The 110,546-nt window shown below is 72.5% G+C and carries 113 protein-coding genes, 1 pseudogene and 1 riboswitch (2 of these 115 only partly in view); of the genes and pseudogenes, 65 read left to right on the top strand and 49 right to left on the bottom strand.

Translation table 11 applies throughout. The features are described 5' to 3' along the window. The 3 genes in view from BLW76_RS18075 to BLW76_RS18085 are tightly spaced (each overlapping or abutting the next) and all read left to right on the top strand, a layout consistent with a single transcriptional unit that may run on beyond the window. On the top strand, positions 1–227 hold the 3' portion of the coding sequence (locus BLW76_RS18075; RefSeq protein ID WP_091308745.1) for a PadR family transcriptional regulator. 295 nt of this gene lie to the left of the window's left edge; only the last 227 of its 522 coding nucleotides appear in the window; its start codon lies off the left edge, out of view; the stop codon is at positions 225–227. Then, entirely contained in the window at positions 227–910 is a 684-nt protein-coding gene (locus BLW76_RS18080) for an ABC transporter ATP-binding protein (RefSeq protein WP_091308748.1), read from the top strand. Before BLW76_RS18075 ends, BLW76_RS18080 begins: the two co-directional genes overlap by 1 nt. Continuing rightward, positions 907–3,198 carry an FtsX-like permease family protein gene (locus BLW76_RS18085; protein ID WP_091308751.1) on the top strand — a complete coding sequence of 764 codons (2,292 nt, stop codon included), beginning with the start codon at positions 907–909 and terminating at the stop codon, positions 3,196–3,198. The genes BLW76_RS18080 and BLW76_RS18085 overlap by 4 nt, the downstream gene beginning before the upstream one ends. Positions 3,199–3,282: 84 nt before the next feature. Here BLW76_RS18085 and BLW76_RS18090 read toward each other — a convergent pair whose 3' ends face one another. The 3 genes from BLW76_RS18090 to BLW76_RS18100 are packed head-to-tail and all read right to left on the bottom strand — an operon-like array spanning position 3,283 to position 5,199. After that, positions 3,283–4,158, bottom strand: coding sequence for a fumarylacetoacetate hydrolase family protein (locus BLW76_RS18090; protein WP_091308753.1), 876 nt, complete (start codon positions 4,156–4,158; stop codon positions 3,283–3,285). A 47-nt stretch (positions 4,159–4,205) separates the two neighbouring features. Next, positions 4,206–4,850: an MFS transporter gene (locus BLW76_RS18095; RefSeq protein WP_091308755.1), complete on the bottom strand. Its 645-nt coding sequence runs from the start codon at positions 4,848–4,850 to the stop codon at positions 4,206–4,208. A gap of 4 nt (positions 4,851–4,854) precedes the next feature. Further along, on the bottom strand, positions 4,855–5,199 hold the full coding sequence (locus BLW76_RS18100; protein ID WP_091308757.1) for a hypothetical protein: 345 nt from the start codon (positions 5,197–5,199) through the stop codon (positions 4,855–4,857). Between the two features lie 157 nt (positions 5,200–5,356). On the opposite strand from BLW76_RS18100, the gene BLW76_RS18105 reads away from it, so the two are divergent. Then, the gene (locus tag BLW76_RS18105) at positions 5,357–8,620 is read left to right on the top strand and encodes an alpha-L-rhamnosidase (RefSeq protein WP_244170203.1); all 3,264 of its coding nucleotides are present in this window, start codon (positions 5,357–5,359) and stop codon (positions 8,618–8,620) included. Here the strand turns inward: BLW76_RS18105 and BLW76_RS18110 are convergent. Beyond that, positions 8,596–9,870: a hypothetical protein gene (locus tag BLW76_RS18110; RefSeq protein ID WP_244170204.1), complete on the bottom strand. Its 1,275-nt coding sequence runs from the start codon at positions 9,868–9,870 to the stop codon at positions 8,596–8,598. The two genes, BLW76_RS18105 and BLW76_RS18110, sit on opposite strands and share 25 nt — an antisense overlap. Positions 9,871–9,954: 84 nt before the next feature. Between BLW76_RS18110 and BLW76_RS18115 the strand changes: the two genes are divergently transcribed. Beyond that, positions 9,955–11,076 (top strand): serine hydrolase domain-containing protein, encoded by a 1,122-nt coding sequence (locus BLW76_RS18115; RefSeq protein WP_091308761.1) that lies wholly within the window; start codon positions 9,955–9,957, stop codon positions 11,074–11,076. 4 nt (positions 11,077–11,080) lie between these two features. Then, positions 11,081–11,233 (top strand): annotated as a pseudogene (locus BLW76_RS49620) (MerR family transcriptional regulator); the annotation flags it as partial. Here the strand turns inward: BLW76_RS49620 and BLW76_RS49625 are convergent. Continuing rightward, a complete protein-coding gene (locus BLW76_RS49625; protein WP_244170205.1) occupies positions 11,197–11,493 on the bottom strand; it encodes a hypothetical protein in 297 nt (98 codons plus the stop codon). The pseudogene BLW76_RS49620 and the gene BLW76_RS49625 sit on opposite strands and share 37 nt — an antisense overlap. A 215-nt stretch (positions 11,494–11,708) precedes the next feature. On the opposite strand from BLW76_RS49625, the gene BLW76_RS49630 reads away from it, so the two are divergent. Next, positions 11,709–11,858, top strand: coding sequence for a hypothetical protein (locus tag BLW76_RS49630; RefSeq protein ID WP_244170206.1), 150 nt, complete (start codon positions 11,709–11,711; stop codon positions 11,856–11,858). 4 nt (positions 11,859–11,862) lie between these two features. Here the strand turns inward: BLW76_RS49630 and BLW76_RS18125 are convergent, their stop codons facing one another. Genes BLW76_RS18125 through BLW76_RS18135 form a run of 3 tightly spaced genes read right to left on the bottom strand, consistent with a single transcriptional unit; the run spans position 11,863 to position 15,002 of the window. Further along, on the bottom strand, positions 11,863–12,687 hold the full coding sequence (locus tag BLW76_RS18125; protein WP_208613325.1) for a carbohydrate ABC transporter permease: 825 nt from the start codon (positions 12,685–12,687) through the stop codon (positions 11,863–11,865). Beyond that, complete coding sequence (locus tag BLW76_RS18130; protein WP_091308763.1) at positions 12,684–13,634, bottom strand: carbohydrate ABC transporter permease; 951 nt, start codon at positions 13,632–13,634, stop codon at positions 12,684–12,686. The genes BLW76_RS18125 and BLW76_RS18130 overlap by 4 nt, the downstream gene beginning before the upstream one ends. Positions 13,635–13,640: 6 nt before the next feature. Beyond that, the gene (locus tag BLW76_RS18135) at positions 13,641–15,002 is read right to left on the bottom strand and encodes an ABC transporter substrate-binding protein (RefSeq protein WP_208613326.1); all 1,362 of its coding nucleotides are present in this window, start codon (positions 15,000–15,002) and stop codon (positions 13,641–13,643) included. 109 nt (positions 15,003–15,111) lie between these two features. Between BLW76_RS18135 and BLW76_RS18140 the strand changes: the two genes are divergently transcribed. Then, positions 15,112–16,173, top strand: a complete 1,062-nt coding sequence (locus BLW76_RS18140) for a LacI family DNA-binding transcriptional regulator (RefSeq protein ID WP_091308768.1) — start codon at positions 15,112–15,114, stop codon at positions 16,171–16,173. Beyond that, positions 16,173–17,084: a glycoside hydrolase family 68 protein gene (locus BLW76_RS18145; protein WP_091308770.1), complete on the top strand. Its 912-nt coding sequence runs from the start codon at positions 16,173–16,175 to the stop codon at positions 17,082–17,084. Before BLW76_RS18140 ends, BLW76_RS18145 begins: the two co-directional genes overlap by 1 nt. 3 nt (positions 17,085–17,087) lie before the next feature. Here BLW76_RS18145 and BLW76_RS18150 read toward each other — a convergent pair whose 3' ends face one another. Both BLW76_RS18150 and BLW76_RS18155 read right to left on the bottom strand, forming a co-directional pair. Then, complete coding sequence (locus BLW76_RS18150; RefSeq protein ID WP_091308772.1) at positions 17,088–17,981, bottom strand: LacI family DNA-binding transcriptional regulator; 894 nt, start codon at positions 17,979–17,981, stop codon at positions 17,088–17,090. A 160-nt stretch (positions 17,982–18,141) separates the two neighbouring features. Then, the gene (locus BLW76_RS18155) at positions 18,142–19,002 is read right to left on the bottom strand and encodes an alpha/beta fold hydrolase (protein WP_091308774.1); all 861 of its coding nucleotides are present in this window, start codon (positions 19,000–19,002) and stop codon (positions 18,142–18,144) included. Positions 19,003–19,148: 146 nt separating this feature from the next. On the opposite strand from BLW76_RS18155, the gene BLW76_RS49635 reads away from it, so the two are divergent. Next, the gene (locus BLW76_RS49635; RefSeq protein WP_167384643.1) at positions 19,149–20,207 is read left to right on the top strand and encodes a 4Fe-4S binding protein; all 1,059 of its coding nucleotides are present in this window, start codon (positions 19,149–19,151) and stop codon (positions 20,205–20,207) included. On the opposite strand, the gene BLW76_RS18165 is transcribed toward BLW76_RS49635, so the two are convergent. From BLW76_RS18165 to BLW76_RS18205, 9 genes are all read right to left on the bottom strand, one after another. Then, positions 20,179–20,763, bottom strand: coding sequence for a TetR/AcrR family transcriptional regulator (locus tag BLW76_RS18165; RefSeq protein ID WP_091308777.1), 585 nt, complete (start codon positions 20,761–20,763; stop codon positions 20,179–20,181). The genes BLW76_RS49635 and BLW76_RS18165 overlap by 29 nt on opposite strands. Positions 20,764–20,847: 84 nt before the next feature. Further along, the gene (locus tag BLW76_RS18170; protein WP_091308779.1) at positions 20,848–21,783 is read right to left on the bottom strand and encodes a M56 family metallopeptidase; all 936 of its coding nucleotides are present in this window, start codon (positions 21,781–21,783) and stop codon (positions 20,848–20,850) included. After that, positions 21,780–22,142: a BlaI/MecI/CopY family transcriptional regulator gene (locus BLW76_RS18175; RefSeq protein ID WP_091308781.1), complete on the bottom strand. Its 363-nt coding sequence runs from the start codon at positions 22,140–22,142 to the stop codon at positions 21,780–21,782. The genes BLW76_RS18170 and BLW76_RS18175 overlap by 4 nt, the downstream gene beginning before the upstream one ends. Before the next feature lie 61 nt (positions 22,143–22,203). After that, the gene (locus BLW76_RS18180; protein ID WP_091308783.1) at positions 22,204–22,740 is read right to left on the bottom strand and encodes a DUF305 domain-containing protein; all 537 of its coding nucleotides are present in this window, start codon (positions 22,738–22,740) and stop codon (positions 22,204–22,206) included. A 49-nt stretch (positions 22,741–22,789) separates the two neighbouring features. Continuing rightward, the gene (locus tag BLW76_RS18185) at positions 22,790–23,173 is read right to left on the bottom strand and encodes a hypothetical protein (protein ID WP_091308786.1); all 384 of its coding nucleotides are present in this window, start codon (positions 23,171–23,173) and stop codon (positions 22,790–22,792) included. Positions 23,174–23,269: 96 nt separating this feature from the next. Then, the gene (locus BLW76_RS18190) at positions 23,270–24,322 is read right to left on the bottom strand and encodes a C40 family peptidase (protein WP_167384644.1); all 1,053 of its coding nucleotides are present in this window, start codon (positions 24,320–24,322) and stop codon (positions 23,270–23,272) included. A gap of 318 nt (positions 24,323–24,640) precedes the next feature. After that, on the bottom strand, positions 24,641–25,879 hold the full coding sequence (locus BLW76_RS18195) for an acetyl-CoA hydrolase/transferase family protein (RefSeq protein WP_091308787.1): 1,239 nt from the start codon (positions 25,877–25,879) through the stop codon (positions 24,641–24,643). Between the two features lie 92 nt (positions 25,880–25,971). Then, positions 25,972–26,406: an OsmC family peroxiredoxin gene (locus BLW76_RS18200; RefSeq protein WP_091308790.1), complete on the bottom strand. Its 435-nt coding sequence runs from the start codon at positions 26,404–26,406 to the stop codon at positions 25,972–25,974. A 9-nt stretch (positions 26,407–26,415) separates the two neighbouring features. Next, a complete protein-coding gene (locus tag BLW76_RS18205) occupies positions 26,416–26,859 on the bottom strand; it encodes a MarR family winged helix-turn-helix transcriptional regulator (RefSeq protein WP_091308792.1) in 444 nt (147 codons plus the stop codon). Between the two features lie 81 nt (positions 26,860–26,940). Here BLW76_RS18205 and BLW76_RS18210 point away from each other — a divergent pair, with 81 nt between their 5' ends. Then, on the top strand, positions 26,941–27,447 hold the full coding sequence (locus tag BLW76_RS18210) for a DinB family protein (protein ID WP_091308794.1): 507 nt from the start codon (positions 26,941–26,943) through the stop codon (positions 27,445–27,447). Here BLW76_RS18210 and BLW76_RS18215 read toward each other — a convergent pair. Together BLW76_RS18215 and BLW76_RS18220 are read right to left on the bottom strand one after the other, a co-directional pair. Continuing rightward, positions 27,434–28,195, bottom strand: coding sequence for a DUF1295 domain-containing protein (locus BLW76_RS18215; protein WP_208613327.1), 762 nt, complete (start codon positions 28,193–28,195; stop codon positions 27,434–27,436). The genes BLW76_RS18210 and BLW76_RS18215 overlap by 14 nt on opposite strands. Positions 28,196–28,197: 2 nt before the next feature. Then, positions 28,198–29,460 (bottom strand): SAM-dependent methyltransferase, encoded by a 1,263-nt coding sequence (locus tag BLW76_RS18220; protein ID WP_091308798.1) that lies wholly within the window; start codon positions 29,458–29,460, stop codon positions 28,198–28,200. Positions 29,461–29,542: 82 nt separating this feature from the next. On the opposite strand from BLW76_RS18220, the gene BLW76_RS18225 reads away from it, so the two are divergent. The 11 genes from BLW76_RS18225 (at position 29,543) to BLW76_RS18275 (ending at position 38,752) form a co-directional block, all read left to right on the top strand. Beyond that, positions 29,543–30,811, top strand: a complete 1,269-nt coding sequence (locus BLW76_RS18225) for an NAD(P)/FAD-dependent oxidoreductase (RefSeq protein WP_091308800.1) — start codon at positions 29,543–29,545, stop codon at positions 30,809–30,811. Then, positions 30,805–31,539 (top strand): DUF1365 domain-containing protein, encoded by a 735-nt coding sequence (locus BLW76_RS18230; RefSeq protein WP_091308803.1) that lies wholly within the window; start codon positions 30,805–30,807, stop codon positions 31,537–31,539. The genes BLW76_RS18225 and BLW76_RS18230 overlap by 7 nt, the downstream gene beginning before the upstream one ends. Continuing rightward, positions 31,532–32,137 (top strand): ECF RNA polymerase sigma factor SigK, encoded by a 606-nt coding sequence (sigK, locus tag BLW76_RS18235; RefSeq protein ID WP_143060636.1) that lies wholly within the window; start codon positions 31,532–31,534, stop codon positions 32,135–32,137. The genes BLW76_RS18230 and sigK overlap by 8 nt, the downstream gene beginning before the upstream one ends. After that, a complete protein-coding gene (locus tag BLW76_RS18240; protein WP_244170207.1) occupies positions 32,134–32,904 on the top strand; it encodes an anti-sigma factor in 771 nt (256 codons plus the stop codon). Before sigK ends, BLW76_RS18240 begins: the two co-directional genes overlap by 4 nt. Positions 32,905–33,148: 244 nt before the next feature. Beyond that, positions 33,149–34,450, top strand: coding sequence for a cell division protein FtsZ (ftsZ, locus tag BLW76_RS18245; protein ID WP_091308810.1), 1,302 nt, complete (start codon positions 33,149–33,151; stop codon positions 34,448–34,450). 217 nt (positions 34,451–34,667) lie between these two features. Next, the gene (gene pgeF, locus BLW76_RS18250) at positions 34,668–35,372 is read left to right on the top strand and encodes a peptidoglycan editing factor PgeF (protein ID WP_091308812.1); all 705 of its coding nucleotides are present in this window, start codon (positions 34,668–34,670) and stop codon (positions 35,370–35,372) included. After that, positions 35,369–36,079 carry a YggS family pyridoxal phosphate-dependent enzyme gene (locus BLW76_RS18255; protein ID WP_091308814.1) on the top strand — a complete coding sequence of 237 codons (711 nt, stop codon included), beginning with the start codon at positions 35,369–35,371 and terminating at the stop codon, positions 36,077–36,079. Before pgeF ends, BLW76_RS18255 begins: the two co-directional genes overlap by 4 nt. 97 nt (positions 36,080–36,176) lie before the next feature. Further along, on the top strand, positions 36,177–36,776 hold the full coding sequence (locus BLW76_RS18260; protein WP_091308816.1) for a cell division protein SepF: 600 nt from the start codon (positions 36,177–36,179) through the stop codon (positions 36,774–36,776). A gap of 115 nt (positions 36,777–36,891) precedes the next feature. After that, the gene (locus tag BLW76_RS18265; protein WP_091308819.1) at positions 36,892–37,170 is read left to right on the top strand and encodes a YggT family protein; all 279 of its coding nucleotides are present in this window, start codon (positions 36,892–36,894) and stop codon (positions 37,168–37,170) included. Positions 37,171–37,223: 53 nt separating this feature from the next. After that, on the top strand, positions 37,224–38,078 hold the full coding sequence (gene wag31, locus BLW76_RS18270; RefSeq protein WP_091308822.1) for a DivIVA-like cell division protein Wag31: 855 nt from the start codon (positions 37,224–37,226) through the stop codon (positions 38,076–38,078). Between the two features lie 119 nt (positions 38,079–38,197). After that, a complete protein-coding gene (locus BLW76_RS18275) occupies positions 38,198–38,752 on the top strand; it encodes a hypothetical protein (protein ID WP_091308824.1) in 555 nt (184 codons plus the stop codon). Positions 38,753–38,833: 81 nt separating this feature from the next. On the opposite strand, the gene BLW76_RS18280 is transcribed toward BLW76_RS18275, so the two are convergent. Next, positions 38,834–39,589, bottom strand: a complete 756-nt coding sequence (locus tag BLW76_RS18280; protein ID WP_091308827.1) for an ArsR/SmtB family transcription factor — start codon at positions 39,587–39,589, stop codon at positions 38,834–38,836. A gap of 64 nt (positions 39,590–39,653) precedes the next feature. On the opposite strand from BLW76_RS18280, the gene BLW76_RS18285 reads away from it, so the two are divergent. The 11 genes from BLW76_RS18285 (at position 39,654) to BLW76_RS18335 (ending at position 53,337) form a co-directional block, all read left to right on the top strand. Continuing rightward, the gene (locus BLW76_RS18285; RefSeq protein ID WP_091308828.1) at positions 39,654–40,934 is read left to right on the top strand and encodes an MFS transporter; all 1,281 of its coding nucleotides are present in this window, start codon (positions 39,654–39,656) and stop codon (positions 40,932–40,934) included. 239 nt (positions 40,935–41,173) lie between these two features. Further along, complete coding sequence (gene ileS, locus BLW76_RS18290) at positions 41,174–44,332, top strand: isoleucine--tRNA ligase (RefSeq protein ID WP_091308831.1); 3,159 nt, start codon at positions 41,174–41,176, stop codon at positions 44,330–44,332. A gap of 74 nt (positions 44,333–44,406) precedes the next feature. Next, positions 44,407–46,032: a penicillin-binding transpeptidase domain-containing protein gene (locus tag BLW76_RS18295; protein ID WP_091308833.1), complete on the top strand. Its 1,626-nt coding sequence runs from the start codon at positions 44,407–44,409 to the stop codon at positions 46,030–46,032. A gap of 108 nt (positions 46,033–46,140) precedes the next feature. Then, a complete protein-coding gene (locus tag BLW76_RS18300) occupies positions 46,141–46,830 on the top strand; it encodes an ArsR/SmtB family transcription factor (RefSeq protein WP_091308835.1) in 690 nt (229 codons plus the stop codon). 97 nt (positions 46,831–46,927) lie between these two features. After that, positions 46,928–48,406, top strand: coding sequence for a potassium/proton antiporter (locus BLW76_RS18305; RefSeq protein ID WP_091308837.1), 1,479 nt, complete (start codon positions 46,928–46,930; stop codon positions 48,404–48,406). 82 nt (positions 48,407–48,488) lie between these two features. Further along, the gene (locus BLW76_RS18310) at positions 48,489–49,133 is read left to right on the top strand and encodes a M23 family metallopeptidase (RefSeq protein WP_244170208.1); all 645 of its coding nucleotides are present in this window, start codon (positions 48,489–48,491) and stop codon (positions 49,131–49,133) included. A 90-nt stretch (positions 49,134–49,223) separates the two neighbouring features. After that, positions 49,224–49,338, top strand: a riboswitch (SAM riboswitch). 39 nt (positions 49,339–49,377) lie between these two features. Beyond that, complete coding sequence (locus tag BLW76_RS18315) at positions 49,378–50,712, top strand: aminotransferase class V-fold PLP-dependent enzyme (RefSeq protein WP_091308840.1); 1,335 nt, start codon at positions 49,378–49,380, stop codon at positions 50,710–50,712. Positions 50,713–50,728: 16 nt separating this feature from the next. Then, entirely contained in the window at positions 50,729–51,148 is a 420-nt protein-coding gene (locus BLW76_RS18320; protein ID WP_091308842.1) for a hypothetical protein, read from the top strand. A 4-nt stretch (positions 51,149–51,152) separates the two neighbouring features. Next, positions 51,153–51,740 (top strand): hypothetical protein, encoded by a 588-nt coding sequence (locus BLW76_RS49170; RefSeq protein ID WP_208613328.1) that lies wholly within the window; start codon positions 51,153–51,155, stop codon positions 51,738–51,740. Between the two features lie 23 nt (positions 51,741–51,763). Next, positions 51,764–52,411, top strand: coding sequence for a signal peptidase II (lspA, locus tag BLW76_RS18330; RefSeq protein ID WP_425266007.1), 648 nt, complete (start codon positions 51,764–51,766; stop codon positions 52,409–52,411). Beyond that, complete coding sequence (locus BLW76_RS18335) at positions 52,408–53,337, top strand: RluA family pseudouridine synthase (RefSeq protein ID WP_091308846.1); 930 nt, start codon at positions 52,408–52,410, stop codon at positions 53,335–53,337. Before lspA ends, BLW76_RS18335 begins: the two co-directional genes overlap by 4 nt. Here the strand turns inward: BLW76_RS18335 and BLW76_RS18340 are convergent. Further along, positions 53,334–54,392, bottom strand: a complete 1,059-nt coding sequence (locus BLW76_RS18340) for an AsnC family protein (protein WP_091308848.1) — start codon at positions 54,390–54,392, stop codon at positions 53,334–53,336. The two genes, BLW76_RS18335 and BLW76_RS18340, sit on opposite strands and share 4 nt — an antisense overlap. 133 nt (positions 54,393–54,525) lie before the next feature. On the opposite strand from BLW76_RS18340, the gene BLW76_RS18345 reads away from it, so the two are divergent. From BLW76_RS18345 to BLW76_RS18355, 3 genes are all read left to right on the top strand, one after another. Next, complete coding sequence (locus tag BLW76_RS18345; RefSeq protein ID WP_091308851.1) at positions 54,526–61,149, top strand: DUF885 domain-containing protein; 6,624 nt, start codon at positions 54,526–54,528, stop codon at positions 61,147–61,149. A 106-nt stretch (positions 61,150–61,255) separates the two neighbouring features. After that, complete coding sequence (gene fahA / locus BLW76_RS18350; RefSeq protein WP_091308854.1) at positions 61,256–62,461, top strand: fumarylacetoacetase; 1,206 nt, start codon at positions 61,256–61,258, stop codon at positions 62,459–62,461. 82 nt (positions 62,462–62,543) lie between these two features. Continuing rightward, positions 62,544–63,584 (top strand): LLM class F420-dependent oxidoreductase, encoded by a 1,041-nt coding sequence (locus BLW76_RS18355; protein WP_091308856.1) that lies wholly within the window; start codon positions 62,544–62,546, stop codon positions 63,582–63,584. An 82-nt stretch (positions 63,585–63,666) separates the two neighbouring features. On the opposite strand, the gene BLW76_RS18360 is transcribed toward BLW76_RS18355, so the two are convergent. Further along, positions 63,667–64,248, bottom strand: a complete 582-nt coding sequence (locus tag BLW76_RS18360; RefSeq protein WP_091308858.1) for a class F sortase — start codon at positions 64,246–64,248, stop codon at positions 63,667–63,669. Between the two features lie 255 nt (positions 64,249–64,503). On the opposite strand from BLW76_RS18360, the gene BLW76_RS18365 reads away from it, so the two are divergent. After that, positions 64,504–65,436, top strand: coding sequence for a Ppx/GppA phosphatase family protein (locus tag BLW76_RS18365; protein ID WP_208613329.1), 933 nt, complete (start codon positions 64,504–64,506; stop codon positions 65,434–65,436). A 41-nt stretch (positions 65,437–65,477) separates the two neighbouring features. Continuing rightward, positions 65,478–65,660 (top strand): hypothetical protein, encoded by a 183-nt coding sequence (locus BLW76_RS18370; RefSeq protein WP_091308863.1) that lies wholly within the window; start codon positions 65,478–65,480, stop codon positions 65,658–65,660. A 69-nt stretch (positions 65,661–65,729) separates the two neighbouring features. Here the strand turns inward: BLW76_RS18370 and BLW76_RS18375 are convergent, their stop codons facing one another. From BLW76_RS18375 to BLW76_RS18385, 3 genes are read right to left on the bottom strand one after another with little or no spacing between them, the layout of a single operon-like run. Next, on the bottom strand, positions 65,730–68,132 hold the full coding sequence (locus tag BLW76_RS18375) for a glycoside hydrolase family 65 protein (RefSeq protein WP_091308865.1): 2,403 nt from the start codon (positions 68,130–68,132) through the stop codon (positions 65,730–65,732). After that, positions 68,129–68,860 (bottom strand): HAD family hydrolase, encoded by a 732-nt coding sequence (locus tag BLW76_RS18380; protein ID WP_091308866.1) that lies wholly within the window; start codon positions 68,858–68,860, stop codon positions 68,129–68,131. Before BLW76_RS18380 ends, BLW76_RS18375 begins: the two co-directional genes overlap by 4 nt. Before the next feature lie 9 nt (positions 68,861–68,869). Beyond that, the gene (locus BLW76_RS18385; RefSeq protein ID WP_091308869.1) at positions 68,870–69,229 is read right to left on the bottom strand and encodes an ArsR/SmtB family transcription factor; all 360 of its coding nucleotides are present in this window, start codon (positions 69,227–69,229) and stop codon (positions 68,870–68,872) included. Between the two features lie 123 nt (positions 69,230–69,352). Between BLW76_RS18385 and BLW76_RS18390 the strand changes: the two genes are divergently transcribed. Then, positions 69,353–69,853: a PaaI family thioesterase gene (locus BLW76_RS18390; protein ID WP_091308872.1), complete on the top strand. Its 501-nt coding sequence runs from the start codon at positions 69,353–69,355 to the stop codon at positions 69,851–69,853. On the opposite strand, the gene BLW76_RS18395 is transcribed toward BLW76_RS18390, so the two are convergent. Continuing rightward, complete coding sequence (locus tag BLW76_RS18395) at positions 69,843–70,172, bottom strand: nuclear transport factor 2 family protein (RefSeq protein WP_091308875.1); 330 nt, start codon at positions 70,170–70,172, stop codon at positions 69,843–69,845. The genes BLW76_RS18390 and BLW76_RS18395 overlap by 11 nt on opposite strands. A 51-nt stretch (positions 70,173–70,223) precedes the next feature. Further along, on the bottom strand, positions 70,224–70,700 hold the full coding sequence (locus BLW76_RS18400; RefSeq protein WP_091308877.1) for a MarR family winged helix-turn-helix transcriptional regulator: 477 nt from the start codon (positions 70,698–70,700) through the stop codon (positions 70,224–70,226). Between BLW76_RS18400 and BLW76_RS18405 the strand changes: the two genes are divergently transcribed. Then, complete coding sequence (locus BLW76_RS18405; RefSeq protein WP_091308880.1) at positions 70,699–71,160, top strand: pyridoxamine 5'-phosphate oxidase family protein; 462 nt, start codon at positions 70,699–70,701, stop codon at positions 71,158–71,160. The two genes, BLW76_RS18400 and BLW76_RS18405, sit on opposite strands and share 2 nt — an antisense overlap. Here the strand turns inward: BLW76_RS18405 and BLW76_RS18410 are convergent. Continuing rightward, a complete protein-coding gene (locus BLW76_RS18410; RefSeq protein ID WP_091308883.1) occupies positions 71,157–72,356 on the bottom strand; it encodes an ROK family transcriptional regulator in 1,200 nt (399 codons plus the stop codon). The genes BLW76_RS18405 and BLW76_RS18410 overlap by 4 nt on opposite strands. Positions 72,357–72,456: 100 nt before the next feature. Between BLW76_RS18410 and BLW76_RS18415 the strand changes: the two genes are divergently transcribed. Then, a complete protein-coding gene (locus BLW76_RS18415; RefSeq protein ID WP_208613330.1) occupies positions 72,457–73,197 on the top strand; it encodes a DUF427 domain-containing protein in 741 nt (246 codons plus the stop codon). Between the two features lie 4 nt (positions 73,198–73,201). Here the strand turns inward: BLW76_RS18415 and BLW76_RS18420 are convergent, their stop codons facing one another. Beyond that, entirely contained in the window at positions 73,202–73,825 is a 624-nt protein-coding gene (locus BLW76_RS18420) for a winged helix-turn-helix transcriptional regulator (RefSeq protein WP_091308888.1), read from the bottom strand. A gap of 68 nt (positions 73,826–73,893) precedes the next feature. Between BLW76_RS18420 and BLW76_RS18425 the strand changes: the two genes are divergently transcribed. Then, a complete protein-coding gene (locus BLW76_RS18425; protein ID WP_091308890.1) occupies positions 73,894–74,376 on the top strand; it encodes a nuclear transport factor 2 family protein in 483 nt (160 codons plus the stop codon). Between the two features lie 11 nt (positions 74,377–74,387). On the opposite strand, the gene BLW76_RS50425 is transcribed toward BLW76_RS18425, so the two are convergent. Then, the gene (locus BLW76_RS50425) at positions 74,388–75,074 is read right to left on the bottom strand and encodes a zf-HC2 domain-containing protein (protein WP_143060637.1); all 687 of its coding nucleotides are present in this window, start codon (positions 75,072–75,074) and stop codon (positions 74,388–74,390) included. A gap of 58 nt (positions 75,075–75,132) precedes the next feature. On the opposite strand from BLW76_RS50425, the gene sigC reads away from it, so the two are divergent. The 5 genes from sigC to BLW76_RS18455 all read left to right on the top strand — a co-directional run bounded on the left by sigC (position 75,133) and on the right by BLW76_RS18455 (position 81,058). Continuing rightward, positions 75,133–75,684 (top strand): RNA polymerase sigma factor SigC, encoded by a 552-nt coding sequence (sigC, locus tag BLW76_RS18435; protein WP_091319552.1) that lies wholly within the window; start codon positions 75,133–75,135, stop codon positions 75,682–75,684. 164 nt (positions 75,685–75,848) lie between these two features. Beyond that, the gene (locus BLW76_RS18440) at positions 75,849–78,086 is read left to right on the top strand and encodes a xanthine dehydrogenase family protein molybdopterin-binding subunit (RefSeq protein WP_091308892.1); all 2,238 of its coding nucleotides are present in this window, start codon (positions 75,849–75,851) and stop codon (positions 78,084–78,086) included. A gap of 11 nt (positions 78,087–78,097) precedes the next feature. Beyond that, on the top strand, positions 78,098–78,556 hold the full coding sequence (locus tag BLW76_RS18445; RefSeq protein ID WP_091308895.1) for a (2Fe-2S)-binding protein: 459 nt from the start codon (positions 78,098–78,100) through the stop codon (positions 78,554–78,556). A gap of 166 nt (positions 78,557–78,722) precedes the next feature. After that, entirely contained in the window at positions 78,723–79,949 is a 1,227-nt protein-coding gene (locus BLW76_RS18450) for a PucR family transcriptional regulator (protein ID WP_091308896.1), read from the top strand. A gap of 254 nt (positions 79,950–80,203) precedes the next feature. Beyond that, complete coding sequence (locus BLW76_RS18455; protein WP_091308899.1) at positions 80,204–81,058, top strand: SDR family NAD(P)-dependent oxidoreductase; 855 nt, start codon at positions 80,204–80,206, stop codon at positions 81,056–81,058. Positions 81,059–81,455: 397 nt separating this feature from the next. Here the strand turns inward: BLW76_RS18455 and mgrA are convergent, their stop codons facing one another. After that, complete coding sequence (mgrA, locus tag BLW76_RS18460) at positions 81,456–82,484, bottom strand: L-glyceraldehyde 3-phosphate reductase (protein ID WP_091308901.1); 1,029 nt, start codon at positions 82,482–82,484, stop codon at positions 81,456–81,458. A gap of 63 nt (positions 82,485–82,547) precedes the next feature. Here mgrA and BLW76_RS18465 point away from each other — a divergent pair, with 63 nt between their 5' ends. Together BLW76_RS18465 and BLW76_RS18470 are read left to right on the top strand one after the other, a co-directional pair. Then, positions 82,548–83,429 (top strand): AAA family ATPase, encoded by an 882-nt coding sequence (locus tag BLW76_RS18465; protein ID WP_091308903.1) that lies wholly within the window; start codon positions 82,548–82,550, stop codon positions 83,427–83,429. After that, on the top strand, positions 83,426–84,790 hold the full coding sequence (locus BLW76_RS18470; protein WP_091308906.1) for a vWA domain-containing protein: 1,365 nt from the start codon (positions 83,426–83,428) through the stop codon (positions 84,788–84,790). The genes BLW76_RS18465 and BLW76_RS18470 overlap by 4 nt, the downstream gene beginning before the upstream one ends. On the opposite strand, the gene add is transcribed toward BLW76_RS18470, so the two are convergent. Further along, positions 84,768–85,742 carry an adenosine deaminase gene (gene add / locus BLW76_RS18475; protein ID WP_091319554.1) on the bottom strand — a complete coding sequence of 325 codons (975 nt, stop codon included), beginning with the start codon at positions 85,740–85,742 and terminating at the stop codon, positions 84,768–84,770. The genes BLW76_RS18470 and add overlap by 23 nt on opposite strands. A 162-nt stretch (positions 85,743–85,904) precedes the next feature. Between add and BLW76_RS18480 the strand changes: the two genes are divergently transcribed. Continuing rightward, positions 85,905–86,120, top strand: coding sequence for an antitoxin (locus BLW76_RS18480; protein WP_425266008.1), 216 nt, complete (start codon positions 85,905–85,907; stop codon positions 86,118–86,120). A 1-nt stretch (position 86,121) separates the two neighbouring features. Here the strand turns inward: BLW76_RS18480 and recQ are convergent, their stop codons facing one another. Beyond that, positions 86,122–87,957: a DNA helicase RecQ gene (gene recQ, locus BLW76_RS18485; protein ID WP_091308910.1), complete on the bottom strand. Its 1,836-nt coding sequence runs from the start codon at positions 87,955–87,957 to the stop codon at positions 86,122–86,124. A 68-nt stretch (positions 87,958–88,025) separates the two neighbouring features. Between recQ and BLW76_RS18490 the strand changes: the two genes are divergently transcribed. Then, positions 88,026–88,457: a DUF6314 family protein gene (locus BLW76_RS18490; protein ID WP_091308911.1), complete on the top strand. Its 432-nt coding sequence runs from the start codon at positions 88,026–88,028 to the stop codon at positions 88,455–88,457. Here BLW76_RS18490 and BLW76_RS18495 read toward each other — a convergent pair. Then, positions 88,454–89,197 (bottom strand): SDR family oxidoreductase, encoded by a 744-nt coding sequence (locus BLW76_RS18495; RefSeq protein WP_091308914.1) that lies wholly within the window; start codon positions 89,195–89,197, stop codon positions 88,454–88,456. The two genes, BLW76_RS18490 and BLW76_RS18495, sit on opposite strands and share 4 nt — an antisense overlap. A gap of 247 nt (positions 89,198–89,444) precedes the next feature. Here BLW76_RS18495 and BLW76_RS18500 point away from each other — a divergent pair, with 247 nt between their 5' ends. The 3 genes from BLW76_RS18500 to BLW76_RS18510 all read left to right on the top strand — a co-directional run bounded on the left by BLW76_RS18500 (position 89,445) and on the right by BLW76_RS18510 (position 91,281). Next, positions 89,445–90,128 (top strand): hypothetical protein, encoded by a 684-nt coding sequence (locus tag BLW76_RS18500; protein WP_091308917.1) that lies wholly within the window; start codon positions 89,445–89,447, stop codon positions 90,126–90,128. A 2-nt stretch (positions 90,129–90,130) separates the two neighbouring features. Beyond that, positions 90,131–90,691 (top strand): hypothetical protein, encoded by a 561-nt coding sequence (locus tag BLW76_RS18505; protein WP_091308919.1) that lies wholly within the window; start codon positions 90,131–90,133, stop codon positions 90,689–90,691. Positions 90,692–90,765: 74 nt separating this feature from the next. Continuing rightward, positions 90,766–91,281, top strand: a complete 516-nt coding sequence (locus tag BLW76_RS18510) for a mycothiol transferase (RefSeq protein ID WP_091308922.1) — start codon at positions 90,766–90,768, stop codon at positions 91,279–91,281. On the opposite strand, the gene soxR is transcribed toward BLW76_RS18510, so the two are convergent. Continuing rightward, positions 91,269–91,748: a redox-sensitive transcriptional activator SoxR gene (gene soxR, locus BLW76_RS18515; protein ID WP_167384646.1), complete on the bottom strand. Its 480-nt coding sequence runs from the start codon at positions 91,746–91,748 to the stop codon at positions 91,269–91,271. The genes BLW76_RS18510 and soxR overlap by 13 nt on opposite strands. Positions 91,749–91,846: 98 nt before the next feature. On the opposite strand from soxR, the gene BLW76_RS18520 reads away from it, so the two are divergent. After that, the gene (locus BLW76_RS18520; RefSeq protein ID WP_091308927.1) at positions 91,847–92,437 is read left to right on the top strand and encodes an NADPH-dependent FMN reductase; all 591 of its coding nucleotides are present in this window, start codon (positions 91,847–91,849) and stop codon (positions 92,435–92,437) included. Between the two features lie 31 nt (positions 92,438–92,468). Here BLW76_RS18520 and BLW76_RS18525 read toward each other — a convergent pair whose 3' ends face one another. Genes BLW76_RS18525 through BLW76_RS18535 form a run of 3 tightly spaced genes read right to left on the bottom strand, consistent with a single transcriptional unit; the run spans position 92,469 to position 95,046 of the window. Further along, complete coding sequence (locus tag BLW76_RS18525) at positions 92,469–92,954, bottom strand: hypothetical protein (protein ID WP_244170209.1); 486 nt, start codon at positions 92,952–92,954, stop codon at positions 92,469–92,471. Next, entirely contained in the window at positions 92,951–94,360 is a 1,410-nt protein-coding gene (locus tag BLW76_RS18530) for a sensor histidine kinase (RefSeq protein ID WP_091308930.1), read from the bottom strand. The genes BLW76_RS18525 and BLW76_RS18530 overlap by 4 nt, the downstream gene beginning before the upstream one ends. Then, positions 94,357–95,046, bottom strand: coding sequence for a response regulator transcription factor (locus BLW76_RS18535; protein WP_091308933.1), 690 nt, complete (start codon positions 95,044–95,046; stop codon positions 94,357–94,359). The genes BLW76_RS18530 and BLW76_RS18535 overlap by 4 nt, the downstream gene beginning before the upstream one ends. A gap of 110 nt (positions 95,047–95,156) precedes the next feature. On the opposite strand from BLW76_RS18535, the gene BLW76_RS18540 reads away from it, so the two are divergent. From BLW76_RS18540 to BLW76_RS18550, 3 genes are all read left to right on the top strand, one after another. After that, a complete protein-coding gene (locus BLW76_RS18540; RefSeq protein ID WP_425266009.1) occupies positions 95,157–96,059 on the top strand; it encodes a phosphatase PAP2 family protein in 903 nt (300 codons plus the stop codon). A gap of 63 nt (positions 96,060–96,122) precedes the next feature. Next, positions 96,123–97,508: a pyridoxal phosphate-dependent decarboxylase family protein gene (locus BLW76_RS18545; protein WP_091308937.1), complete on the top strand. Its 1,386-nt coding sequence runs from the start codon at positions 96,123–96,125 to the stop codon at positions 97,506–97,508. An 83-nt stretch (positions 97,509–97,591) separates the two neighbouring features. Further along, the gene (locus BLW76_RS18550; RefSeq protein ID WP_091308939.1) at positions 97,592–98,434 is read left to right on the top strand and encodes an alpha/beta fold hydrolase; all 843 of its coding nucleotides are present in this window, start codon (positions 97,592–97,594) and stop codon (positions 98,432–98,434) included. Here the strand turns inward: BLW76_RS18550 and BLW76_RS18555 are convergent. Both BLW76_RS18555 and BLW76_RS18560 read right to left on the bottom strand, forming a co-directional pair. Then, positions 98,408–99,412 (bottom strand): pirin family protein, encoded by a 1,005-nt coding sequence (locus BLW76_RS18555; RefSeq protein WP_091308942.1) that lies wholly within the window; start codon positions 99,410–99,412, stop codon positions 98,408–98,410. The genes BLW76_RS18550 and BLW76_RS18555 overlap by 27 nt on opposite strands. A 290-nt stretch (positions 99,413–99,702) precedes the next feature. Then, the gene (locus BLW76_RS18560; RefSeq protein ID WP_091308943.1) at positions 99,703–100,314 is read right to left on the bottom strand and encodes a PhoU domain-containing protein; all 612 of its coding nucleotides are present in this window, start codon (positions 100,312–100,314) and stop codon (positions 99,703–99,705) included. A gap of 112 nt (positions 100,315–100,426) precedes the next feature. Between BLW76_RS18560 and BLW76_RS18565 the strand changes: the two genes are divergently transcribed. After that, the gene (locus BLW76_RS18565) at positions 100,427–100,861 is read left to right on the top strand and encodes a single-stranded DNA-binding protein (RefSeq protein WP_091308946.1); all 435 of its coding nucleotides are present in this window, start codon (positions 100,427–100,429) and stop codon (positions 100,859–100,861) included. 172 nt (positions 100,862–101,033) lie between these two features. Continuing rightward, positions 101,034–101,324, top strand: coding sequence for a hypothetical protein (locus BLW76_RS18570; RefSeq protein ID WP_091308949.1), 291 nt, complete (start codon positions 101,034–101,036; stop codon positions 101,322–101,324). Positions 101,325–101,428: 104 nt separating this feature from the next. Here the strand turns inward: BLW76_RS18570 and BLW76_RS18575 are convergent, their stop codons facing one another. After that, positions 101,429–101,836: a zinc ribbon domain-containing protein gene (locus tag BLW76_RS18575; RefSeq protein WP_091308950.1), complete on the bottom strand. Its 408-nt coding sequence runs from the start codon at positions 101,834–101,836 to the stop codon at positions 101,429–101,431. 155 nt (positions 101,837–101,991) lie between these two features. On the opposite strand from BLW76_RS18575, the gene BLW76_RS18580 reads away from it, so the two are divergent. Next, entirely contained in the window at positions 101,992–102,417 is a 426-nt protein-coding gene (locus BLW76_RS18580; protein ID WP_091308953.1) for a nitroreductase/quinone reductase family protein, read from the top strand. Here BLW76_RS18580 and BLW76_RS18585 read toward each other — a convergent pair. From BLW76_RS18585 to BLW76_RS18605, 5 genes are all read right to left on the bottom strand, one after another. Further along, entirely contained in the window at positions 102,414–104,528 is a 2,115-nt protein-coding gene (locus BLW76_RS18585) for a transglycosylase domain-containing protein (RefSeq protein WP_091308954.1), read from the bottom strand. The two genes, BLW76_RS18580 and BLW76_RS18585, sit on opposite strands and share 4 nt — an antisense overlap. Before the next feature lie 36 nt (positions 104,529–104,564). Continuing rightward, positions 104,565–105,386 (bottom strand): ABC transporter permease, encoded by an 822-nt coding sequence (locus tag BLW76_RS18590; protein WP_091308957.1) that lies wholly within the window; start codon positions 105,384–105,386, stop codon positions 104,565–104,567. Further along, complete coding sequence (locus tag BLW76_RS18595; RefSeq protein ID WP_167384647.1) at positions 105,346–106,149, bottom strand: ABC transporter ATP-binding protein; 804 nt, start codon at positions 106,147–106,149, stop codon at positions 105,346–105,348. Before BLW76_RS18595 ends, BLW76_RS18590 begins: the two co-directional genes overlap by 41 nt. Next, the gene (locus BLW76_RS18600) at positions 106,146–106,586 is read right to left on the bottom strand and encodes a MarR family winged helix-turn-helix transcriptional regulator (protein ID WP_091308990.1); all 441 of its coding nucleotides are present in this window, start codon (positions 106,584–106,586) and stop codon (positions 106,146–106,148) included. The genes BLW76_RS18595 and BLW76_RS18600 overlap by 4 nt, the downstream gene beginning before the upstream one ends. Positions 106,587–106,656: 70 nt before the next feature. Beyond that, positions 106,657–106,977, bottom strand: coding sequence for an ArsR/SmtB family transcription factor (locus BLW76_RS18605; RefSeq protein WP_091309026.1), 321 nt, complete (start codon positions 106,975–106,977; stop codon positions 106,657–106,659). Between the two features lie 83 nt (positions 106,978–107,060). On the opposite strand from BLW76_RS18605, the gene BLW76_RS18610 reads away from it, so the two are divergent. The 4 genes from BLW76_RS18610 to BLW76_RS18625 all read left to right on the top strand — a co-directional run bounded on the left by BLW76_RS18610 (position 107,061) and on the right by BLW76_RS18625 (position 110,027). Further along, positions 107,061–108,050, top strand: coding sequence for a zinc-dependent alcohol dehydrogenase family protein (locus BLW76_RS18610; RefSeq protein WP_091309028.1), 990 nt, complete (start codon positions 107,061–107,063; stop codon positions 108,048–108,050). Positions 108,051–108,271: 221 nt separating this feature from the next. After that, positions 108,272–108,826: a PspA-associated protein PspAB gene (gene pspAB, locus BLW76_RS18615; RefSeq protein WP_091309030.1), complete on the top strand. Its 555-nt coding sequence runs from the start codon at positions 108,272–108,274 to the stop codon at positions 108,824–108,826. 82 nt (positions 108,827–108,908) lie between these two features. Further along, positions 108,909–109,316: a VOC family protein gene (locus BLW76_RS18620; RefSeq protein ID WP_091319561.1), complete on the top strand. Its 408-nt coding sequence runs from the start codon at positions 108,909–108,911 to the stop codon at positions 109,314–109,316. An 81-nt stretch (positions 109,317–109,397) separates the two neighbouring features. Further along, complete coding sequence (locus tag BLW76_RS18625; protein WP_091309033.1) at positions 109,398–110,027, top strand: hypothetical protein; 630 nt, start codon at positions 109,398–109,400, stop codon at positions 110,025–110,027. On the opposite strand, the gene BLW76_RS48545 is transcribed toward BLW76_RS18625, so the two are convergent. Further along, on the bottom strand, positions 109,946–110,546 hold the 3' portion of the coding sequence (locus BLW76_RS48545; protein ID WP_167384648.1) for a hypothetical protein. It continues 32 nt past the right edge of the window; 601 of the gene's 633 nt are visible here — the last part of the coding sequence; its start codon lies beyond the right edge, outside the window — the gene reads right to left on this strand; the stop codon is at positions 109,946–109,948. The two genes, BLW76_RS18625 and BLW76_RS48545, sit on opposite strands and share 82 nt — an antisense overlap.

Here is a 110,546-nt window from a genome sequence, read left to right on the forward strand (position 1 = left end):
CCAAGGTCGTGCTCGCGCTGCTGTCCGGGCGCAGCGCCACCGACGTGCTCACCGTCCAGCGCGGCGAGCACCTGAACGCCATGCGCGCGCTCACCAAACGCAAGAACGCGGGCGACCTCGCCGATCAGCTGATCTGCGATCACGCGCTCTTCCACCTCGAGGCGGACCTGCGGTGGCTGGAGCTGACCGCCGCGCGCCTCGGCGAACTCGAAAAGGCGGTGCGCTGATGACCGGGACCCCGTTGCTCGTCGGCAAGGACCTGCACAAGGCGTTCGGTGCCACGCAGGCGCTCGACGGGGCTGCGCTGTCCGTCTCGGCGGGGGAGGTGCTCGCGATCATGGGCTCGTCCGGGTCGGGCAAGTCGACGCTGCTGCACTGTCTCGCCGGCATCGTCCGGCCGGACTCCGGTTCCATCAGCTACCGCGGCGCCGACCTCGTCGCGATGAACGACCGGGGACGGAGTGCGTTGCGGCGCACCGACTTCGGCTTCGTGTTCCAGTTCGGCCAGCTCGTGCCCGAGCTGTCCTGCCTCGAGAACGTCGCGCTTCCGCTGCGGCTGACCGGGGCCCGGCGCAAGCAGGCCGAAGCGAAGGCGACCGAATGGCTCGCCCGGCTCGAGGTCGACGCGCTGGCGAAGCGCCGCCCCGGCGACGTGTCCGGCGGGCAGGCGCAGCGGGTCGCGGTGGCGCGGGCGCTGGTGACCGGGCCCAAGGTCGTCTTCGCCGACGAGCCGACCGGTGCACTCGACTCGCTCAACGGCGAAAAGGTCATGCGGATGCTCACCGAAGCGGCGCGGGAGACGCACGCCGCGGTCGTCCTGGTGACCCACGAGCCGCGGGTCGCCGCCTACTCGGACCGGGAAATCACGGTGCGCGACGGGCGCACGGTCGACCGGGAGCTGGTCGCATGATGCGGGATCTCGTGCTGGGCCTCCGGCTGGCCGTCGGGGGCGGCCGGATGTCCGGTGCGGCGCTGCTGCGCCTGGCGATGACCGCGTTCGGGATCGCCCTCGCCGTCGCCGTGCTGCTGCCCGCCGCCGCGGTCCACCACCTGGTCGGCGCGCAGGCGGAGCGGGCGGCGGCGATCAAGCCGGTCACCGAGCCGCGGGCGGGCGTCGACCCGCTGCTGACCTACGACTGGCTGCCGTTGATCAGCGAGGAGGTCGTCAAGGTCACCGCGGTCGCGGCGACCGGGCCGGGCTCGCCGGTGCCGCCGGGCCTCGACCGGCTGCCCGCGCCGGGCGAGCTGCTCGTGTCGCCGGAGCTCGCGGCGAAGCTGGCGTCGGCCGGCGGCGGTACCTTGGCGGCCCACCTGCCGGGTCGCGTCGCCGGGCAGATCTCGTGGGAGGGCGTTTCCGACGCCGGTGACCTCACCGCGTACTACGGGGCGACGGCCGCCCAGGTCGAGGCCGAAGGCGACGAGGCCAACCGGGTCTACGCGTTCGGCCACCCCTACACCGGGGTCGGGCTGTCGGCGGCGATGCTGGCCTTCATCCTGCCGATCGCGGCCGTCCTGCTGCTGCCGTTGCTGATCTTCGTGACCACCGCGTCGCGGATGGGCGCGGCGCAGCGGGAACGCCGGCTCGCCGCGCTGCGGCTGATCGGCCTCGACGCGCGGCAGGTCAAGCGGGTCGCGGCGGCGGAGGCGCTGGTCGGGGCGGTGATCGGGCTCGTGGCCGGCATCGGGTTGTTCGCCGTGCTGCGCACGTTCGTCGCGGACATCCTGCCCTTCGGCCTGCGGATCTTCCCGCAGGACTTCGTTCCGTCGTGGCCGCTGGCCGTGGTGGTCGTGCTGGTGGTGCCCGGGCTCGCGGTCGGCTCGGCGCTGTTCGGGCTGCGCCGCACCATCGTGGAACCGCTTGGCGTGGTCCGGCAGGGCAAACCGGTGCGGCGGCGGATGTGGTGGCGCTGGGCGATCACCGCGGTCGGCGTGCTGTTCCTGGCCGTCACCCTGGCGTTCGACCGCGGCGACGGCGACACCGCCGCCGGGCTGGCGCTCACGGCGGGCAGCGTGTTCCTGCTGGTGGGCGTGACGGCCCTGCTGCCGTGGCTGGTCGAGCGGCTCGTGGGGCTGCTGCACGGCGGTCCGCCGTCGTGGCAGCTCGCGATCCGGCGGCTGCAGCTGGACAGCGGCACGGCCAGCCGCGTGGTGTCCGGCCTGGTCGTCGTGCTGGCCGGCACGATCCTGACCCAGGGAGTAGTCACGTCGCTGTCCGCCGCCGACCGGCACGTGACCGTCCCGGACGGCCTGGCCGCGGTGCCGGTCCGGGTGTCCACGGCCGCCGGGCACGAGGCCGAGGTCACCAAGCTGGCGGGGGCCGTACCCGGGGTGACCGGGACGCACCCGGTCCGCACCATCGGGTTCCGGTCCGCAGCGGTGCGGACCTACGGCGCCGTCGGCGACTGCGTGGCGCTCAAGGCGCGGGCGAACATCGGCGACTGCGCCGACGGCGACGTCTTCTACCTCGTGCCGGCGCCGGGCGCGACCGCCCCGGCCGGCCGGGTGCGCCTGCAGGGCTACGGCCGCGGCCGGACGGTCGACGGTCCGGAGTGGACACTGCCGTCCGGCATCAAAATCGTGGCGTCGGAAGAAATGTCGGGCGAAGACGGCAGCCTGCTCGTCACGCCGGGCGCGCTCGGCGGGCTCGCCCTGCCGGAGTCGACGGTCTCGGTCTACGTGTCGGGCGCCGGCCAACCGCAGGCGCTGAGCGACGCCGTGGCGCAGGCCCTGCAGCCGCTCGCGTGGAACGCCATGGTCACCAAGAGCGACTACTTCGGCGACTACCGCGCCCGGGACAGCCAGCTGGTGTCGAGCTTCCGTTCGGTGCTGATCACCGCGTCGCTGTTCGTGCTGGCGGTGGCCGCGATGAGCCTGCTCATGCTCTCGATCGAGCAGATCAGCGAACGGCGCCGGCCGCTCGCGGCACTGTCCGCGGCCGGCGTGCCGATCGGGGTGCTGGCCCGCGGGGCGCTGTGGCAGACGGGAATTCCGGTGGTCGTCGGCGTGGTGCTGGCCGTCGCGGCGGGACTCGGGCTGACCGCGCCGATCCTCCGCCTGGCGGACCGCCCGATGGTCATCGACGTCCCGGTGCTGCTCTCCCTGGCGGGCACGGCGGTGGTGGCGGTGCTGCTGGTGACCGCGCTGACGATGCCCCTGCTCCGGCAGGTGACCCGGTTGGACACCCTGCGTTCGGAATGAGCGACGCCGGAGGCCCGTGCGGTGCCGGCCATGCACCGCACGGGCGCGTTGCGCGCCAACCCTTCCGGCGCCGAGCGTGCGAGCTCAGCGTGCGGCGAGCGCGCGGCGCACCTCGTCCGCGCCCGTCACCACGGGAGAGCGCAGCGAGCCGACCTCGTCGATCTCGATCTCGACCACGTCCCCCAGGTGCAGTCCGAGGTCGAGTCCCGGAACGACGGACGTGCCGGTCGAGAGCACGGCGCCGTCGGGGAAGTCGTTGTCCCGCCACAGGTACTCGACCAGCTCGGCCGGTTCGCGGTTGAGCTGGGCGGTACTGGCTTCGCCGGCGAACACCTCGTGCCCGTCGCGCAGGATGCGCATGCGGAGGCCGAGCGAAAGCGGGTCCGGCACCTCCCACGCCGGGCGCACCCGCGCCGACACCGCGCACGAACCGGTGTAGATCTTGGCCTGCGGCAGGTACAGCGGGTTCTCGCCTTCGATGCTGCGGGAGCTGACGTCGTCGACCACCACGTACCCGGCGGTTTCCCCGTCGGCCGTCAGCACCAGGCCGAGTTCCGGCTCCGGCACGTTGTTGGCGGAATCGACGCGGATGGCGATCGGCTCGCCGTCGGTGACCACGCGCCACGCGGCCGACTTGAAGAACAGCTCCGGACGCTTCGCCCGGTACACCCGCGCGTAGACGTCCTCGTCGGCGCTTTCCTCGCGGCGGGCCTCCTCCGACCGCAGGTAGGTCACCCCGGCGGCCCACACCTCCATCCGCCCGTCCAGCGGCGGCAGCAGGCGCACCCCGCCCGCGGCCACCGGCTCCCCGGCGGCCTCGGCGAGCTCCCGGATCTCCGCCACGGGACGGCGCAGCAGGTCACCCATCGACGCCACCGCGAGCGGTCGCAGCTGTTCGCCGGTGAGCAACCCGACTCCGGTGGTGCCGGTTCCGTCGGCGAATCGCACCAGGTGACTCAACGGGGACCTCCTCGTTCGGAACCGAACCTGCGGAGTGCCCGTCCAGGTTACGGGTACGGCGGGCCGTTCGGGACGGGCGGGACCGGGCGCTTGGCCGAGGTGAGCCCGGCGATGCCGATCACCGCGTTGACGACGAGCGCGGCCAGCAGGAACGGGATCGTGGCCAGCTGGACCAGCCGGAACCCCAGCGCTTCGGAGATCAGCCGGCCGACGACCGGCCCGAGCAGCAGGGCGAGCACGGCGAGGGCGGCGGTCAGGCCGGTGACCACGCCGCGGCGTTCCCGGAGTTTCGTGATCAGCGCGACGGTGGTCCCGGCGGCCGCGCCGGTGCCGAGACCCGCGAAGGCGCGGCCGGCCAGCAGGAGCGTGCCGTCGTTGGCGAAGGCGGCCAGCAGGACGCCGAGGAACAGGGCGACGAGCGCGGAGATCGCCACCGCCGTGGGGAAGCGGGGGCCGAGCACGAGCCCGGCGGGCACCGTGAGGGCCGCGCCGACCAGGTAGGCGACCAGGCCGATCAGGAGGAGGCTCTGGCCGGACAGGTCGAACGCGCGCTGGATTTCGGACCCGCCGTCGAACCGGTAGATCGCGGTCAGCGCGAACAATCCGATCAGCGCGGCGAACCCGGGCCCGGACACCTGCCACCAGGCCGGCGCGGCAACGGGCCGAGTGACAGGCGGAGGCGTCACGTGCATGCGCTCACCGTACGGTGAGCCAGCCGAGGGCGGGAACCACGATCAGCAGCGCGACCGCGATCCAGTAGGCCGGCGCGTTCAGCTTCGGGGCGCGGAAGGCGAACAGCGCGTTCAGGCCGAAGACGACGAGTCCCGTGCACACCAGCGCGACGAGGCCGAGCCCGATCACGAAACCCGCGCCTTCGTCGATCACCGTCGGGTCGCGTTGGGCCCAGCCCAGCTCGCCCGCGGTGACCTGGAGCGCCAGCAGCGCCAACGCGACCGGGTAGGCGCACGGGATCGCCAGCAGCAGGTTGAGGGGGACGCCGATGAGCCAGACCTGGCGTGGGTGGAGCGTGCGACGGGCCACGCCGCCATCATGGCGGCCGGATCGGGCGGGTGGTGGGCGTTCGACGGATTCACCGAGGCGGCGCGGGAAACGAGTGTTGACGACGGTGACCGCGGTCACCTAACCTCACGAAAGTCTCCTCGGGTTGAATCGTTTCAATTCTCAGTTCGGAGTAGCCGTGGCCTTCAGGCAGCGCCGCACGAAAGCCCACCGTCCCGTAGTCAAGCTGCTGGCCGTCGTCCTGCTGGGGCTCGCGTTCCTGCCGGGAACGTCGGCCGCGGCTCCGGGTGGCGGCACAGCCACCGTCGACGGGCTCACCACGAACGGCCGCAGCAACCCGCTGGGGATTCCCGGTGCCGCCCCGGTTTTCGGGTGGCAGATCTCCGCCGCCCGCCGGGCCGTGACGCAGACCGCCTACGAAGTCGAGGTCGGGCGGTCGCCGCAGGCCGCCGACGGGTGGCGCTCCGGCCGGGTCAGGTCGGCGCAGCAGGTCGATGTCGCCTACGGCGGTCCCGCGCTCGCCGCCGGCACGCGGTACTTCTGGCGCGTGCGGATCTGGGACGACCGGGGCACGCCGAGCCGCTGGAGCGCGCCGGCCTGGTTCGAAACCGGCCTGCTCAGCGCGGGCGACTGGGGTTCGGCCGCCTGGATCGGCAGGCCCGCTCCGGCCTACGACCAGTGGACCGACTACACCGTCACGGAAACCTTCCGGCTCGGCAGCGTCGCCTTCGGGACCTTCCTGCGCGCGCGGGACGTCGACAACGCCTACATGTGGCAGCTCAACGTCGGCGACTCCGCGACGTCGGTGCCGATGCTGCGGCCGCACCGCCGGCTCGACGGCGGCTACGCGGTGCTGGCCGAAGTGGACCTGCGGCCGTTCGGGTTCACCCGGGCCGGCCTGCTGGCCGGGACGCACACCGTTTCCTACACCGTCGAAGGCACCACCGTCCGGACCACATTGGACGGTGTCGTCGTCGACACGCGCACCGCGGCGGACTTCCCGAGCGGGCGGGCCGGCCTGCGCACCTACGGGACGGAGTCGGTGACCGTGCGGAAGTTCACCGTCACCAGGCCGGACGGCACCGTGCTGGCGGATCCCGAATTCGCCGTGCCCAACCCGTTCACCGGCGGCAGCGTCGCCGACGGCGAACTGACCGTCACCGGGAACACCGACGCCCTGCTGGCCGGCCGTGACTCGTACGAACCGCTGCTGCGGACGTCGTTCGCGACCACGCCGGGCAAGCGCGTGGCGCAGGCGCGGGTCTACGCGTCGGCGCACGGCGTCTACCAGCTCACGCTCAACGGCCGCAAGGTCGGCGACCAGTACCTCGCCCCGGGCTACACCGAGTACGCCCGGCGCATCCAGTCCCAGACCTACGACGTCACCGGTCTCGTCCGGGCGGGCGCGAACGGGTTCGGCGCGGCACTGGGCGACGGCTGGTGGGCCGGGAAGATCGGCCTCGCCGGCAAGGGGCAGTACGGCACCGACCTGGCGCTCGTCGCGCGGCTGAAGATCACCTACACCGACGGCAGCACGCAGTGGGTCGACACGACGCCGTCGTGGAAGTGGCGCGCCGGCCCGTTCGCGGCCACCGACAACCAGCTCGGCGAGACCTACGACGCGCGGCTCGAGCAGCCGGGCTGGGCGGACGCCGGGTTCGACGACTCGGCGTGGGCGCCGGTGGTCGTGCGGCCCTCGGACACGGCCAAGCTGGCGCCGCAGCCGGACGAGCCGGTGCGGGAAACCCATGTCCTGGCCACGAAAGCCGTGTCGACGCCGGCGCCGGGCGTGACCGTCTACGACCTGGGCCAGAACATGGTCGGCGTGGCCCGGGTGAAGATCACCGGCAAGGCCGGCGACACGGTCCGGCTCCGGCACGCCGAGGTGCTCAACCCGGACGGCACGCCGTACGTGGCGAACCTGCGGGCCGCGACGGCGACCGACTACTACCGGTTCGCTCACGACGGCACGATCACCTACCAGCCGACGTTCACCCAGCACGGCTTCCGCTACGTCGAGGTCACCGGGCTCGCCACCCCGCCGACCGCCGCCGACGTCCAGGGCGTCGTGTGGGGTTCGGACCTGCGCCGCACCGGCACCCTGGGCACGTCCGACGGCATGCTGAACCAGCTGCTGAGCAACGTCGCCTGGGGCGCGCGCGGCAACTTCCTCTCGATCCCCACCGACACCCCGGCGCGCGACGAGCGGCTGGGCTGGACCGGCGACATCAACATCTTCGCGCCGACCGCGAGCTACCTGAGCGACATGCGGGCGTTCCTCGGGAAGTGGTTGACCGACGTGCGGGACGAGCAGAAGCCCACCGGGTCCATCCCGGCGGTCGTCCCGTCCACGAACGGCGCGTTCGACGAGAGCGGCGTCGGCTGGGAAGACGCGCTCATCACCGTGCCGTACGCCCTGTGGCACGCCTATGGCGACGCCCAGGTGCTGCGCGACAACTACGACGCGATGAGCCGGTTCTTCGCCTACGCCCGGGCGAGCGCCGGGCCGGACAACCTCGAGACCGGGCGGCTGACGTTCTTCACCAACGGCTGGCTGAACCTCGACGACCCGTCCGACCAGGGCGTGCTCGGGACCGCGATCTGGGCCCAGGACGTCCGGATGATGGCGGAAATGGCGGCGGCGGTCGGCCGGGCCGCCGAAGCGGCCGAGTACACCAAGCTCCACGACGACGTCCGCGCCGCGTTCACCAAGGCGTACGTGGCCGCGGACGGGACGGTGCTCGGCAACTCGCAGACCGGGTACGCGCTGGCCCTCGGCATGGAGCTGATCACCGACCCGGCGTTGCGAGCCAGGGCGGGGGAGAAGTACGTGGCGAAGCTCGCTCAGAGCGGCAACCACCTCAAGACCGGGTTCATCGGGACGCCGTGGCTGCTGCCGGCGCTGACGAACATCGGCCGCGACGACCTCGCCTACACGCTGCTGTCCAAAAAGGACTACCCGTCGTGGGGCTACGAGATCGGCAAGGGCGCCACCACCGTCTGGGAACGCTGGAACTCCATCCAGCCCGACGGCACCTTCGGCCCGGTGGACATGAACTCGTTCAACCACTACGCCTACGGCGCGGTCGCCGACTGGATGCACCGGAACATCGGCGGGATCCGGATCGCCGACGCCGGCTACCGCAAGAGTGTGCTCGAGCCGCACCTCGGCGGCGGGCTCACCCACGCCGAGGGCGCCATCGACACGGTCTACGGGCGGTTGTCGAACGCGTGGGCCGTCACCGGCGACGCGGTGACGATGACCGTGACCGTGCCGGCCGGCACCACCGCCGAAGTGGTGGTCCCGGCGGGGAACGTCACCGAGTCGGGCAAGCCGGTGCGCTGGGCGCCGGGCGTTTCGAGCGTGACGTACGACGCGGGCAAGAAGGCCACCGTCGTGGTCGTCGGGTCGGGGACCTACCGCTTCCGGGCGTCGAGGTAGAGGTCCCTGGCCACGAGGCTGACGGCCAGGTGGTCGGCGAGCGGGTCGAAGAAGGCGGTGCGGTACTTGGCGTCGGTCACCGTCGAGGCGGCGAAGTACAGGCCGGAGAACGCGGCGATGAACAGGGAGACCTGCAGCAGCTCCTCCGGCACGGGCAGCTGGATGCCGAATAGGGTGCCACTGGCCGGGTCGCGGCCGATCCAGGCCTTGATCACCGAGTGCTGGATCGCGATGATCCCGAAGGCCACGAAGAAGACGAAGACGAGCGTGGCGAGCACGAGGGTCTGCAGCACCTGGGTCAGCACCAGGACGAGGACCATGTTCGCGCGTTCGAGCTTCGTGAGCGGGAGGCGTTCGGCGGGGACGTCGCCGGCCAGGAAGGGCGCCAGCGGGGTTTCGCGCAGCTTGTCGAGGCCGACCGGGGCGGTGCGCGACTGGGTCAGCGTCGTCACTTCGGCCTTGAGCATCGCGAGCAGGAACACCACGGCGACCACGGCGAAGAGCCCGACGACCAGCCACATCCGCTGCCGCGGCAGGGCGGCGCCGACCTGCCAGATCTCGGTGGTGAAGAACCCGAAGACGGTGAACAGCAGGAGCAGCGGGAGTACCCGGCTGGTCAGCTCGCCCAGCAGCCGGAGCTGGCGGAACGCGGCCCGCAGCGCCCAGCCGACGATCGAGCCGACCCCGACGAACGCGGCCGCGAACAGCCCGGCCAGGATCGCCGCCTGCGCCACCAGGCCGAACGGCAGCGAGCCGTCTTCGAGCAGCCATTCGGCGATCGGCACGACGACCACGAACCCGGTCGCCATGACCGCCGCCGGCACGTCCCCGCCGCGGTCGACCAGCTTGCGCCGCACCCACCGCGCGGTGAGCCAGGAGCTCAGGCCGGGGACGACGACCAGGCCCAGCAGCAGGCCGCCGTATCCCAGCGCGAAGAGGTCGTCGTCCAGCAGCCGGTCGAAGTCGGCGTCCGTCTGGCCGTCCACGGCGTTCAGCACGGCGGTCAGCAGCTGCCAGGCGGCGATGAAGACGACCGCCGGGGTGGTGCGGACGAGCAGGTGCGCCGGGCGCCCCCGCACGACGGCGGGCAGCCCGCGCCGCCGGAACCACTGCTCGACGGCTTCGACGCCGCGTTCGTCCGCCATCTTCGCCTCCTGGTCCGGCGCGGCCGCCGCGGGGATGCTAGCGCGGCGCCGGGACGCCGGGCGGGGGACCTCGCGCTCGTGTCCGCCCGGTGTGAGCCAGGTCATGGTTGAGGTTGACCCGAGGTCAGGGTCGAAGCTCGGTGCAGCGGCCGGCAGCAGCCCGGCACCCGATCCGAGGAGCGCGCGACGATGTCCCACAGCCACCAGCACCGTCCGGAACTGCAGAAGGCGATCGAGGAGATCGCCGGATCCGGCTTCACCGGAGTCACCCTGCGCGTGCACGACGAACGAGGGGAGTGGGCCGGCAGTGCCGGGACCGCCGAGCCGGGCGGCGTCGCGAAGCCCCCGATCGACGGGTACGTCCGGATCGGCAGCAACACCAAGACCTTCACCGCCACCCTGGTGCTGCAGCTGGTCGCCGAAGGCGCGGTCGAGCTGGACGTCCCGGCCGCGGTGTACCTGCCGTCGCTCGGGCTGGACGAGCGGATCACCGTGCGGATGCTGCTGCAGCACACCAGCGGGGTGTTCAACTTCAGCGGCGAGGTCCTCGCCGACGGCACGGTCGTGCCCGGCATCCCCATCCCCTACGGCGACACGGGCGCGGAGTGGGTGGCCAACCGGTTCCGCAGCTACCCGCCCGGCGAACTGGTCCGGCGGGCGCTGGCCGCGCCGGCGCGGTTCGTGCCGGGCGCGGGCTGGAGCTACTCCAACACCAACTACGTGCTGGCCCGGCTGCTGGTCGAGGCGGTCACCGGCCGGTCGTACGCCGAGGAGCTGCGACGGCGGATCCTGCTGCCGCTCGGGCTTTCGGGCACCATCGCGCCGGACCTCTCGCCGGAGATCCCCGAGCCGTACGCCCGCGCCGGCTACCGGTACGAGGAGGCCGGCGAGCCGAAGACGATCGACGTCAGCCGCCACAACCCGTCCTGGGTCTCCGGCGGCGGGGACCTGATCTCGACCACGCGGGACCTCGAGGTGTTCATCGGCGCGCTGAACCGCGGCGAACTCCTGCCGGCCGGATTGCTGGCCGAAATGCGCACCCCGCACCCGACCGGCATCCCCGGCATGGACTACGGCCTCGGCGTGTTCGTGCTGACCACCGCCGGCGGCACCCTCGTCTCGCACAACGGTGCCACCGTGGGCCACGCGGCGCTCATGTACAGCACGCTCGACGGCCGGAAGACGCTGACCGCCGCGCTGAACTGCGTCGACGATCCCGGGATGTCCGTCGCCACCGCGTTCCGGACCGCCCAGCAGCGGCTCGTCGACGCGGTGTTCGCCGGGGAACCGGCCGAGCTTCGGGCACGCTGAACGGATGCGGAACGGCGTCACCATCGGGCAGGCGGCGGCCTTCGCCGGCGTCACGGTGAAAACGGTGCGGCACTACCACAAGCTCGGCCTGGCCGGCGAACCCGAGCGCGACAGCTCCGGCTACCGGCGGTACGGCTCCGCCGACCTGCTGCGGCTGGTGCAGGTCCGGACGCTGGCCGCCGCGGGGGTGCCGCTGGCCGAGATCGGGCCCCTGCTCGACGTCGACGCCGCCGGGTTCGCGGTCGCGGTCGCCGACGTCGGGCGCCGGCTCACCGAACGGATCGAGGAGCTGACCGCACGGCGGGACACCCTGCACCGGCTCGCCGACGGCGACCGGGCGCTGCTGCCCGACCGCGCGGTGGCCCTGCTGCGGCGGATGCCCGGCCGCGGCTTCTCCGCGGCCGAGGTGGCGGCCACCCGGGAAGGCTGGATCCTGGCCCGGGCGGCTGGTCCCGGGCGGGTTCGACGACTACCTCACCCACTTCGAGCAGGCCCTCGACGACCCCGGGCTCCTCGAACTGGCGCGGCGCGCCGCCGAAGCCGAGGCCTGGGCGCCGGACGATCCCCGCGTCGCCGAGCTGGCCGCCGACGCCGCGCGCCACTACCTCGGCAACCCCGCCCTGCTCAAGACGGTGACGGGCCTGCAGGCCGGCACCGAGGCCGCGACCCGGTACGCGCTGATCGCCCGCCACGGCGAAGGGCGGACGCCGGTCGCGGCCCGGCTGGCCGAGCTGTTCGAAGCCGAGCTCCGCGCGGCCGGCGTCCGCGTCCCGCGCCCCTGACCCGTCAGCCCTTCAGGGAACCCGCCAGCAGCGCCGACACGAAGCGCCGCTGGAAGATCAGGAACACCACCAGTGTCGGGGTCAGGATCAGCAGCGAACCGGCGCACAGCAGCGGGATGTCGGTGCCCCACTGGCCCTGGAACGCGCCCAGTGCGCCCGCCATCGTGCGTTTCGTGGGCTCGTCCACCAGCACGATCGCGAGCAGGAACTGGTTCCAGGTCCACAGGAACAGCAGGATCGCCAGCGAGGAGAGCGCGGGCTTCGCCAGCGGGACGTGGATGCGCCAGAACAGCTGCCACGTGCTCACCCCGTCCACCCGGGCGCTCTCCGACAGCTCCTGCGGCATGGTCACGAAGTGGGCGCGCATCCAGTACACCGAAAACGGCATGTACAGGCCGATCAGCGGCAGGATGATCGCCCACCGGGTGTTCAGCAGGCCCATGTCGCGCACCTGGAAGTACAGCGGGGTGATGATGCCTTCGAACGGCAGGGTCAGGCCGAGGACGAAGACCAGGAACACCGCGCGGCCGCCGGGCATGCGCAGGTGCCCGGTGGCGAAGCCGGCCATCGTGGCGATCAGCAGCGAGACCGGGACGACGCCGAGCACGATGAGCGCGCTGGACTTCAGGAACTCGCCCAGGTGCGCCACCTCGAACGCGCGGGCGAAGTTGCCCCACTGCGGGTCGGCCGGCCAGGCCAACCCGGACGGGTAGCTGCCCGCCGGGTGCAGGGCGGTGACGAAGAGGCTGACGAACGGCAGCAGGGTCACCGCCATCAGCAGGATCAGCAGGATGCGGCCGGTGAGACCGGCCCGTGCGGTGCCCGTCACGGTTTCTCCTCCCGGGAGACGCGCTGGATCGGGAGCACGACCACGAGCACGACCACCATGAGCACGACGGCGAGCGCGGAGGCCAGCCCCACCTCGCGCTGCGAGAACGCGAGGTAGTAGATCTCCAGGCCCGGCACCATGGTGGCGTTCCCGGGGCCGCCCTGGGTCGAGACGTAGACGATGTCGAAGCTCGCGAGCGCGGCGATCACCGTCACGGTCACGCAGACGCCGATCTCCTGGCGCAGGCTCGGCACCGTGATCGCGAAGAACTCGCGGACCACCCCGGCCCCGTCGATGCGGGCCGCCTCGTACAGCGCCGGGTCGATCTTGCTCATGCCCGACAGGAACAGCAGGATGCACAGGCCCAGCAGGACCCAGGCGCCGATCGCGCCCACCGCGGGCAGCGCCGTCGAGGAGCCGCCGAGCCACGCCGTCGTCACCTCGCCCAGGCCCAGCGCCGAGAACAGCTGGTTGACGACGCCGGTCGCCGACAGCAGCCACGTCCACGCGATGCCGGCGGCGACGAGCGGGATGACCTGCGGCAGGAACAGCACGGTCCGGGCGACGAGCGCGAGGCGGCTCGTCGCGATGCGCCGGATCGTCGCCGCGATCGCCAGGCCGAGCAGCACGGGGATCCCGCTGAAGAAGAGGATCAGCTCGAACGCGTGCAGGATCGACTCGTACAGCTCGGGATCGGTGAAGACCTTGCCGTAGTTGGCGAAGCCCGCCCAGCGGGACGCGCCGACGCCGTTCCAGTCGTAGAACGAGTACTGGACGGTGAGGACGATCGGCCGCAGCACGAACACGGCGTAGAAGATCAGGGCCGGGGCCACGAAGAGCCAGCCCGCCCAGCCCGTGCGGCGGGACCGGCGACGGCGCCGCGCCGCCGGTCCGGCCACAGTGGACGGTCGCGGCGCGGCCGTGCGGAGGTCGGTCGAGCTGGTCATCGGCCGCTAGCTCCCGACCTGGTCGGCGTAGTCGCGCTGCACCGACTTGAGCAGCCCGTCCGGGGTCTGCTCGCCGGAGACCAGCTTCTGCAGCTGCGGCGTCCAGCTCTTGGCGTAGATGGCGCCGGTCGCGTTGGCGATGAAGTCCATCGCGGTCCCGTCCCGGTCGACCTGGGCGGCGGCTTCGAGCGTCCCCGCGGTCACCGTGCCCGCCGCGACCGGCGGCAGCGGGGCGTCCGCCGGGCCCATCGGGTGCGAGCCGCCGGTCTGCACGGCGACTTCCCGCGCCTTCCCGTTCGTCGCCACCCAGTTGAGGAAGAACGCCGCGCAGTCGGCGTGCGGCGCCTTGGCGCTGATCCCGACGGTGAGCGGCGCGGACATGGCCGCGGGCTTGGCACCCGCCTGCGCCGGCGGCATCGGGAAGAACCCGGCGTTGCCCGCCATCAGCTTGTCCAGGTTGGCCGACTCCCAGTCGCCGTTGAAGCTGAACAGCCCTTGCCCGCCGGTGAAGCGGCTCACCATCTGCGCGTAGTCGACGGCGTTGACGTCCGGCGCGAAGTACCCGGCCTTGATCCACTGCTCGAGGTGCTGCGCGGCCTGCAGGTTGGCCGGCGTGTCGATCGTGGCGCCGGGCTTCTGGTAGATCCAGTCGTTGATCGGCGCCGGCTGGCCCAGCGACGCCATCAGGTTCTGCAGCGGGAACGCCAGGCCGCCGGTGGCACCGCCGTTGAACTGCTGGATCGGCTGGATCCCCGCGTTCTTCGCCTTCGCCATGGCCTCGTCGAGCTGCGCGAGCGTGGCCGGCGGCGTCGTCAGCCCGATCCGGGCGGCGAGCTGCTTGTTGTAGAAGACACCGGTCGTGCTGAAGTTCAGGCCCATCGCGAACAACGAGCCCTCGCCGCGCGGCCGGCCGCCGGGGCCCATCCGCAGCTGCGCGAGCTGGCCGGACGGCCACTTGTCCCAGCCGAACCACTTCGCGTACCCGTCGAGGTTCTTCAGCAGGCCGTCCTTGACCAGCTCGGACACCTGCGGCAGGCGCATCAGGTCCGGCGGGTCGTCGGCGAGGACACGGGGCGCGTTCTGGGTGATCACCGCGAACTGGTCTTCGCGGACCTCCCACTTGACGTTCGGGAACTGCTTCGTGAACTCGTCGGTGAGCGCCTTGGCCATCGGGAAGCCGGTCTCGAAGTACCCGCGCATGGTGACCGGCGCGCTCCCGCACGTCGGCTCCGCGGTGACGGCCGCGGCCGTGGTGTCGCCGGGGGTCGCACTGCCGCCCGGCGCGGAGCAGGACGCGGCCAGCGCGCCGGCCAGCGTGAGGGTCAGGACCGTGCCGAGGGTACGGCTGTGGTGTGTTCGACGGGACAACATCGTCTCCTCCGTCGCGTGTGGATTATTGCTAAACCGAGTTAGCAACGGTAGTCTCGGTGATCGGGCGAGCCGGTGTCAAGGTTCGCGGAAAGGCGGGGGTGCGACGGTGAGCCCACGACGGGTCACGCTGGCCGACGTCGCCAAGGCAGCGGGGGTGTCGCGGAGCACCGCGTCCCTGGTGCTTTCGGGACGCGGTGCGGAGCTGCGCATTTCGGACGAGGTCCAGGAACGCCTCAAGGCGCTGGCGGAGGAAATGGGCTACCGGCGGAACATCGTCTCCGCCGGGCTGCGCACCGGGCGCACCCTGACCATCGGGTTCGTCTCCGACACGGTCGCCACCTCCCGGCTGGCGGGCGACATGATCAAGGGCGCGATCGAAGCCGCCCGCGACCGCGGTGTCCTGCTGTTCATCGGTGAGTCCGAAGGGGACAGCAAGCTCGAACACGCGTTGCTGGAAGGCATGCACGACCGCCAGGTCGACGGGATCGTCTTCGCCTCGATGTACACCCGGCGCGTCACGGTGCCCGGCAACCTGCGGGCGGCTTCCGCGGTGCTGCTCAACGCCGTGCCGAAGACGCCTTCGCCGTTGCCCGTGGTGGTCCCGGACGAGGTCGAGGCCGGCCGCGCGGCCGCGCGGGTGCTGCTGGAAGCCGGGCACCGCGACGGCATCCACCTGATCGGCGCCGGGCCGGGGATCCGGAACGTGCCGCGGGACAGCGTCGCCGCCGTCGAACGGCTCGTCGGCATCCGCGAGGTCTTCGCCGAAGCCGGCGTGGAGATCGCGAGCGGCACCCGGACCGCCGACTGGCTGCCCGAACACGGCTTCGAAGCGACCAGCGCCCTGCTGCGCCGCACCCGGCCGCGTGCCTTGATCTGCCTCAACGACCGGCTCGCCTTCGGGGCGTACCAGGCGCTGGACGACGCCTCGCTGCGCGTCCCGGACGACGTCTCGGTGGTCTCGTTCGACGACCACCCGCTCGCGTCGTGGATGCGGCCCCAGCTCACGACCGTCGCCCTGCCGTACTACGAGCTCGGCCGCCGGGCGGTCGACGCGCTCTTCGCCGAGATCAACGGCGAAACCACCGGGGAGAAGCCGGTCCACCGCATCCCGATGCCGTTGCGCACCCGCGCTTCGGTCACCCGCCCGCGGCAGCCGGAGGGCTCCTGATGTTGCGCCTGCCCGACCACTGGGTGTGGGACAGCTGGTACACGACGGACGACGACGGCCGCCACCACGTCTTCTTCCTGCGCGCCTCGCGGGCGCTGCTCGATCCCGAGCGGCGCCACCGGCGGGCGTCGATCGGCCACGCCGTCTCCCGCGACCTGCGGAACTGGGAGCTCGTCGCCGACGCCCTCGTGCCCGCCGACGGGCCGGCGTGGGACGACCTCGCCACCTGGACCGGTTCCGTCGTCCGCGGTCCCGACCGGCGGTGGTACCTGTTCTACACGGGCGTCCGCGACGACGGCGACCACGCGGTGCAGCGGATCGGCCTCGCCGTTTCCGACGACCTGCACACGTGGCACCGCTTCGGGACGAAGCCACTGGTCGAGCCCGACCCGACCTGGTACGCCCTCGACGGCCGCGCGGACTGGGCTGGCGAAGCCTGGCGGGACCCGTGGGTGTTCCCCGCGCCCGGCGGGGACGGCTGGCACATGCTCGTCACCGCGCACGGCAAGGACGGCGACGGCGTCATCGGCCACGCTTTCTCGGCGGACCTGCTGAACTGGACGGTCCGGCCCCCGCTGACCCGGCCCGGCGGCTTCGGCCACCTCGAGGTGCCCCAGGTCGCGGTCGTCGACGGGCAGCCGCTGCTGTTGTTCTGCAGCAACCTGGGCGCCCGTGCGGCCGAGGGTGCGGTGTGGGCGGTGCCCGGTCCCGCGGTGACCGGGCCGTGGGACCTCTCGCTCGCCCGGCCCGTGTCCTGCCCCGGGCTCTACGCGCCCCGCCTGGTCCGCGACGCCGGGAACGCGTGGCACCTGATCGGCTTCGTGTCCGAACGCGACGGTGCGTTCGCCGGGGAGCTGTCCGACCCCTTCGCGGTCCGCTACACCGCTTCCGCGGGGCTGCAGGTGGTCTGAGGGCTACCGCAGGCGTGGCGGCGCGGTGCTGGCGCGGGCGGTCAGCTCCGGGACCAGCAGCCGGGTCTCCGGTGCGCTGTCGCCGTCCACCTGGCGGATCACCGTTTCGACGGCCAGCGCGCCGAGTTCGCGCGCCGGGATCGCCAGGCAGGTCAGCTCCAGCAGGCTGTGGGCCGTCAGGCTGTCCGGGCAGACCGCGACGAGGGAGACGTCCTCGGGCACCCGCAGGCCCCGCTGGCGCAGGCCCGCGAGCACCGCGGGCAGCGCCGTTTCGTTGTGGACCACGAGACCGGTGACGTCCGGGTGGCGGGCGAAGAGCGCGTCCAGGCCGCGGAGCGTCTGGCGGTGGGTGGTGCCCCACGCCAGCGTCTTCGCCCGGATGTGGCGGCGGTCCGCCTCGGCTGTGAAGCCCCGCGCGAGCCGGGTCGCGGCGCTGCTGCCGCGCCGGTAGGTGGCCGGGGGCGAGCCGATCAGGGCCACGTGCTCGTGGCCGAGGCCGGCGAGGTGACCGAGGCACAGCGCACCCGCCGCGGCGAAGTCGAGGTCCACGCAGCCGAGCCCGCGCGGGCGGTCCGGCACGCCGATCAGCACGGCGGGCCTGCCCAGGCCGAGCAGCACCGGGACGCGGGGGTCGGCCGCTTCGACGTCCATCACCACGACGCCGTCGGCGACGGACGAGGAGACCGCGCGGCGCAGTGCGGCCGGACCTTCTTCGGCGGTGAGCAGGAGCAGGGCGTGTTCGCGGGCGCCGGCCGCGGCGATGGCGGCGGCCACGAACTCGCGCACGACGACGTCGTGGGCGCCGGCGCGCAGGGGGACGACCAGGGCCAGGACGTTCGTCCGCTGGCCGGCCGCGGGCCGTGTGCCGGCCTGCCGGTGGTGAGCGCGCTTGCGCATGGCGTTCCCGACAGCCTCCCCCCAGGAGCCGGCGACCCGTCACGATCCGTCGAACCGCATCGACGACATCCGAACGTAGAACACCCCTCGGGGATAAGCAAGCAGATCCGAGCTGGTCCGATCGTATTCACCGGGAAAGGTGATGATCGAACCGATTCGATCATTCCGCCAGGATGTCGGCCAGCACGTCGGGCCGTTCCAGGGCGATGAAGTGGCCCGCGCCCGGCACCTGCGTGAACGCGGTGTCGGTGAGCAGGTCCTTGTTGGCCTGGCGGTCCGACGGCCGGGACCAGTCCCGCTCGCCGTAGACGAGGTGGACGGGTGCCTTGGCTTCGCGGTAGCGCGAGCGGGCCGCGATGAGGCTCGGCAGGTTCCGGTAAACGCCGCGGGCCACGACCGGGTAGCCGGGACGGCGGCCCACCTGCAGGAGTTCGGCCAGGTAGTCCTCGCGCAGGGCGGACTTGTCGCCGAGCCCGCCCCGCAGGATCCTGCGCAGCGCGGCCTTCGGTTCGATCCCGGCGACGACCGGGCCCACGCCCGGCGCCCGGACGCCGGTGACCACGGCGCGGGCGAGGAGGCCGGACCGGGCGATCCCGCCGCGGAAGTCGTAGGCGTTCACCGCGATGACGCGCCGGACCCGGTCCGGCAGGCCGGCCGCGGTGGTGAGGGCGAGTACCGCGCCCATGGACTCGCCGAGCAGCGTCACGTCCTCGAGGTCGAGTCCGGTGAGCAGGCGCTCGACGCCGGCGCGCAGCGCGGGCTCGTCGTAGGACGCGCCGGGCACGATGTCGGAGTGGCCCATCCCCGGGAGGTCGAGGGCGTACACCGTGAACCGGCCGGCGACCAGGGGGATGAGCGCGCGGAAGTGCTCGGCCTGCGTGCGGACGGTGTGCAGCAGGACCAGGGGAGCGCCGGTGCCCGCCTTCAGGTAGCGCAACGCGCCCTCGTGCTGCCCTCCCGCGCCGAGGGTGTGGCTGGTCGTGCCGGGCACGGAAATCGTGGGTCGGGCTGCTTCGGGCATCTCGCCGGCTTCCTGTGCGGGGGACGATCGGAAACCGATCGGTTTCCAGCGATCGTAAACCGATCGGTTTCCGGGGACAAGGCGGGCTGCTACGGTAGTGGAAACCGATCGGTTTACGCCGTGGGTCCCGCGACCGAGGAGGCCGGATGACAACCGGGAAAGAGCCGGCGCTGCCGGCGAAACTGGCCGCGCACCCGTCGGTGCGGGCCGTGCTCGCGCGGCGCCGGGCGGACGCGGGGCCGCCGCCGGTGCTCGACGCGGCCCGGCTGCGCGAGCTGTGCCTGGCGGCCGGCGCGGACGACGTCGCCGCGGTGAGCCTCGACCACCCCGACCTGGCCGGCGAGCGCGAGTACGTACTGGGCGCGTTGCCCGGCACCCGCAGCCTGATCGCGATGGCGTTCCGGATGAACCGCGACAACTGCCGTTCGCCGGCGCGCAGCGTCGCCAACCAGGAGTTCCACCAGACCGACGAGCAGGCCAACCACGCCGCCCGCAGCGTCGTCCAGGCCCTGCAGGACGCCGGCCACCACGCGATCAACCCGTCGGTCGGCTTCCCACAGGAGATGGACCGGTTCGGCACCGACCGGATCTGGGTGGTGGCGCACAAGACGGTCGCGGTCGCCGCCGGGCTCGGCGTGATGGGCCTGCACCGCAACGTCATCCACCCGAAGTTCGGCAGTTTCGTGCTGCTGGCCACGGTGCTGGTGGACGCGGAGGTGAGCGAGTACGGGCAGGCGCTGGACTACAACCCCTGCATCGACTGCAAGCTGTGCGTCTCGGCCTGCCCGGTCGGGGCGATCGGCAAGGACGGGCAGTTCGACGGGCTGGCCTGCACCACCCACAACTACCGCGAGTTCATGAGCGGGTTCACCGACTGGGCGCAGACCGTGGCCGACAGCGCGGACGCCGCGGACTACCGCACCCGGGTCACCGACGCCGAGAACGCCTCCCTGTGGCAGAGCCTGAGCTCGCCGCCGGGGTACAAGTCGGGGTACTGCCTGGCGGTCTGCCCCGCGGGCGAGGACGTCCTCGGCCCGTACCTGGAGGACCGCAAGAGGTTCCTGGACACGGTGCTGCGGCCGCTGCGGGAGAAGCGCGAGACGCTGTACGTCATGCCGGGCTCCCGGGCGCAGGAGTACGCCCGCAGCCGCTTCCCGCACAAGCCGGTCAAGGAGGTCACCGGCGGCTGGCGGCCGCCGGCTTGAGACCCGCCGCGTCGAGCAGGGCGGTGACGGTGGGGCCGACCAGCCCCCGGAGGTCGTCGACGCCGATGCCGGCCCGCGCGCTGGCGCCGTCGAAGACCACGAGGAGCTGCCGGGCCAGCAGGTCGGGATCGACCGCGCCGCCTTGTTCGGCTTCACGGCGGAAGAAACCCAGCAGGTTGCGCTTGATCCGCCGGGCCACTTTGCTCGCGGGGTGCCGCGGATCCTTGAGCTCGATCTGCGCGGCGAGGTACCGGCACCCGTGGAACCCGGGCGCGCCGGCCTGGGTTTCGAGCTGCCGGAAGACGTGCATGATCCGCGCCCGCGCCCCGCGGCCGTCTTCGGCGGGCGGGAGCAGGCCGGCCACGAAGGCGGCGGCGCCTTCCTTGAGGCTGGCGGCGAGCAGTTCGTCCTTGCTGTCGAACAGCTGGTAGAGGGACCGCTTCGAGACGCCGGCGGCCTTGCACAGCGCCTCGACCCCGATGCCCACCCCGTCGCGGTAGGTGAGCTCGGCGGCCGCGGCCAGCAGCCTCTCCCGTGGGGTGGTTTCGGTGGTCACCCCTGCGAGGTTAGCCCCGGTTGCCGCGGGTGGGAAACCGATCGGTTTCGAGCGGGGCGGGCCTGCCCGCCGACCCGGCCGACGTCACGGGCAGACGACGAGCCCGGTGCCCACGACCAGCGCCACCGCCACCGCCGGCGGCGCCAGCAACGCGGCCACCCCGCCCACGACGGCCGCGACCCGGGCAGCCGGCCGCGGCTTCCGCGCGACCACGTCGAGCCGGTCCACCCGGATCGCCGTGTCGCCGCCGGTCATCGCCAAAGCCCGCCGGGGGCCGTCGGCCGGGCGGATCCTCAGCAGTGCCGAGCGCAGCGGTGCCGCTCCGCAGCGGGCCGAGGCCGCCCGGTCGGCCGCCAGCTCGACCAGCAGGCGGGTGGCCGTCGGGAGCTCGCGCACGAGCGGGATGAACGGCAACGCGCGGCCGAGCACCTCCGCCCAGCCCGTCAGCAGGTGGTGGTGGCCGCGGACATGGGCGCGCTCGTGCTCCAGCACCGCGCGCAGCTCCGGCTCGGTGAGCCGGTTCGCGAGCCCCGTGCTGGCCACCACCAGCGGACGGCGGCCGCCCATGCTGTAGGCGATCGGCCGGGCGTCCGGCAGCCACAGCGTGGGCAGCGGGCGCTCGTCGCCGGCCAGCCGCAGGGCCTGCAGGTGCCTGCGGTGCAGCACGGTCCGGTGCCGCCGCCGGTCGAGGGCGTGGCGGGCCAGGCGGACGGCCGCCGTGGCCAGCAGGGCCGCCGCGCCGGTGGCGGCGAGCGGGTCGAGCGCCGGGAAGCCGTCGTGGCCGAGCGTCGACCAGCAGTCGTGCAGCACCCGCAGCACCGCGCCCGCCGGGCCGTGGCCGGGCAGCACGAGCAGCACGACGCTGCCGGCCACACCGGCGACGACGCCGAGCGCGGCGAGCAGCCACCACGCGAGCACCGTCCCGGGGCCGACGCCGGCGGCGGCGAGCCTGCCGAGGGCCCGGGGCGACCCCCAGCCGATCACCGCGGCGCCGGCCAGCAGCGCGGCCGCGGGGATCATCGCTTGCGCGCCTTCCGCCGCAGCGCCCGGCGGAGGATGTCCGACTCCTCCTCCGTGGCCGAGCTCACGAAGTGCAGGAGGACCGACTCGCGGTCGTCGGCCGAGTCCAGGAGCTCGCGCAACGTCTGCGCGGTGGCCTCCTCGCGGGTGGTCACCGTGCGGTAGCGGTACGCGCGGTCTTCCCGCTCGCGCTCCACCCACCCCTTGCGGTGCAGGTTGGTCAGCACGGTCATCACCGTGGTGTAGGCCAGGTCGCGGTCGGAGTTCAGCACGTCCAGGACGTCACGGACCCGCAGGGGCTCCGCCGCCGCCCAGAGCACGTCCATGATCGCCGCTTCGAGTTCGCCGAACTGCCGCATCAGACCTCCGCGGGCCAGGATACGGGCGAGCCCGCGCCGGGCACGGGCTCGCCCGCCGGAGTCAGCTCTGGAGCAAGCCGCGCATCTCGGTGATCTCGGCCTGCTGGGCGTCGACGATCTTCTGCGCGAGCGCCTTCGCGTCCGTGCTGCCGCCCTTGGTCAGCTCGGTCTTGGCCATGTCGATCGCGCCCTGGTGGTGGTCGATCATCATGGCCAGCCACATCCGGTCGAACTCGGTGCCCTTTGCGGCCTCGAGCTTCGCCATGTCCTCGGTCGGCATCATGCCGGGGGTGGTGCCGTGGTTCATTCCCGGCATGTCCGGGGTCGCGGCCCAGGTGGTCAGCCAGCCCTGCAGCTGCTTGATCTCGGGGTCCTGGGCCTGCTCGACTCGGGTGGCGAGGTCGAGGACCTTCGGGTTGGTGCTGCGGGAGGGGGCCAGCTTTGCCATTTCGAGCGCTTGGGTGTGGTGGGCGATCATCTGCTGGGCGAATGTGACGTCGTCGGCGTTGTGGCCGGGCGGTGTGTCGCTGCTGCTGCACGCGCCGAGGACGAGGGTGGCGGCGACGGCGAGTGCGCCGAAGAACAGGATTTTTCGCATGACAGGACCTTCTCTGGAGGTGGGGGGAGGGCCGGGTTGCTCCGGCCGGTCACACCCGCAGCACGCAGAGAGAGGTCAGGATCGTCCGCCCTGGTCTGTCCGGTGGGCGGTCGGGGGCCGGTGACCCCCGTGGGGACGTCGGTTGGGCGGGGTTTGGGGTGCCTGGCTGTCTGGGGAGCAGTAGCCAGGCCAGCAGGAGGAGGCTGCCGAGTGCGGTCAGGATGGCCAGGCAGAGGTGGAGCAGGTCGTGGGGGCCGTTGTGGGCGGGTTCGGGGTGCTCGTCCGCGGTGTCGGCGGTTGGCATGCTCGTCGCGACGGCTGCCATGGTGTCTGGCTCGTTGCTCGACGCCGAGATGTGGTGCATTGCCGTGACGCACAGGGCCAGCAGGCACAGCAGGATCACCTGCTGTGCGCGGCCCAGGCGGTGCGTCATGGGTTCACCGTACCCCGGCGCGCGCGACGACTACTAAGCGGGTTAGTAGCCGGACGCGGGGCGGCGCCACGGAAACGCGCCGCCCCGCGTCCTGCCTCAGGAGGTGGGCCGGGTCGCGCCGGCGTACTGGCTCTGCAGCGGCGAGATCTTCACTACGTCGCCTGTCGTTGGGGCGTGGACCATCTTGCCGTCGCCCAGGTACATTCCGATGTGGGAGACCGGTGAGTAGTAGGCCACCAGGTCGCCTGGTTGTAGCTGGTCGCGTGGTACCGGGGTGCCGAACCGGGCCTGGGCTGCCGAGTTGCGGGGCAGCGTTATTCCTGCTTTTCCGTACGCCCACAGCAGCAGGCCCGAACAGTCGAACGTGCTCGGGCCCGTGGCGCCCCAGACGTAGGCGCTGCCCAGCTTGCTCAGTGCCGCGTTGACCGCCGTCTGGGCGGCCGCCGTCGGGGCCTTGAGGCCTGGTGCCTTGCCGCCCGTGTCGCGCTGGGCGGCCCGGTCGGCCGTCGTGAGGTTGCGGTCGGCGGCCTTGACCTGCTCGATCTGGTCGTTCAGGGTCTTCTGCTTGGCCTTGATGTCCTCGGTCAGCTTGGCCGCCGCGTCGCGCGCGTCCTGGGCGCGCTTCGCGGCGTCCGTGGCCTTGGTGGTGGCTTCGGCGGCCTGCCGGACGGCGCCCGTCAGGTCGTTCATCGCGCCGCTCTTCTCGGTCGCGATGATCTCCAGGGCCGAGGAACGGTCCAGGAAGTCCTGTGTGGACGTTCCGGCCAGCAACGCGGACAGCTTGTTGAGCTGGACGCCGCTGGTGAACGAGGCGCCGGCGAACTTGTCGACCTCGGCCTGGTACTTCTTCTGGTCTTCCGCGGCCTTGACACCCTGGTCCTTCGCGGCGGTGACGTCGGTGGTGGCCTTGTCGAGCTCGGCCTGCCGGGCGTCGAGGTCGCTCTGGGCCTTGAGGAGGTCTTCGTTGAGTTTTTCCGCCTGGGAAGCCAGATCGCGGTACTTCGCGAGGGCGTCCGAGCCGGTGGGCGGGGCTTGGAGGACGGGGACGGGGGCGGCGGTGGCGGCGGGCTGGGCCACGGTGACGAGGGTGATCACCGAGGCCGCGGCGAGCGCTCCGGACACCACGCGCCTGACGGGATGCGACTGCACGGTCGCGGGTTTCTCCTTCTCTGGTCGGCCGCCGGCACCCGGACGCGCGGCATCGCACCTGGAGACGCGCGTGGCGGATTCCGGTTCCCCGGCGGCGATCCCGCGGCGCCGCCGGGGTTCGGCGGCTCCGGTCGCGAGATCTCGGCCAGGTTACGAACGCCAGGCGTTCACGTCCACCTTTCGGGGGAACAAAAATCCGGCTCGGCGCCTGAGCTGGTGTTATCCGGCAAAGAAAATCGCGCCGGGTACCACTGTGTGCCGCGCTGCTACTACCCGCTATAGTAGGTTCTTTCGGCTTGCCGGGCGGGAAACCCGGGCTCAGCCGTGCAGGGTGAACCCGAGCTCGCGGCCGCGCGCCACGAGCTCGCCGCGGACGTCCGGGTGCGCGATGTGGTCCACGATCTGCTGGGCCTGCTCGCTCGAGTCGTTGCCCCAGATCGTCGCGGTGCCGTTCTCGCTGACGATGAAGCTGTGCTGGAACGAGGTGACGGGTCCGGCGAGCCGGGGCACGACCGTCGACACGCCGGCCTTGGGGTGCCACGACGGCAGGGCGATGATCGCCTTGCCGCCGGGGGAGTGCAGCGCGCCGACCACGAAGTCGGTCTGGCCGCCGAAGCCGGAGTGGATCGAGCCGCGGACCCGGCTGGCGTTGGCCTGGGCGAACAGGTCGACCTCCAGGGCGCTGTTCACCGAGACGAGCGCGCGACGGCGGGCGATCACCGCGGGGTCGTTGGTCTTCTCGGTGCGCAGCAGCCGGACGCGGGGGTTGCGGTCGATCCAGCGGTACAGCTCCGCGCTGCCGAACACGAACGACGCCGTCACCGGCACGGCCGGGTCCAGCGCGCCGGCCCGGTCGAGGCCGAGCACGCCGTCGCTGAACATCTCCGACCACACCGCGAGCCCCCGGCGCCCGGTGAGGGCCGCCAGCGTCGCGTCCGGGATGCCGCCGATGCCCAGCTGCAGCGTCGCGCCGTCGGCGACCAGCTCGGCCACCCGCCCGCCGATCGTGCGGGCCGCGTCGCCCAGCGGCCGCGGCTCGGGTGACAGCAGCGGCTCGTCGGCTTCCAGTGCGTGGTCGATCTCGTCGACGGGCAGCACGCCGTCGCCGTGTGTGAACGGCATGTTCGGGTTGAGCTGCGCGATCACCAGGCCGCCCCGGGCCCGGACGGCTTCGATCGCCGCGGGCAGGATGTTGACCTCGGTGCCCAGCGAGACCGTGCCGTCCACCACCGGGGACGTGTGCACGAGGACGACATCCGGCGGCAGCGAGCGCTTGAGCAGCTCGGGAACGAGCGACAACCGGCACGGGAAGTACCGCAGCCCGGCCCGGCGCCGCATCCCCGGCCCGACGAACGGCGTCTCGAGCAGCACGCCCGGCCGGTCCGGCAGGCCGGCCTGCGCGTTCAACGCGAACAGCCGGTACTCGGCGAGAGCGGAGTCGAGGACCGCGAGGGCCCGCGCGGGCGTGGCGAAGTTCCCGCTGACGACCACCCGCGGCGCCGGCCCCGGCACCCCCGCCAGCACGGCGCCCAGCTGTGACTCCGACAAGATCCGCATCGACGGCCCTTCCGTTGGTCGTTCGCTGTCGATCATGCCGGAAACCGGAAACGGCCCCCGCCGCAGCGGGGGCCGTCTCCGGGGAAAGCACGTCAGGCGAGGGCCGCGTCCATGGTGATCGTCGTGCCCGCCAGTGCCTTCGACACCGGGCACGTCTTCTCCGCCGTCTCCGCGTACTCCGCGAACTGCTCCGCCGTCACGCCCGGGATCGACGCGCGCAGGGTGATCGCGATGCCGCTGATCTCGAAGCCGCCGCCCTTGGCCGGGCCGAGCGTCACCTCCGCGCTCACGTCGATCGAGTCCGCGGTGAGCTGGTGGGACTCGAGCACGCCCGACAGGTTCATCGCCAGGCACGACGAGTGCGCCGCCGCGATGAGCTCCTCGGGGCTGGTCTGGCCGTCCGGGTTGCCCGCCCGGGTGGGGAACGAGACCGCGAACGTGCCCGCGTTGGACGAGTCCAGCGTGACCTCGCCCTTCCCGCTGTTCAGTCCGCCGACCCAGTGGGTGGTGGCGTCACGGCTGGGCATAAAGCCTCCTCAATGCTCGGATGAATACGCGGCGGCCGAGGCTGTCAGCCGCCGCAGGGTCCTGATCAGTTCCCGCCGCGCGGTGTCGTCGAGGCCCAGCGCGCAGCCGATCGCCGAGGGAACACCGGCGGCGCGCTCGCGCACCGCCCGGCCCTCGCCGGTCAGGCTGATCACCACGGTGCGTTCGTCCGCGGGCAGTCGCGTCCGCGTCACCAGCCCGTTGGCCTCGAGTCGTTTGAGCAGCGGGGAAAGCGTGCCGTAGTCCAGGTGCAGCGCCTCGCCGATCTCCTTGACCGGCCGGTCGTCGGACTCCCACAGCACCAGCAGCACCAGGTACTGCGGGTAGGTGAGACCCAGTTCGCCGAGCAGGGGACGGTAGGTGTCCGTCACCGCGCGCGACGCCGCGTAGAGCGCGAAGCAGGTTTGCTCGTCCAGGAGGAACTCATCGGGCACGTCCGCAAACCTAGCCCACGATTACATCGTGCGCAAGGTATTTGGGAAAACCTGTCGGTGGTGCCTGGCAGACTCCCGGCCATGACCGAACGACCCGAGCGCCCGGCCGTCCCGCTGACCGGCGGCGAGCGCGAAATCCTCACCAGCCTGCTCGACTACCACCGCGCCACCGTCGCGTGGAAGGCCGGCGGCCTCACCGGCGACCAGGCCCGGCGAGCGCACCTGCCCAGCGAACTCACCACCGTCGCCGGGCTCGTCGCGCACCTCACGCTCAACGAGTGGTTCTGGTTCGGCGTGGTCGTCGACGGCGAGGAGGACACCTGGGCGGAGAAGCTCGAGCAGGACCCGGACGCCGAGTTCCGGGTCCCGCCCGGGACCACCGTCGAACAGCTCCTCGCGGACTACGAGAAGCAGTGCGCCCGCAGCCGCGAGATCATCGCCGCGCACGGCCTCGACGACGAAGTCACGCACAAGGACGAGACCTTCAACGTCCGCTGGGTGCTCACGCACATGATCGAGGAGACCGCCCGGCACGTCGGCCACCTCGATGTCCTGCGCGAGCTGACCGACGGCCTCACCGGGGAGTGACCTTCTTCGGCGGCAGCGGGAAGAAGCCGCTGGTTCGCTCGACGTAGTGCGCGTACGCCGGGCGGGTGCGGGCCATTCCTTTCTCCAGCAACGGTTTCCCCGTGCCGCGGGCCAGGGTGAACGTCATCGCCACGGGGGAGAGGATCGTCGCCGCGCCCGGCCACGTCGAACACGCCAGGAGGTACAGGCCCCACCAGACGCACGCGTCGCCGAAGTAGTTCGGGTGCCGGGTGTAGCGCCACAACCCCGTGTCCAGCACGCGGCCGCGGTTGGCCGGGTCGGCCTTGAAGCGGCGGAGCTGGTCGTCGCCGATCGTCTCGAACGCGAAGCCGACCAGCCACACCGCGATCCCGAGCCAGCCGAGCACGCCGATCCCGGTGCCGTCCACCGCGAACTGCACCGGCAGCGAAACGAAGTACAGCACCACGGCCTGGAACAGGTACACGCGCACGAACATCTTCGCCGGCCCGTGGCCCATCCGCGCGTACCGCGGGTCCTCCGGCAGCTTGTGGTTGCGCAGGTGCAGGTGCACCGAAAGCCGCACGCCCCAGACGACCGTCAGGAGCACCACCACGACCCGCAGGGAGAGCGGGCCGTCGCCGAACGGGAAGGCGGCGACCGCGACGATCGCGAAGCCGAGCCCCCAGAACGTGTCGATCGTGTCGTAGCGACGGCGCGCCCGCGCGATCGCGAAGGTCACGGCCACCGCCACGAGGGTGACGGCGGCCGTGACGAGCAGCTGCGGCATCGTCACCACTCCCGCGTCGCGGGCATGCCGCTGGTGCCGTCGGAGTGCGGCCGCGCCGCCAGGACCTGGTCCACGCCCATCCGGTTCTCCTCGAACGCCAGCGCCCCGCCCACCAGGTACAGCCGCCACACCCGCGCGCCCGTCTCCCCGATGAGCGCGACGACGTCGGCCCAGTTCTCCTCCAGGGTGGCGGCCCAGGCCCGGACCGTCCACACGTAGTGCTCGCGCAGCGCGTGCACGTCCCGGACCTCGAGGCCTGCCGTCTCCAGGTGGTCGATCGTCCGGCCGACCGGGCGCATCGTCATGTCCGGCGCGATGTACCGCTCGATGAACGCGCCGCCGCCGGGGGCGACCTGCCCGCGGGACATCTGCTGGAGCAGCACCCGCCCGCCCGGCTTCACCATCCGGTGCAGCGTCGCCGCGTACGCCGGGTAGTTGACTTCGCCGACGTGCTCGCCCATCTCGATCGACGCGACCGCGTCGAACGGCGCGTCCGGCAGCTCCCGGTAGTCCTGGCGGCGCACCTCGACGCGGTCCTCGAGGTCGTGCTGGGCGAGCCGGCCGCGGATGTGCTGCAGCTGCTCGGCCGAGAGCGTGATGCCGACGGCCTCGACGCCGTGGTGCTTCGCGGCGTGGACGAGCAGCGAGCCCCAGCCGCAGCCGACGTCCAGCAGCCGCATGCCCGGTCGCAGCCCCAGCTTGCGGCAGATCAGCTCCAGCTTGTCGTGCTGGGCCTGTTCGAGGGGCTGCTCGGGGGAGGTGAAGTACGCGCACGAATACGCCATCGACTCGTCCAGCAGCAGCTGGTAGAAGGCGTTGCTCAGGTCGTAGTGGTGGGCGATGGCCGAGCGGTCGCGCAGCAGGCTGTGCAGCTTCCCGGACAGCCGGGCCTCCTCGGCGGGCGGCTTCGGCGGCAGCCCGGCGACGCCGAGCCGGGCGGCCAGCCGGACGGCTTCGGCCCACTCGCGCGGCCCCACCTTCACCCGGTTCAGCTCCCCTGAGCGGGTCAGCGCCCAGATCCGGCGGAAGCCGTCCGCCAGGTCGCCTTCGACGTCGAGGTCGCCGGTGACGTAGGCGCGGGCGAGCCCCAGCTCGCCGGGCGCGTAGAGCAGGCGGCGCAGGGCACGGCGGTTGCGGAGCACGACGGTGGGCGCGTCCGCCGGGCCGGCGCGGGTGCCGTCCCAGGTCCGCAGGCCCACGGGGAGGGGCCCGCCGAGCAGTTTCGCGGCGAACGAGGCGAGGTGGTGCGCGGTGGTGTGCGGCATGCCCGGGATTCGCTCCGCTCCCCGCGGTGGATTGGTCGCCCGGTCCGGCAATCCGGCCGGGCCGCGGTCCCGAAGCACCGGTGTGGAGATCACGGGAGAACGCATCGGCGTCATCGGCAGCGGGGTGGCCGGACTGACCGCCGCATACCTGCTGCAGCGCAAGTACGAGGTTCTGCTGTTCGAGGCCGACGACCGCCTGGGCGGGCACGCGCACACGCACGACGTGCCGAGCACCCACGGCGGCACCGTCGGCGTGGACTCCGGCTTCATCGTCCACAACGAGCGCACCTACCCGACCCTGCTGAAACTCTTCGGCGAGCTGGGGGTGCACACCCGCGACACCGAGATGTCGATGAGCATCCGCTGCGACGGCTGCGGCCTGCAGTACGCCGGCGCCAAGGGCCTGGCCGGGCTGTTCGCGCAGCGCGGCAACGCCGTCCGCGGCCGGTACCTGCGGATGCTGGCCGAGGTGAAGCGGTTCCACCGGCACGCGAAGCGGCTGCTGGCGGCGCCGGACGCCGGCGACGTCACGCTCGGCGCGTTCCTCGCCATCGGCGGCTACACCCGCTACTTCGTCGACCACTTCATGCTGCCGCTGGTGTCCACGGTCTGGTCCGCCGACCGCGCCGACACGCTGCGGTACCCGGCGCGGTACCTGTTCGAGTTCCTCCGCAACCACGGCATGCTCTCGGTGAAGGACTCGCCCGCCTGGCGGACCGTCGTGGGCGGCTCGCGCGAGTACGTCGAGCTCGCGGCGAAGCAGCTGACGGCGGTGCACCTGTCGACGCCGGTGCGGTCGGTGCTGCGGACCGCCGGCGGCGTCGAGATCCGCGACGACGCCGACACGCCGCACCGCGTCGACAAGGTCGTCGTCGCCACGCACGCCGACCAGGCCCTCGCCCTGCTGGCCAACCCGACCGCCGCCGAGCGCGCGGTGCTCGGCGCGTTCCGGTACTCGGAGAACGAGGCCTGGCTGCACACCGACACGAGCGTCCTGCCCTCGCTGCCCGACGCCAGGGCCGGCTGGAACTACCGCGCCCCCGTCTGCGGCGCGCCCACCGGCGCGGTCCAGGTCAGCTACGACATGAACCGCCTGATGCGGCTCGACGAGGCGACCGGCTACGTCGTCACGCTCAACCCCGGCGACGGCCCCGGCGAGGAGCACGTCGTGGCGCGGATGCGGTACGAACACCCGGTCTACACGCCGGAATCCGTTGCCGCGCAACGCCGGCTGCCCGAGCTCAACGACGGCGTCGTCGCGTACGCGGGCGCCTACCACGGCTGGGGCTTCCACGAGGACGGCTGCGCCTCGGGCGCCCGGGCCGCGGAAAGCCTGGGGATGACGTGGTGACGAACGCGCTCTACGACGCCACGGTCGCGCACGTGCGGCGGATCGACCCGCCGCACGCCTTCGCCCACCGCGTGTACCTGTGGCGGGTCGACCTGGACGACCTCCCGCGGCTGCCGTGGTGGCTGCGGCCCTTCGCGCGGTTCGACCACCGCGATCACTTCGTCGCCGGGGATCCGCGCGGGATCCGGGAAAAGCTGGACGCCTGGCTCGCCGAACGCGGCGTCGACCTGCGCGGCGGGCAGGTCGTCATGCTGGCCGCCGCGCGGGTGCTCGGGTACGTGTTCAACCCGATCAGCGTCTACTGGTGCCACGACCCGGACGGGCGCCTCGCGTGCGTCGTCGCCGAGGTGCACAACACCTACGGCGGCCGCCACGCCTACCTGCTGCACCCCGACGAAGCCGGGCTCGCCCGCGCGGCCAAGGAGTTCTACGTCTCGCCGTTCCAGGAAATGGACGGCGAGTACCGGATGCGGCTGCCGCGCCCGGAGGCCCTGCTCGACCTCACGGTCGCGTTGCGGCGCGGGACGGCCACGCCGCTGGTCGCTACGCTGCGGGGAGTTCGCCGCCCGGTGAACCCGCGGTGGCTGGCCCGGCTGGTCCTGGCCCGGCCGCTGCTCCCGCAGCGGGTGTCCGCGCTGATCCGCCGCCACGGCGTCACGCTGTGGCTGCGCAAGGCCGCGGTCGTGCCGCGTACCCCGCAGAACGCCGGAGGACAGCTGCATGGATGAGCCGGCCCGCCCGCGCCGGATGGCGCCGGTGCCTTCCGAGACCCCGGCCGGCCCGACCCCGGAAGAACTCATGATCCGCGTCGCCAAGGGCGACGAGCGGGCCTTCGAGCTGCTCTACGACCAGTTCGCCGGGCCGATCTACGGCCTCGTCCGGCGGATCGTGCGCGACGCGGCCCAGTCCGAAGAGGTCGCCCAGGAGGTCCTCGTCGAGCTGTGGCGCACCGCGACGCGGTACGCCCCCGACAAGGGCTCGGCGCTCAACTGGGCGATGACGCTGGCCCACCGCCGCGCCGTCGACCGCGTCCGCTCGGCCCGCGCCAGCACCGAACGCGAGCAGAAGGCGACCTTCGAAGCCGCCCGCGGCCGTCCGTTCGACGAGGTCGCCGAGTCCGTCACCGCGCGGCTCGAACGCTCCCAGGTGCGCCGGTGCCTGTCCTTCCTGACCGACCTGCAGCGCGAATCGGTGCTGCTCGCCTATTACCAGGGCTATACGTATCGCGAGGTGGCCGAAGTGCTGTCGACGCCGCAAGGAACCATCAAGACGCGGCTGCGGGACGGCCTGATCCGCCTGCGGGACTGCCTGGGGGTGACCGCTTGAGCACACCGGAGATGCACACCCTGGCCGGTGCCTTCGCGCTCGACGCCGTCAACGACGTCGAGCGCGCGGAGTTCGCCCGCCACCTCGAGCAGTGCGACTCGTGCACCCAGGAGGTCGCCGAGCTGCGCGCGACCGCGGCCCGGCTGGGCGCGGCGATGGCCGAGGAGCCGCCGCCGGAGTTCAAGGACCGGGTGCTGGCCGCCATGCACGCCACCCGGCAGCTGCCGCCGCGGACCCGGCCCGGCTCGCCCGACCGGCACCGCCGCTCGGCGCGGGCTCCCCGCTGGGCGGTGATCGTGGCGGCCGCGGCCGCCGTCGTCGGGCTCGCCGCGGGCGGGGTGTTCGGCGGGATCGCGCTGACCCAGCGGCAGGAGCTGCAGGCCGCGCAGAGCCGCCTCGACCAGGCGAAACAGCAGTTCGCGCCGGTGGCGGCGCTGCTCGCGGCGCCGGACGCGAAGACCGCGCACGGCGAGGCACCGATCGGCGGCGGCGTCACCGTAGTGGTGTCGCGGTCGCTGAACCGGATGATGGTGATGGACGCGGGCCTGCCGTCGCAGCCGGGCGGGAAGGTCTACGAAGCCTGGCTGATCACCGGCAAGGACGCGCCGCGCTCGGCCGGCGTGATCGCGGCCGCGGACCAGGGCGGCCTGGTCGTCGCCGACGGCGTCGGCAGTGCCGACAAGGTGGCGGTGAGCGTCGAACCGCCCGGTGGATCGGCCACCGGAGCGCCGTCGGAAGTCCTCATGAGCATGCCCGCGCCCGCCTGATCGGCAGGCCATACCAGATCGGCCGGGAGCGGTGCTCGCGGCCCGTCGCTCTTGCGCGCTCGAAGGTGTTGTGGCAAAACACCTTTGCGACACACGGCGTGCCTACTGGATTAGAGCCTGCCTGGTGCCTACCGTCCTGCCTAACGTCGGCGGTTGACATAACTCTCGATCTGGGGTTGAGGTCGAGGGTTTGATCTTCGGCCGGCGGGCTGTACGGGCACAACGATCAGGAAGGCGGACTTCGATGACGCCCCCGCACAACTACCTTGCGGTGATCAAGGTGGTCGGCATCGGCGGTGGCGGCGTGAACGCCGTGAACCGCATGATCGAGGTCGGCCTCAAGGGTGTCGAGTTCATCGCGGTGAACACCGACGCGCAGGCACTGCTCATGTCCGACGCCGACGTCAAGCTGGACATCGGCCGCGAGCTGACCCGTGGCCTCGGCGCGGGCGCCGCCCCCGAGGTCGGCCAGAAGGCCGCCGAAGACCACCGCGAAGAGATCGAAGAGGTCATCAAGGGCGCCGACATGGTGTTCGTGACCGCGGGTGAGGGCGGCGGCACGGGGACCGGCGGCGCGCCGGTCGTCGCGCAGATCGCCCGCAAGCTGGGCGCGCTGACCATCGGCGTCGTGACCCGCCCGTTCACCTTCGAGGGCAAGCGGCGCGGCAAGCAGGCCGAAGAGGGCATCCAGGCGCTGCGCAACGAGTGCGACACGCTCATCGTGATCCCCAACGACCGGCTGCTGCAGCTCGGCGACATCGGCGTCTCGCTGATGGACGCGTTCCGCTCCGCGGACGAGGTGCTGCTCTCCGGTGTCCAGGGCATCACCGACCTGATCACCACCCCGGGCCTGATCAACCTCGACTTCGCCGACGTCAAGAGCGTCATGTCCGGCGCGGGCTCCGCGCTGATGGGCATCGGCTCCGCGCGCGGCGAGGGCCGGGCCATCCAGGCCGCGGAGAAGGCGATCAACTCGCCGCTGCTGGAGGCGTCGATGGACGGCGCCCACGGCGCGCTGCTGTCCATCGCCGGCGGCTCCGACCTGGGCCTGTTCGAGATCAACGAGGCCGCGTCGCTGGTGCAGGAGTCCGCGCACCCGGACGCCAACATCATCTTCGGCACGATCATCGACGACTCCCTCGGCGACGAGGTCCGCGTCACGGTGATCGCCGCCGGGTTCGACGCCGGCGCGCCGACGCACAAGAAGCTGGACCCGTCGACGTTCGGCTCGCGCTCTTCGTCGACAACGGCTTCGGCCTCGGCGGGGCAGGTCTCGAACCCGCCGACGCCGCCGTCGGGTGCCACCCCGGTCCCGTCGGCGGGCAGCTCCGGCTACCCGGTGGCGCCGCCGCGCACGCACTCGTCGCTCCCGCCTGCCGGCGGCAGCCAGCCGCCCGGCGGGCTGCCGCAGCCCGGCGGCGGCTCGCGCGGCTACTCGCCGCTCGGCTCCAACGCCACGCAGGGCAGCCTGCCCGGCCGCGCGATGCCGGTGCACGACGACCCGTCGGACGACGAGGTCGACGTCCCGCCGTTCATGCGGCGCTAGCCACCACCGCTGAAGGCCGTCACCCGCGAACTAGAGTCGGGGGTGATGGCCTTCGGCAACTTCGGAGGTCTGGCTCACCTTGTTGGCCGGCCGCCAGCGCCCCAATGTGGCGTTCGGTGCGTTGGACGCACCGAACGCCACATTGGGTGCGTTGGACGCAACCAACGCCACATTGGGGCGCTCGGGGCCGGGACTTCATTGACGTCCAGGAGGATTCGTGCGGGTTCGGCGAGTGGTCACGACCAGGGCGGGCGGGGCGTCACGGCCGCCGTACGACAGCTTCAACCTGGGTGATCACGTCGGCGACGACGAGGGCAACGTCTACGCCAACCGCAAGCGGCTGGCGAGCGAGCTGGGCCTGGCCGAGGACAAGCTGGCCTGGATGGAACAGGTCCACGGCCGGACGGCGACCATCGTCGACGGCACCGAGACCGCCGCGGCGGAGGCGACCGACGCCCTGGTGACCGCGACCCCGGGCGTCGCGCTCGTGGTGCTGGTCGCCGACTGCGTCCCGATCCTGCTGGCCGATGCCGAGGCCGGGGTGGTCTCGGCGGTGCACGCGGGCCGGGTCGGCACGCGCGTCGGCGTCGTCCCGGCGGCGATCAAGGCCATGCGGGAAGTGGGCGCCGAACCGCACCGCATCGAGGCGCTGCTCGGCCCGGCCATCTGCGGCGACTGCTACGAGGTCCCCGCCGAAATGGCCGCCGACGTGGAGAAACACGTCCCCGGCACCGCCTGCAAGACCCGCAAGGGCACCCCCGGGCTCGACCTGCGCGCCGGGCTCTGGCGGCAGCTCGCCGACCTGGGCGTCGGCAAGATCGGCGTCGACCCGCGGTGCACGAACGAGGACAAGACGCTGTTCAGCTACCGCCGCGACGGGACCACCGGGCGGATCGCCGGCATCACCTGGATCGAGGCATGACCTCGCGGAAGGCCGAGCTGGCCGAGAACCTGCGCGAGGTCGAGGAGCGGATCGCCGCCGCCTGCCGGGCCGCCGGGCGCGCCCGGGACGAGGTGAAGCTGATCGCGATCACGAAGACGTTCCCCGCGTCCGACGTCGCCCTGCTGGCCGAGCTCGGCGTCACCGATGTGGGGGAGAACCGCGACCAGGAGGCCGGCCCGAAAGCCGCCGAAGTCCCCGGGCTGCGGTGGCACATGGTCGGCCGGCTGCAGCGGAACAAGGCGCGGTCCGTGGTCGGCTGGGCACACGAAGTGCAGTCCGTCGATTCCGCGCGGCTTGCCGACGCGCTCGCCAAGGGCGTGCGTGCGGTTCGCGACGCCCAGATACGTGACGAACCCCTCGACGTGCTCATCCAGGCCAGCCTCGACGACGACCCCGAGCGCGGCGGCTGCCCGCTCGGCGAGCTGGGCGCGCTGGCCGACCGGATCGCGCAGAGCGAAGAGCTGCGGCTTCGCGGCCTGATGGCCGTCGCGCCGCTGGGTGCCGACCCGGCTGCCGCCTTCGAGCGGCTGGCGCGTGCCGCCGAAAGGCTCCGCAAAGATCACCCGAATGCCGCAGACGTGTCCGCCGGGATGAGCCATGATCTCGAACAGGCGATCACGCACGGCTCGACCTGTGTGCGTGTCGGAACCGCGTTGCTCGGTGGACGCGGTTTAGCCTCGCCGTAGGGAGCTCGCGCGGTCGTCACGTTTCGTGTCCGCCCGCGCGGGGCACTGACGGCGTGGAGAGAAGTCAGTGCGGGAGCGGCTAGGGCTAGGGAGAGGCATGAGCGCGCTGCAGAAGCTGAAGGCCTACTTCGGGATGGTGCCCGCTGACGACGACGGCTACGACGACGGGGACGACTACCGGCGCGGTTACGACGACGACTACGACTCCTACGAGGAGCCGGCCCCGCGGTCGTCGCGTTCACGGTACCGCGAGGTCGACGACACGTACGACGAGCCCGTCAGCCGCAGTCGGTCACGCTCCGTGTCCAGTGCCGAGCCCGCTGTCCACGGCGCTCTCGCCATGGATCGGCAGCCGGGGCCGGTGGCGCGGCTGCGCCCGGTCGTCGAGCCGGTCGTGCGCCAGCCGGTGCGTGACCCGTTGAGCCGCATCACCACGCTGCACCCGACCAGTTACGCGGAGGCGCGGGCGATCGGGGAGCACTACCGCGAGGGCATCCCGGTGATCATGAACCTCACCGAGATGGAGAACGCGGACGCGAAGCGGCTCGTCGACTTCGCCGCCGGGCTGGCGTTCGCGCTCAGAGGGTCGATGGACAAGGTCACCAACAAGGTGTTCCTTCTCTCACCGCCCGATGTGGATGTCACGGCGGAAGACCGTCGGCGGATTGCCGAGGGCGGATTGTTTTTGCGGGGCTGAAGTCGCCCGGACCGCTGAGCGCAAGCAGACGTGACTTTGCCGACCCGATCCAGGGTCGGCCCCCTCAACTGCGTCTTCGGAGAGGACGCCCGGTTAGAGTAGGTACGTGGAAGCTGTGTGGCTGGTCGTCTGGTACGTGCTGTTCGCCTTCTGGCTGCTGCTGACGGCGCGGATCGTGGTCGAACTCGTCCGGACCTTCGCGCGTGAGTGGCATCCGGCCGGAGGGGTTGCGGTCACGCTCGAGACCATCTACACAGTGACGGACCCGCCGGTCCGGTTGTTCAGACGGATCATTCCGATGGTTCGGATCGGCGGCGTCGGACTGGACTTGTCGATTATGGTGCTGCTGTTGGTTGTGTTCTTCGCGATGCAACTGGCGACTCCTCCAAGTTGATCGGGGAGACTTGAGGTGGACCCTGCAGGCCATGGAGTGCGTGAGGTGATCTGATGTCGTTGACCCCCGCTGACGTGCATAACGTCGCGTTCAGCAAGCCGCCCATCGGCAAGAGGGGCTACAACGAGGACGAGGTGGACGCGTTCCTCGACCTGGTGGAGACCGAGCTGGCCCGGTTGATCGAGGACAACAACGAGCTGCGCCAGCAGATGGAACAGCTCGACGCGGAGCTCGAGTCGACCCGCAGCGAGCTGGAGAACGCCAAGGCGAACGTCGGCGCGCCCCCGATGCGCGAAGAGCCGTCGCGGCGCCTGGCGCCGGTGCCGCCGCCGCAGTCGGCCATGGAGCAGACCCAGGCGCACTCGATGGTCGGTGACAGCACCGAGCCGAACGTGCAGGCCGCCAAGGTCCTGGGCCTGGCCCAGGAGATGGCCGACCGGCTGACCGCCGAGGCGAAGACCGAGTCCGACGGGATGCTGGCCGAGGCCCGCACCAAGTCCGAGCAGCTGCTTTCGGACGCCCGGGCGAAGTCCGACTCGATGGTCAACGAGGCGCGCACCCGCGTCGACACGATGCTGAACGACGCGCGGACCCGTGCCGAGACGCTGGAGCGCCAGGCGCGTGACAAGGCGACGACGCTGGAGCGCGAGTCGCAGCGGAAGTACACCGAGACGATGAACAGCCTGAACTCCGAGAAGAGCGGGCTGGGCAAGAAGATCGAAGAGCTGCGCACGATCGAGCGGGAGTACCGCACGAGGCTGCGCGGGTTCCTCGAGTCCCAGCTGCGCGAGCTCGACGACCGCGGATCCGCGGCCCCCGCGTCGGCGTCGTCGAACTCCGGGCAGTCGTCCGGTTCGTCGAGCGGCGGCCAGGGCTACTCGTTCGGTCCGCGCGCGGAAGCCGGCTGAGTTTTGTTCTGAACCGTGGCGCACCCCGCTTCCGGGGTGTGCCACGGTTCGGAGTCGATCCGGTACCACCCGTGGGCGGGTCGTGGTCGGCTCCCGCGTCGTTCGTGCTGTAATGCAGCGTGCTTTACATCGTGCTGATCCTGGTACTGGCGGCTCTGGGGTTGCTCGTCACGGCGCTGATGACGGCTTCTTCGCTGTGGGCGTGGGTGTCGATCGGCCTTTCGGTGCTGGCCGGCCTGCTCCTGGTCGCCGACTGGCTGCGCCGCCGTCGCCGCTCCGCCGCACCGGCCGCCGCTCCTCCCTCGGCGCCGGATTCGGAGCCCGAGCCCGAGCCGGCACCGGCCGAGGAGCAGACCACCCTGATCCCGGCCACCGGTGACCTGGGCGACCCGGCCGAAACGCCCGAGCCGGCCGACGCTTCAGCCGAGGCCGAAACAACGGCCGATTCCGACCCGGGGGTCGAAGAAACCCCGGAGGAGGACGTCGCGGTCCTGGCCGACCTCGAGGACGAGGTCGTGGTGGTCGACGAGCACCCCCGCTACCACCTGCGCACCTGCACCTGGCTCGGCACCCGCGACACGATCCCGATCGGCGTCGGCGAAGCCCGCCAGCTCGGCTTCACCCCCTGCGACGTCTGCCGCCCCGACGCCACCCTGGTCGCCGCCCACCGCTGACCCGTGATTGAAGCCGGATCCCGCGTGATTGAAGCCGGATCTCGCGAGTTACGGGCCCAATCACGTGAGTTACGGGCCTGATCACGCGAGATCCGGGTTGCAGGCGGCCAGGCCCAGGTGGGTTTCCAGCGCCTGCGCGCCTTCCGGAGTCAGCCGGAGTGCGCGGTGGGCGTGGGCGCGCCGCGTCACCCAGCCCGCGTCGAGGAACCGCGTGGCCACCGCCGCACCCAGCGCGCCCGCGAGGTGGTGCCGCTGCTCGCTCCAGTCCAGGCAGAACTTCAGCAGCGGACGCCGCCCGGCCGCCACGACATCCAGATCCACGCCCAGCGAGCCGAACACCGGAGTGGCCGCAGGGCCCAGCGTGTACGGGTGTTCGTGCAGCGGCGCCGAAATCCGGTCGCCCGGACGCCGTCGCGTGTCGGCGGGACCGGACAGCGCACCCCGCGCCAGCAACGCCGCTGTGACCGCGACCCCGAGCCGGCCCGCGAGGTGGTCGTAGCACGTCCGGGCGGTGCGCAACGCCTCCGCCCGCGTCCCTTCGCGCAACGACGTCACCGGGTGGGACGGCGAGTACCGCGCCAATGTCTCCAACAGCTCGGCGGTGTCCGGGCCGGCCAGCCGGTAGAACCGGTGCCGTCCCGACTTCTCGGCGACGACCAGTCCCGCCGTCCGCAGCTTCGCCAGGTGCGCGCTGACGCCCTGCGCCGACAGCCGCGCTTCCGCGGCCAGCACGGACGCCGCCAGCGCCCGGCCGTCGGCGAGCGCGAGCAGCACGCGGACCCGCGCCGGGTCCGCGAACAACGCGGCCGTGCGCGCGATGTCGGCGTCTCCCTGCACTTCCCCAGGGTGCCCCCGGCACGCTTCCACCCAAACGGAAGTGTCCACGCGGTCTGCTGGGGACATGCTCCTGCTCACCATGTGCGCCGGGATGTTCCTGGTGCAGCTGGACGTCACGGTCGTCAACGTCGCCCTGCCCAGCATCGGCACCGACCTCGCCGCGCTGCAGTGGGTGGTCGACGGCTACTCCGTCACCCTGGCCGCGTTCCTGCTCACCGGCGGCGCCCTGGGCGATGTCTTCGGCCACCGCCGGGTCGTCCTCACCGGCTTCGCGCTCTTCGGCGCGGCGTCGGCCGCGTGCGGGCTGGCCGGCCCGGTCCCGTGGCTCGTCGCCGCCCGCGCCGGCCAGGGCCTGGGCGCGGCCTTGCTGCTGCCCGGCACGCTCGCCGTGATCACGAAGGCCCATCCGGGACGCGCCGAGCGGGCGCGGGCCCTCGGGATCTGGGCCGGGGTTTCGGCGCTGGCCTTGGCGGCGGGCCCGGTGCTGGGCGGCGCGATCGTCTCGGCGACGGGCTGGCGGCCGGTGTTCTGGCTCAACGTCCCGGTCGTCCTCGCGGCCGCCTTCGCGACACGGCGGCTCGTGCCCCGCGGCGGACGCGTGCCCGGGCGGCGGATCGACGTCGCCGGCGTCGTCACGGCGGCGCCTGCTCTCGGCGCCGGCGTGTACGCGGTCATCGCCGGGAGCGCGGTGGCCGGGATCCTCGCGGCCGCCGCGCTCGCCGCCTTCGTGGCCGTGGAACGCCGCTCGTCCGATCCCATGCTGCCCCCGGACGTCGTCCGCCGGACCCGCGGCCCGAACTTCGTCGCGGCGGCGATGAACTTCACCGGCATCGGGACGATCCTCGTGCTGACGCTGTACCTGCAGAACGTCAGGCACGCGTCGCCGTTCGAAGCCGGGCTCGAAGTGGTGCCGCTGTTCGGCCCGCTCTCGCTGCTGGCGCCGGTCGCCGGCCGGCTCACCGGCCGCTTCGGCCCGCGCCCCCTGATGGTCGCCGGGCTCGCACTGGGCGTGCTCGGGATGCTGAACCTCCTGCTGGTGAACGAAAACAGTGGCTACCCGGCCCTGCTGCCGACGCTGCTCGGCCTCGGGACCGGGATGGGCCTGCTGACGACGGCGGTGGTGACGGCCGCGGTCGACGGCGTCCCGCCCGAGCGCGCGGGGGTGGCGAGCGGCGTCAACAACACCGCCAGGCAGGCCGGGGGTGCGCTGGGGGTGGCGGTGCTCGGCGCGGTATCGGGCTCGGGGCCGCCCGCGGTGGGCGTCGTCGCGGCGGCGCTCTGGCTGGTCGCGATCGGCGTGACCGTACGTGCCCCTCGTGACAACCCGGTTGCGCGGGCCGGTTAACCTGGTAGGCAACACGGCATCGATCCGGCCATCACCGGGGAGCCTCCGGAAGAACCGAGCGGCAGCGCTCTCAGTAGAACCGGACGGGTACGGCCCGTGACAGCCGTCGAATGAGCGGCCCGGGAGCAACTGCCGGGCAAGCGGGGTGGTACCGCGGTGCGCCGGAAGGCGTTTCGTCCCCGTGTGGGTGACCGGGAGCCGGTCGTCCGTACGAGAGAGACGAACCGAGGAGCACCCGGATGTACCCCCAGGCCCAGCTCGGCGAAGGCGCAGGAGTCCCGTCGCAGCCGTCGTTCCCCGCCCTGGAGAAGCAGGTCCTCGCCTACTGGGAGAGCGACCGCACGTTCCAGGCGACGATCGACGCGCGCCCCGCGGGCGAAAAGGGCGAAAACGAGTACGTCTTCTACGACGGCCCGCCCTTCGCCAACGGCCTGCCGCACTACGGTCACCTCCTCACCGGGTACGTCAAGGACCTGGTGCCGCGCTACCAGACCATGAAGGGCCGCAAGGTCGAGCGCCGCTTCGGCTGGGACACCCACGGCCTGCCCGCCGAGCTCGAAGCCATGCGCCAGCTCGGCATCACCGAGACGTCCGAGATCGAAGAGATGGGCATCGCGAAGTTCAACGCGGCTTCGCAGGAGTCCGTCCTCCGCTACACCGACGAGTGGCGCGAGTACGTCACCCGCCAGGCGCGCTGGGTCGACTTCGACAACGACTACAAGACCCTCGACGTCACGTACATGGAGTCGGTGCTCTGGGCGTTCAAACGCCTGTGGGACAAGGGACTCGTCTACGAGGGCTACCGCGTCCTGCCGTACTGCTGGCGTGACGCGACGCCGCTGTCCAACCACGAACTGGGCATGGACTCCGACGTCTACCGCAACCGCCAGGACCCGGCCGTCACGGTCGGCTTCCGCCTGGAGGGCAACGGCAACGACCTCGACGGCGCCTACCTGCTCATCTGGACGACGACGCCGTGGACGCTGCCGTCCAACCTCGCCACGGCCGTGCACCCGGACGTGCAGTACGTCGTCGTCGAGCACGACGGCAAGCGGTTCGTGCTCGCCGAAGCGCGGGTTGCCGCGTACGCGCGGGAATTCGGCGAAGAGCCCACCGTGGTCGCGCACTACACGGGCGCGCAGCTGCTCGGAACCCGTTACGCGCCACCGTTCCCGTACTTCACCGGCACCGAGAACGCCCACCAGGTGCTGGCCGCCGACTACGTCACCACCGACGACGGCACCGGCATCGTCCACATCGCCCCCGCCTACGGCGCCGACGACAAGCTCGTCACCGACGCCGCCGGCATCCCGCCGGTGACGCCGGTCGACGCGCACGGCAAGTTCGACGCGACCGTGCCGGACTACGAGGGCCAGCAGGTCTTCGACGCCAACCCGAACATCGTGCGGGACCTCAAGAACGGCACCGGATCCGCGGCGCAGCAGGGCGCGGTCCTGCTGCGGCACGAGACCTACGACCACAGCTACCCGCACTGCTGGCGCTGCCGGAACCCGCTGATCTACCGCGCGGTCTCGTCGTGGTTCGTCGCGGTGACGCAGTTCAAGGACCGGATGGTCGAGCTCAACCAGCAGATCACCTGGTACCCGGAGAACGTCAAGGACGGCCAGTTCGGCAAGTGGCTGGAGAACGCCATCGACTGGTCGATCTCCCGCAACCGGTACTTCGGCACGCCGATCCCGGTGTGGCAGTCGGACAACCCCGAGTACCCGCGCACCGACGTCTACGGCTCGCTCGACGAGCTGGAGGCGGACTTCGGCGTGCGGCTGGACAACCTGCACCGGCCCTACATCGACGAGCTGACCCGGCCGAACCCGGACGACCCCACGGGTGAGTCCACCATGCGTCGCGTCCCGGACGTCCTCGACGTCTGGTTCGACTCGGGCTCGATGCCGTACGCCCAGGTGCACTACCCGTTCGAGAACGCCGAGTGGTTCGAGCACCACTACCCGAGCGACTTCATCGTCGAGTACATCGGGCAGACCCGCGGCTGGTTCTACCTGCTGCACGTGCTGGCCACGGCGCTGTTCGACCGGCCGGCGTTCCGCACCTGCGTCTCGCACGGCATCGTGCTGGGCTCGGACGGCGCGAAGATGTCGAAGTCACTGCGCAACTATCCGGACGTCAACGAGGTCTTCGAGCGCGACGGCTCCGACGCCATGCGCTGGTACCTGATGTCGAGCCCGATCCTGCGCGGCGGCAACCTCGTCGTCACCGACAAGGGCATCCGCGACGCCGTCCGCCAGGCCGTGCTGCCGCTGTGGAACTCCTACTACTTCCTCGCGCTCTACGCGAACGCCGAAGGCGTGGCCGGGAAGTGGCGCACGGACTCGCCGAACGTGCTCGACCGGTACGTCCTGGCGAAGACGCACGAGCTCGTCACGGACGTCGAGTACGCGATGGACAACTACGACGTCGCGGGCGCGTGCCAGACCGTCCGGGACTTCCTCGAGGTCCTGACGAACTGGTACGTCCGCCGCTCGCGCGACCGCTTCTGGGCGGGTGACCAGGACGCCATCGACACGCTGCACACCGTGCTGGAGGTGACGTCGCGGGTCGCGGCGCCGCTGCTGCCGCTGACCACCGAGGTCGTCTGGCGCGGGCTCACCGGCGGCCGCTCGGTGCACCTGAGCGACTGGCCGAACGCCAACGACCTGCCCGCGGACGCGGCGCTGGTGACGGCGATGGACCGGGTGCGGCAGGTGGCGTCGTCGGCGCTGTCGCTGCGGAAGGCCAACAAGCTGCGCGTGCGGCTGCCGCTGTCGTCGCTGGTCGTCGCGGCCGACGACGCCGAGACGATGGGCGCCTTCGCCGACATCCTGCGCGACGAGGTGAACGTCAAGGCGGTCGAGCTGACCACCGACGTCGCCGCGCACGGCGGGTTCGAGGTCGCGGTCAACGCCCGCGCGGCCGGTCCGCGGCTGGGCAAGGACGTCCAGACGGTGATCAAGGCCGTCAAGGCGGGGGACTGGTCGTTCCAGGGCGGCGCCGTGGTCGCGGCCGGGATCGTCCTGCAGGACGGCGAGTTCGAACGCCGGCTGGTCGCCAAGGGCGGCGGCGCGGCGGCCGAGCTGCCCGGCGGGTCCGGCCTGGTCCTGATCGACACCGAGGTGACGCCGGAGCTGGCGGCCGAAGGCCTGGTCCGCGACCTGGTCCGGGTCGTGCAGCAGGCCCGCCGCGACGCCGGGCTCGACGTCGCCGACCGGATCGCGCTGACCGTCGACGCGCCCGCCGAGGTCGTCGAAGCGGCCCGGACGCACGAGAAGTTCCTCGCGTCGGAGACGCTGGCGACATCGGTGACCTACGGCCCGGCGGGCGAAGGCTTCGCCGGCACAGTCGGGGACGGCACGAAGGTCACGGTCCTGGTCGCGAAGGCCTGATCGCCGGGGGTGGCCGGTAGGGTGCGAACTCGATCGGCCACCCGCGGGTGGCTCCTTGGGGGAGGGGAACCGGAATGAGTCCTGGCAAGAGACGCGGCATCCTGATCGGCGGCGCGCTGCTGGTCGTCGTCACCGTGGTGGCGGCGTTCTTCCTGCTGAACAGCGGGGGTTCGACGCCGGAAGCCGCCACCGGGGAGACGACCGTCGAACGGCCCGGCGCGATCGACCCGAATTCGGCGATCACCGAGTACCTGCAGGACCTGTCCGAGAACAACCCGGACGCGGCGGCCCGGCTGACCGACGACAACGCGGCCGCCGCGGTGACCCTGCGGACCACGCGGAACACGCTGAACCCGAAGTCGGTGGCCGCCAAGCTGACCGTCCTGCAGCCGGCCCCGGCCGGGGCGAAGCAGACCGGCGGCACGTTCAGCATGGCGTGGACGCTGAAGCCGGGCGAGGTCTGGACCTACGACGTGCCGTTCGAGCTCGTGCTGAACGACGGGAAGTGGCTGGTCCACTGGGCGCCGTCGCTGCTGCACCCGAAGCTGGAGGCGGGCCAGCGGCTGGTGGTCAGCACCGCCGCGCAGGACACCGTCGCCGTCGCCGACCGCGACGGCAAGCCGCTGGTCGTCCGCGGGGCCGGCGGCGTGCGGCCGGTCGACGGCAACCCGGCGCCGCTGCTGCGCTCGGCGCTCACCGGGCAGGTCACCGCCGCGGCGGGCGCGGGCTTCGCCGTCGAACGCGTCGATGCCGCAGGCAAGAGCGTCGAGCGGCTGTTCGGGAAGGTGGCGGAGGACGGCGCGAAGCCGCTCGTGACGAGCCTGAGCCTCGGCGCGCAGAAAGCGGCCCAGGCCGCGGTGGACGGCTACCAGGGGTCGGCGATGCTCGTCGCCCTCGACACGGGCTCGGGCGACATCCTCGCCGTGGCGCAGAACGCCGCCGCCGGCGACGCCCCGAAGGCGCTCAACGGCCTGTACGAGCCGGGGTCGTCGTTCAAGATCGCGACGTCGGTGGCGGCGGTCCAGCAGAGCGGGCTCACGGCGACGTCGCCGGTCGACTGCCCCGGCGTGGCGACGATCGGCACCCGGACGGTCAAGAACGAGGGCTTCGAGCTGGGCGCGACCACCCTGCAGACGGCGTTCGCGCGCTCCTGCAACACGACGTTCGGGCAGCTCGCGCTCGCCCTGCCCGCGGACGGGCTGAAGAAGGCGGCCGACGAGCTGGGCCTCAACGCCGACTTCGAGATCCCCGGCATCAACACCGAGCTCGGCAAGGTCGAACCGGCGGCGAGCAAGGACGAGCAGGTCGAGGACGGGTTCGGCCAGGGCCGCATCCAGGCGAGCGCCCTCGGCGGCGCCCTGATGGCCGCCACGGTCGCCGGCGGCAAGGCGATCACGCCCCGGCTGTGGCACGACCTGGAGACCACGGTGGTCAAGGGCTATTCGCCGCCGCCGTCGTCCGTGCTCGCCGAGGTGCGGAAGCTGATGCGCGCGGTGGTGACGAGCGGTACGGGCCACGCGGCGGCCGCGGCCGGGAACGTCTTCGGCAAGACGGGCACCGCCCAGTTCGGCGACGGTTCGAACGCCACGGGCTGGTTCGTCGGCTACCGCGACAAGGTGGCGTTCGCGGTGGTCCTGGAGAACTCGAACGACTCGGGCCCGGCGGTCCAGCTGGCCACGAAGTTCCTGAAGGCCCTCTGACCCGGGCACTTTCACGTGAAAGTGCCCCGCCCTGGTGGGCACTTTCACGTGAAAGTGCCCACCGACGGTTCGGCGCCGGGCGAAGTGTGGCGGCCGTAGCGTGGGGGCATGGAGACGATCGCGCTGGCCGAGGTGGCCGCGGTGCTCGCCGAGCCGAGCCGGGCCACCATGTGCCTCGTGCTGCTGGACGGGCGGGCCTGGACCGTCGGCGAGCTCGCGAAGGCGGCCGGGATCGCGCTGTCGACGGCCAGTGAGCACGTCAGCCGGCTGGCCGGCGCCGGCTTCGTCGTCCGGGTCAAGCAGGGGCGGGCCAGTTACGTCCGGATCGCCGACCCGCGGGTAGCCGAGCTGATCGAGCACCTCGCCCAGCACGCCGAGCACCGGCCGGTGACCGGCCTGAAGTCGTCGCTGCGGGCGCGGCGGCTCGGCTTCGCCCGCACCTGCTACGACCACCTCGCCGGCGAGCTCGGCGTCGCCCTGCGCGACGGCATGCTCGCCGCCGGCCTGGTCGGTACCGCCGATGGGCTGACGCTGACCCCGCGCGGCCGCGCGGTGCTGGAGGAGCTCGGCGTGCCGGTCGCCGCCGGGCGAAGGCCGCTGCTGCGGGACTGTCTGGATTGGACGGAGCGCCGCGACCACCTCGCCGGTGCCCTGCCCGCCGCCCTGCTCGACCGGGCCGTCGACGCCGGCTGGGTGGCCAGGGACGACCACCGGGCGGTCAAGGTCCTCCCCGCGGCGGGGGAGCCCTTCGCCGCGCTCGGTGTCGATCTCGATCTCGACCTGCTCGCGAGGCCCTAACACACGGTGTCTCCGGCACCAAGCAGCGGTACACGAACGAGTTAATCCCTGCGCCTCACTATTCTGAGGGCCCCACGGCACTCGGGAGGAGGCGGGCATGAACCAGCTTCCCGTGCTGCTCGGCGTCGGCGGCGTCGTGCTCCTCGCGTCCGTGCTGGCCGTGCGCGTGTCGATCCGGCTCGGCCTGCCCTCGCTGCTGCTGTACCTGGGGATCGGCGTCCTGCTGGGCGAAGCCGGCTTCGGCATCCGGTTCGACAACCCCGAACTCACCCAGTCGCTCGGCCTCGCCGCGCTCGTCATGATCCTCGCCGAAGGCGGGCTGACCACCCGGTGGTCGGCGGTGAAACCCGCGCTGGGCCGCGGAATCGCACTGTCCACAGTGGCCGTCGTGGTGAGCGTCGCGGCCACCGGCGCCGCCCTGCACTGGCTGCTGGGCCTCGACTGGCGGCTGGCCCTGCTGTGGGGCGCGGTGCTCGCCTCGACCGACGCGGCCGCGGTGTTTTCGGTGCTGCGCACGGCGGGAATCGGAAAACGGCTCACCGGCGCGCTCGAACTCGAGTCGGGGATCAACGACGCGCCGGCGTACATCGCCGTCGTGGTGCTGGCCGAAGGCACCACTGTGGACTGGACGCTGCCGCTGCTGGTGGTCTACGAGCTGACGGCGGGCCTGGTCATCGGCCTGGCCTTCGGCTGGCTCGGCGGGATCGCGCTGCGCCGGGCCGCGCTGCCGGCGACCGGTCTCTACCCGCTGGCCACGGTCGCGGTGTGCGTCGTCGCGTACTCGTCCGGGCAGCTGCTGCACGCGTCCGGGCTGCTCGCCACCTACGTTGCCGCGCTGGTGCTCGGCAATTCGCGGCTGCCACACCGGTCGGACACGCTCTCGTTCGCCGAGGGGCTCGGGTGGCTGGCGCAGATCGGGCTGTTCGTGCTGCTCGGCCTGTTCGCCTCGCCGGGCCGGCTGCTCGACGCGATCGTGCCGGGCCTGGTCGCGGGCGCCGTCGTGCTGCTGCTGGCGCGGCCGCTGTCGGTCGTGCTGTCGATGCTGCCGTTCCGCCTGCCGTGGCGGGAACAGGCGTTCCTGTCGTGGGCCGGGCTGCGCGGTGCCGTGCCGATCGTGCTCGCCATGATCCCGCTGTCGCAGGGCCTGCCGGGCGCGCAGCGGCTGGTCGACGCGGTGTTCGTGCTGGTCATCGTGCTGACGCTGGTGCAGGGGGCGACGCTCGGCCCGCTCGCGCGCAAGCTCGGGCTGGCCAAGAAGTCCGAGGCGCACGAGATCGAGGTCGACTCCGCGCCGCTGGACGAACTGGGCGCGGAACTGCTGCAGGTCCGCATCCAGCCGGGGTCGAAGCTGCACGGCGTGTACCTGTCCGAGCTGCGGCTGCCCATCGGGGCGACGATCAGCCTGGTCGTCCGCGACGGCGCGGGCTTCACGCCGCAGAAGACCAGCCGGCTGCAGGAGCACGACCAGTTGCTGGTCGTCACGACGAGCGCCGTCCGCGACGCCGTCGAACGCCGGTTGCGCGCGGTCGACCGGGCCGGGCGCCTGGCCCGGTGGAAGGGCGAGTCCGGCCGGTAATTCACACACAGTCTTCCCTGTAGTCCCTCTTTTGGCTTAATGTGCGCTCGTTCGAGTGAACATTGCCGGAGGAGTGCGTGCGGTGAACGTTTCGGTGCGAATGGCGGGCCTGGCTGCTGCGGTCATCTCGGCGGTGGGGCTCGCCGCCACCCCGGCGTCCGCCGCGCCGTTTCCGGAGCTGACGTTGCCGTTCGCGGCCGGCCAGCAGGTCTACTCGGCGGGCGTCCACTCCGACGACGGCAGCACCGGCGTCAAGAACGCCATCGACTTCAGCCCCGCCGACGGGACGGTCCGGGCGCCGCTGGCCGGCACGGTCCGCCTGCAGCACTGTGCGGGCGGTGACTGGGTGACCCTCGATCACCCGGGTGGGTGGCGGACGGGCTACTACCACCTGGAGGGCATCCGCGTCACCGACGGTGAGCAGGTCGAGGCCGGCGCGGTCCTCGGTTCGACCGGGAACGCGCTGCCGTGCGGCGGCAGCAGCACGGGCGCCCACGTGCACTTCACGCTCTGGACGCTCCCGGACGCGGCGGCGGGCGACTGGGACGGCGTCGCGTTCGCCCGCCTGTCGACGACGGTCGCGGCGGCCCTCGGCGAGCCGATCGACGGCAAGACCCTGGGCGCCTGGCGGTTCGCGGCGGGGTCGGAGCAGTACTCGGGCACCGCGACGCACGTCGCGGAGGGCGTGGTGGTCCAGCTGCCGGGCCGCTTCCGCGCGAGCCGCTGACCGCGCTGCCACTCACCCTCTGTGAGCGCCGTCTCAGAATGTGAGGCGGGACTTGGCCGGCGACGGCCTTCTCGGTTACCTTCTGGCTCAGGTCATGAGTGCCAGCGCGAAGCCCCGGCTTGCTGGCCGGCAACCCTCCAACCGCGGTGGGGTGCCCCGGGTGAAGACCGGGCCGGTCGCGCCGTGCGACGGGCAAGCGCGGGCCCCTCGCCGGGGTCCCCCGGATCGCCGAGGAGGCACCCCGATGACTCTCGCCATCGACCGCACCCAGCTCGAAACCCGCGGAAACCACGCCATCCCCGCCGTCGCGGGCGCGGCGCTGCGAGTGCCGCTGGTGACCGGGGAAACCATCGGCTACGCCAACCTCGACCACGCCGCGAGCGCCCCCTGTCTCGACGCCGTCCGCACCAAGGTCGACGAGTTCCTGCCCTGGTACGCCAGCGTCCACCGCGGCGCCGGCTTCGCCTCGCAGGTCTCCACCAAGCTCTACGAGCGCACCCGCGACGTCCTGCGCCGCTTCGTCGGCGCGCGGCGGACCGACACCGTCGTCTTCACCCGCAACACCACCGATTCCTTCAACCTGCTCGCGCGCAGCCTGCCGCGGCACACCACGGTCGTCGTCTTCGACACCGAGCACCACGCCGCTCTCCTGCCGTGGCAGGGGCCGAACGTGCGCCGGATCCCGACCCCGCGCACCCGGCTGGCCGCGGTGTCCGCTGTGGACGAAGCACTCGCCGACGCCCCGCAGGGACCGCGGCTGGTCGTCGTCACCGGAGCGTCCAATGTGACCGGTGAGCTGCTCCCGGTGGCGGAAATCGCCGCCGTGGCGCGGAAACACGGCGCCCGCGTCGCGCTCGACGCCGCCCAGCTGGCCCCGCACCGCCGGATCTCGATCAAGGACTTGGACGTCGACTACGTCGCCCTGTCCGGCCACAAGCTCTACGCCCCCTTCGGTGCCGGCGCGCTGATCGGCCGCGCCGACTGGCTGCGTGCCGCCCGTCCGTACCTCGCCGGCGGCGGCGCGACCAAGCTCGTCACCGAAGACGCCGTCGTCTGGAACACCGGCCCGGAACGCCACGAAGCCGGCTCGCCCAACACCGTCGGCGTGTACGCGCTCGGCGTCGCGTGCGAGACCCTGAGCGAGAACTGGGCCGCGATCGAAGACCACGAGCAGGCCCTGCTCGCCCGGCTGCGCAAGGGTCTCGAGAGCATCCCGGGCTGCGCCGAGCTGCGGCTGTTCGACGCGCCGGTCGACCGGGTCGGCACGGTCAGCTTCGTCGTCGACGGCTTCGACCCCGGCTGGCTCGCCGCCGTGCTGTCGGCCGAGTACGGCATCGGCGTCCGCGACGGCGCCTTCTGCGCCCACATCGCGGCCAAGCGCTTGATCGGCGTCACCGGCGGCGACGGGCAGCAGGCGGTCCGCGTCAGCCTCGGCCTCGGCAGCACGGAGGAGCACGTCGACCGCGTGCTCCTGGCCCTGCGCCAGATCGTCGCGCGCGGCGCCCGCTGGGAGTACGCGAAGGTGGACGGCCGCTGGGCGCCGGTCGGCGACCCGCGGGAGCTGCCGCCCTTCTGCTGAGCGCTAGCCTGGGCGGATGGGGAGAGGGCCGCGTTTCTGGTTTCCGCTGGCACTGCTGGGATTCGCCGAGATCGGCCTGGCTGCGGTGCAACTGCTGGCGCGCCGCAGCCAGGCCCAAGCCGAAGCCGCGAACCTCCTGCTCCGGCCGGCTGTCCCGCCCGGCACCACCGAGTACAGCCGCGCGCTGTGGCTTCCCCTGGACGACTTCCACACGACGGGGAATCCCTTGCCCAGCGGACCCGCGTGGCTGGTCGCGCTCGGCCTGCTCGTCCTCGCCGCGTACGAGCGCAGCCGGTTCATCCTGGTGACGACGGCCGCGTTCGCCCTGGTCGCCGTGGTGCTCTCGGCGGACATGGCGGGCATGCTGGCCTCGGCCATTATCCTCCTGGCCGCCGCCTTCGTCGCCCTGCTGCGGCAGAAGCCCCGGATACCCTGACCCGATGGGGAGTCCGCGGAGGTCCTGGTTCCCGTTGGCCGCGCTGGGGTTCGCGCTGCTCGTGCTGGTGGCCGTCGAACTGGTCCCCGCCCCCAACAAGAGCACGCTGAACGGGGCCGCCGACAACGCGCTCAGCGGCACCGGCCTGGCGAGTGAGCAGCGTTCGGTCGCCATCGCCGTCGCGTACGACGTCGTGCCGTCGGCGACGCTCGGCTGGCTCGCCGGCCTCGCCTGCGTGGTCCTCGCCGTCGCCGCCTGGTACTGGCGGCAGCTGCGGCCACCGCGCCCGGGCCGGTTCGTCCTCGGCACGCTCGGGGCGCTGGCCGCCGTCCCGCTGCTCGACCTGGCCGGCGCCCTCCAGTTCCGGCTCGACGGCGACGTCCGCGGCCCGCTGCTCGCGACGCTGGGCCTCCTCGTGCTGGCGGCCTACGAGCGCAGCTGGTTCCTGACCACCGTCGCCGGGGTGTTCGCACTGGTCGCGACGCTGTTCGAGCCCCCGGCCGCGGGCGCGCTCGGCGGGGCGGGCGTCCTGCTCGCGGCCGCGTTCGCCGTGCTCCTGCGGCCGCGTCCGGACGGGCCCGCCGCGGCCTGACCAGCGCCGTGGACAATGGAGCGGTGAGCACCGAGCCCAGCCACTCCGAACCCGACACCGCCGCGCCCGCCGAAGCGGTGCCCGACACCGCGGCCGATCCTGCGGCCGACGCGCCCGAGAACCCGGAGGTCCCGGCGAAGCCGCTGCTGCCGAAGCGGCGGGTCGGCTGGGTCTTCGCGGTCGCCGTCGTGTTCTGGGCGATCGACCTGGTGACGAAGAACCTGGTCGTCGCCAACCTGGAGGGCAAGGAGCCGGTCCGGATCCTCGGCGGGCTGATCTACCTGCAGGTGATCCGCAACCCGGGTGCCGCGTTCTCGATGGCCACCGGCATGACCTGGGTGCTCGCCCTCGTCGCGCTCGCCGTCGTCATCGCGATCGTCTGGCTCTCGCGGCGGCTGCGCTCGATCGGCTGGGCGATCGGCCTCGGCCTCGTGCTCGCCGGCGCCACCGGCAACCTGACCGACCGCATCTTCCGCGCGCCCGGCGGGCTGCAGGGCCACGTCGTCGACTTCATCTCGGCCTTCGCCCCCAACGGCAAGGGCTTCGCGATCTTCAACATCGCCGACTCCGCGATCTGCGTCGGCGGCGCCCTGATCGTGCTGCTGTCCCTGCTCGGCAAGGACTACGACGGCACGTCCACCAAGGACAAGAAGAAAGAGGAACAGGCGTGAGCTCGCGGATGCTCCCGGTGCCCGACGGGCTCGACGGGATGCGGGTCGACGCCGGCCTCGCCAAGCTGCTCGGCCTGTCCCGCACGGTCGTCGCCGAGCTCGCCGAAGCCGGCGACGTGCTGCTCGACGGCCGTCCCGCGGGCAAGTCCGACCGCCTCTCCGGCGGCGGCCTGCTCGAGATCACGCTGCCCGAGCCGGCGAACCCGGTCGAGGTCGTCGCGCAGCCGGTCGAGGGCATGCAGATCCTGCACGACGACGACGACATCGTGGTGATCTCGAAGCCGGTCGGCGTCGCCGTGCACCCGAGCCCCGGCTGGACCGGCCCGACCGTGGTCGGCGGGCTCGCCGCGGCAGGCCTGCGCATCGCGACCTCGGGCGCGGCGGAGCGCCAGGGCGTCGTGCACCGGCTCGACGCGGGCACCACCGGCGTGATGGTCGTGGCCAAGAGCGAGCACGCGTACACCGTGCTGAAGCGCGCGTTCAAGGAACGCACGGTCGACAAGGGCTACCACGCGATCGTCCAGGGCCACCCGGACCCGACGCGCGGCACGATCGACGCCCCGATCGACCGCCACCCCCGCCACGACTACAAGTTCGCCGTGGTCCAGGGCGGCCGCCCGAGCGTGACGCACTATGAGGTCGTCGAGGCGTTCCGCGCCGCGTCGCTCGCGCACATCAAGCTCGAAACCGGGCGGACGCACCAGATCCGCGTCCACTTCTCGGCGCTGCGGCACCCCTGCGTCGGCGACCTGACCTACGGCGCGGACCCGGTGCTGGCCCGCCACCTCGGCCTGAGCAGGCAGTGGCTGCACGCGAAGACGCTGGCGTTCGCGCACCCGGCGGACGGCCGCTGGGTCGAGTTCGAGTCGGAGTACCCGGACGACCTGGCGAAGGCACTGGAGATCCTGCGCGACGAGAGCTACTAATCCTCGATCGACCAGGTCAGCGTGCGCTCGTCCGGCTCCGGCCGCGGGCTCCAGCGCACCGAGACCACGCGCGTGGCGTCCGGCAGGACGTACACGGTGTGGCCGCCCAGCGTCTCGCCCGGCTTGACGCCGATCTTGTGCGGCGGCCGGGACGTCAGCGACACCGGCGCCTTGCCGATCGCCGTGCCGTCGGCGGCGAGCAGCTCGAGGTAGTTGTCCGGCAGCGACGCGAACGGGATCGCCCCGCGGTTGGTGATCTCGGTGTGCACGACCACCGCGCGCTCGCCGTCCTCCAGGCGGTACCCGGCCGCGCTGAACAGGTAGTCGGCCGGGTCCTGGACCTCCAGCAGCTGGACCGACAGCTGCTCGCCCTCCAGGCCCTGGGTCTCCATGACCTCGCCCAGCTTGCCGCGCTTGCCGGCGGCGGGCCCGGTCGGCCGCGCGGGCTCGTCGCCGCGCGCCCATGACGCCGTCTGCGGGACGCCCCACGTGCTCACCGCCGGGTCGAGCGGCACCGGCGGCGGGGTGAACGGCCGGGGCGGCTGCGGCGGCCGGGGCGGCGGGCCGGGGTAGCGCCCGGACGGCGTGCCCTGGACGTTGTGCGGCCCGGATGGCGTGCCCTGGACGTTGTAGGGCCCCGAAGGCGCGCCTTGGACGTTGTACGGCCCCGAAGGTGCGCCTTGCACGGTGTACGGCCCCGAGGGCGCGCCCTGGACGTTGTACGGCCCCGAAGGCGTGCCCTGGACCGGCGGCGGCATCGGCGGGCCGGGCTGCGGCGGCGGGGCCGGCTGCTGCGGGACGGGCGGCGCGAACTGCTGCTGCGGCGGCCGGTTCGCCCACGACGGCGGCGCGCCGGCGATGGCCGCGCGCAGCCCGTTCGGGTCGCTTTCGACGCCGACGAGCAGGGGCAGCCCGCTGCCGGAGAGGGCGACCAGCCGGTAGGCGACCTCGCGGGGATCCATGCCGACCTTGGCCGCGAGCTCGTGCACCGCGGCCTTGCCGAGGTCGGCGAGCGCGGCGAGCAGGCGGGTATCCACGGGATCGGTCACGGCCACCCCTCGAACGCTACCGCCTCGCCGTTCCGCGGTGCCGCAGGCCGTCCGCCCCGGGCGAACGGTCCGCCGTTTCTGTCGGTGATCTCCGTTAGGGTCGGCCGGGAGCACAACAGTCGAAGCTGGGGGTCCTGCCATGACCGCGGTCACCGAACTCGCCGACGAGTTCGTCGAAGCGCTGTTCGCCGCCGATCCGCTGACGCCCGCGCTGCTGGGCATCCGGCCGGCGGAGCCCGGGCTGGCGGACGTGTCCGCCGAGGCCGAGCAGGCGTTCCGGGCCCGGCTCGCGGCGTTCCTCGAACGCGCCCGCGCACTGGAGGCGGACACCGCCGAGGACCGTCTCACCCGCGAGGTCCTCATCACCACGGCGGAAAACCGCATCGCGGCGATCGACAGCCGGATGACCGAGTTCACGGTCACCGACCTGTCGATCGGGCCCGCGGCCGGCCTCCTCATGACGCTGCCGATGACGACCGTGACGGCGGGCGAGGCCGCCGAGGCCCAGCTCGGCCGGCTGGCCGCGGTCCCCGGCCACCTGCGCCAGGCCGCGCGGCGGCACGCCGAAGGCATCGCCGCCGGCCTGCTGCCGGTGGCCCACCTGGTCGACGCCGCGGTCGCGCACCTCGACCGCTACCTCGCCGAGCCCGACGCCGACCCGCTGCGCCGCCAGCCCGCGCCGGACGAAGAGTTCGAGCGGCGGCGCGAGGAGCTGCTCGCCGACGTCGTCCGGCCGGCCTTCGCCGAGTACCGCGAATTCCTGGTCACCGAGGTCAAGCCGCACGGGCGGCCCGCCGACCGGCCCGGCCTGCCGTGGCTGCCCGGCGGCGCGGAGACCTACGCCCGCCTGGCGCGCACGCACACGACCACCGACCTCACCCCGGAAGAGCTGCACCGGATCGGCCTCGACACCATCGCCTCGCTCGCCGTCGAGTACCGCGAGCTGGGGCAGAAGGTGTTCGGCACCGACGACCTCGCCGAGATCTTCCGCCGCCTGCGTACCGACCCGGACCTGCGCTGGCGCAGTGCCGAAGAGCTGCTCGAGACCGCCCGCACGGCCGTCGCCCGTGCCACCGCGGAGGCCCCGAAGTGGTTCGGCCGGATCCCGGAGCAGCAGTGCACGGTCGAGGCGGTGCCGTCGGAGGTCGCCCCCGGCGCGCCCGCGGCCTACTACCTGCGCGCGGCCGCCGACGGGTCCCGGCCGGGGATCTACTTCGCGAACACCCACGAAGCCACCGAGCGGCTGCGGCACATGGCCGAGACCACCGCGTTCCACGAAGCCGTGCCGGGGCACCACTTCCAGATCAGCATCGCCCAAGGGCTCACCGAGCTGCCGCTGCTGCGCCGCATCGGCATGTTCAACGCCTACGTCGAGGGCTGGGGGCTCTACAGCGAGCGCCTCGCCGAAGAGATGGGGCTCTACTCCGACGACGTCGCCCGGCTCGGCATGCTGGCCGGCGATTCGCTGCGGGCGGGCCGGCTGGTCGTCGACACCGGGCTGCACGCGCTCGGGTGGAGCCGGCAGCAGGCCGTCGACTACCTGCTGGAGCACACGCCCGAGGCGCGCGCGGAGATCGAATCCGAGGTCGACCGCTACATCGCCTGGCCGGGCCAGGCGCTCGGGTACATGGTGGGGCGGCGGGAGATCCAGCGCGCCCGGGCCCGCGCCGAGCAGCGGCTCGGCTCGCGGTTCGACGTCCGCGCGTTCCACGACCTCGTGCTGGCCGGCGGCCAGCTGCCGCTGTCGGTCCTCGCCACCGTCGTCGACGAGTGGGTGGCCGGGCACGGCGACACCGTCGACGGCCTGGCCAACGAGCTCGTCGAGCTGTCGTTCGAGCAGGAGCCGCTGCACCCGTCGGTCCTCGGCCTGCCCGCCGACCACGACCGGCTCGGTGACCAGAGCCGGGCGGCGCAGGAGCGGTTCCGCGCCGCGTACACGGATCTGGCCGCCCGCGCGCGGGCGCTGGCCACCGAAGGCCTGACGCCGGACGAAGCCGTCACGCGCGAGGTCGTGATCGCCTCCGCCGAGGTCGAGGCCGACAGGCTCGGCGCGCGGGCCGCGGACATCGCGGTCAGCGACGGGCTCACCGCGCCCGCGCTCGGGCTGCTGATGTACCTGCCGTACTACAAGCTCGACGACGAAAAGAAGGCGCGCGGCTACCTGGCCCGGCTCGCCGCGATCGAGCCGTTCCTCGCCGAGCTCACCGAGCGCCAGCGCGAAAGCCTGGCCGAAGGGCTGGTACCGCCGGCGTACCTCGCCCGCGTCGGCGTCGAGTACATCGACCGCTACCTCGGCGCGCCGGAGGGCGACCCGCTGAAGGTGGGCACGACCGCGGCGGTCGAGGGCTTCGAAGCCGAGCGCGACAGGCTGCTCGCCGAGGTCGTCCACCCGGCGTACGCGCGCTACCGGGACTTCCTGCGCACGGAGGTCGAGCCGGCCGGGCGGCCCGACACCGCCCCGGGCATCTCCCACCTGCCGGGCGGCGCCGAGCGGTACGCCGCCCTGATCCGCGCCGAGACGACCACCGAGCGCACCGCACAGGAGCTGCACGAAACCGGTCTGGCGCTGATCGAGCGGCTCGGGGCGGAGTACCGCGAGCTGGGCGCGAAGGTGTTCGGCACCACCGAGCTGCCGGAGATCTTCGAGCGCCTGCGCACCGATCCGGCGCTGCGCTGGCGGGACGGCGAGGAGCTGCTGTCGGCGGCCCGGGACGCCATCGCCCGCGCCGAAGCCGTCGCGCCGCGGTGGTTCTCGCGCATCCCGGCGGAGAAGTGCGAGGTCGCGCCGGTCCCGGAGGCCGACGCGGCGAGCGGCACCATCGCGTACTACCTTCAGCCGTCGCTCGACGGCACACGGCCGGGCACGTACTACGCGAACACGCACGAGGCGGAGAAGCGGCCGCGGTTCACCAGCGAGGCGATCGCGTTCCACGAAGCCGTGCCGGGGCACCACTTCCAGCTCAGCCTGGCGCAGGAACTGCGTGACCTGCCGCTGCTGCGGCGGATCGGCATGTTCAACGCCTACGCCGAAGGCTGGGGCCTCTACGCCGAGCGGCTCGCCGACGAGATGGGGCTGTACTCCGACGACGTCGCGCGGCTGGGCATGCTCACGCAGGATTCGATGCGGGCGGGCCGGCTGGTCGTCGACACCGGGCTGCACGCACTGGGCTGGAGCCGGCAGCAGGCGATCGACTTCCTGGTCGACCACACGCCGATGGCGCGGCTGGAGATCGAAGCGGAGATCGACCGGTACATCGGCTGGCCGGCGCAGGCGCTGGGCTACATGGTGGGCCGGCTGGAGATCCAGCGGCTGCGCGCCGAAGCCGAGCAGGCGCTGGGCGAGGCGTTCGACATCCGCGGCTTCCACGAAGTCGTGCTGGGGCACGGCATGCTGCCGCTCTCCGCGCTGGCGAAGGTGGTCGGGGACTGGGTGGCCGGGCAGCTCGACACGCCCGGCAGGCTGGCCGACGAGCTGCTCGCGCTGGACTTCGAGCGGCAGCCGCTGTTGCCGTCGCTGTACGGCCTGCCCGGCGACCACGGCCGGCTGCCCGATCCCGGTGCGGAAGCCGAAGCCCGGTTGCGCGCCGGCTACGCGGCGATCGCCGCGCGCGCCGAAGCCCTCGACACCACCGGGCTGCCCGCCGACGAGCGCGTCACCCGCGAAGTCGTGCTCTCCCAGGCGAAAGCGGCCATCGACGAGATCGACTCCGGCCGCGCCGACATCTCGGTCAGCGACGGGCTCGGCGCGCCCGCGCTGCAGCTGCTGCTCTACCTGCCGCAGACGGTGCTCGACGACGAGCCGAAGGCGCGCGGCTACCTCGCCCGGCTCGCCGGAATGGGCGAATATCTCGACGCGCTGGTCGAGCGGCAGCGCGCCGCTGCGAGCGAGGGGCGGGTGCCGCCGGGCTTCCTGGTGCGCGTCGGCGTCGAGTACGTCGACCGCTACCTCGGGGCGCCCGAGAACGACCCGCTGCGGGTCACCCCGGCGTATGCGCTCGAAGGCTTCGAGACCGAACGCGATCGCCTGCTCGCCGAGGTCGTCCGGCCGGCGTACCGGCGCTACCGTGACTTCCTGGCCGATGAACTCGCGCCGGTGGCCCGGCCCGAGACGTCGCCGGGCATCGGCGCCCTGCCGGACGGCCAGGAGCGGTACGCCGCCCTGATCCGCGCCGAAACGACCACCGACCGCACGGCGGGGGAGCTGCACGAAACCGGGCTCGCGCTGATCGAGAAGCTCGCCGGCGAGTACCGCGAGCTGGGCGGGAAGCTGTTCGGCACCACCGATCTCGGCGAGATCTTCGACCGGATCCGCACGGACCCGGCGCTGCGCTGGCGGGACGGCGAGGAGCTGCTGGCCGGGGCCCGGGCCGCCATCACCCGCGCGGAAGCCGTGGCCGGCCAGTGGTTTTCGCGGGTGCCCACCCAGAAGTGCCAGGTCGCGCCGGTGCCGCCGGCCGACGCGGCGAGCGGCACGATCGCGTACTACCTGCGGCCGTCGCTCGACGGCACACGGCCGGGCACGTACTACGCGAACACGCACGAGGCGGAGAAGCGGCCGCGGTTCGCCAGCGAGGCGATCGCGTTCCACGAAGCCGTGCCGGGGCACCACTTCCAGCTGTGCCTCGCCCAGGGCCTCACCGATCTGCCGCTGCTGCGCCGGATCCTGCACGTCAACGCCTACGGCGAGGGCTGGGGCCTGTACGCCGAGCGGCTGGCCGACGAGATGGGGCTGTACTCCGACGACGTCGCGCGGCTGGGCATGCTGACCCAGGATTCGATGCGGGCGGGCCGGCTGGTCGTCGACACCGGGCTGCACGCGCTCGGCTGGAGCCGGCAGCAGGCGGTCGACTACCTCGCCGAGCACACGCCGATGGCGTTGCTGGAGATCGAGGCGGAGATCGACCGGTACACCGCCGACCCGGGCCAGGCGCTGGGGTACATGGTGGGCCGCCTGGAGATCGAGCGGCTGCGGGCCGAGGCCGAGCAGGCGCTGGGCGCGGCGTTCGACGTCCGCGAGTTCCACGACGTCGTGCTGGGCAGCGGCACCCTGCCGCTGCCGGTGCTGGCCGGCGTCGTCGCCGAGTGGGTGGCGCAGCGCCGTGACACCCCCGACAAGCTCGCCGACGAGTGCCTGGAGCTGATGTTCGAGGCGCAGCCGCTGTTCCCGTCTCTGTACGGGCTGCCGGGCACGCACGACAAGCTCGCCGACCAGTCCGCCGAGGCCGCCGCCCGTCACCGCGCCGGGTTCGCCGGGATCGTCGCCCGGGCGGGGGCGATCGACGCGGCGACGCTGACGCAGGAGGAACGCGTCACCCGGGACGTCGTGAAGTGGCACGCGCGCACCCTGATCGACGTGCTGGACTCCGGCCGGGCCGACATCGCGGTGAGCGACGAGCTGGCCGCGCCGGCCCTCGAGCTGCTGATGCTGCTGCCGCAGACGATCGTCGACGACGAGGCCAAGGCCCGTGGCTACCTGAGCAGGCTGGCCGCGATCGGCACGTACCTCGACCAGCTGATCGAGCGGCAGCGGGCCGCGCTCGTCGCCGGCCTGACGCCGCCGGCGTTCCTGGCCCGCGCCGGCGTCGGCTACGTCGAGCGGTACCTCGCCGACCCGGACAAGGACCCGCTGAAGGTCCCGGTCCACGGCCTCGAAGCCGAGCGCGACCGGCTGCTGGCCGAGGTGGTGCGGCCGGCGTACGGGCGGTACCGCGACTTCCTGGCCGAGGAGGTCGTCCCGGTGGGCAGGCCCGAGACGTCGCCGGGCCTCGGCGACCTGCCGGGCGGGCCGGAGCGTTACGCGGCACTGATCCGGGCCGAGACGACGACCGAGCGCACCCCGCAGGACCTGCACGACACGGGCCTGGCGATCATCGAGCGGCTGGCGGGGGAGTACCGCGAGCTGGGCGCCGAGCTGTTCGGCACGACGGACCTCGCGGAGATCTTCGAGCGGATCCGCACGGACCCGGCCCTGCGCTGGCGCGACGGCGAGGAGCTGCTGGCCGCTGCCCGGGCGACGATCACGCGGGCGGAAGCCGTGGCGCCGCAGTGGTTCTCGCGTGTCCCGGAGCAGCGGTGCGCGGTCGCCCCGGTACCGAACGCGGACGCCGACTCCGGCCTGATCGCGTACTACATCGAGCCGTCCCTGGACGGCTCGCGGCCGGGCACGTACTACGCCAACACGTGCGAGGCGGAGCAGCGGCAGCGGACGCTGGGGGAGGCGGTGGCGTTCCACGAAGCCGTCCCCGGGCACCACTTCCAGCTGACGCTGGCCCAGCAGCTGACGGACGTGCCGGTGCTGCGCCGGATCGGCATCTTCACCGCGTTCTGCGAGGGCTGGGGCCTCTACGCCGAGCGCCTGGCGGACGAGATGGGCCTGTATTCGGACAGCACGGCCCGCCTGGGCCTGCTGACGCAGGACTCGATGCGCGCAGCGCGCCTGGTGGTGGACACCGGGCTGCACGCCCTGGGCTGGAGCCGCCGGCAGGCGGTCGACTACCTGGTCGCGAACACGCCGATGGCCCAGATCGAGATCGAGGCGGAGATCGACCGCTACGCCGGCCACCCCGCGCAGGCGCTGGGGTACATGGTGGGCCGCCTGGAGATCGAGCGCCTCCGAGCCGAGGCCGAGCGCGAGCTGGGCGAGCGGTTCGACATCCGCGAGTTCCACGACACGGTGCTGGGCAGCGGAACCCTGCCACTCCCGGTCTTGGCGGACGTGGTGGCGGATTGGGTGGCGACCCGCGCCGCGAAGGACGTCAAGTGACGCGAAGACGCGCCGGAGGGCGTGCGGCGCCGGCGGGTCCGGTCGGTGGCGCGGGCGGTCGGCGGCGAAGTTTGGTCGTGGCGGCGCCAGCCGCCCCGGATGAGGAGTGCACGTGACCTGGCTCGAACTTGCCGACGACACGCCGTTCGGTCTCGCGAACCTGCCCTATGGCGTCTTCTCCGTCGGTGGTGCGCCCGAGCGGCGGGTCGGGGTGCCCGTCGGCGATCAGGTGCTCGACCTGACCGCCGCGGCCGCCGAAACCGCCGCTTCCTTCGCGCCGCTGCTCACCGCCGGGGTGCTCAACCCGCTGCTGGCCGCCGGGCCCGGCACCTGGCGCGAAGTCCGCGAGAGCCTCACCGAATGGCTCACCGAACCCCGCTACGCCGATCAGCTCCGGCCGCACCTGGTGCCGCTGGCCGAGGTCACCACCCATCTCGCGGTCGAGGTCGCCGACTACGTCGACTTCTACTCCAGCGAGCACCACGCCCTCAACGCCGGCAAGATCTTCCGCCCGGACGCCACCGAGCTCCCGCCCAACTGGAAGCACCTGCCGATCGGCTACCACGGCCGGGCCGGCACCGTCGTCGCGTCCGGCACGCCCATCGTCCGGCCGCACGGGCAGCGCAAGCCCCGCAACGCCGACGCGCCCTCGTTCGGCCCGTCGCAGCGGCTGGACATCGAGGCGGAGGTCGGGTTCGTCGTCGGTACCCCGGGCACCCGAGTGTCCACAGCGGACTTCGCCGACCACGTGTTCGGCGTCTGCCTCGTCAACGACTGGTCGGCGCGCGACATCCAGGCCTGGGAGTACCAGCCGCTGGGCCCGTTCCTCGGCAAGTCGTTCGCGACGTCGGTTTCGCCGTGGATCGTCCCGCTGGCCGCCCTCGAACACGCGCGCGTCGACGGGCCGCCGCAGGACCCGGAGCCGTTCGAGTACCTGCGCACCTCCGAAAAGTGGGGGCTCGACCTGGCCATGGAGATCCGGCTCAACGGCCACCTGGTGTCGAGCCCGCCGTTCGCGACCCAGTACTGGACGGCCCCGCAGCAGCTCGCGCACATGACGGTCAACGGCGCGAGCCTGCGCACCGGCGACCTGTTCGCCTCGGGCACGGTCACCGGCCCGGAGCGCGACCAGCGCGGCTCGTTCCTGGAGCTGTCCTGGGGCGGCCGGGAGCCCCTCGAACTGCCGGGCGGCGTGACGCGGACGTTCCTCGAGGACGGCGACGAGGTGGTCATCGGCGCGACCGCGCCCGGCCCGGGCGGCACCCGCATCGGCTTCGGTGACGTGCGGGGGACGGTGGTCGCGGGTGGATAGTGGCGGTGCCCATATCCGCAGGGGCCGGGCAGCGCGCATAATGACCTGCGACTAAGCGCTTGCTCACCACGGGAGGATGCCCATGAAGATCGGGACCGGGATCAGCTACTCCGGCGGCTTCGCCGAAAGCGTCGCCGACGTCGTCGAACTGGAGAAGGCCGGCCTCGACGTCGTCTTCGTGCCGGAGGCGTACTCGTTCGACGCGGTCAGCCAGCTCGGCTACCTGGCCGCGAAGACCGAGCGCGTCCAGCTGGCGTCCGGGATCTTCCAGATCTACACCCGCACGCCGACGCTCACCGCGATGACCGCGGCCGGCCTCGACTTCGTCTCCGACGGGCGGTTCATCCTCGGGCTCGGGGCGTCCGGCCCGCAGGTCATCGAGGGGTTCCACGGCGTGAAGTACGACGCGCCGCTGGGCCGCACCCGCGAGATCGTCGACGTCTGCCGCCAGGTGTGGCGCCGCGAGCGCGTGGTGCACGAGGGCAAGCACTACACGATCCCGCTGCCGCCGGAGCAGGGCACCGGCCTCGGCAAGCCGCTCAAGCTGATCAACCACCCGGTCCGGGAGCGGATCCCGGTGCTGCTGGCCTCGATCGGGCCGAAGAACGTCGCGCTGACGGCCGAGATCGCCGAGGGCTGGCAGCCGATCTTCTTCCACCCGGAGAAGGCGGCCGACGTCTGGGGCGCGTCTCTGGCCGAGGGCAAGGCCAAGCGTGACCCGGCGCTGGGCGAGCTGGACACGTTCGTCATGACCGCGTTGGCGATCGGCGACGACGTCGAACCGCTGCTCGACCACATGCGGCCGATGGTGGCGCTGTACGTCGGCGGGATGGGCGCGCGGGGCAAGAACTTCTACAACGAGCTCGCGTGCCGCTACGGCTACGAGGCCGAGGCGAAGCTGATCCAGGACCTGTACCTGGACGGCAAGAAGGAGGAGGCGGCCGCGGCGGTCCCGCTCGAGCTGCTGCGCGCGATCTCCCTGGTCGGCCCGGCCGGCTACGTGAAGGAGCGCGTGGCGGCCTTCGCCGAGGCCGGCGCGACGACGCTGATCGTGAACCCGCTGCAGCCGGGCCGGGAAGCCCGGGTGGCGGCGGTGTCCCAGCTGCGCGAGCTGATCGGCTGACCACGCCACCCGACCCGGCGGTCGTGAGTGAAAAGGCGCGTTCTCACCCGCCTTTTCATTCACGACCAGCCGCGGCAGACCGCTAGGCCGGTGTCGCGTAGACCGCCACGCGCGTGTCGCTGAGGCCCGTGCTGTCGTAGGTCCCGTCGCTCGTGATCAGCCGCAGCTCCGGGCCCGGGCCCTCCGGGGCCACCAGCGTGCCGTCCGGCTCGTCCGCCGGGAACACCGCCGTCTTGCGGACCGTGAACCGAAGCTGCCGGCCCTCGGCGTCGCGGACCGTGACCGTCGCGCCCGGCTTGAGCCGGCCCAGGAACGCGAACGCGCCCGGCGAATACCCGAAGGCCGAGTGCGCCGACAGCACCGCCACGCCCGGGGTGCCCGGGGCCGGGCCGTCGGCGAACCAGCCGACGCCGCGGGCCGTTCCCGGCTGCTCGCGACGGCCGCCCGGGGTGACGCCGAGGGCCACCACGTGGTTCAGCTCCAGGCCGAGGTCGGGGATCAGCAACGCGGCCGGCGGGGCGGCGGCGGGCCGTGCCTCGTTGTTCGCGGCGGCCGGCGGGGCCGGCGCGAGCACCGACGTGACGCCGAGCAGGACGCACCCGAGCCCGGCCACGACCGCGAGCATGACGGCGGCCGGCCGCACGAAGCGCTCGGGCCGTTGCATCTCTTTCCCCTGCTCCACGCCGGTTCCGATGTCCGATCAATCGCCGGACGCTGCCTGGCGTTACCGAATCGTGTCCAGTTGTACCCTGGTTCACTCGATCGGGTTATCTCACTGTGACCTTCGCGTCAGAAACACGCCCCCGGAGGGCGGCAATCGCGGAAATGTCCGGCGAAACGGCGTGAGTTCGGACATCATTGCTGGTTTCGATCCGGGGAACTGGGATATTCACCAGGCGGAAGTGAGGTGCGGCGAGCAGTGCGAAAAAGGGAAGAGCCCGCGGTGGGCGTGCTGGACGTCGGTTCGTTCAGTGCCCGGCTCGTGGTGGTGCCGGTCGACGGCTCACCCCGGGAACCGCTGGTCAACCACCAGACGCGGCTGCGCCTGGACCGCGAGCTCGACGTCCGCGGCCGCCTCTCCGACCGCGGCATCGACGCCGTCACGGCCGCCGTCGCCGCGGGCATGACCACGGCGTACCGCCACGGCGTCAGCGACGTCTACCCGCTCGCGACCTCCTCGATCCGGGACGCGGCCAACGCGGCGGACGTCGTCCGGCACGTCGCCGGCGAAACCGGGGTCGAGCTGCGGTTCCTCTCCGGCCGCTGCGAGGCCGAGCTGACCTACCTCGCCGCCCGGCGCTGGTACGCCGCCGAGCCGGGGCCGATGCTGGTGCTCGACATCGGCGGCGGCACGGTCGAACTGGCCGCCGGCTCCGGCGAAAAAGCCACCTTCGCGCGCTCGCTGCCGCTGGGGGCCCGCTCGATGACACGGGACTGGCTGCCGTCCGAGCGCGTGTCGAACAAGCAGGTCAAGGCGCTGCGCGCGCACGCGCTCGACGTCGTCACCACCACGCTGGGCGCCGCCGACGTCGACGACCCGCGGGTCGTCGGCTGCTCGAAGGTGCTGCAGCAGCTCGCGCGGCTGGCCGGCGCCCGGCCGGGCAAGTGCAAGGAACTGCGGCTCGACGACCTCCGCGCGTGGATCCCGCGGCTCGCCGCGCTGCCGCCGTCGAAGCGCGCCGAGCTGCCGGGCATTTCCCGCAGCCGCGCCCACCAGGCCCTGGCCGGCGCGATCGTCGCGGAAGCGCTGCTGACCGTCGCCGGCGGCAAGGTGACGATCTGCCCCTGGTCCACCCGCGACGGCCTGCTGCTCACCCTCCAGGACAAGGCGGCGGGCAGGCGCGCGGCCTGATCCGCTGGCCCTGACCGGGAAAACCGGGTATTCCGGAAAGCATGAGCGAGCAGCAGCGCCTCCACGGCCGTGACGACGAAGACGAAGAGCTCCCGAAGCTCCCGACGCCGGGCAAGCTGACCCACGACGTGCCCACCGCCCCGGACCCGGACGTGAGCCCGGGCGGGACCGAGGAGATCCCGGCCCCACCCGGACGAGAGGCCGCTAGCGACCTTCCTCAGTGAGAGTTATTCAGCCGTCGGCCGCCGCATGACTTCGGCGGCGACCTGCGGTTCCGCGGTGGAGGCGGCGGCCTAACCAGAATAACTCTCAGTGATCGGGTTCGACGGCTCCGCGTACTGACGCACCTTTTCCGAGTCGCGCCGCATGGGGGCGCGGCCCGGCGGCTGCTTCGGCGGCTCGCCCGCGTCGATCTTCGGGATCGCGAACCGCTGCGGCTCCGGGGTGAGCGTGATGCGCTCGCCGTGGTGCAGCACGTCGATCGGCTCGCCGTCGAGCACGTGGTAGGTGGCCTGGTCGGGGTCGATCTCGACCTGGAACCGGGTGCCGCGGAACATCAGCCGGAAGGTGATCCGGCCCAGCTGCGCGGGCAGCCGTGGCGCGAACGCGAGCGTCCCGCCGTGGTCGCGCAGCCCGCCGAACCCGGCCACCGCGCCCTGCCACGCCCCGGCCAGCGACGCCATGTGCAGGCCGTTGCGGACGTTGTTGTGCACGTCGTGCAGGTCGGTCAGCGCCGCTTCGGCGAGGTAGTCGTACGCCAGCTCGAGGTGGCCGACCTCGGCCGCGATGACCGCCTGCGTCCCGGCCGACAGCGAGGAATCGCGCACGGTCCGTGCTTCGTAGTAGGCGAAGTTGCGGGCCTTCTCCTCCTGGCTGAAGGAATCGCCGCACAGGTGCAGCGCCAGCACCAGGTCCGCCTGCTTCACGACCTGCTTGCGGTACAGGTCGAAGTACGGGTAGTGCAGCAGCAGCGGGTAGTGCGCCTGGTCGGTGTTCTCGTAGTCCCACTCGTCGTGGTCGAGGAACCCCTCCGACTGCGGGTGCACGCCGAGTTCGGCGTCGTAGGGCAGGAACATCGCCGCGGCGGCCGCGCGCCAGGAGTCCAGCTCGACGGTGTCGACGCCGAAGCGTGCCGCCACGTCGGGGTGCCGCTCGCACGATTCCGCCGCCGCCTGCAGGTTCCGCCGCGCCATCAGGTTCGTGTAGACGTTGTTGTCCGCCACGGCCGAGTACTCGTCCGGGCCGGTGACGCCGTCGATGCGGAAGGTGCCGTGCCGGTCGTGGTGGCCCAGTGACGCCCACAGCCGCGCGGTTTCCAGCAGCAGTTCGGTGCCGTAGTCGCGTTCGAACTGCTCGTCGCCGGTCGCGTTGAGGTAGCGCACGACGGCGTCGGCGATGTCCGCGCTGACGTGGAACGCCGCCGTGCCGGCCGGCCAGTACGCCGAGCACTCGGCGCCGTTGATCGACCGCCACGGGAACGCCGCGCCGCGCAACCCCAGCTGGTGCGCGCGTTCCCGCGCCTTGTCCATTGTGGAGTGACGCCAGCGCAGCGCGTCGCGCGCCGCGTCGGGGATCGTGTAGGTGAGCACCGGCAGGACGAAGGATTCGGTGTCCCAGAAGGCGTGCCCGTCGTAGCCGGGCCCGGTCAGCCCCTTGCCGGCGATCGCGCGGCTTTCCCCGCGGGCCCCGGCCTGCAGGATGTGGAAGAGGGCGAACCGGACGGCCTGCTGCAGCTCGGGATCGCCCTCGATCTCGATGTCCGACGTCCGCCAATAGTCGTCGAGGAACTCGCGCTGCTCGGTGAGCAGGCCCTTCCAGCCCGTCTGGCGGGCGCCGGCCAGCGCCGCCTCGACCTGCGAACGCAGCGCCGGCACCGAGCGCTGCGCCGACCAGCCGTAGGCGAGGAACTTGGTGATCCACAGCCGCCCGCCCTTCGGCACGTCGACCGCGACGGTCAGCCGGGCGAGGTCCTCCTCGGCGTGGATGCGGGCGCGGATCCCGTCGTCCACCTCGATCTTGTGGTCCATCGCCGCGGCCATCCGCAGTCCGGACCGGCGGGTCTGGTGCACCAGCACGGCGTTGTACTCCGACGCGCGGTGGAACTGGCCCACCAGCGGGGATTCCAGCGCGGCGGCGACCCGCGGGTCGCTGGTGTCGGACTCGATCGGCTCGTTGGCCAGCAGGTCGGACTGGACGACCAGCTGCAGGTCCTCGTCGAGCGGCTCGACCTCGTAGCGGATCGCGGCGATCGCGCGCTGGGTGAACGACACCAGCCGCTCGGTGCGCACGCGGACCCGCCGCCCGGTCGGCGACGACCATTCCGTGGTCCGGCTCAGCGTGCCCTTGCGGAAGTCGAGGACGCGGTCGTGTGCGGTGGCCGCGCCGTAGCGCATGTCGAGCGGTTCGTCCTCGACGAGCAGCCGGATGATCTTGCCGTCGGTGACGTTGACGACCGTCTGGCCCTCTTCGGGGTAGCCGTAGCCCGCTTCGGCGTAGGGGAGTTCGTGCTGCTCGTAGAAGCCGTTCAGGTACGTGCCGGGCAGCCCGCGCGGCTCGGCCTCCTCGAGGGTGCCGCGCAGGCCGATGTGGCCGTTGGACACCGCGAACGCCGATTCGGTGCGCTGCAGGGCGTCGACGTCCATGCCGCGCCACCGCAGGGCCCAGGGCGCGCACTCGTAGCCGTGCGGTTCGGTCATCGGTCCTCCAGGAGGTCGGCCAGGTCGTCGACGACGATGTCGGCGCCGTGCGCCCGCAGTTCCGCGGCCTGGTCGGCCCGGTTCACGCCCACGACGTACCCGAAGCCGCCGGCCTTGCCGGCCTGGACGCCGGACTGGGCGTCCTCGAAGACGGCCGCGTGCGCGGGTTCGACGCCGAGCGCCGCGGCGCCGGCCAGGAACGAGTCCGGCGCCGGCTTGCCCTTCAGGTGCTGTTCGCGGATCACGATGCCGTCGATGCGGGCCTCGACGTACTGGCTCAGCTCGGCGCCGTCGAGCACCTTGGCGCCGTTGGCCGACGACGTCACGACGGCGATGCGCAGGCCGGCGGCCTTGACGGCCTGGAGGTAGCGCACCGAACCGGGGTAGGGGTTGACCCCGCGCTCGTCGATGATCTTGAGGACCAGTTCGTTCTTGCGGTTGCCGACGCCGTTGACGGTGGGGGCGTCCACCGGGTCGTCCGGGGTGCCCTCGGGCAGCACGATCCCCCGTGACCGCAGGAACTCCCGCACGCCGTCGGCGCGCGGGCGGCCGTCCACGAAAGCCGCGTAGTCGTGGTCGGTGAACTCCGCGAACCCGGCGCCGTCACGGGCGCGGAGGAACTCGTCGAACGTCCGTTTCCAGGCCTCGCGGTGGAGGATCGCCGTGCCGGTCAGCACTCCGTCGAGGTCGAACAAGCAGGCGGTGATGGTCTCGGGCAATCCCGTCATGCCCGCACGCTACCGGTGTTCGCGGTCGTTCGCGGCGTGTGGCCGAACTCGGTGAATGAGTTCGTGCACGGTCGCGTCCGCCAGCCGGTAGCGCACCACACGGCCGGTGCGTTGCGGTGTGACCAGGCCGTGGGCCCGCAGCAGCCGCAGGGCCTGCGACACCGCGGTGTCGGTCATGCCGGTGGCCGCGGCGAGGTCGGTGACGCTGATCTCGCGGGCGTAGTGGATGCAGACCAGCAGGGCGAGCCGCGAGGGGTCGGCGACCACGGAGAAGCGCCGGGCCCATTCGTCGATGACGGCGCGGTCGCCCAGACCGTCGACCGCCGCCGCGACGCGTTCCGGGTCGATCAGCTTGCGGTCGGTGTCCACCCCCGGATGATTCCACCCCGGTCGCGGGCCGACCACCGGTGGCCTGGGTCACGCGGTGCTTGACGCTCGTCGTCCCGCGGGCGACCCTGGGATTAAGACAGCTGTCATAGTCGAGGAGCCCGGATGACCGACGTCGAAGCCCAGGTCCGTTCGAAGACCATCACGTGGCAGGACCCCCTGGAAGCGGCTCGGCTGGGCGCCACGATGTCCGGCCTGGAGTACATGCGGGCGATCGCCGACGGCAGCGTCCCGCCGGCCCCGATCGCGGCGCACTTCGGCATGCGCTGGGAAAGCATCAAACCCGGCGAGGTCGTCGCGGTCGCCGAACCGGACGAGTCCCTGTACAACCCGATCGGCATGGTCCACGGCGGCGTGGCGGCGACGATGCTGGACTCGGTGGTCGGCTGCGCGGTCCACACGACACTCCCGGCCGGCGTCGGCTACGCGTCGGTGGAGCTCAAGGTGAGCTACCTGCGCGCGATCCACGCCGGCCGCGGCGAAATCCGCGCGACGGGCCGCGTCGTGAAGGAGGGGTCCCGGATCGCGTTCGCGGAGGGGGAGATCCGCGACGCCGAGGGCAAGCTGCTGGCCACGGCGTCGGGGACCTGCGTCATCACCCGCTGATCGGCTGCTTGACGTCCCAGTGCTCGACGAGCAGGCCGTCCTCGACGCGCAGGATGTCGACGACCGCCATCCCGGCCACGTGCAGGTGCGCGACGACGAGGTCGTCCTCGGCGACGACGTGCCGGATCACGGCGGTCGCGCCGGCCAGCGGCGAGTTCTTCACGGCGTCGGTGAACGCCTCCCGGCCAGAGGGCAGGCCCGGGCTGTGGGTGACGAAGTCGGGGTGCAGTGCGGCCTTCGCGGTGTCGAAGTCCTTGTGCACGAACAGGTTCTCCAGGCAGGCGAGGACGATCATGCGGTTCTTCGCGGCTTCGCTCATGCCGCCGATGCTGCTCCCCGGCACACCGGACGTCGATTACGCGGGAGGTAATCAGCGCGGCGGCCGGACCCGTCGGGCGCGGATCGCGTCGCCGCCGCCGTACCGGCCGATGACCGCCGCCAGGAGGTTCCGTGCGTCTTCGGCCCGCTCGGTGCCGTACTCCGCCTCGATTTCCTCCTGGAGTTCGCACCGCAGCACGCGGGTGGCCGTGACGGCGGCCAGTGCGTGCTCGGTCAGGTGCAGCAGTTTCGTGCGCGCGTCGGCAGGGTCGGCTTCGCGGCGCAGCAGCCCCCGGCGTTCGAGGTCCGCCACGGCCTTCGACGCGGCCTGCTGGGTCACGGCCATCCGCTCGGCCAGTGCGGTGATGGACAGCGGCGCGGCCAGGACGTGCTGGATCACGACGCCGTCGTTGAAGCGGAGGTCGCCGAAGCCCTGCTCGGTGAGCCGCCGCTGGACCTCGTCGGTCATCGCCCAGCCCGCGAAGAGGGCCGTCAAGGAGAGGTCGAGCGTGCTAGGATCCACAACCATGGTTGTGGAATCTAGCAGAGTGCCCGCCGAGCTGGCGGACGCGTTCGTGCGCGTGGCGCACCGGATCGTCTGGTGCACGCTGGTGACCGTCGACCGGCGGGGAAGGCCGCGGTCCCGGGTCGTCCACCCGATCTGGGAACAGACGCCGGACGGCCTGACCGGACGGCTGTTCACCCGGCCGACACCGCTGAAGCTCGCGCACCTGGCGGCGTCGCCGTACGTGTCGTGCTCGTACTGGGACCCGCAGCACGAGGTGGCGGTGGCGGAGTGCCGCGCGGAGTTCGAGGACGACGAGGCGGCGCGCAAGGACCTGTGGGACCTCTTCGCGTCGACACCGGAGCCGCTGGGCTACGACCCGAAGATCCTCGGCGGCGCGGACCACCGCGACCCGAAGATCACGGTGCTGCGCCTGACACCCTGGCGGATTTCGACCGGCGGCGAAGCCTGGCGAGCGGCTTAGGCGGCACCCACCCGGCGGTCGAACACCAGGCCTTCGGCCGCCCGCAGGCCCACGCTGATCGCGCCGGTCAGCACCGCGTCCTCGCCCAGCTCGCCCTGGACCACCTTGGGCACCAACGGCGTGAACGCGCGCAGCGCCCGGTCGATCGGCTCCAGCAGCAGGTCGGCCGCCGTGCCCATGCCGCCGCCCAGGACGATCAGCTCCGGGTCGATCACCGCCGCCACCGAGGCCACCGTGTACGCCAGGCGGTCGGCTTCCGTCTCCACGGCGCGGCGGGCCAGCTCGTCGCCCTCGCGGGCCAGGCGGAACACCTCGCGGGCCGATTTCGCCGTGCCCAGGCCGAGTTCGCGGGCGCCCTGGACGACCGACTGCGCCGCCGTCGCCTCCTCGAGGTGGCCGCGGGCGGGCGGGGTGCCGGGTTCGTCGGCCGCGCGCGTGCGGCCGTACGGGAGGTAGCCGATCTCGCCCGCCGCGCCGGTCGCGCCGCGGAACACCCGGCCGTCGACCATCAGGCCCATGCCGACGCCGGTGCCGATCGTGATGCAGCCGAACACCGACGCGCCGCGCGCGGCCCCGCTCTCCCACTCGCCGACGGCGGTGAGGTTCGCGTCGTTCTCCACCATCAGGTCCGGCCCTAGCACCGCTTCGAGGTCGTCGATCAGCCCCGCGCGGCCCCAGCCCGGCAGGTTCGGCGCGTGCCGGAAGCACCGCTTCTCCGGATCGGCGACGCCGGGGGAGCCGACCACGCGGACAACGATGTCGCCCGCCGACAGCCCGGCCTCCGCGATCGCCGCCGCCGCGATCTTCCCGACCGCCGTCACCAGCGCCGCGCCGGAGCGCGCGGTGTTGCGCTCGTCGCGGCGCGCCACGACCACGCGGCCGAGGTCCGACACCGCGACCCGCAGGTGCTCGCGGCCGATGTCGACGCCCAGCACGTACCCCGCGGTGGGATCGGCCTCGTACAGCACGGCCGAGCGCCCGGTGCCGGTGGACGTCTGCCCGGTCGGCCGCGCCAGGCCGGCCGCCTCCAGCGCCAGCAGCGCCTGGCTGACCGTCGGCTTCGACAGCCCGGTGTCCTTCGCGACCTGCGGCCGGGTCGCCGGCCCGCCGCGGCGCAGCAGGTCGAGCACCGCCCGCTGGTTGATCTTGCGCATCCCGGCGGGGGTACCGACCGTGGGAACTTCTACGCCGGCCACCCGTGCCCGCCTCCTGTCGTCCTCGTGCTGCCTGCCACGCTAGCCGCCCGACCCCCGTGCCCGCCGGAATACCCGCACTTCGCGGCCCGTTGACCGGTGCATGAGCACTCCGGGACGCGGCCGGGTCCGCGTGGCAAGCGGCGCGAAGCGGGTACGGGTGTTCCTCGGCGGGCAGGTCGTCGCGGACACGGTGCACCCCCTCCTGGTGTGGGAAGTTCCGTACTACCCCACGTACTACATCCCGCGCGCGGACGTCGTGAGCGGTGTTCTCGTCCCCTCCGGCCGGACGGCGCACTCGCCGAGCCGCGGAGAAGCTGTTCTGTCGACGATAAAGGGTGCCGGAGCCGAGGCGGTGGACGGCGCGCTGGAGTACCCGGATTCGCCGATCGAGGAGCTCCGCGGCCACGTCCGCTTCGAGTTCTCCGCGTTCGACTGGTTCGAAGAGGACGAGCAGATCTTCACGCACCCGCGCGACCCGGGCGTCCGCGTCGACGTCCTGCCGAGCTCCCGCCACGTCCGGATCGAGGTCGACGGCGTCACGGTCGCCGACTCGGTGCGGCCGCACCTGCTGTTCGAGACCGGCCTGCCGACCCGCTACTACCTGCCCCGCGTGGACGTCCGGATGGACCTGCTTTCCCGGATCGACACGGTGACGCACTGCCCGTACAAGGGCGCGGCCGAGCACTTCGACGTGGCCGGGCACGCGGACCTCGCCTGGAGCTACCCGACACCGCTGCCCGAGAGCATCCGGGCCGCCGGGCTGGTGGCGTTCCTCGACGAGAAGGTGGACGTGTACGTCGACGGGGTGCGGCAGGACCGCCCGAAGACGAAGTTCGCGTAGGCCTTCAGGCGCCGAAGACGGCTCGCACGGCCGCCTCGTCGCCTTCGATGTCGAGTGCGGCCTCGGTCTCGTCGAAGGCGAGCACGCCCGCGGCCAGGCCGAGCACGAGGGCGGCGCCGGCCCGCACGACGGCGTCGAGCGCGCGTCCGTCGTGCCGGCCCACCTCGACGCCCGAGCGCGTGGCCCGGACCTGGACGAGCTGGTCGTCGACCGCGATGCCGACCGTCGCCTGCCGTCGCGCGGTCACCCGGCCGCCGAGCAGGGCCGGGAGGGCGACGACGAGCCATTCGCCGCGGAACCGGTCGTTTCCGGGGCCGCGCACCATCAGCGGCGCCGACCAGCGGACGAGACCTTCGACCGGTTCGCGCAGCCCGGCACCCCAGGGCGTGAGGGCGTACACGATCCCGTTGCCTTCCGCGGCCGGCCGTCGCTCGACCACGCCGGCGTGCTCGAGGTCGCGGAGCCGGTCGGCCAGCAGGTTGGTGGCCACGCCGGGGAGCCCGTCGAGCAGCTGCCGGTACCGCGCTGGCCCGATGAGCAACTGGCGGACGACGAGCAGGTTCCACCGGTCGCCCACGACGTCGAGCGCCCGGGCGAGTCCGCAGTACTGACCGTAGCTCCGGCTCATGGTCCCTCCACTTGACAATCGCAAGTCCGCTTGACTATATCAAGTGCAGCCGATCTTGAGGAGCCGTCATGACCGTTCTCCCGGCGATCACCGCCCTGCGCACCGCCGGAGAGCGCGGCGACGCCGACGCGGTCGCCGAACTGCTGGCGCCCGACGTCGTCTTCCACTCGCCGATCTCGGCGCGGCTCCGCTTCGAGGGCAAGGCCGAGGTCGCGGCCCTGCACCGGGACATCTTCGCCGTCCTGGCGGATCTCGAAACCACCGAACCGCTCGTGTGCGGCGACACGGGCTCGTTCACGTTCCGTGCGCGCGTCCGCGGCGTCGAACTCGAAGCCGTGAACGTGATCCGCGTCGACGAGCAGGGCCGGATCGTCGAGTGCAAGGTGTACGCCCGTCCGCTCCCGAGCCTCGCGACACTGTTCTCGGCGCTCCCGCCGCGCGTGGCGGCGCGGCGGCGCGGACGTCTCACCGGAGCGCTCGTCGCGCTCGCCACCCGGCCGCTCGCCTTCGTGCTGCGCGCGGCCGACCGGGTGGCCCCGAAGCTCGTATAACGCCCTATGCCTCAGGCCGCGTGCCGGCCGTGTGCCTGCCGCCGGAACGGGCGGGGGCGCGGCCGGCCCGTCGCCGGGGCGTCCACAGTGGACCCGGACGTCGCCGCGCCGTCGTCGGCCGTGGCCGCCGGGAGCGGGGTGCCCGCGTCGCGGTGGCCCCGGTGCACCGCGTACAGCAACGCCAGCCCGAGCACCACGAGCAGGTGGGTCGCCAGGCGGGACAGCGTCACCTGGCCCGCCGCCAGGTCGCCCGCCGACAACACCAGCAGGACCCCGACGAACCCCGTCAGCAACGGCAGCTGGCCGCCCGCCGTGCGGGGGAGGAGGGCCGCCGTCAGCAGGCCGATGCCCACCGCCAGGTTCCACGCGCCGCTTTCGTGGCCGACATGGATGCCACCGTGAGCCGTGTCGATCAGCTGCGCGAACGCCAGCCCGAGCTGACCGATCGCCACCACCGCCAGCGCGATCCGGCGTCCCCAGCGCTCACCGCTCGGCGCCGGCGTGCGCTCGAGGATCGCCGCGGTCAGGTCCGGCACCGGCGGGGCCGGGCGCAGCAGCATCGTGCGTCGCAGCCGTTCGGCGCCGGCGAACCACGCCCGGCACTCCGCGCAGGTCGCCAGGTGCTCGTCGGGCGACACCGGTTCGGCCTCGCCGTCCAGTCGCGCCGACAGAGCTTCGCGGCAGTCCTCGCACCTCATGGTCCACTAGTCGGACGGCGGATCCGAAAAGTTCCCGGTCACTGCTATGTTCCGGATCATGACCCACCGTGAGGACGACGACCGCGTCACGGCCCTGGCCCTCTCCGCCGGCCGCGGCGATCGGCGTGCCCTGGAAGCGTGGGTCCGCGCCACCCAGGCCGACGTCTGGCGGTTCCTCGCCCACCTCACCGACACCGCCGCGGCCGACGACCTCACCCAGGAGACGTACCTTCGCGCCTTCGGCAGCCTTCGCCGCTTCGCCGGGCGTTCGTCGTCGCGGACCTGGCTGCTGTCGATCGCACGCCGGGTGGTCGTCGACCAGCTCCGGGCCGCCGGCGCGCGGCCCAAGATCGCCGACACCGACTGGGAAGCCGCCGCCGAGCGCACCCGCGATCCGGCGGCGGGCTTCGAGGACCTCGTCGAACTCCGCCTGCTGCTCGACGGGCTGGAGCCGGACCGGCGCGAGGTGCTCGTGCTGACCCAGGTCCTCGGTCTTTCCTACGCCGAGGCGGCCGACGTCTGCGGCTGCCCGGTCGGCACCGTCCGCTCGCGCGTCGCCCGCGCCCGGGAGGACCTCATCCAGGCCCGGCGCGCCCGCGGGGCCGGCTGAACCGGCCCGCTGGGCCGTCCGGCGCTGTGGCGGCGCACACATTCGGCGGCTTTCGCTGTCATCTCGTCACAGAGATGCGCGAACCCGACTACTCCGCGTTGACGCACCTCGCGGGGGTCCTTAGCGTGGCGCGCACCCCGCCACCACCCAGCAAGGGATTCCCGATGGCCCGTCCCACCACCGAACCACCCGAGCCCGGGCAGGTCGGCCGCCGCCGTTTCCTGACCTACCTGGTCGCCGCGCCCACGCTCACCGTCGCCACCAAGCTCACCGCCGACGCCGTCGCCCCGGCCAGTGCCGAAGCCGTCGTCCCGACCCTGCCGCAGCCGGCGGAGATCCTCGACCTCGGCGACGTCCTGACGCTGTCGTGCGCGCCGACCGCCGGGATGCTCGTGCTCGAACTGACCGCCGACGGCCGGGCGCGGCTGCAGCTGCCGCGCGCCGAGGTCGGCCAGGGCATCACGACGGCGACGGCGATGCTCGTCGCCGAAGAGCTGGACCTGCCGCTCGACCGGGTCGACGTCGTTCTCTCCGACGCCCGCACCGAGCTGCTGTTCAACCAGCTCACCGGTGGGTCGAACACGATGCGCTCGCTCTACGACCCGGTCCGCGCCACCGCGGCGACCGCGCGCGCCCGGATGGTCGCCGCGGCCGGGGCGCGGTGGGGGACCGACGCGTCACGACTGTCCACACGCGACGGTGCGGTGTGGGCGCCCGACGGGCGCAGCGCCTCCTACGGCACCCTCGCCGGGCCGGCGTCGCGGACGGACCTGGCCACCGGGGCCATCGCGCCGAAGGCCGAGTCGGCGCACACGCTCGTCGGGACGCCGACGTCGCGCCAGGACGCCCGCGCGATGGTCACCGGGAAGCAGGTCTACACGCTCGACCTCGACGTCCCCGGCGCGAACCCGGTGATGGTGCGGCGCCCGCCGACGATCAACGGCACCGTGAAGAAGGTCAACAACGAAGCCGCCGTCCGGGCCATGCCGGGGATCATCGACATCGCCGTCGTGAAGACCGGGGTCGCGGTGATGGCGGAGACGTTCGGCCAGGCCCTCGACGGGAAGAACGCCCTCGACGTCACCTGGGGGCCGGGCACGGTCGACGGCGAGGACGACGAGACGATCAAGAAGAAGCTGCGGGCCGCGGCGCTGCCGTTCGTGGTGCCGCCGCTGCTGACCCAGTACGTCGACGGCGAGTTCGACTTCGCCTTCGCCGGCCACGCGCCGATGGAGTCGAACTCCGCCGTCGCGGACGTCCGCGAGGACAGCGCGACCATCTGGGCCGGGCTCAAGTCGCCGATCGTGGCCAAGCAGACCATCGCGCAGGAGCTGGGGCTGCCGGAGAACAAGGTCACCGTGCACGTCCAGCAGGGCGGTGGGTCCTTCGGGCGGCGGCTGTTCTTCGACGCCGCGCTCGAAGCCGCGCACATCTCGAAGGCGATGAAGAAGCCGGTGCGGCTGATGTGGAGCCGGATCGACGACATGCGCCACGGCCGGGCGCGCGCGGCGAGCTACCACCGGATCCGCGCGACCTTCGCGCTCGGGCAGGTGCTGACGTTCGAACACCGCGTCGCGAGCGTCGAAACCGACTGGAGCCACGGGCTCGGCGAGATCCTCACCGCGTTCGCGGCGAAGCTGCCCGTCGGCGGCAACCTGAGCTTCGCGCAGACGGTGTTCCTGCTGACGGTGAAGTCGCCGTACAACTTCGGCGTCACGACGCAGCTGCTCAACGAGGTGCCGCTGAAGTTCCACACCTCGGCGTGGCGGTCGGTCTACTCGGCGAACACCCGCGGCGCCGAAGAGATCATGGTCGACGAGATCGCGAAGAAGCTCGGCAAGGACCCGGTGGCCTTCCGGCGCGAGTTCATCAAGGAGCCGCGGCAGCGCGCGGTGCTCGACAAGGTCGCCGAACTCGGCGAGTGGGGCAAGAAGATGCCGGCCGGGTTCGCGCAGGGCGTCGCCGTGCACGGCGAGTACAAGTCCTACACCGCCTGCCTGGTCGAGCTGGACGCGCGCGACCCGAAGCACCCGCGCGTCACGAAGGCGACGATCGCGGTCGACGTCGGCAAGCCGGTGAACCCGCGCGGGATCCAGGCGCAGATGCTCGGCGGCCTGACCGACGCGATTTCGACGACGCTCACCGCGGGCCTGCACATCGACAAGGGCCTGCCGCTGGAGGGCAGCTACTCGCAGTTCCACTACGCGCGGCAGAAGAACTCGCCGACCGACGTCACCGTGCACGTCATGCCGGCCAACGGGTCGGACATCGGCGGCGCGGGCGAGCTCGGCCTGCCGGCTCCGGTCGGCGCGATCGCCAACGCCTACGCCCGGGCGACCGGGACCAAGCCCCGCAGCTTCCCGATCACCTTCCCGGTCGACTTCGACCCGTTCCCGCGCTGAGGAGAGTCACCGTGCCGAACTACACCTTCGTGGTGAACGGGCAATCCGTCACCGTCGACGCGCCCGCCGACCTGCCGATGCTGTGGGCGCTGCGCGACAAGCTCAAGGTCCGCGGGCCGAAGTACGGCTGCGGCATCAACGTCTGCAAGGCCTGCACCAGCCACCTCGACGGCGAGGCGTTCAACCCCTGCGTCACGCCGGTGTCGGAGTGCGCCGGGCGCGAGGTCACGACGATCGAGGGCCTGGCCGACGGCGACGAGCTGCACCCGGTCCAGGAGGCCTGGCTGGAGCAGGACGTCGCCCAGTGCGGCTACTGCCAGCCGGGTCAGATCATGGCGGCGGTCGCGCTGCTGAAGAAGACGAAGAACCCGACCGACGCCGACATCGACGCCATCCAGAACGTGTGCCGCTGCGGCACGTACTTCCGGATCCGGGAGGCGATCAAGAGCGCGGCCGCCAAGCTGGCCTGACCAGGGCGGCACTTTCACGTGAAAGTGCCGCCCGCGAATGCGGAGGTTCGACAAAAGAACCTCCGCATTCGCGGTTCCTGTAGCAAGTTCACCCGAACGTGGTGGCCTCGTTCGGGTTAGATGTCGGTCTCGGACCTCGACGAAGAGGCCGGGACCGGAGGCCACCATGCACTACCAGGCGCTTCTGTCCGACGGACGCGCGTCCCGGGTCGCCTCGCTGGCCGCCGAGGTCGAGCGGAAGCTGCCGGAGCTGATCGACAGCACCGTGCGGCAGATCCTCGCCGAGATGCCCGTGTACGCCGACGCGCGGTTCGTTTCGCACGCCGAGCTCCGGAACTCGGTGCGCGCCAACCTCGAGCACGTGATGCGCACGCTGCGCGGCTCGGACGTCCCGGACCTGTCGCAGGCCCGCGTCACCGGCCGGGCGCGGGCCCTGCAGGGTGCGCCGCTGCCGGAGCTGCTGCGGGCCTACCGGATCGGGCTGACCGAGGTGTGGCACCGGTTCGTGGAGCTGACCGCGGTCACCCAGGACCTGGCCGCGCTGGTCGCGGCGACGACGGCGATCTGGGCCCTGATCGACGACCTCGCCGAGGCGTTGACGACGGCCTACCGCGACACGACGGCGGAAGTGATGGTGGCCCACCAGAACCGCCGCTCGGCACTGGTGGAGGCCCTGTTCGCGGGCGGCGCGGCGACCGAGGGCGCGCTGTGGGACATCGCCCGCGTGCTCGACCTGTCCCTGGACGGCACGTTCGTCGTCGCCGCCGCGGAAACCCCGCGGCTGGGCCAGGAACCGCTGCCGCAGATCGAGGCCCGCTTGCGCGCCCTGCAGCACGCGTCGGCGTGGCGCCTGACCCCGGACCTGCAGGTCGGCGTGGTCTCCCTGCGCGATCCCGCCGCCGCATCGGCGATCGTCTCGTTGGTGCGCGAGCACCCGGTGGGCCGGGTCGGGATGAGCCCGGTGTTCACCGGCCTCGGCAACACCGCCCGGGCGCTGCATCTGGCGCGGGTGGCGCTGTCGAGCATGACGCCGGGGACGTCGGGCCTGGTCCAGTTCACCGAGTCCCCGCTGGCCGGGCTGGTGGCGAGCGCTCCGGAGGCGTCGGTCCAGCTGGCCCACCACGTCCTCCAGCCGGTCCTCGACCTCCCGGGCGACGACCGCAACGTGCTCCTGCTGACGCTGCGCGCGTGGTTCGACTGCCAGGGCTCGACGAAGCTGACATCGGAGCGGATGTTCTGCCACCCCAACACGATCCGCCACCGCCTGAAGCGCATCACGGAGGAACTGGGCCGGTCCCTGACGAACCCGGCGGACATCGCCGAGCTGGGCGCGGCGCTGCGGGCCCTGAACCTGTTCCCGGAGGCGACCCACCTGCCGGCACCGCGCCGGTAGCCGGCCCGGGCCGAGCTCTCGCGCCGGAGTTCGTCAGCGCACGCCGGGCCCGTACCGCCGAACTCGCCCGCGGCGAGATCGCTTCCGCGCTCGACTTCACCCACGTCCGGCCGGCCGGAGCCGGGCGCAGGTCGTCCACCCAGAGCCGTTCGGTCACCTCGCGAGCCCTGGTGGTGACCGGCGTCACTGTCACAGGCGTCCGGCCGCCGGTGTCTTGTGGCCGACCGGATGTCCACCGCAGAACGGGGAAACACATGAGCAAGGTCTGGTTGGTCACGGGTTCGTCGCGCGGCTTGGGCCGTTGCTTCGTCGAGGCCGCCCTCGGCCGCGGCGACCAGGTGGCCGCCACCGCAAGGTCCACCGAAAGCCTGGACGACCTCGTCGCCACCTACGGCGACGCGGTGCTCCCGCTCGCGATGGACGTCACCGACAAGGCCGCCGTCTTCGAGAACGTGAAGCGGGCCGCCGAGCACTTCGGACGGCTGGACGTCGTCGTGAACAACGCCGGCTACGCGCAGATCGGCGCCATCGAGGAGCTGACCGAGGCGGAGCTGCGCGCCCAGCTGGAGACCAACGTGTTCGGTCCGGTGTGGGTGATCCAGGCCGCGCTGCCGTACCTGCGCGAGCAGCGCGCCGGCCACTTCATCCAGCTGTCGTCGGCCGCGGGCCTGATCGCGATGCCACTCGGCGGCGCCTACCAGGCATCCCGCTGGGCGATCGAAGCCCTGGGCGAAACCCTGGCCAAGGAGGTCGCCGACTTCGGCATCAAGGTGACGATCGTCGAGCCGGGCGGCTTCGCCACCCGCGAGGGCAAGAACCCGAACCCCTTGGCCAACGGCCACGTCGCCGAGACCAACCCGGCGTACGACGGGCTGCGCCACCGCCTCGCCGAGGTAGCGGGCAAGCAGCCGGCAGGCGACCCGACCGCCGCGGCCCGCGCCCTCCTCAAGGTCGTCGACGCCCCCAACCCACCCCTGCGGGTGCTCTTCGGCAAGGGCTTCTACCCGATGATCCAGCAGGCCTACACCGACCGGCTCGCAACCTGGGCCGAGTGGCAGGACCTGTCGGCCGAGGCTCAAGGCGCCGAAATTGTCGGTGGTCGCCGGTAGAGTGGAAAACGGGGGGCGCCCCGCGGGCTTGGCCCCGGCTGGACCGCCTCGGCCCGCTCGGCTCGCCTCGCCCGGCTTGTCCCGCAGGCCCGCTTCCGCTCGGCCCGCCCGCAGGGCCGCTTCCGCTCGGCTCGCCCCGCAGGGCCGCTTCCGCTCGGCTCGCCCCGCAGGGCCGCTTCCGCTCGGCTCGCCCCGCAGGGCCGCTTCCGCTCGGCTCGCCCCGCAGGGCCGCTTCCGCTCGGCTCGCCCCGCAGGGCCGCTTCCGCTCGGCCTGCCCCGCCCGGCCAGCCTCCGCTGGCCGGGCGTCAGCCCGCCGGGCCCCCGGCTGACCCGCCGCCCGTCTCAGCCCGGCGAGCCCCGGCTGACCCGCGGCCCCCGTCTCAGCCGGCGAAAAGGCTCAGCCGTCGGATGAGCGCTTCCACAGGTTGATGTCCGCGTCCGTCGCGTGGCTGTCGATCTCCGTCAGCTCCTCCGGCGAGAAATCCAGGTTCCCCAGCGCACCCACGTTGTCCTCCAGCTGCCGCACGCTGCTCGCGCCGATCAGCACCGATGTCACCCGGCTGTCGCGCAAGGCCCACGCCAGCGCCAGCTGTGCCAGCGACTGCCCGCGGCGGCCGGCGATGTCGTTCAGTGCGCGGACGCGGCCGAGCCGGGCGGCGTCGAGGGTGTCCGGGTCCAGGGACTTGCCCTGCGCCGCGCGGGAATCCGCCGGCACTCCGTTGAGGTACTTGTCCGTCAGGAGGCCCTGGGCCAACGGCGAGAACGCGATGCAGCCGGCGCCCGCCTCCGCCAGGGTGTCGAGCAGGCCGTCGGCCTCGATCCAGCGGTTGAGCATCGAATACGACGGCTGGTGGATCAGCAGCGGCGTGCCGAGCTCCCGCAGCAGCCGGGCCGTCTCCGCCGTGCGCTCCGAACTGTAGGACGAGATCCCGACGTACAGCGCCTTCCCGGCGCGGACGGCGGCGTCGAGCGCTCCGACCGTCTCCTCCAGCGGCGTCTCGGGGTCGAAGCGGTGCGAATAGAAGATGTCGACGTAGTCCAGGCCGAGCCGGCCGAGCGACTGGTCCAGTGAGGACAGCAGGTACTTGCGGGAGCCCCACTCGCCGTACGGGCCGGGCCACATGTCGTAGCCGGCCTTGGTGGAGATCACCAGCTCGTCGCGGTAGGGCCGGAAGTCCGTGGCCAGCAGCCTGCCGAAGTTCTCCTCAGCCGAGCCGTAGGGCGGGCCGTAGTTGTTGGCCAGGTCGAAGTGGGTGATGCCCAGGTCGAACGCGCGGCGGGTGATCGCGCGCTGGGTCTCCAGGGGCTTGTCGTGGCCGAAGTTGTGCCACAGCCCGAGCGAGATCGCCGGCAGCTTCAGCCCGGAACGCCCGCAGCGCCGGTAGGGAATCGAGTCGTATCGGCCGGATGCCGCAACGTAGGTCACACGGGCGATGCTAACCCGCTCTTCGGGTACGCTCCGGGTGAGCGACCGCTTAGGAGGCACGTGGTGGGCACCGGATTCTTCACCTCCGTCGACGACGTGTCGGCCAAGCTGGCCGAAGCCGGCTACCTGGCGTCCACGGCGGTGGCGACCACGGTCTTCCTGGCCGATCGGCTCGGCAAGCCACTGCTGGTCGAGGGCCCGGCCGGCGTCGGCAAGACCGAGCTCGCCAAGGCCGTCGCCCAGGTCAGCGGTTCGCGGCTCGTGCGCCTGCAGTGCTACGAAGGCATCGACGAGGCCCGTGCGCTGTACGAGTGGAACCACGCGAAGCAGCTGCTGCGGATCACCGCCGGCCGCGACGAGACGTGGGAGCAGGCCCGCACCGACATCTTCGGCGAAGAATTCCTGCTGCGCCGCCCGCTGCTGACGGCGATCTCCTCCGACGAGCCGACCGTGCTGCTGATCGACGAGACCGACAAGGCCGACATGGAGGTCGAGGGCCTGCTGCTGGAGGTGCTCGGCGACTTCCAGGTCACCGTGCCCGAGCTCGGCACGATCACCGCCACGCGCGCGCCGTTCGCCGTGCTGACGTCCAACGCGACCCGCGAGCTGTCCGAGGCGCTGCGCCGCCGGTGCCTGTTCCTGCACATCGACTTCCCGGACGAGGAGCTCGAACGCGACATCGTCCGGCTCAAGGTCCCCGGGATCGACGCCGCCCTCGCCGACTCCGTCGTCCGGGTGATCGCCGCGCTGCGCGCGATGGACCTGCGCAAGCTGCCTTCGGTCGCCGAGACCATCGACTGGGCCCGCACGCTCCTCGCGCTCGGCGCCTCGACCCTGGACGACGACGTCGTGCGCGAGAGCCTCGGCGTCGTCCTCAAGCACCAGGACGACATCGCCAAGGCCGGCGCCGGCCTGAAGCTCGAACAGGTCCTGGACGCGTCGTGACCGGCGGCGTGCCGGAGCGGCTCGCGTCGTTCGTGCGCGCCCTGCGGGCCCAGGGCATCCCGGCCGGACCCGCCGAGACGGTCGACGCCGCGGCCGCGCTCGAAGTCCTCGGGATGGACGACCGGGCACTCGTCCGCGAGGGCCTGGCCGCGGCGCTGGTCCGGCGCGGCGGGCAGCGCGCGGTCTTCGACGCCGCGTTCGACCTCTACTTCCCGGCCGGGGTCGGCGCACCCGAACGAGCCCGCGAAGAGCCGTCGACGCTGGAAGAGCTGCGCGAAGAACTGGCCGCCGCCCTCGCCGACGGCGACCGGCAGGCCCTGTCCCAGCTGGCCGGCCTCGCCGTCGACATGCTGGGCCAGTACGGCTCGGCGTCCGGACCGGGGGGCGGCTTCTCCGCCCACCAGACCCTGGAACGGCTCCAGCCGCAGACGCTCATCGCGCGGGTGCTGGCCGCGGTCCGCGGTGGTGGCGCGCGCGGCGAGTTCACCGACCGGCTCGACCGCGACGAGATCCGCCGCCGCGTCGAGGGCTTCCGCGGGCAGGTCCGCACCGAGGCGCGGCGCCGCGCGGCCGAGGTCCGCGGCCGCGAGCGGGTCGCCAAGCACGCCATCGCGCCGTCACCCGACCGGGTCGACTTCCTCATCGCCAGCCGCACCCAGCTCGCCGAGCTGCGGCGCACGATCCAGCCGCTGTCCCGCAAGCTGGCGACGCGGCTGGCCGCGCGCCGCAAGCGGACCACGCGCGGGCAGATCGACCTGCGCCGCACGCTGCGGCGGTCCCTGTCGACCGGCGGCGTCCCGCTGCGGCCCGCCTACCGCCACCGGCGGCCCGGGCGGCCGGAAATCGTGCTGCTGTGCGATCTTTCCGGCTCGGTGGCGGGGTTCGCGAACTTCACCATGCTGCTGGTGCAGGCGCTGCGCGACCAGTTCGGCAAGATCCGCGTGTTCGCGTTCGTGGACAGCACCGACGAGGTCACCCACCTGGTCACCACCGGCGCGGCGGACCCCGAACACCTGGGCGCGCGCATGCTCTCCGAGGCGGCGCTGGTGCGCTGGGACGGCCACAGCGACTACGGCGGCTCCCTGCGCCAGTTCACCGAGAACTGGCTCGACGCGGTCGGCCCGCGGACGTCGGTGCTGATCCTCGGCGACGCCCGCACCAACGGCGGCGACCCGAACCTCGACGCGGTCCGCGAGATCAAGGCCCGCGCGCGGCACGTCTACTGGCTCAACCCGGAACGGCGGTCGCTGTGGTCCACCGGGGACTCGGCGGCGCTGGAATACGCCGACGTCGTCGAGATGCACGAGTGCCGCACGGTGCACCAGCTCGGCACGCTGGTCACCCGCCTGCTGCCGGTGTGAGCCAGGTGTCGATGTCCCGCAGGATCTGCGCCTTCGTCGCTTCGGGCGCGAAGGACGCCGTGACGCTCGCGCGCGCGAAGTCCGCCATCGCGGCGTCGTCGTAGCCGAACGCTTCCTGCACGCGGGCGTATTCCTCGGCCAGCGCGGCGCCGGTGACCGACGGGACGTCGGTGTTGAGCGTGACCGTCAGGCCGGCGTCGAGCAGCCGGGGGAGCGGGTGCTCGGGCAGCGACGGCACCAGGCCCAGCGTCACGTTCGACGACGGGCAGACCTCCAGCGCCAGGCCGCGGTCGCGGACCTCGGCGACGAGCGACGGGTCGTCGAGGACGTGGATCCCGTGGCCGAGCCGTTCGGTGCGGCCGACTTCGAGGGCCTCGCGGATGCTGTCCGGGCCGGCGTCTTCGCCGGTGTGGTGCAGCAGATGGATGCCGGCCGCGTGGGCCTTCTCGAAGAGTGTCGCGAACGGACGCAGGGAGTGGTTTTCCTCGCCCGCCATGCCGATCGCGAAGACTTCGTCGTACTTCAGCGCGAGGTCGAGGGTGCGCTCGGCCCGCTCGACCGACCGGCGCCGGGAGTGGTCGAGCAGCAGGCGCCACTCGAGTTCCGTGCTCGTCGACAGTCCTTTGAGGACGGACGCGAGGGGCATTTCGAGGTCGCCCAGGCGTTCCCCGTGCGAAGCCGCGGTGAAGGTGACTTCGGCGTACCGCGTGCCCTGGGCGGCTTCGTCCTCGCAGTACTCGCGCGCGATGCGTTCGAAGTCTTCGGGACGCCGGAGGCAGGATCGGATGAGCGCGTTGTAGTCGGCGAAGGCGCGGAAGCCGTCGAACACCGGGGGTTCGCCCGGGACGTCGACGCCGTTCGCCGCGCCCAGCTCGCGGAGCGTGGCCGGGCGGATCGTGCTCTCCAGGTGGACGTGCAGGTGGGCCTTCGGCAGGGCGGCCAGGTCGCGCATGATCACGAGCCTAGGGCCGCCCGGTCGCGGTCCGCGCGGCATTTTCCGGCGCCGGCCGCGGCGGGGTCAGGTTTTGGCCCACGTCACACGGGGAACCTCCGGGGGGTTCGTCCGCGTTGTCAGGATGACCGGAACCGATGAGGGAGGGCCACCGTGCCTCTGATGAAGAAGCTGACCATGCTGGCCGGCGCTGCCGGTGCGGCTCGTGCCTACGCCAAGAAGAACCCCGAAAAGGTGAACCAGGTCGTCGGCAAGGCCGCGAAGTTCGTCGACGACAAGACCAAGGGCAAGTACCGCCAGCAGATCGCCGGCGCGGTCCGCAAGGTCAACTCGGTGACCGGGCAGCCGGGCCACCCGGGGCACACTACCGGCCGGTAGCTCACTCGGTCGTCAGGACCTCCAGGAGTCCCTCGCCGTACTTGGCGAGCTTGTTCTCGCCGACGCCGCTGACCGTGCCCAGATCCGCCAGCGACGACGGTCGTTGCGTGGCGATCTGGCGCAGGGTCGCGTCGTGGAAGACGACGTAGGCGGGCACGCCCTGCTCCTTCGCGACGCCGGCCCGCCACGCGCGCAGGCGTTCGAAGAGCGGGGCGGCCTCCGCGGGCATGTCCACGGCCGCGGCGGCCTTGCGCGTGCTGCGGACCTTCGCGGCGGCGGCCCGCTCGGGTTCGCGGCGCAGCAGCACCTGGCGGTTGCCGCCCAGCACCTCCGCGCTGGTCTCGGTGAGCACGAGCGAGCCGTAGTCGCCTTCGACGGCGAGCAGGCCTTGGGCGAGCAGCTGGCGGACGACCGCCCGCCACTCCGGCTCGCGCAGCTCGGTGCCGATGCCGAACGTCTTGAGCGTGTCGTGCTGGAACTGCGTGACCTTGGGCGTGGACTTGCCGAGCAGGATGTCGATGACCTGGCCGGCGCCGAACTTCTGCCGCCGTTCGTTGCGCAGCCGCACGACGGTGGACAGCAGTTTCTGCGCCGGGATGGTGCCGTCCCACTTCTCCGGCGGGTTCAGGCACGTGTCGCAGTTGCCGCACGGACCAGCCTGCTGCCCGAAGTAGTTGAGGATCTGCACGCGGCGGCACTCGACCGTCTCGCACAACGCGAGCATCGCGTTCAGGTGCGCGCCCAGCCGACGGCGGTGCGCTTCGTCGCCCTCGGACGTGTCGATCATCTTGCGCTGCTGGACGACGTCCTGCAGCCCGTACGCCAGCCACGCCGTCGACGGCAGCCCGTCGCGGCCCGCGCGGCCGGTTTCCTGGTAGTAGCCCTCGACCGACTTCGGCAGGTCGAGGTGCGCGACGAACCGGACGTCCGGTTTGTCGATGCCCATCCCGAACGCGATCGTCGCGACGACGATCAGCCCGTCTTCGCGCAGGAACCGCGCCTGGTGCTTCGCGCGGGTGCGCGCGTCGAGCCCCGCGTGGTAGGGCACTGCCGGAATCCCGTTCTGCACCAGGAACTCCGCGGTCTTCTCCACCGAATTCCGGGACAGGCAGTAGACGATCCCCGCGTCACCGGCGTGCTCGGTGCGCAGCAGCTCCAGCAGCTGCCGCTGCGGCGAGTTCTTGCCGACGATCCGGTACTGGATGTTCGGCCGGTCGAAGCTCGCGACGAAGTGCCGGGCCTCGTCGAGCCGCAGCCGTGCGGTGATCTCCTTGTGCGTGGCCTCGGTCGCGGTCGCCGTCAGCGCGATCCGCGGGACTTCCGGCCACCGCTCGTGCAGGGCGGAGAGCTGGAGGTAGTCGGGCCGGAAGTCGTGGCCCCACTGGGCGACGCAGTGCGCTTCGTCGATCGCGAACAGCGAAATCTTGCCACGGTCGAGCAGCCGCACGGTGGATTCCACCGAAAGCCGTTCGGGCGCCAGGTAGAGCAGGTCGAGCTCGCCGTTGAGGAACGCCGACTCCACCTCCTGCCGCGCCGCGTAGTCCTGCGTGGAGTTGAGGAAGCCGGCGCGGACACCGGCGTTGCGCAGCGCGTCGACCTGGTCCTGCATCAGCGCGATCAGCGGCGAGACGACGACGCCCACGCCGGGCCGCACCAGGGCGGGAATCTGGTAGCACAAGGACTTCCCGCCGCCGGTGGGCATCAGCACGAGCGCGTCGCCGCCGGCGATCATGTGCTCGACGATCGCCGCCTGGTCGCCGCGGAAGCTGTCGTAGCCGAACACGCGCCGGAGGGTCTCCAGCGCTTCGGACGCGGGTGCGAGGTCGGTCTCTGCCACCCGCCCGACTATAGAGCGGGGGTCCGACAGTTCCGGCCCGCCCCGCCGCGGGGTGCCACACTGGCGGGGTGCACTACTGGCCCGTTCCCGACCTCGCCGCGTATTTCGGCGGCGCGTGGCACCTGGACCGCGAGATCCGCACGACCGGCGGCGAACCCGCGGGCGAGGTGACCGGCACCGCCACCTTCACCGAGTCCGAGGCCGGCGTGCTCGTCTACCACGAGGAGGGCGAGCTGCGGCTCGGCGGCCACACCGGGCCGGTCACGCGGACCCTGCACTACCGCCCGGCCGGCCCCGGCCGCGCCGCGGTCCACTTCGACCACGGCGGCTTCTTCCACGACCTCGACCTGCGCGAAGGCCGCTGGACGGCGGACCACCCCTGCCGCGCCGACCACTACCGCGGCGAGTACCGCGTGACCGGCGCCGCGCGCTGGCAGCAGGAGTGGGCGGTGCGCGGGCCGGCGAAAGACCACGTGATCGTCAGCCGGTTCAGCCGTTAGACGATGCCGCCGTTGGCGCGCAGCACCTGGCCGTTCACCCAGCGCGCCGGTCCGGCGAGGAAGGCGACGACCTCGGCGATGTCCTCGGGCTCGCCGAGCCGTTCGAGCGGCGGCTGCTTGGCCATCCGGGCGATGGTCTCGTCGTCCTTGCCGTCGAGGAACAGCGCGGTCGCGGTCGGGCCGGGCGCGACGGTGTTGACCGTGATGTCGCGGCCGCGCAGCTCGCGCGCCAGGATCATGGTGATCGCCTCGACCGCGCCCTTCGTCGCGTTGTAGATCCCGTAGCCGGGCAGGTTCAGCCCGAGCACCGACGTCGAGGTGGTGATCACCGCGCCGCCGTCGCGCACCCGCCGCGCGGCCTGCTGGGCCACCGCGAACGTGCCGCGGATGTTGGTGCGGTGCACCCGGTCGAGGACGTCGAAGTCGGTGTCGGCGATCGGGGTCGGCGGGCTCATCACACCGGCCAGGTGGGCGACGACGTCGACGCCGCCGTAGGTGCGTTCCGCGGTGTCGAACAGCTCCGCCACCGCGGCCGGGTCGGCCACGTCGGCGCGGACCGCGATCGCCCGGCCACCGCGCGCGGTGATGGTCTCGACGGCGGCCGTGGCCTCCTTTTCGTTGCCCGCGTAGTTGACGACGACCGCCATCCCGTCGGCGGCCAGGCGCTCGGCGACCTGGCGGCCGATGCCGCGGGAGCCGCCGGTGACGATCGCGACACGGGACACAGCTGGGGTGCTCATCGATTCCTTCTTCCGTAACGCTGCTTCGCTCGGTCTGTTATCGACGATACCACTCCCGTGGTAACGCTGCTACCCGCGCGCTGTCACCGTCGTCACCCTCCCCGTGGCGGGGCGGAGGCATCCGGCCGTATCGACGCGGCCGGACGGCCGAATCCCGAGGTCAGGCGCCCCGTGCCCGTTTTCGGCCGCGGTAATCCGGGAACACCGATCGCAGCGGGGGCTTGACATCCTTGAAGGAGTTTGAGCGATGCCCACATGGCTGATCGTGTTGATCGTCGTCGTGGCCGTCGCGGTGCTCGGCGCCGTGATCTGGCTGGTGACACAGGAAATGCAGCGAAAACGGCTGCAGCAGCGGTTCGGTCCCGAGTACGACCGCACGGTCGCGGAGAAGGACAGCCCTCGGGCCGCGCAACGCGAGCTCGCCGAGCGCGAACGCCGGCACAAGGAGCTCGACATCCGGCCGCTTTCGGCGTCGGCGCGCGAACGCTACGCCCGGGAATGGGCGCAGGTGCAGGAAAAGTTCGTCGACCAGCCGTCCGACGCGGTCGCCGACGCCGAGCAGCTGCTGAACTCGCTGATGGCCGAACGCGGCTACCCGACCGAGGACTACGAGCAGCAGGTGGCCGACCTTTCCGTGCGGCACGCCAAGACCCTCGAGCACTACCGCGCCGCGCACACCACGCAGCAGAAGCGCGACGGAGCGTCCACTGAGGACCTGCGCGACGCGATGGTGCGCTACCGCACCGTGTTCGAGGACCTGCTGACCGACGGCGCCGACGACGAGCGGCACCACGACCGCGACCACGACCACGACCATGGCCGCCACGACCGCCGGAACGGCCACGGCCACGACCACGACCGCGCCGACCGGCGCGAGACCGAGCGCCAGGCGTCCGCGAGCCCGCGGACCGAGTCGAATGGAGGACGTTGACCATGACCGATCACCTGACGCGGCACGACGCCGAGGACGAGCGTGACCTGACCGGGCGCGAGGGCGTCCACGAGGGCTACTCCGGCGACAGCGCCACCGAGGTCCCCGGCCAGGACCGGGCCGACTTCCGCGAGCCGGGCACGGACGGCGACCAGAACCTGAGCACCGCCGACCTGGCCTCGGCGGGGCGGCACGACGCCGGCGACACCCCGGACGAGTCGGGCGGCGACGTGGAATCGCCCGCCGAATCCGGCGGCGACGTGGAAACCCCGGCCGCGTCGGGCGGCGACGTCGAGACGCCGCCGCTGATCGACGAGGAGAAGGTCACCGGGTTCCGCGACCGCTGGCAGAACGTCCAGACCGGCTTCGTCGACGACCCCAAGCAGGCTGTCCAGCAGGCCGACGAGCTCGTCGCCGCCGTGATCAGCGCGCTGGCCACCACCTTCGCCGAGCACAAGAGCGAGCTGGAATCCCAGTGGCAGCAGGGTGAACCGGCCACCGAGGAGCTGCGGATCGCGCTGCGCCGCTACCGCTCGTTCTTCGACCAGCTGCTGCCGCGGTAGCGGGTACCGTTTGCCCGCGGGCATGATCGGGTAGTCCGGCCGGGAAACGGTGCCGGCAACCGGGAGGCAGCCGAATGAACGTGGCCGATCTGCTCGTCGACGGGTTCGGCCGGGTCCAGGGCACGGTGCACGCGGCGGTCGAGGGACTGACCGCGAAGCAGCTCGGGACCCGGCCGGACGGCGAAGCCAACTCGATCGCCTGGCTGGTGTGGCACCTGGCCCGGGTCCAGGACGACCACGTCGCCGACGTGGCCGGGACCGAGCAGGTGTGGACCGGTCAGGACTGGCTTTCCCGGTTCGGCCTCCCGTTCCCGGCCGGTGACACCGGCTACGGCCACCGCCCGGCCGACGTCGAGGCGGTCCGCGTCGACGAACCGGACCTCCTCACCGGCTACTACGACGCCGTGCACGAGCAGACCGTCCGCTACGTCACCGGGCTGGACGGGCCCGCCCTCGACCGGATCGTCGACGAGGCCTGGGACCCGCCGGTGTCACTGGGCGTCCGCCTGATCAGCGTCCTCGACGACGACATCCAGCACGCCGGGCAGGCGATGTACGTGCGCGGCCTGCTGGAACGTCAGTCCGCGTAGTCACCTCCGCTGTGGTCGGCGAGGCGCCGCGGCCCCGGGCCGTCGGCGCCGAGCCGGTCGGCCGGGTTGGCCAGCCGGCACCGGTCCAGGGACATGCAGCCACAGCCGATGCAGTTGTCCAGCTGGTCGCGCAGCTGCTCCAGCTGCCGGATCCGCGCGTTGAGGTCGTCCTGCCAGCACCGGGAGATCCGGGCCCAGTCGGCGCGGGTCGGCGTCCGGTCCTCGGGCAGCAGGGCCAGCACTTCCCGGATCCTCGCCAGCGGCACGCCGACCCGCTGGGACATCCGGACGAACGTCACGCGCCGCAGCGTGTCCCGGCGGTAGCGCCGCTGGTTGCCCGCGGTGCGGCGGCTGTGGATGAGGCCTTCGTCCTCGTAGAAGCGCAGCGCCGACGCGGGGACCCCGCTGCGCCGGGAAAGTTCGCCGACCGTCAGGTCGGGCAACGGCCGGACCGGGGCGTTCACCATGGTCGACACCCAATCACAGCGGCACGCTTGACTTCAAGTGAACTTGAAGTCTCATCCTGGTGCGGACAGCGAGAACGCCTACGTGTGCAGGAGGAAGCGTGCCGGAAACACCGGTCCGGGTAGCGGTGATCGTGGGAAGTGTCCGGGAAGGACGGTTCGGGCCGGTGGTGGCGGACTGGCTGGCCGGCGTCGCGGGCGCCCACGGCGGCTTCGAACCCGACGTCGTCGACCTCGCCGATGCCGAGCTGCCCCTGGCCATGCCGGCCTTCGGCGCCGAGCCTCCGGCGAAGGTCGTCGCCGAGGTCGCGAAGGTGGCGCCGCGGCTCGAAGCCGCCGACGCGTTCGTCGTGGTCACCCCGGAGTACAACCACAGCTATCCGGCGTCGCTCAAGAACGCCATCGACTGGCACCGGCCCGAGTGGCAGGCCAAGCCGGTCGCTTTCGTTTCCTACGGCGGGATTTCCGGCGGCCTGCGCGCGGTCGAGCACCTGCGCGCGGTTTTCGCGGAGCTCCACGCCGTGACCATCCGCGAGACGGTCAGCTTCCACGGCGCCCAGATGCGGTTCACCGACGAGGGCGTGCCGACCGACGCCGGCGCGGAAGTCGCGGCCAAGGCGATGCTCGACCAGCTGGGCTGGTGGGCGCGGTCGCTGACCGACGCCAGGGCGGCGCGGCCCTACCCCGGCTGAGGCGGCTTGCCGTCATGTCGACACTCCTCGCTCACGCCTGGCACGTCTGGTACGGCAGCCGGACGTCCGGCCCGGCGAGGTCGATGGTGCCGTCGACGGCGTACCTGCCCTGGGCGGCCAGTGCCGCGAACGCGGTGCAAACCAGCTGGCTGATCCCGACGCCGGTCAGCGGCCGCAGCGGGAACGGGACGGTGATCGTCGCCGGCGAGCCGGGGGTCAGGGCGATCGTGCCGGAGGGGCCGGGGAGCGCCGTCGTGTACCCGCCCTCCCGCTCGTCGACGGACGGTCCGTCCAGCAGCATCGTCAGCGCGGACTCGACACCCACCACCCCGGCGGACGGCCGCACCACCGGGGCCACCCGGTCGGCGAGGACGAAGTAGAGGATCAGGTCGGTGCCGCGGCCCGCGGTCGCCGGGCTCCGCAGCGTCGGGGCCGGGCCGGCCGCGACCACCGGCGTCGGCTTGACCCCGCACGCGCTCACCAGCAGCAGGACCGCGAGGACGGCGAGTTTCTTCACCACGCCTCCCGGGGCAGCCGCAGCTCGAACCGGGCGCCGGTGCCGGTGTTGGCCGCGACGATGTCGCCGCCGTGCAGCCGGGCGTTCTCCCGGGCGATCGACAGCCCGAGGCCGCTGCCCTCGGACCGGGCGCGGGCGGTGTCGGCCTTGGTGAAGCGGTCGAAGACCTTCGGCAGCACGTCGGCGGGGATGCCCGGCCCGTGGTCGGTGACGGTCAGCACGACGTCACCGCGCTCCGGCCGCAGCACCACTTCGACCGGCGGCGCGCCGTGCCGCAGCGCGTTGCCGACCAGGTTCGCCACGACGATGTCGAGCCGCCGCCGGTCGAGCGAGGCGGTGATCCCCGGCGGCAGGTCGGTGACCAGGTCGGTTCCGGCTTCCCAGCCCCGCGCGGCGAGGGTGTCGGTGATCGCCGTGGCGACGTCCAGCCGCTCCCGGCGCAGTTCCGCGCGTCCGGCGTCGAACCGGGAGATCTCGATCAGGTCCTGCACCAGCCGGGTGAGCCGCCGCGTCTCGGCCGACACGAGCCGGGCCGCGACGGCGGTGTCCGGCGGCAGCTGCTCGGCGTCTTCGTCGAGGACGTCGGTCACCGCGTTCATCGCGGCGAGGGGCGTGCGCAGCTCGTGGGAGACGTCGGCGACGAACCGCCGCGCGTCGGCTTCCATCGCGCGCAGGGAGCCCACCGTGCGCTCCAGCTCGGCGGCGGTGTGGTTGAACGTGGTGACCAGCTGCGCGAGCTCGTCGGACCCCTTCGCGCGCAACCGCACGTCCAGCCGTCCGCGGCCGAGCTGGCTCGCCGCCGTGTTCAGCGCGCGCACCGGCCGCAGCACCTGCCGGGCCGCGAGCAGCGCGACCCCGACCGCGATCGGCAGGGCGAGCGCGGAGAACAACCAGGCGTAGCGGGCCAGCTCGTCGATCGCCTCCTGCTGGTCGGTCAGCCGCGCCATCGCGTAGACCTCGAGGCCGCTGGGCCGCCCCTGGGCGGTCTGCACCGGGACGCCGACGAAGAACAAGGGGAAGCCCGCGACGTCGACGCGCTGGAACTGGATGTTGGTGCTGGTGGCCACGGCTTGGCGCAGGTCGCCCGGCACGTCGTCGATCGAGAGGGCCGAGGACGAGCGCAGGTCCCGGTAGACGACGAGCGCGTTGCTGGACTTGAGCGCCGTCGCGAAGGCGTCGAGCCCGGCCTGGGTCGGCGGCAGCGACAGGGTGGGCAGGTACGCGGCGATCTGGTCCCGCAGCTTCAGCATCGTCTGGTCCTGGATGCCTTCCAGGATGGCCCGGCGCGCGTACACGTAACTCGCGCCCGCCGCGGTGGTGGCGCCGAGGATCATGATGACCGCGAAGGCGGCGACCAGCCGCGGCCGCAGCCCGGCGAGCCACGACCACGGCCGCGGAGCCGTCACGACCGGCCGAACCGGTAGCCGAACCCCCGGACCGTCTGCACGTACTCGGGCTTCGCCGGGACGTCCTCGATCTTCGCGCGCAGCCGCTGCACGCAGGCGTCGACGAGCCGCGAGTCGCCGAGGTAGTCGTGGTCCCAGACGGCGGACAGGATCTGCTGGCGGCTGTACACCTGCCCGGGCGTGCGCGAGAGCTCCAGCAGCAGCTTCAGCTCGGTCGGGGTCAGCGACACCGGCGCGCCGTGCTTGGTGACCTCGAGCGCGGCCCGGTCGATCACCAGGTCGCCGTGGCGTTCCTCGACGGTGGCCTGCTCACCCGGCCGGTCGGCGACCGTGCGGCGCAGGACCGCCCGGATCCGCGCGTCCAGCACCCGCGGCTCGACGGGCTTGGCGACATAGTCGTCCGCGCCCGCCTCGAGCCCGGCCACGACGTCGAAGTCGTCACTGCGCGCGGTGAGCATGATGATCGGCACCGGTCCGGAAGCCCGCATCCGGCGGCAGGTCTCGAAGCCGTCCATGCCGGGCAGCATCAGGTCGAGCACGACGATGTCGGGCCGGTGCTGCACGAGCACCTCGATGCCGAGCTCGCCCGATTCCGCGGTGCGCACCACGTGTCCCTGCCGGCGCAGGGCCAGCTGCAGTCCTTCCCGCACCGCCGCGTCGTCCTCAACCACCAGTACCTCGGCCACGGCGCCATTATTCGGAAAAGCGCACGTCATGGCGACCCGGGCGGATCTTGTAGCAAAACCATGACATCACGCTGACGGGATCCCGAAATGCGCGTTCCAGACTCGGGGACATGGCAGTGATCCTCTCCGACGCACCCTCCGCGACCCGCCCGGCCCGCCCCGCGCCCGTGATCCGGGCCGCGTCCCGCACGGCCGTCCTGGCGGCGAGCGCGGCCGGGTTCGCGCTCGCGTTCATCGCGGCCTACCTGCTCTTCGTCCGCACGGAGGCCGGCCGCGGCGTCGAGAACGGCGTCGTCCGCAGCGCCCAGTCCGCCGGGACCACAATGGACTGGGCGGACCTGCTGCGGCAGGTCGACCTGGTGGTCGTGCTCGGCGGCGTGGCGGTGCTGATCGTGGCGATCTCGGTGGTGCGCCGCCGGCTGGCCCTCGGGGTGATGGCGCTGGTGCTGCTGGCCGCGCCCCTGGTGGTGGCGCAGCTGCTCAAGCTGTACGTCCTGGAGCGCCCGAACACCGGCGACCGGTTCGGCGTGGCGAGCCACAACAGCTTCCCGAGCGGGCACGTCAGCGCGGCGATGGCCGTGCTGGTGGCGCTCGCGATCGTGCTGCCCCGCAGGTACCGGCGGCCGGCCATGGTGGCGGGCGGGGTGGGCGTCGCCTGGGTCTCGGCCGCGGCCGTGGCACTGGGCTGGCACCGGTTGAGCGACACCGTCGGCGGCTGTTTGCTGGTCGCGGCGGTCACCTGCGCCGGGGCGGCGGTGGTGTCCGCCCGCCGCCCCGACGGTGACCGGGTGCCGCTGGTCCCGGTGCTGACGGGGTTCCTGGCGCCGTCGGCAGTCGTCCTGGCCGGGTACGCGGTGCTGTCGACGGCGACGTCGGGCGCGGCCCAGTTCGTGGCGGCCCTGGTGCTGGCGGCGCTGTCGTCGATGGCGGTGGTGCTGCTGCTGACGGGCCCGCTGCGCCGGGTGGCGTTCGACCCGGCCGAGACCCGCGTCCGTCGCCTGCGGCTGCGCTGACCGGGCCAGTTTCGGGGGATTGGCCCGCGACAGCGGGACGGCACCGCGCCTAGCGTCGGCGAGATGGACCCGAGGCTTGCCGATGACCTGAACTCCCTGCCCGACCTGCTCGACACCGCGAGCAAGTTCGCGGCCGAGGCGCTCGCCGGGCTCGACGATCGCGCGGCCGCCGTCCCACCCGTCGCCGTCGAGCCGGCGCCCCTGCCGCTCGATGGCGCCGGGGCGCGTGGGGCGCTGGACGAGTTCGCGCGGCGCTGGGAACCCGGGTTCGCCGCCGGTGCCGGGCCGCGGTACCTCGGTTTCGTGACCGGGGGAGCCACGCCGGCTTCGCTGGCCGGCGACTGGCTCACCGCCGCCTACGACCAGAACCCCGCCAGCGGAATGGATTCCTCGGCGCAGGACCTCGAACGCGAGACCGTCGGCTGGCTCGCCGAGCTGTTCGGGCTGGGCCCGGAGTTCTCCGGCGCGTTCGTCACCGGCGCCACGATGTCCACGGTGACCGGCCTGGCCATCGCCCGCGAGTGGCTCGGCGAACGCGCCGGCGTGAGTGTCTCCGTCGACGGCGCCGCTGCGCTCGGTCCCGTCACGGTCCTGTCCGGTTCGCCGCACTCGAGCGTCCTGAAGGCCTTGTCGTTCCTCGGGATGGGCCGTTCCGCGCTGCGGAAGGTGCCGGTGCTCCCGGGCCGCGAAGCCGTCGACGTCACGAAGCTCGCCGAAGCCCTCGAGACGCTCGACGGCCCGGCCGTCGTCGTCGCGAACGCGGGGACCGTCAACACCGTCGACTTCGACGACCTGCGCGCGATCGCCGAACTCAAGCGGCGGTACGGCTTCTGGCTGCACGTCGACGCCGCGTTCGGCGGGTTCGCCGCGCTGGCCCCGGAGCACGCGGCGCTCACCGCGGGCCTCGACCTGGCCGACTCGGTGGTCGTCGACCTGCACAAGTGGCTCAACGTGCCCTACGACTCGGCCGTCCAGTTCACCCGCCGCCGCGACCTGCAGCTGCGCGTGTTCGCCAACGACGCCGCCTACCTCGGCGAAATCGGCGAGACCCCGGACTTCCTGCACCTGACCCCGGAGAACTCCCGGCGGCTGCGCGCGCTCCCGGCCTGGTTCTCGCTCGTGGCGTACGGCCGCGCGGGACACCGCGAGATCGTCGAGCGCTGCGTCCGGCTGGCCCGCGACCTGGGCACCCGGATCGACGGCTCGTCGCACTGGCACCTGCTGGCGCCGGTGCGGCTCAACGTCGTCTGCTTCACCCCGGCCGGGGAAGTCACGCAGGCGCGCATCGACGCGCTCGTGCGCGCGATCGCCGAGGACGGAACCACCTTCCTCACCCCGACGGTGTACGACGGCCGGCCGGCGTTGCGCGCCGCCTTCAGCAACTGGCGGACCACCGACGCCGACGTCGACCGCGTGTTCGCGGTGCTGGAGCGCCTGGCTGGGACGTGAGTGCGACAGGTCCCGGTCGAGCCGGTTTCGTGCCTCGCGCGGTGAACCTTGTTCCGGCGGCCGGGGGATGCCAGGGTCGGGGCGTGCCGATCTTCTCCGCGCCGGACGGAACCGCGCTCGCCGTCACCCTCTCCGGCCCGGAGACCGAGCCGGTGGTGTGCCTGCCCGGCGGCCCGATGCGGGCCGGCGGCTACCTCGGTGACCTCGGGGGCCTGAGCGCCCGCCGCCGCCTCGCCGTGCTCGACCTCCGCGGGACCGGCGGCTCGGAGGCGCCCGCCGACCCCGCCACCTACCGGTGCGACCGCCAGATCGAGGACGTCGAGGCCCTGCGCAAGCACCTCGGCCTCGACCGCTTCGACCTCCTCGGGCACTCGGCCGGGGCGAGCCTGGCCGTGCGGTACGCGGCCCGGTACCCGCGGCGCCTGCGCCGGCTCGCCCTGATCGCGCCGAGCCCGCGGGCCGTCGGCTTCGACGTGCCGGCCGCCGAACGGCGGCGGATCATGGCCCGGCGCGCCGGCGCTCCGTGGTTCGACGCCGCGGCCGCCGCCTACGAGTCGATCGCCGCGAAGACCGCAACGAGCGCCGACTGGGCCGCGTTCGCCCCGTTCTACTACGGCCGCTGGGACGCCGCGGCCCGGCAGCACCAGGCCGGCGAACCCGGCCAGCGCAACGGCGCGGCCGCGCGGATCTACAACGCCGACGGCGCGTTCGAGCCCGAGGCGACCCGTGCCGCGCTCGGGGCCGTCACCGCGCCGGTGCTCGTGCTGGCCGGTGAGCTGGACTGGATCGCCGGCCCGGCCGTCGCGGAGCGCATTGCCGGGCTGTTCCCGGACGGCCGCGCCGTCGTGCTGCCCGGAGCCGTGCACTACCCGTGGCTGGACGACGCGGCCGCGTTCGCCTCAGCCGTGGGCGGTTTCCTGGCCTGAGCCCGGATTCCGGCGGGGCTTGATGCGGACGGCGGGCAGCGCGGGGGCCGGCAGACGCTCGCCCGGATAGCCGGTCACCTCGCCGAACTGGTCGGACCCGGCTTGCCACGCTTCGCGGAACGCGGCGATCTCTTCGTGGGTGCGCCCGACGAAGTTCCACCACATCAGGATTTCTTCGTCGAACGGGGTCCCGCCCAGCAGCAGGAACCGGGCCGGCGCCGTGCCGCGGTTGCTCAGGGTCAGCGAGCGCACGCCGGTGCCGACGTAACCCAGTTCCGCAGCCCGGACGCGGGTACCGGCCACGACGACGTCGCCGGTGTCGACCAGGACGCCGTGCTCGAACCCGGGGTCGACGCCGAGGGACATGTGGGCATCGGGGCCGAGCACGACTTCCGCGCCCAGCAGCGGGGTGAACGTCGGGATCGGCGACGTCCGGCCGGCCAGCGACCCGAGGAACACGCGGACTTCCGCGCCTTCGATCCGGTTCACCGAGGGAACGTAGTGGTCGAACGCCCTGGCGGTGTGCCGGTGCCGTTCGGGCAGGGCCACCCAGAGCTGGACACCGTGCAGTGTCGTGGTGGCGGCGGTCGAGACCTCGGAGTGGCAGATGCCGTGCCCGCCGGTCATGAGGTTCAGTTCGCCGGGCCGGACCATCGCGTGCGTGCCGAGGCTGTCGCGGTGTTCGATTTCCCCGGAGAAAAGCCAGCTGACGGTCTGCAACCCGGTGTGCGGATGCGGCGCGACGTCCATCGCACCGGGCCCGCTGACCTCGTCCGGACCGTAGTGGTCAGCGAAGCACCAGGCACCGATCAGCGACCGCGACCGCTGCGGAAGGGTGCGCCGCACCCGCATCGCCCGCGGACCACCGAGCGGCACGTCGCGCGGAGTGAGGACATCGACGGCAGGACGGCCGGGATCAGCGGCCGCAGGCCGATCACCACAGGCGACTTCGGCAGGGGCGGCCTCGGTGTTGCTCATGCAGGCCACGGTAGTCGCGATGGCGCCGGTGGCGCGGGCCGGTGGCCGGGGTACGTGTTTCGGTCGCAGGGGCCCGTACTCACGGCCGACCGGCACAGGCCCGCGTACCCGCACCCGAGCAGTCGCCGACCGGCGAACCCCTCTCTCCGCAAGCCGGCGGGCACCGGCGCAGGCCCCCGCCGCCCGTGTAAAGCCTGCCTCTCGAGCGGCTGACCCCGCCGGCGCAAGTCCTACCGCCCGGCCTGCCGAGCCCCGCCGCCCGAGCCCCCGACCCCACGGGCGCCAACCCCCTAAGCCCCCACCGGCGCAAACCCCGCGGCCCGCCGCCCAACCCCCTCGACCACCCCGGCAAAACGCCCATAAACCGCAGCAAGCAGCGCAACCTCAACAGCAACACCCGCCCCACGCGACCCCGCACAGCCGTCCGCCCACGCCCGCACCTCGCGCTCAGCCGCCCCCACCAGCGCAACCGCGGAACCGACCACCGCCCGATCCCCGCCGACCAGCACCTCACGCAGCGCCCGCGCGGCCGCCACCGCGTGCCCGCCCAGCCGCGCCACCGCGGGCCGCACCTCCGGCGGCACCGGTCCCCGCGACCCCGCGACCTCCCGCGCAAGACCACCCATCCGAGTGAGATCGGCAGCGATGTGCACGGCCGCGACGACCGCCTTCACCTCCGCCTCCCGCGGCGCGTGCAGGGCCGGCAGCGCGCACGCCTGGTCCTCGCACGCGGCCCCGAGCGCGGCCACCGCCGCGGCCTGCTCCCGGGCACGTCCGCCCAGCGTGTGGTCACTTTCCAGCACCGCGCGCGTGGCTTCCTCGAGCGCGATCGCGGCCAGGTCGCCGAGGTCCGCCAGCCGGTGGGCGAGCGTCACGAGCTCCTTCTGAAACGCCGTCGGCATGGCGGCAGGAAACCAGCCCGTCCGGGCATCGGCATCCGGAATTGTCGGACCCCCGTGCTCTCCTCATCGGCAACAGCGGTGCACCCCGCACCCGGAGGACAAGGAGAGATCGATGGCAGGCGAAACGACCGTCACCGTGGTCGGCAACCTCACGAGCGACCCCGACCTGCGCTTCACCGCGGCCGGCTCGGCGGTCGTCAACTTCACGGTCGCGAGCACCCCGCGCGTGCTCGACCGCGAATCCGGCGCCTGGCGCGACGGCGAACCGCTGTTCCTGCGCTGCAGTTTGTGGCGGGAGTACGCGGAACACGTCGCCGAATCGCTCGGGCGCGGCACCCGCGTGGTCGTGCACGGCCGGCTGAGACAGCGGTCGTACGACACGAAGGAGGGTGAGAAGCGCACGGTCGTGGAGCTGGAGGTCGACGAGATCGGTCCGTCGCTGCGGTACGCCACAGCGAAGGTCACCAAGGTCAGCCGCGTGATGGGCGGCGAAGGGAGCAGTTCCTGGACACCGGAACCGGTGGCGGTGGGAGACCCGCCCTTCTGAGCCCATCCGTTCGCGGCCGGCCTCCGAACGCTCGTCGACGGGGCTTCGACCCGTGCTGGATCGCCTGCGGTGACGATGAGGGGGACGCTCCGGCCGGACCTGCTGTCGAAATCCCGCCCACCGATTCGACGCACAGGTGACGGCGGCCGAACCACGAGCGGGAGGGACCGACATGAACGGGAACGAGAAGACCGGCTCACCGGCAGCGCACCCCGCGGTCAACCACCGGATGCGGGCGATGCTCCGAGCGGTCGGCGCGGGCCGCGGCCGGGTGTCCTGCAGCAGCGAACCCGACCTGTTCATCGACGGGCTGTCGTGCGGCGACCAGTTCGCGGCCCACGCGCTGGCCCACCTGGGCCTGGTCCGCGCGGCCCGCCCCGGAGCACCCGGCGAGCTGGTCCCGGCGATCCTGACACCCGCGGGCCAGGCCCTCATCGCCCCCGAGCAGAGATCGGCCGCCTGAACCGGTGACCGGCGGATGTTTGACAACTCAACAGTGAAGCTCTTCTGCCGCCGCGAAAACCCCCGCGGCGCGCCGGCGGGCCGGACCGCCGGCGCCGGCCCTCGCTACTGACCCTGCTGCGGGAACTGGCCCGGCTGGCCCGGCTGCGGGAAACCCTGCGGCTGCGAAGGGTGCTGCTGCTGGAACCCCTGCTGCGGCAACGCCTGCTGCGGCATTCCCTGCGGCTGCGAAGGGTGCGCCGGGTAGCCCGGCGCCGCCTGCTGCAGGGCCTGGCCCTGCTCCTCCTGGGCCTGCAGCCGGAGCGCGTCCTCCTTCGGGATGCGGTTCTCGATCCCGCAGAACGTGCACTGCGCCGTGTACTTGACGCTGATCGGGAACAGCGGGATGAAGAACAGGGTGAACTTCGTGACCGCCTTGCGCACCGCGTGCGAGGCCGGGTTACCGCACCGGCCGCACAAGAACGTCGTCATCGCCAGCACGTAGATGCGGGTACGCCAGCCCCAGATCAGCATCGGTCTTCTCTCTCTCGGTTGGTCTTCGCCGGGCAGCCTCGCACACCGTTGCCGCCTGCCGGAGCGGTTTTGCCGATCCCGGCCGGACCAACACCCGGCGAACCGGACAATCGGGCCGTACCGCGGCGTCGAGAGGCCCGGACTAGATTGGGATCATGCCGAGCGACTTCGCCCTGAAGACGATGAATGCCGTGCACCGCGGCCTGATCAAGTTGACCGGGGGACGGGTGGGGTGGCAGGTCGCCATGCCCGTCCTCGAGCTCACCACCGTCGGCCGCAAGAGCGGGCAGCCACGGTCGGTGCTGCTGACGTCGCCGCACCAGGAAGGCGGCACGTGGGTCGTCGTGGCGTCGCGGGGCGGTGACGACACGCACCCGGCGTGGTTCCTCAACCTGCGCGACAACCCCGACGTCGAGGTGTCGCTGAAGGGCGGGCCGAAGCAGCCGATGCGCGCCCGCGTCGCCGATGCCGACGAGCGGGCGCGGCTGTGGCCGAAGATCACCGCCGAGTTCAAGAACTACGCGCAGTACCAGACGAAGACCGAGCGGGAGATCCCGCTCGTCTTCCTCGAACCGCGCTAGCTCCGCGCCTGCAGGTACGCCGGGTCGGCGGCGGGGATCGGCTGGTCGGGCACCCCGGCCAGCAGTGTGCTCATGGCGTGGAAGTACGGCGGCGCGGCGACCGTGCCGCCGAACGCGCCGTGCCCGCAGTCGCCGAGGTGCACCGGCGTGCCCGGGCAGATCTCCCGCGGCCGCGGCCCGTCGGCGAACACCATGGACGACACCGCGTAGCCGTCGACCCCGCCGACGAAGGCGACCGATTCGCTCAGCTGCGTGGTGCCCGTCTTGCCGATGTCGGGCCGGGTCCAGCCGGCCGCGTGGGCCGCCTGGGCGGACGTGCCGCTCGTGGTGTCCTTGCTCAGCCCGGCTTCCAGGGTGTCCGCGACGCCCTGCGGGATGACACGTTCGCACGCCTGCTGCGCGACAGGCACGGCGTTGCCGTTCCGGTCGGTCACCGAGAGGATCGGGTTCGGCGGGCACCAGACGCCGCCGCTCATCAGCGTCGCCGACACGTTGGCCATTTCCAGCGGGCTCACCGGGCTGTTGCCGAGGGTGAACGACAACAGGTTCTGGAAGTACTGCGACTGCGGTTCGCTGTACTGCGGGTTGCCCGACTTCGGGTCCGGCGTGCGGCCGGCGTCGTTGGTCGCGAGCGTGTTCCGCAGCCCGAGCTTGTACGCCATGTCCAGTACGGCGGGCATCCCGACCTGGCTCTCGAGCCCGACGAACGCGACGTTCGGCGACGTCGCCAATCCGTCGGCGAGGGTGATCGGGTCGGCGTAGTGGCCGTCGTTGTGGACGGTGTAGCAGGACGCGTGCGCGTCCGGCACCGGGAAGCACTGGCTGTCCGGGTTGGGCAGCGGGGTGTCGAGGCCGGCCTTGCCGGTGACGAGCGCCGCGGCCGAGGTGAAGATCTTGAACGACGAGCCGGCGCCGAACTCGTTGCTGGCGTCGGCGACGATGTCGGTCGAGGTCTGGCCCTTCGCCGGGTCGGTGCCGTAGTTGCGGTTCGCGACCATCGCGAGCACCTGGTGCCCGTCCTGGCCGGGCTGGACGACGGCGAAGGTGTTGGCCACGCCGTCCTGCGTGGTCGGCACGTTCGCGTCGACGGCGTCCTTGGTCACCTGCGAGACACGCGGGTCGAGCGTGGTCTTGATCGTGTACCCGCCGGTGGCCAGCTTGTCGGCGGTGAACCCGGCGTGCACGAGGTAGCTTTCCGCGTAGGCGCAGAAGAAGCCGGCGTCCGGCGCCGCGCCCAGGCAGGTGCCCGACGGCGTCACCGGGCCGTTCGGCAGCACCCCGAGCGGGGCGGCCTTCGCCGTCGCGGCGTACGACGCCGGGATCGAGCCGTTGGTGACCATGTCGTCGATGACGAGGTTGCGGCGCTGCAGTGCCTTGTCGGCGTGGGTGTACGGGTTGTAGATGCTCGGGTTGTTCACCATTCCGGCGAGCAGGGCGGCCTGTGGCACGGTCAATTTGTCCGCGGTCGTCCCGAAGTACGCCTGGGCCGCGGCGCCGACCCCGTAGACGGTTCCACTGAATTCGACCACATTGAGGTAATTCGCCAGAATGTCGTCCTTGCTCGTGGTGGCGTTGAGCTGGACGGCCATTTTCGCCTCCCGCAGCTTGCGGGCGAGCGAGTCCTCGCGGTCGGCCTGCTGGGCCGCCGGGTCGGTCCGGTCGACGACGTTGACGAGGTAGTTCTTGACGTACTGCTGCGTGATCGTCGACGCGCCCTGCAGGGCCCCGCCGGCGCTGTCGTTGACCGCCGCGCGCAGCATTCCCTGCACGTCGACACCGCCTTCGGTGTAGAACCGGCGGTCCTCGACGGCGATGATCGCGGCCTTCATCGTGGTCGCGATCCCGGCCGCGGTCACCGGCAGGCGGTACTGCGCGTACAGCGTGGCGATCGGGGTGCCGTCGCGGTCGGTCACCGTGGTCGTCAGCGGCGGATCGGCGGCGGCGAGCTGGGCGGAAATGGCGTCCACCGAATCGCTGACCTGATTCGACAACAGACCCGCGCCGATGGCGGCTGGCGCCATCGTCCCGGCCACCAGAATTCCGGCGAGGAGACACAAACCGGCAAAAGGGACCACGCCCCGGCGACGTTTCACGAATTCGAGATTAGGCATCGCGCGATAAAGGTTCCGTTCGGTGAGACATGTGCCTCACCGGGCCAACCTGCCGAGCAGTGCCGAGGCGACCGAAACGGCCACCGCCGTCGCGGCGGCGAGCACGGCGAAGTCGAGCCCGAGGTGGGCGGGTGTCCCGATGAGCAGGCCGCGCAGGGCGTCGACCTGGTAGCTCAGCGGGTTGACGTGGCTGAGCACCTTCAGCCACGAAGGCATCAGGTCCACCGGGTACAGGGCGTTCGAGCCGAAGAACAGCGGCATGGTGATGGCCTGCCCGATGCCCATGAGCCGTTCCCGCGAGAGCACGATCCCGGCGATCACGATGGACAGGCAGCAGAAGAACGCCGAGCCGAGCACCAGGACGACGGCCATGGCCAGGAGCTTCAGCGGGTTCGCGGTCAGCCCGACGCCGAGGATCGCGGCCAGCACCAGCACCATCAGCGCCTGCACGAGCGCGCGGACGCCGGCGGCGAACGCCTTCCCGGCGACGAGCGCCGCGCGCGGGGTCGGGGTCACCAGGAGCTTGGCGAGCACGCCGGCGTCGCGCTCCCAGATGATCTGGATGCCGTAGAAGATCGCGATGAACAACGCCGACTGCGCGAGGATGCCGGGCGCCAGGAAGTCGAGGTACGGGGTCGAGCCGGTCGGGATCGCGTGGAGCCGGGTGAACGTCTCGCCGAAGATCAGCAGCCACAGCGCGGGCTGGATCGCCCTGGTGAGCAGCTCGGTCTGGTCGCGGCGCAGCTTCTGCAGCTCCACCAGGCACATCGCGCCGACGCGGGCGCCGAGCACGCGCAGCCGGCGCAGCGGGCCCTCCTCAGCCGAGGCGGCGGGCGGTACGGCGAGTGGCACGGACACCGCGGATCCCTCCTTCTTCGTGGTCGAAGGCGTCGCCGGTCACCGTCCGGAACACGTCGTCCAAAGTGGACTCGGGACCGAGGTCGGCCTCCAGCTCGGCCGGGGTGCCCAGTGCGCGGATCCGGCCGGCGTGCATCAGGGCGACGCGGTCGCAGTACTGCTCGGCTTCGTCCATGTAGTGCGTGGTGACGAGCACGGTCATGCCGGTCGCCTCGCGGATCGAGCCGATGCGGTCCCACACCGACGACCGCGCGACCGGGTCGAGGCCGATCGTCGGCTCGTCGAGGATGAGCAGCCGCGGCGAGCTCACCAGGGCCTGGGCGAGCTCGAGCCGGCGGATCATGCCCCCGGAGTACGTCTTGGCGGTGCGGTCGGCTTCGCCGGCCAGCCCGACCAGGTCGAGGGCCAGCCGGACCTGCACGGCCCGCTCGCGGCGGGGCACGTCGAAGAGCCGCGCGAACAGGGCGACGTTTTCGCGGCCGGTCAGGGCGCTGTCGGCGGACAGCTGCTGCGGGACGTACCCGATCAGCCGCCGTACGGCCATCCGGCGGCGCGCGACGTCGACGCCGAAGACCGTGATGTGATCCGGTGTGGTCGGGAGCAGCGTGGTGATCATCCGGAGGGTGGTCGTCTTGCCGGCGCCGTTCGGCCCGAGCAGGCCGAACACCTCGCCGGGGTGGATCTCCAGGTCGACGCCGTCCACCGCGCGGGTCGTCCCGAAGGAGTGGCTGACGCCGGTGCACCGCACCGCGGGTTCGGTCATGGCTGCTCCTTCAGGATGCCGAGGAGTTTTTCCAGCGGTGGCAACGCCTGCTCGATCAGCGCGATGTCCTCTTCGGACAGTTTCGCGAGGGCGCCGGCGACGAGGCCGGTGCGGGCGCGGCGCCAGGCCGCCATCCGGTCGGCGGCCGCGGCGGTGATCTCCAGCCGGGCCGCGCGCCGGTCGGCGGGATCGGCCTCGCGGCGCAGCAGGCCGGTGTCGGCGAGCTGGTTCACCAGCGTGCTGACGGAGTTGTTCGCCAGGTGCAGTTCGCGCGCGGCCGCGGCGACGCCGATGCCGGGGTGGTCGGCCACGACGCGCAGGAGTTCGGCCTGGGCGCCGGGCAGCGGCGTGCCCGGCACGTCGGCGCGCACCCGGCGGCGCACCACCCGGCGGATTCCCTGGACGGCGCCGAGCAGGCGGTCGGCGAGTTCGGTCATGCCGTCGAAGGTAGCTCTGACCCAGATCAATTAGCAATGCTAAATGTCCGGTTGGCGAGGAAAAAGCGAATCAGCGCGCGGCTTCCGCGAGGGCCAGGTCGAGCAGACCGGGGAAGCGGGCGTCGAACTCCTCGCGGCGCAACGCGTTCAGCCGCTGCGTGCCGCTGTCCCACTGGCGGAGCAGCCCGGCCGCGCGGAGGATCTTGAAGTGCCGCGTCGCGGCCGGCTTGCTGACCGGCGGCATGATCGCGCCACACGACTGGCCGGGTTCGCGGGCGAGGGCGGCGACCATTGCCAGCCGGTACGGGTCGCGCAGGGCTTCCAAGGCCGCGCTGAACGAGACGTCTTCGAGGGCCGGGTGGTCCAGGGGGCTGGCAGTGCGGCTGGCCATGCTCCGATTATCCCTGGTTGCCGGGGCGGGAGCCCCTGTGCCATGGTCGATGTTAGCCAACTGGTTAACATCGAGGAGTTCCGGTGCGCGTTTACCGTCCCGAGTCCGGTCGCCTGGTCCAGCGCGAAGAGCCGGTGCCCGAGCCGCAGCGCGGCGAGGTGCTCGTCCGGGTCCGGGCCGTGTCGCTCAACTACCGCGACCTGCTCATCCTGGACGGCGACCACTTCGCCGGCGGGGCCGGGGCGCTGGTCCCGGCGTCCGATGCGGCGGGCGAGGTCGTCGCGGTCGGCGACGGCGTCACCCGCTTCGCGGTGGGCGACCGGGTGATCAACACGTTCCACCCGGACTGGATCGCCGGGCGGATGCCGGACACCGCCGTCGGCTACGGCAACGGCCAGGACGGCTGGCTCCAGGAATTCCGCGCCGTCGGCGAGCACGCGCTCGTCGCGCTGCCGGATTCGCTGACCTTCGAGCAGGGTGCCACGGTGCCGTGTGCCGCGGTCACCGCGTGGACGTCGCTCGACCGCGTGGGCCCGGGCGACGTCGTGCTGACCCTCGGCACCGGCGGTGTCTCGCTATTCGCCGTCCAGTTGGCGAAGACACGCGGGGCGCGGGTCGTCGCGACGACGTCGAGTGCGGCCAAGGCGGCGAAGCTGGCCAGGCTCGGCGCGGACACGGTGATCGACTACGTCGCGACGCCGGAGTGGGGCAAGGCGGTGCTCGACGCCACCGGCGGGCGTGGTGCCGACCGGATCGTCGAGGTCGGCGGCCCCGGCACGTTCGCGCAGTCGCTGGTCGCCGCCGGGACGCACCACGCCGAGATCGCGGTCGTCGGGTTCGTCGGCCGGAGCGGGCCGCCGATCGACTTCATGGACCTGTTCCGCAGCGGCGCGACGGTGCGGAAGATCTGGGTCGGCAGCCGCGAGGACACCGAAGACCTGCTCCGGTGGCTCACGGTGTGGCCCGTCGAGCCGGTCATCGACAGCGTTCACTCGTTCGAGGACGCCGGGGAAGCCTTCCGCCGCTTCGCGGGGCGGGAGAACTTCGGCAAGGTGGTGATCACCACCGCGTGAGGCGAAAGGGACACCGCTGATCGGCGCAACCTGACCGGGGGTGACCGTTCGGCGGCGGGCCGGTGCCGTTCGCCGCGCCGCGCCGGGAGTTGTGGTCCGGATCTCCCGGCGCGGGCGCATGCTGTCCTTTCCGGCCCCGCGTCCCCGCGCCTGACGTCCACAGTGGACATTGCCAGTGCGCCCGGTCCGGCGGCCTTCGCATGAGGATAGGAACGTTCGTCGTGACCCTGCTGGACAGCAAGCTCGTCCGGTGCTGGACATCCCGCCCGCACCTGCAGTCCCTCTACACCCTCGCCGCGGCCGGCCCGCGGATGCGCGCCGCGCTGGGCCTGGCGCCCACCGGCGGCGGCACGGTCGACTTCAAGGTGGACGGGGACGCACTGGCCCGCACCGAGGCGGAGCTGATCGCCGCGACGTCGGCGCGGCTGCCGGTGCACCCGCTGGTGACGCAGGACCTCCACGGCCGGTCGACGGTCCGGTGCTGGCGCCGCAACCGCGACCTGCGCGTGCTGACCGGCGACCTGGTGGACGTCGCGGACAGGCTGGCCCGCGCGGGCTACGGCGGCTCGCTGCGGTTCGCCACCGTCGAGTTCGCCGAGCCGACCGGGCGCCGCGAGGGGAAGCTCGCGCTGGTGTACCTGTTCGACCGCGGCACGTTCCACACCGCGGCGCCGGGCGCCCGGCCGCTGGACCGGGCGCTGGAGCTGCGTGCCAGGGCGGCGTTGCACGGCTCGCTGCCGCTCGAACCGGTCGCGCAGCGGCGGTTCGTGCTCTGACCGCCACTCTGAAAAACGGCCGATTGGCGCGGCCCTGGCGTTCTGCGAGGATGCTGCTCTCGTCGGATCGAAGGAGATGGCCGTGGCTTCTCGTCTGAACCCGTACCTGAGCTTCCGCGACGATGCGCGGCAGGCCATGGAGTTCTACAAAGGTGTCTTCGGCGGCACGCTCACCCTGAACACGTTCGGGGAATTCGGTTCACCCGAAGGGGCGGACGCGGACAAAGTCATGCACGCCCAGCTGGAAGCCGAAAACGGCTTCACGCTGATGGCGTCGGACACCCCGGCCGGGATGGAGCACGACCCGGGCACGAACATTTCGGTGAGCCTCAGCGGGGACGACGCCGACGACCTGCGCGGCTACTGGGACAAGCTGAGCGACGGCGGCACCGTGACGGTTCCCTTCGAAAAGCAGATGTGGGGCGACGAATTCGGTGCCTGCGTCGACAAGTTCGGCATCCCCTGGATGGTCAACGTCGTGCAGGGCTAGCCGTGAGCCGTTGCAGCCGGTGCCCTCGTCGGTGACGATGGAGGCACCGGCGTGGCGTGGCGCCGGGCCGAAGGAGGCCCGATGGCGGGTTTTCCCTGGACGTGTGCGCAGTGCGGCGCGGTCAACGACCCCGCCGCCCGGCGGTGCGGCACCTGCGCGGGGCTGGCGCCGGGCCGGGCCCGCGCGCGGGCGCTGGCGGTGCTGCTGGCCCTGATGCTGGTCGCCGGCGCCGCGGTGGGCGGGGTGCTGCTGTTCACCGGGCGGTCCCGGCCGGGACCGTCCGCGGCGGGGCCGTTCCCGGAATACACGACACCGGTACTGCCGACCACCAAGACCGTGGTCACCACCGCCAACGGGGTGACCCCGCCCGTCACGCCGTCCACGAGCACGTCGGCGCCGACGGACAAGCCCTGCCCGGCGGACGCCGCGCGCTACCTGCCGGGCGGCACGGGGACGGCGCTGCTGGTGGGGCAGACCGCGAAGGCCCTCGTCACGATCTGCCGGATCCCCGACGGCCGGATCTTCTACGACGGCCAGGCCCGCGGGCAGGCCGCCTCCGACGAAACCCACATCATGCTGCCGGCCCAGGCCGAGGGCGACGGCTTCGTCGCGGTCAACGGCGACTACCGCTACGAGGTCGGCGGCGGCAGGCTGGTCGTGTCGGCCGGGTCCGACGTGCTCTCCGACGAGGAGCTGACCACGGTCGGCTGAGCGCCGTACAGCTCGTCCACCGGCTCCGCGTCGAAGCCCAGGTCGGCCCGCATCCGGGCGCGCATGACGCGGTAGCCGCGCTGGCCGGCGTCCCAGGCCGGCCGCAGCTTGGCGCGATCGTCGTCGGCGGGGTCGAGCAGCATCGCGGCCAGCCGCATCCGGGGCAGGGTGGCGTCGCTGACCAGCCGCCGGACCGCCTCCGGCGCGTGCAGCACGACGGGGCCGAGCGCGTGCTGGGCCTCGCTGCGCACCGCCCGCAGCTCGGTGGCCTGGTGCTCGTCGAGCTTCTTGTCCGACTCGAGGACGGCCCGGGCCTGGAACAGCACGCCGTCGAACGCTTCGAGGACGCCCATCAGCTGGGCGTAGGCGTCGGCGCGGGTCTCGTGGGTCCGGGCTTCGCGTTCGCGCTGCCACCGGCGCTCCTCGCGCGCGGTCTCCTCGGCCATCCGGCGGGCTTCCCGCCGTCCCGAAAGGACCTGGGTCAGGATCACCCCGGCGAGGCCGAGGAGAGCGACGACG

This window comes from Amycolatopsis tolypomycina, assembly GCF_900105945.1.
GTDB classification, from domain to species: domain Bacteria; phylum Actinomycetota; class Actinomycetes; order Mycobacteriales; family Pseudonocardiaceae; genus Amycolatopsis; species Amycolatopsis tolypomycina.

What these genes read in the sequence shown, in the direction of transcription:
- BLW76_RS18080 (WP_091308748.1), top strand. Translation starts at nt 227, where the DNA reads ATGACCGGGACCCCGTTGCTCGTCGGCAAGGACCTGCACAAGGCGTTC.
- BLW76_RS18085 (WP_091308751.1), top strand. Translation starts at nt 907, where the DNA reads ATGATGCGGGATCTCGTGCTGGGCCTCCGGCTGGCCGTCGGGGGCGGC.
- BLW76_RS18095 (WP_091308755.1), bottom strand. Translation starts at nt 4,850, where the DNA reads ATGCACGTGACGCCTCCGCCTGTCACTCGGCCCGTTGCCGCGCCGGCC.
- BLW76_RS18110 (WP_244170204.1), bottom strand. Translation starts at nt 9,870, where the DNA reads ATGACCTGGCTCACACCGGGCGGACACGAGCGCGAGGTCCCCCGCCCG.
- BLW76_RS18115 (WP_091308761.1), top strand. Translation starts at nt 9,955, where the DNA reads ATGTCCCACAGCCACCAGCACCGTCCGGAACTGCAGAAGGCGATCGAG.
- BLW76_RS18130 (WP_091308763.1), bottom strand. Translation starts at nt 13,634, where the DNA reads ATGACCAGCTCGACCGACCTCCGCACGGCCGCGCCGCGACCGTCCACT.
- BLW76_RS18145 (WP_091308770.1), top strand. Translation starts at nt 16,173, where the DNA reads ATGTTGCGCCTGCCCGACCACTGGGTGTGGGACAGCTGGTACACGACG.
- BLW76_RS18150 (WP_091308772.1), bottom strand. Translation starts at nt 17,981, where the DNA reads ATGCGCAAGCGCGCTCACCACCGGCAGGCCGGCACACGGCCCGCGGCC.
- BLW76_RS18155 (WP_091308774.1), bottom strand. Translation starts at nt 19,002, where the DNA reads ATGCCCGAAGCAGCCCGACCCACGATTTCCGTGCCCGGCACGACCAGC.
- BLW76_RS49635 (WP_167384643.1), top strand. Translation starts at nt 19,149, where the DNA reads ATGACAACCGGGAAAGAGCCGGCGCTGCCGGCGAAACTGGCCGCGCAC.
- BLW76_RS18170 (WP_091308779.1), bottom strand. Translation starts at nt 21,783, where the DNA reads ATGATCCCCGCGGCCGCGCTGCTGGCCGGCGCCGCGGTGATCGGCTGG.
- BLW76_RS18175 (WP_091308781.1), bottom strand. Translation starts at nt 22,142, where the DNA reads ATGCGGCAGTTCGGCGAACTCGAAGCGGCGATCATGGACGTGCTCTGG.
- BLW76_RS18180 (WP_091308783.1), bottom strand. Translation starts at nt 22,740, where the DNA reads ATGCGAAAAATCCTGTTCTTCGGCGCACTCGCCGTCGCCGCCACCCTC.
- BLW76_RS18185 (WP_091308786.1), bottom strand. Translation starts at nt 23,173, where the DNA reads ATGACGCACCGCCTGGGCCGCGCACAGCAGGTGATCCTGCTGTGCCTG.
- BLW76_RS18195 (WP_091308787.1), bottom strand. Translation starts at nt 25,879, where the DNA reads ATGCGGATCTTGTCGGAGTCACAGCTGGGCGCCGTGCTGGCGGGGGTG.
- BLW76_RS18200 (WP_091308790.1), bottom strand. Translation starts at nt 26,406, where the DNA reads ATGCCCAGCCGTGACGCCACCACCCACTGGGTCGGCGGACTGAACAGC.
- BLW76_RS18210 (WP_091308794.1), top strand. Translation starts at nt 26,941, where the DNA reads ATGACCGAACGACCCGAGCGCCCGGCCGTCCCGCTGACCGGCGGCGAG.
- BLW76_RS18215 (WP_208613327.1), bottom strand. Translation starts at nt 28,195, where the DNA reads ATGCCGCAGCTGCTCGTCACGGCCGCCGTCACCCTCGTGGCGGTGGCC.
- BLW76_RS18220 (WP_091308798.1), bottom strand. Translation starts at nt 29,460, where the DNA reads ATGCCGCACACCACCGCGCACCACCTCGCCTCGTTCGCCGCGAAACTG.
- sigK (WP_143060636.1), top strand. Translation starts at nt 31,532, where the DNA reads ATGGATGAGCCGGCCCGCCCGCGCCGGATGGCGCCGGTGCCTTCCGAG.
- ftsZ (WP_091308810.1), top strand. Translation starts at nt 33,149, where the DNA reads ATGACGCCCCCGCACAACTACCTTGCGGTGATCAAGGTGGTCGGCATC.
- BLW76_RS18255 (WP_091308814.1), top strand. Translation starts at nt 35,369, where the DNA reads ATGACCTCGCGGAAGGCCGAGCTGGCCGAGAACCTGCGCGAGGTCGAG.
- BLW76_RS18260 (WP_091308816.1), top strand. Translation starts at nt 36,177, where the DNA reads ATGAGCGCGCTGCAGAAGCTGAAGGCCTACTTCGGGATGGTGCCCGCT.
- wag31 (WP_091308822.1), top strand. Translation starts at nt 37,224, where the DNA reads ATGTCGTTGACCCCCGCTGACGTGCATAACGTCGCGTTCAGCAAGCCG.
- BLW76_RS18285 (WP_091308828.1), top strand. Translation starts at nt 39,654, where the DNA reads ATGCTCCTGCTCACCATGTGCGCCGGGATGTTCCTGGTGCAGCTGGAC.
- ileS (WP_091308831.1), top strand. Translation starts at nt 41,174, where the DNA reads ATGTACCCCCAGGCCCAGCTCGGCGAAGGCGCAGGAGTCCCGTCGCAG.
- BLW76_RS18295 (WP_091308833.1), top strand. Translation starts at nt 44,407, where the DNA reads ATGAGTCCTGGCAAGAGACGCGGCATCCTGATCGGCGGCGCGCTGCTG.
- BLW76_RS18300 (WP_091308835.1), top strand. Translation starts at nt 46,141, where the DNA reads ATGGAGACGATCGCGCTGGCCGAGGTGGCCGCGGTGCTCGCCGAGCCG.
- BLW76_RS18305 (WP_091308837.1), top strand. Translation starts at nt 46,928, where the DNA reads ATGAACCAGCTTCCCGTGCTGCTCGGCGTCGGCGGCGTCGTGCTCCTC.
- BLW76_RS18315 (WP_091308840.1), top strand. Translation starts at nt 49,378, where the DNA reads ATGACTCTCGCCATCGACCGCACCCAGCTCGAAACCCGCGGAAACCAC.
- BLW76_RS18320 (WP_091308842.1), top strand. Translation starts at nt 50,729, where the DNA reads ATGGGGAGAGGGCCGCGTTTCTGGTTTCCGCTGGCACTGCTGGGATTC.
- BLW76_RS49170 (WP_208613328.1), top strand. Translation starts at nt 51,153, where the DNA reads ATGGGGAGTCCGCGGAGGTCCTGGTTCCCGTTGGCCGCGCTGGGGTTC.
- BLW76_RS18345 (WP_091308851.1), top strand. Translation starts at nt 54,526, where the DNA reads ATGACCGCGGTCACCGAACTCGCCGACGAGTTCGTCGAAGCGCTGTTC.
- BLW76_RS18355 (WP_091308856.1), top strand. Translation starts at nt 62,544, where the DNA reads ATGAAGATCGGGACCGGGATCAGCTACTCCGGCGGCTTCGCCGAAAGC.
- BLW76_RS18360 (WP_091308858.1), bottom strand. Translation starts at nt 64,248, where the DNA reads ATGCAACGGCCCGAGCGCTTCGTGCGGCCGGCCGCCGTCATGCTCGCG.
- BLW76_RS18370 (WP_091308863.1), top strand. Translation starts at nt 65,478, where the DNA reads ATGAGCGAGCAGCAGCGCCTCCACGGCCGTGACGACGAAGACGAAGAG.
- BLW76_RS18375 (WP_091308865.1), bottom strand. Translation starts at nt 68,132, where the DNA reads ATGACCGAACCGCACGGCTACGAGTGCGCGCCCTGGGCCCTGCGGTGG.
- BLW76_RS18380 (WP_091308866.1), bottom strand. Translation starts at nt 68,860, where the DNA reads ATGACGGGATTGCCCGAGACCATCACCGCCTGCTTGTTCGACCTCGAC.
- BLW76_RS18390 (WP_091308872.1), top strand. Translation starts at nt 69,353, where the DNA reads ATGACCGACGTCGAAGCCCAGGTCCGTTCGAAGACCATCACGTGGCAG.
- BLW76_RS18395 (WP_091308875.1), bottom strand. Translation starts at nt 70,172, where the DNA reads ATGAGCGAAGCCGCGAAGAACCGCATGATCGTCCTCGCCTGCCTGGAG.
- BLW76_RS18405 (WP_091308880.1), top strand. Translation starts at nt 70,699, where the DNA reads ATGGTTGTGGAATCTAGCAGAGTGCCCGCCGAGCTGGCGGACGCGTTC.
- BLW76_RS18400 (WP_091308877.1), bottom strand. Translation starts at nt 70,700, where the DNA reads ATGGTTGTGGATCCTAGCACGCTCGACCTCTCCTTGACGGCCCTCTTC.
- BLW76_RS18415 (WP_208613330.1), top strand. Translation starts at nt 72,457, where the DNA reads ATGAGCACTCCGGGACGCGGCCGGGTCCGCGTGGCAAGCGGCGCGAAG.
- BLW76_RS18420 (WP_091308888.1), bottom strand. Translation starts at nt 73,825, where the DNA reads ATGAGCCGGAGCTACGGTCAGTACTGCGGACTCGCCCGGGCGCTCGAC.
- BLW76_RS18425 (WP_091308890.1), top strand. Translation starts at nt 73,894, where the DNA reads ATGACCGTTCTCCCGGCGATCACCGCCCTGCGCACCGCCGGAGAGCGC.
- BLW76_RS50425 (WP_143060637.1), bottom strand. Translation starts at nt 75,074, where the DNA reads ATGAGGTGCGAGGACTGCCGCGAAGCTCTGTCGGCGCGACTGGACGGC.
- sigC (WP_091319552.1), top strand. Translation starts at nt 75,133, where the DNA reads ATGACCCACCGTGAGGACGACGACCGCGTCACGGCCCTGGCCCTCTCC.
- BLW76_RS18440 (WP_091308892.1), top strand. Translation starts at nt 75,849, where the DNA reads ATGGCCCGTCCCACCACCGAACCACCCGAGCCCGGGCAGGTCGGCCGC.
- BLW76_RS18450 (WP_091308896.1), top strand. Translation starts at nt 78,723, where the DNA reads ATGCACTACCAGGCGCTTCTGTCCGACGGACGCGCGTCCCGGGTCGCC.
- BLW76_RS18455 (WP_091308899.1), top strand. Translation starts at nt 80,204, where the DNA reads ATGAGCAAGGTCTGGTTGGTCACGGGTTCGTCGCGCGGCTTGGGCCGT.
- add (WP_091319554.1), bottom strand. Translation starts at nt 85,742, where the DNA reads ATGCGCGACCTGGCCGCCCTGCCGAAGGCCCACCTGCACGTCCACCTG.
- BLW76_RS18480 (WP_425266008.1), top strand. Translation starts at nt 85,905, where the DNA reads ATGAAGAAGCTGACCATGCTGGCCGGCGCTGCCGGTGCGGCTCGTGCC.
- BLW76_RS18495 (WP_091308914.1), bottom strand. Translation starts at nt 89,197, where the DNA reads ATGAGCACCCCAGCTGTGTCCCGTGTCGCGATCGTCACCGGCGGCTCC.
- BLW76_RS18500 (WP_091308917.1), top strand. Translation starts at nt 89,445, where the DNA reads ATGCCCACATGGCTGATCGTGTTGATCGTCGTCGTGGCCGTCGCGGTG.
- BLW76_RS18505 (WP_091308919.1), top strand. Translation starts at nt 90,131, where the DNA reads ATGACCGATCACCTGACGCGGCACGACGCCGAGGACGAGCGTGACCTG.
- BLW76_RS18510 (WP_091308922.1), top strand. Translation starts at nt 90,766, where the DNA reads ATGAACGTGGCCGATCTGCTCGTCGACGGGTTCGGCCGGGTCCAGGGC.
- soxR (WP_167384646.1), bottom strand. Translation starts at nt 91,748, where the DNA reads ATGGTGAACGCCCCGGTCCGGCCGTTGCCCGACCTGACGGTCGGCGAA.
- BLW76_RS18540 (WP_425266009.1), top strand. Translation starts at nt 95,157, where the DNA reads ATGGCAGTGATCCTCTCCGACGCACCCTCCGCGACCCGCCCGGCCCGC.
- BLW76_RS18545 (WP_091308937.1), top strand. Translation starts at nt 96,123, where the DNA reads ATGGACCCGAGGCTTGCCGATGACCTGAACTCCCTGCCCGACCTGCTC.
- BLW76_RS18555 (WP_091308942.1), bottom strand. Translation starts at nt 99,412, where the DNA reads ATGAGCAACACCGAGGCCGCCCCTGCCGAAGTCGCCTGTGGTGATCGG.
- BLW76_RS18560 (WP_091308943.1), bottom strand. Translation starts at nt 100,314, where the DNA reads ATGCCGACGGCGTTTCAGAAGGAGCTCGTGACGCTCGCCCACCGGCTG.
- BLW76_RS18565 (WP_091308946.1), top strand. Translation starts at nt 100,427, where the DNA reads ATGGCAGGCGAAACGACCGTCACCGTGGTCGGCAACCTCACGAGCGAC.
- BLW76_RS18570 (WP_091308949.1), top strand. Translation starts at nt 101,034, where the DNA reads ATGAACGGGAACGAGAAGACCGGCTCACCGGCAGCGCACCCCGCGGTC.
- BLW76_RS18575 (WP_091308950.1), bottom strand. Translation starts at nt 101,836, where the DNA reads ATGCTGATCTGGGGCTGGCGTACCCGCATCTACGTGCTGGCGATGACG.
- BLW76_RS18580 (WP_091308953.1), top strand. Translation starts at nt 101,992, where the DNA reads ATGCCGAGCGACTTCGCCCTGAAGACGATGAATGCCGTGCACCGCGGC.
- BLW76_RS18585 (WP_091308954.1), bottom strand. Translation starts at nt 104,528, where the DNA reads ATGCCTAATCTCGAATTCGTGAAACGTCGCCGGGGCGTGGTCCCTTTT.
- BLW76_RS18595 (WP_167384647.1), bottom strand. Translation starts at nt 106,149, where the DNA reads ATGACCGAACCCGCGGTGCGGTGCACCGGCGTCAGCCACTCCTTCGGG.
- BLW76_RS18600 (WP_091308990.1), bottom strand. Translation starts at nt 106,586, where the DNA reads ATGACCGAACTCGCCGACCGCCTGCTCGGCGCCGTCCAGGGAATCCGC.
- BLW76_RS18605 (WP_091309026.1), bottom strand. Translation starts at nt 106,977, where the DNA reads ATGGCCAGCCGCACTGCCAGCCCCCTGGACCACCCGGCCCTCGAAGAC.
- BLW76_RS18625 (WP_091309033.1), top strand. Translation starts at nt 109,398, where the DNA reads ATGGCGGGTTTTCCCTGGACGTGTGCGCAGTGCGGCGCGGTCAACGAC.